This is a genomic window from Chelatococcus sp. CO-6 (assembly GCF_001271345.1).
GTDB lineage: Bacteria > Pseudomonadota > Alphaproteobacteria > Rhizobiales > Beijerinckiaceae > Chelatococcus_A > Chelatococcus_A caeni.
This window is the reverse complement of record NZ_CP012398.1, coordinates 4230462-4343422: the sequence shown is the minus strand read 5'-3', so window position 1 is coordinate 4343422 and position 112961 is coordinate 4230462. Positions and strand designations below refer to the sequence as shown.

Genomic DNA, 112961 nt, shown 5'->3' with positions numbered 1-112961 from the left:
TCGCACCAGTTCCCGGGCGGCAAGGGCGACCCGCGTGACGAGATGGTGCAGATCATCGCCCGCGAGGTGGAGAAGGCCAATGTCGGCCTCAAGATCCAGGTCTTCCCCGGTGCCTCGCTCTTCAAGCCGAACGAGCAGTGGGGCGCCCTGACCAAGGGGCAGCTCGATATGTCGGCCTTCCCGCTGGACTATGCCTCGGGCCGCCATCCGCAGTTCTCGGCCACCCTGATGCCGGGCCTCGTGCGCAATTACGAGCGTGCCGAGCGGCTCAACAATTCGCCCTTCATGGCGGATATCAAGAAGATCATCGAGGATGCTGGCGCCGTCGTCATCGCCGATGCCTGGCTGTCGGGCGGCTTCGCCTCCAAGAAGAACTGCATCACCGGCCCCGATTCCATCAAGGGACAGGTGACGCGCGCCGCCGGCCCGGCCTTCGAGCAGATGCTGGCCCTGGCCGGTGCCTCGATCTCGTCGATGCCCTCGTCGGAAATCTATACCGGCATGCAGACCGGCGTGCTCGATGCCACCAACACCTCTTCGTCGAGCTTCATCTCCTATCGTCTCTACGAGCAGGTGAAGTGCCTCACGGCGCCGGGCGAGAACGCACTGTGGTTCATGTACGAGCCGGTGCTGATGTCGAAGCGTGTCTTCGACAAGCTCACGCCCGAGCAGCAGAAGGCCATCCTCGATGCCGGCAAGACGTCGGAAGCCTATTTCAACGAGGAATCGAAGAAGGGCGACCAGCTCCTGATCGACACCTTCAAGAAGGCGGGGGTCGAGGTGGTCGAGATGTCCCAGGCGGACTACGAGGCCTGGCTGAAGGTGGCGCAGGAATCCTCCTACAAGAACTTCGCCGAGAAGGTGAAGGGCGGCCAGGAGCTGATCGAGAAGGCGCTCGCCGTCGAGTGAGGTGAGGGCTTCGGGAAACGCAGAGGTTGTGCTGGACGGTGGCGAAAGCCCCGTCCCGCCCCGGAGAGAGGATGGGTGATCCTCCCCCCCCGGGGGAGGTGGCGCGCCGCGCACGCGGCGACGGCGGGGGGGCGCGGCAGGTGTCGTGGGCGGCGCCAGGGCCGAGACCCCGTCCGTCTCGACCCTCCAGACCAACCCACCTTCCCCGGGTGGGGAGGGATCGAAGCCGGCACGGTCCATCTCGGAGAACGGAACACGCAAATGGTTCGAGCCTTCGTTGCCGGTGTCGACAACGTATCGCGCCTGTTCGGCATCGTCGCCGGCGTCCTCATCGCGGCCGCCATGGTCGTCGTCTGCCAGATGATCTTCATGCGCTACATCTTTCGCGCGCCGACCATCTGGCAGACCGATTTCGTCGTCTTCAGCGCGACGGCGGCGATCTTCCTCGGCGCGCCCTACGTCCTCCTGCGCAAGGGGCATGTCGGGGTCGATGTCATCGAGACCCTGGCGAGCGCGCCGGTGCGGCGGGCGCTCGCCATCCTCGGCGCCTTCCTCGGCCTTGCCTTCTGCATCGCGATGTTCGTCGCCTCCGCCCTCTATTTCCACGAGGCGTGGGAAGGCGGCTGGACCACGTCGACCGTCTGGGCGCCGCCGCTGTGGATCCCGCTCATCCCGCTGCCTGTCGGCTTCGGGCTGCTCAGCCTGCAGTACGTCGCCGAGATCCTGAAACTCTTCACCTCGACGTCGGCGGCGCAGCGCCTGCCGCACGCCGCAGGAGCCGACGCATGACGCTCTCCATCGCTGCCTATGTCATCGTCGGTTCGCTCTTCGCCTTCCTGGCGACGGGCATGCCGATCGCCTTCGCCCTCGGCCTCGCCGCCATCGCGGGGCTCCTGGTCGAGGAAGGCTTCGGCATCTTCGACGTCCTCGGCGAGACGATGTATGCGGGCATCGCCAACCTCGCCTATGTCTCGATCCCGATGTTCGTGCTCATGGGCGCCGCCGTCGCGGCCTCGCCCGCGGGCAAGGACCTCTACGAGGCGCTCGACCGCTGGCTCAACCGGGTGCCGGGCGGGCTCGTGCTGTCGAACCTCGGCGCCTGCGCCATCTTCTCGGGCATGACCGGCTCGAGCCCGGCCACCTGCGCCGCCATCGGCAAGATGGGCATTCCCGAGATGATGAAGCGGGGCTATCCCGCCTCCGTCGCCACCGGATCCATCTGCGCCGGCGGCACGCTCGGCATCCTCATCCCGCCGTCGGTCACGATGATCGTCTACGGCATCGCCACCGAGACCTCGATCGGCCGGCTGTTCCTCGCCGGCGTCCTGCCGGGGCTGATGCTGACGGCGATGTTCATGGCCTGGGCGCTGATCGATGCGAAGCGCAAGGGCTTCCGCTTCGGCGATGCGGGGCGCGGGCGCTTCACGCTGGCGCAGAAGTTCGCCACGCTGCCGCGGGTCGTGCCGTTCCTCGTCATCATCCTCGGCGTGCTCTTCGTGCTCTACGGCGGGGTCGCGACGCCCTCCGAGGCGGCCGGGGCGGGCGCCTTCCTCACGCTCGGCGTCGTCATCATCGTCTACCGGCTGTTCCGGGCGGGGCCCGTCGTCGAGATCTTCGGCACGGCGATGCGCGAGAGCATCATGATCATGATGATCATGGCGGCGGCGGAGCTCTTCGCCTTCGCGCTGTCCTCGCTCTTCATCACCCAGACCATCGCCGGCGCCATCGCCTCGCTCGAGATCAACCGCTGGCTGCTGATGGGCGTCATCAACGTCTTCCTGCTGGTCGCCGGCATGTTCCTGCCGCCCGTCGCGGTCATCGTCATGGCGGCGCCGCTGCTCTTCCCCATCGTGACGCAGGCGGGCTTCGACCCCTACTGGTTCGCGGTGGTGCTGACGATCAACATGGAGGTCGGGCTCATCACGCCGCCCATCGGCCTCAACCTGTTCGTCATCAACGCGATCGCGCCGCAGGTGCCGACGCGCGAGGTGCTGTGGGGCTCGCTGCCATATGTCTTCGTGATGTTCCTCGGTATCCTCCTTCTGTGCATCTTTCCGCAGATCGCCACGTGGCTGCCGGATGTCGTGATGGGGCCTGCAATCTGACAGGATCAAGGAGAGGCGGATGCCGAACTCGTTCTTCAACGAACTCCTGCAGCAGCTCAGCGAGCGGGGCCGGGCCATGCTCGGGCTCGCGCGCGATGCGGCGGCGCGCGGCGACGTCGCCGAATTGTCGGAGCACCTGCTCTCCGGCCGCGGCGAGGCCTCGGGCGTGGCGCTCGCCAAGGCCGTGCTCGACAGCTATGCCAATGCCCCGCTCGCCACGCGCCTCGCCTTCCTCACGGCGCTCGCCGAGCGCTTCGGCGCCGACCCGCAGAAGGTCGAGGAGGCAATCGCGGCCTATCACGACAAGCCCGGTGCGGCGACGCTGCACCGGCTGCACACCGCCGCCGAGGCGCGCCGGCAGGAGCTGATGCGCCGCCTCAACCTGGCGCCGGGCGGCACAGCCGCGCTCGTCAGGATGCGCGAGGAGCTGATCGAGCATCTGCCGAACCGGCCGGACCTCAGGGCGGTCGACGCCGATTTCGTGCATCTCTTCTCGTCATGGTTCAACAGGGGGTTCCTGGTGCTGCGCCCCATCGACTGGACGACGCCCGCCAACATTCTCGAGAAGATCATCCGCTATGAGGCGGTGCACGAGATCCACGACTGGGACGACCTGCGCCGGCGCCTCGAGCCGCCGGACAGGCGCTGCTTCGCCTTCTTCCACCCGCAGCTCGTCGACGAGCCGCTGATCTTCGTCGAGGTGGCGCTGACGGCGGAGATCCCCGGCGCGATCGCGCCGCTCCTCGCCAAGGACCGCAAGCCGATCGCCGCCGAGGCGGCAACCACCGCCGTCTTCTATTCCATCTCCAACACCCAGCGCGGGCTCGGCGGCGTCTCCTTCGGCAACTTCCTGATCAAGCAGGTGGTGGACGACCTCAAGCGCGACCTGCCCAACCTCAAGACCTTCGTCACCCTGTCGCCGGTGCCGGGCTTTGCGAAATGGCTCGAGCGCGAGCGCGGCTTCGAGGCCTCGCAGGCGCTCGATGCCGAGGCGAAGACGGTGCTCGCGGCGCTCGACGAGGAGGGCTGGCACGAGGATCCGGCGACGGCGGAGAAGGTGCGCAAGGTGCTGCTGCCCGCCGCCGCCTGGTATTTCCTCAAGGCCAAGACGCCGAACGGCCGGCCGGTCGATCCGGTGGCGCGCTTCCACCTCGGCAACGGGGCGCGGCTGGAGCGGCTCAACTTCCTCGGCGACACCAGCGCCAAGGGCCTCGGCCAGGCCCATGGCCTGATGGTCAACTATCTCTACGCGCTCGAGGACATCGAGAAGAACCACGAGGCCTTCGCGGGCTCGGGCGAGGTCATCGCCGCCGCGGCGGTGAGGAAGCAGCTGAAGGGCGAGCGGGCGTCGCGCACGCTCGTGCCCGTCACCGATTGAACAAGAAAACAGAACGAAGACAAAGCCCATGCCATCCTATCTCTTCGCCCAACTCGCCGCCCGCATGCCGGCTGCCGACAGGCCCTTCATCGAGACGCCGACCGGGCGGATCATCACCTACGGCGACCTCGTCGCCGGCACCGGCAGGATCGCCCATGCGCTCGTGGCGCGCGGCGTCGGGCCGGGGGACCGGGTGGCGGTGCAGGTGGAGAAGAGCCCCGAGGCGGTCATGCTCTATCTCGCCTGCCTGCGCGCGGGCGCCGTCTTCCTGCCGCTCAACACGGCCTATACGCTCGCCGAGCTCGACTATTTCCTCGGTGATGCCGAGCCGGCCCTCGTCGTCTGCGATCCGAGGAGCCGCGACGGGCTCGTGCCCGTCGCCGAGCGCTACGGCGCCCGGGTCGACACGCTCGATGCGGCGGGCAAGGGCAGCCTGATGGAGCGCGCCGCCGGCGAGGCGCCCGATTTCGCCGATGTGGAGCGGGGCGCGGACGATCTCGCCGCCATCCTCTACACCTCCGGCACCACCGGGCGCTCGAAGGGCGCCATGCTCAGCCACGACAACCTTCTGTCGAACGCGCTGACGCTCGTCGACTACTGGCGCTTCACCAGCGCCGACGTGCTGCTGCATGCGCTGCCGATCTTCCACACGCACGGGCTCTTCGTGGCGACGAACGTCATCCTCGCCGCCGGGGCGTCCATGCTCTTCCTGCCGAGGTTCGACGCCGACGAGGTGATGCGCCTCCTGCCGAAGGCGACCGCCATGATGGGCGTGCCGACCTTCTACGTGCGCCTCCTGCAGCACGAGGGCTTGACGCGCGAGGCCACCCGCCACATGCGCCTCTTCGTGTCCGGCTCGGCGCCGCTCCTCGCCGACACCCATCGCGAATGGCGCGAGCGCACGGGCCACGCCATCCTCGAGCGCTACGGCATGACCGAGACCAACATGAACACGTCCAACCCCTATGAGGGGGACCGGGTCGCCGGCACGGTCGGCTTCCCGTTGCCGGGCGTCACGCTGCGCGTCGTCGATCCCGAAGGCGGGCAGGCGCTGCCGCAGGGCGAGATCGGCATGATCGAGGTCAAGGGGCCCAACGTCTTCAAGGGCTACTGGCGCAACCCGGAGAAGACGAAGGCCGAGTTCCGCGACGACGGCTTCTTCATCACCGGCGACCTCGGCAAGGTCGACGAGCGCGGCTATGTCCACATCGTCGGCCGCGGCAAGGACCTCATCATCACCGGCGGCTACAACGTCTACCCGAAGGAAGTGGAGAGCGAGATCGACGCCATGCCCGGCGTCGTCGAGAGCGCCGTCTTCGGCGTGCCGCATCCCGATTTCGGCGAGGGCGTGACGGCGGCTGTCGTCGCGGAGAAGGGGGCGAGCGTCGACGCCGCCGCCATCGTGAAGGCGCTCGAAGGGCGCCTCGCCAAGTTCAAGCAGCCCAAGCATGTCTTCATCGTGCCGGAGCTGCCGCGCAACACCATGGGCAAGGTGCAGAAGAACGTGCTGCGGGACACCTACAAGGACCTCTACGCGCGGTGAGGCATCCCGACGCCTGACCGGCGGCCCGCGGCGGCACGAGGCAATCGCCGACGGTGAGATGACGGCGCGTCCCGCGCCGCCGCGGCCGTTCGGGCGAAGCAGGGAGGGAAGGCCGTGAAAGGACTGCTGCTCGCCGGGTTATCCTTCGTCGCACTCGCCGCCGGCGCCGAGGCGCGCGTCGTCGGCTTCGAGGTCACGCGCACCGAGGCGCCGGCCTTCGCCGGCCGCAGCTTCGAGGCCGGCCCCTACGAGAAGATCGTGGCGCGCGTCACCATGGCGGTGAAGCCGGAGGATGCGCGCAACGCCGGCATCGTGGACCTGGCGCTCGCGCCCCGGAACGCCGCCGGCGAAGTGGTCTTCTCGACCGACGTGCACATCCTGAAGCCGGCCGATCCCGCGCGCGGCAACGGCAAGCTCCTCTACGAAGTCACCAACCGCGGCCGCAAGCTCGGGCTCAGCCTGCTGAACGACGCTCCGATGGTGAACGACCCGGTCTCGGCCGCCGATGCCGGCAACGGCTTCCTCATGGACCAGGGCTACACCCTCGTCTGGAGCGGATGGCAGGGCGACCTCGCGACCGCCGGCGGGCTTCTGGGCCTCGACGTGCCGATTGTGCCCGGCGTGACGGGGGAGAGCCGCGAGGAATTCGTCTTCGACGACACCAAGGGCACAGAGGGGCCGGTGGTTGCCGTCGATCTCTCCTATCCGGCGGCCGATCCTGATCCCGGAAAGGCGCGGCTGACGGTGCGGGCCCGGGAAGGCGATGCGCGCGCGACGCCGGCCGGACTTTCCTTCAAGTATCTGAGCCCGACCCGCATCGAGATCACCAAGGCGCCGGGCTTCGATGCGGGCGCCATCTACGAGTTCATCTACGCGGCGAAGGACCCGAAGGTCATGGGCCTCGGCTTTGCCGCCGTGCGCGACCTCGTCTCCTTCCTGCGCTACGAGGGCGCGGCGCCGGACGGCGGCGCCAATCCTCTCGCCACGGACGGCGCGCCGGCCTTGAAGGCCGCCTATGCCATCGGCATTTCCCAGAGCGGCCGCTTCCTGCGCGACCTGGTCTACCAGGGGTTCAACGACGACGAGAGCGGGCGGCCCGTGTTCGACGGCCTGATGCCGCACATCGCCGGCGCGCGCAGAACCTTCACCAATGCGCGCTTCGCCCAGCCGGGCCGCTATTCGCGCGATCACGAGGACCATCTCTATCCGGGCGACGCCTTCCCGTTCTCCTATGCGACGAGCCTCGACCCGATCGGCGGCACTACGGACGGCATCCTGAAGCGCTGCGAGGCCGCCGGCTCCTGCCCCAAGGTGATCCAGACCGACACCGACACGGAGGCGGTGCAGGCGCGCCTGTCGCTCGTCGTCACCGACACGGCCGGCAAGCCCCTGGCGCTGCCGGAGAACGTGCGCGCCTATTACTTCGCCGGGCTGCCACACTTCACGCCCTTCGGCGCCAAGTCCGCGCCGGCGGCGGCCTGCCAGCTGCCGTCGAATCCGCTGCACGCCGGCGCGCCCATGCGCGCGCTGCTCGTCGTGCTCGATGCCTGGGTGGCCGAGGGCCGGGAGCCGCCGCCGAGCCGCTATCCGGGCCTGGAAGAAGGCACGCTCGTCGCGGCGCAGGAGGCCGGCTACGACGGCATTCCCGGCCTGAAATTCGCGGGCGAGCACAACGAAAAGTCGCTCGTCGACCATACGCGCATGCCGCCCGTCGCAGGACCGGCCTATCCCGTCTTCCTGCCGCGCGTCGATGCCGACGGGCATGCGGTCGCGGGCATCCGCCTGCCGGTGATCGAGGCGCCGACGGCGACCTATCTCGGCTGGAACCTGCGCAAGGCGGGCTTCGCCGAGGGCGCCATCTGCGGCCTGACCGGCTCCGAAATCCCGCTCGCCCGCACCAAGGCGGCGCGGCAGGAGGCCGGCGACGGGCGCCTGTCGCTGGAGGAGCGCTATCAAGATCATGCGGCCTATGTGGCGGCGGTCTCCGGCGCGGCGCGCAAGCTCGTTGACGAGCGGCTGATGCTGCCGGCGGACGCGGACACCATCGTCCGTGCCGCGGAAGCCTCCGACGTCGCCCGCTGAGGCCGGATCAGCCGCCGTACTTCTCGAGGAAGGCCTCGACCGGCAGCGCGCGGAAGTTGGGCAGGGCGGCGTGGAGGCGCTCATGGCTCCAGTCCCACCAGGCGAGCGCCATGAGCCGCTCGGCGACGGCGGCGGGGAAGCGGGGCCGGATGGGCCTTGCCGGCACGCCGGCGACGATGGCGTAGGGGGCGACGTCCTTCGTGACGACGGCGCCGGAGCCGACGACGGCGCCGGTGCCGATCGTCACCCCCGGCATCACCGTGACGCCGTGGCCGATCCACACGTCATGGCCGAGGGTGACGGGCTGGGCCCGGCGCCAGTCGAAGAACCCGCTCTCGTCCTCCTCTCCCTCGAAATAGGCCGAGGCGCGGTAGGTGAAGTGGGACTGGCTCGCCCGCCACATGGGGTGGTTGCCCGGGTTGAGGCGCACCTGGGCGGCGATGGAGCAGAACTTGCCGATCGTCGTGTAGATGACGTCGCCGTCGTTCACGATGTAGCTGTAGTCGCCCAGCGTCGTCTCGACGAGGCTCGTGCGCGCGCCGACCTCCGTGTAGCGGCCGAGCGTCGAGCGCAGGACGCTGGCGGTCGGGTGGATCGTCGGCGTTTCGCCGAGGCGCTTGCCCATCATTCGTCTCCCGGGAGGTGGCGCGCAGGTTTCGTGTGCCGATGTGACGCTGTTGTGACGGTATCAACAGTATTGAAAAGTTGTTAGATGGCAAATTGATCAATTTATTGATTGTCATGATAGTGTCGCCTGCTCGATCTAGCTAACGCAGCAATCGTGGAGGTTGCTGCATGCTGGTTCTCGAAGGCGTCAGCCGACGTTTCGGTGCGAAGACGGCTGTCGACAGTGTCGAGCTGACCGTGGTTCCCGGCTCCTTCGTGGGCGTCATCGGCCGCTCCGGCGCCGGCAAGTCGACGCTCCTGCGCATGATCAACCGGCTCGTCGACCCGAGCGACGGGCGCATCCGCTGCGGCGACGTCGACGTGACGGGCCTCAGGGGCCGTGAGCTGCGCGACTGGCGGGCGCGCTGCGCCATGATTTTCCAGCAGTTCAACCTCGTCGGCAGGCTCGACGTGCTCACCAACGTGCTCATGGGCCGGCTCAATGCCGCGCCCTCGGCGAAATCCCTCGTGCGCCTGTGGGCGCCGGAGGACAAGGCGATCGCGCTCGCGGCGCTCGAGCAGTTCGACATCGCCGGGCTCGCGGCGCAGCGCGCGGACCAGCTTTCCGGCGGCCAGCAGCAGCGCGTGGCGATCGCCCGGGCGCTCGCGCAGTCGCCCGAGATCATCCTGGCCGACGAGCCGATCGCCTCGCTCGATCCGCGCAACACGCGCATCGTCATGGACGCGTTGCAGCGCATCAACCGCACCTACGGCATCACCGTCATCTGCAACCTGCATTCGCTCGATCTGGCGCGCAGCTACTGCGACCGCCTGGTCGGCATGGCCGCGGGCCGCGTCGTCTTCGACGGCCTGCCGGAAAGCCTGACCGACGACGTGGCGCGCGAGCTCTACGGGCTCGAGGCCGCCGACGTCATCGGCGAGGGCGCAACGTCCCCGGCAGCCGCCGGATGGGGCGCCCGTTCCCCTGTCGCGATCCCGGCCTGAGCGCCGCGATGGACGCCGGCGCAGCGATCCGCGCCGGACCTTACTCTTGAGGAGAGACCACGATGTTGAACCGCCGCGCCCTCATCGGTGCCGCCGCCGCGTCCTTCGCCTTCGCCGGCATGGCCCAGATCCCGGCCTTCGCTGAGGACTGGAAGGCGAAGTATCCCGAGATCACCTTCGCCGTCATCCCGGCCGAGAACGCCTCGGGCGTGAACGAGCGCTACGACGACTTCGTCGCCTATCTGTCGAAGGAACTCGGCGTGCCGGTGAAGCTGCGCATCGCCAACGACTATGCCGCGGTCATCGAGGGCCAGAAGGCCGGCAACATCCACATCGCCTATTACGGCCCTGCCTCGCTCTCCCGCGCCGTCAAGGTGACGAGCGGCGGCGTCGAGCCCTTCGTGACGACGATCAACTCCGACGGCACGGTCGGCTATTATTCCGTCGCCTATGTGAAGGCGGACAGCCCCTACCAGTCGATCGACGACCTCAAGGGCAAGAACCTCGGCCTCGTCGACCCCAACTCGACCTCGGGCAACAACGTGCCGCGCTTCGCCCTCGACAAGCAGGGCATCGATCCCGAGCAGTTCTTCGGCAAGGTCGTCTATGCCGGCAGCCACGAGAACGCTGTCTCCGCGCTCGACCAGGGCACGGTCGACGTCGCCTTCAACTGGTGGAACTCCGAGAACGACTCAAACCTGACGCGCATGGCCAACAAGGGCATGGCGAAGAAGGAGAACTTCCGGATCATCTACAAGTCGGACCTCATCCAGGGCTCGCCCTACGCCTATCTCACCAACCTGCCGGCGGACCTCAAGCAGGCCATCACCAAGGCCTTCCAGGAGGCGCCGCAGAAGGACAAGACCGCCTTCGACAAGCTCTCCGACGGCAAGGACAAGGGCTTCGCCCCGGTCACGACGCAGGACTACAAGGCGACCATCGAGCTCATCGAGTTCGTCGACCGCCTGAAGCGCAAGAAGGCGTCCTGAGCGCACCCGTTCGGCAGGCCATTCCTGCCGCCGATCACGCCTTCCATCGTCCTGGCCGGGCTTGTCCCGGCCATCCACGCCCGTCCGACGTCGCTTGCGGTCAGGCGTGGATACCCCCGACAGGTGCGGGCATGACGGCGTGCTGCCTCCGGCCCACCGGCTGACGAAGTATCCATCCATGTCCCACGCCATCGCCCGCCTGCCCGAGCCGCGCCTGCGCGCGCTCGAAGATGCCTACGGCGCGGCCGTCGCCGCCAAGCGCCGGCAGGTCCTTCTCGGCGGCCTCGTCCTTGCCGCGCTCGTCGGCCTGTCCGCCTGGGCGGGCGAGGTGGACCTTGCGAAGTTCTTCGCCAATCTCTGGCGCTTCCCGAGCTACATCGGCGACATCGTGCCGACGCTCAGGCTCGCCCATCTCGGCGAGGACCTCGCCGAGTGGTACTGGGGGCTCGGCTACTGGCTGAGGCTCATGGGCGAGACGCTGCTCATCGCCTATCTCGGCACCATGCTCGGCGGGCTCTGTGCAATCAGCCTCTGCTTCCTTGCCGCGGCCAATCTCTCGCGCTCGGCGCGGGTGCGCTGGCTGGTGCGGCGGGTGCTCGAATTCTGCCGCACGGTGCCGGAGATCGTCTTCGCGCTCATCTTCGTCGCGGCCTTCGGCCTCGGCCCGGTGCCGGGCGTGCTCGCCATCGCCATCCACACGGCCGGGGCTCTAGGCAAGCTGTTCTCCGAGGTCGTCGAGAACATCGACATGAAGCCGGTCGAGGGCGTTTCGGCCACCGGCGCGACCTGGCTCGAGACGGTGCGCTTCGCCGTGCTGCCGCAGGTGCTGTCCAATTTCGCCAGCTACGGCCTGCTGCGCTTCGAGATCAACGTGCGCGGCGCGGCCGTGATGGGCTTCGTCGGCGCCGGCGGCATCGGCCAGGACCTCATCGAATCCATCCGCAAGTTCTACTATTCCGACGTCAGCGCCATCCTCCTCATCATCATCGCCACCGTCATGGTCATCGACCTTGCGACCGAGCGGCTGCGCCACGCGCTGATCGGCATGGAGAGCCGCTCATGAACGGATCTGCGCAAACCGCCCCCCGCTTCGAGGCCGAGGCGCTCGCCGACATGGCGGGGCTCGCGGCGCGCCATCCTTCCATCTTCCGCGTGAACTGGCCGCGCCGGGCGCTGAGCGTGGCGATCGTCGCCGTGCTCGCCGGGCTGTTCATCTCCGGCTTCTGGGCGCTCGGCTTCTCCTTCGCCCGCATCGCCGGCGGCCTTGGCAAGCTCGTCGAATTCGCCGGCTTCATGCTGCCGCCGTCGCCGGGCAGCTACGCGACTTTCCTCACCTATCTCATGGCGCTGGCGCAGACGCTGGCGATCGCCTTCCTCGGCACGCTGACGGCGGCGATCCTTGCCTTTCCCTTCGGCTTCCTCGCGGCCAAGAACGTCATCCCGAACGTATTCCTCCATTTTTCGCTGCGTCGCGGGCTCGATGTGGTGCGCGGCGTCGACGTGCTGATCTGGGCGCTCATCTGGATCAATGTCGTCGGGCTCGGGCCCTTCGCCGGCATCCTCGCCGTGGCGACGAGCAATTTCGGCGAGTTCGGCAAGCTCTTCTCCGAGGCCATCGAGGCGATGGACAAGAAGGCCGTGGAAGGCGTCGCCTCGACCGGCGGCGGCAAGCTGCACCAGGTACGCTTCGGCCTCCTGCCGCAGGTCTTCCCGGTCATCGTCAGCCAGGTGCTCTATTATTTCGAATCGAACACCCGCTCGGCCACCATCATCGGCGTGGTCGGCGCCGGCGGCGTCGGCCTGCATCTCTACGAGCAGATCCGGATGCTCGAATGGCAGCACGTCTCCTTCCTCGTGCTGATGATCCTTCTCACGGTGGCGGTGATCGACTTCGTCTCGGGCCGGCTGCGCTTCGCCATCATCGGCAACGCGAAGATCGCGGCCTGAACCGTTTATGTTCGCATCCGCCTATTCCCCCAGCCGGCATCCACTTCGCGGGCGGATGCACTTTGGTGCGCGCTGATCCTCCCCCGTATGGGGGAGGTGGCGCCGCGAAGCGGCGACGGAGGGGGTAGGGGTTGACAACAAGGGCGTCGATCCCGGTCTTGACCCCACCCGTCTCGCGCCTTCGGCGCGATCCACCCTCCCCTTGAGGGGAGGGATCAAGCCAAGAGCCTTGCGGCCGGCTTGCATTCGTCCTGCTCTAGCCGTTTTCGACCACTAGCTCGACGCGATCGGCGGCGAAGACGACGTGCGCCGCCTGCACGGGCGTGCCCGTGCCGTCGACGTTGAGCGCATCGACGACGAAAAGGATGCGCCCCGGCGAGAGGTCGAGCCGCGCCGCATCGTCGCCGGTGGCGAGGCGGGCGGTGATGCGCGTCTCGGCGCGCACGTAGTCCGTCACGCCACAGGCGGCGAGCGCCCGGGTGATCGATCCCGTCTCGCGCAGCACTGTGGCGGCGCCGGCAAAGCGCGGCAGCGGGAAGAAGGACGTGCCGCTGGAGACGGGCGTACCGTCGATGAAGCGGCGCACCTCCGTCCGCAGCACCGGCGAGCCGGGCATGAGGCGCAGGCGCCGGGCCGTCTCCTCGTCGGCCACCGTCTCGGCCGCCGACATCAGCTCGCCGCCCGCCTCGTGGCCTTCGCGCGAGACGATCTCGGTGAAGCGCGTGCGCCGGCCGATGGGATAGGCGAGGGGCTTCGCCTCCACGAAGGTGCCGCGTCCCTGCGTGGCGCGCAGCAGGCCCTTGGCGGCGAGCGCGGCGATCGCCCGGCGCACGGTGTGGCGGTTGACGGCGAATCGCTCCGCAAGCCGCGCCTCCGTCGGCAGCTGGCTGCCGGGCGTCAGGCGCCCGTTCATCACATCCGCCTCGATGGCATCGGCGATCTGCCGCCAGGCGGTGACGCCAGCGGCGCGGGCGAGCGCGCCGTCGCTCGTCCCGGTCATCGGTTCGTCGCCGAAATCCGCTATGGCCTCGCCCGTCATGGAAGTGTCACTGGACTTTTTCATGTAGTTGTCTATACCACTAGACAAATGATTGTTGAAGCGCTGCAACAGGGCAGCGAGGGCGGGTGATCATGACCGCAGTCGGTCCAGGTGAAATCCATCCAGCTGACGATGATCGGGAAATCGCGGCGCGGCAAGCCGTGATGGCCGTTTCGGCCGCGGCACGGCGCGAGGAGCTGGACAGCGTGCTCGCCGCGCTCGCGCCGCTGCCGGAGGCGAGCGACCTGCGCCGGCCGGAGACGGGCCTCGTCATGACGCGCGGGCGTGCCGGCGGTGACGGGGCGCCGTTCAACCTCGGCGAGGCGACGGTGACGCGCGCGGCGGTGCGCATCGCGGAGGGCGGACGCACCGTCAACGGCTTCGCCTACCACCTCGGCCGCGACGCGGCGCGGGCGCGCGCCGCCGCCGTCATCGACGCGCTCTGGCAATTGCCGGGCCGGCGGCAGGCGGTGGAAGCGGCGCTCGCACCGGTGCACGAACGGCTCATGGCCGGGCGCGAGACGGCCACGCGCCGCACGGCGGCGACGCGCGTCAACTTCTTCACCATGGTCCGCGGAGAGGATTGATGAGCATCGCCCTCGCACCCGGCTTCACCGAGCCCGTCTTCGATGCGCAGCGCGTCTTCCGCGCCGTCATGGAGGCCATGGCGCGGCCGGCGACCATCCAGCCGCTCGCCACGGACCTTGCGCCGCCGGCTCCGCTGACGCCGGAGCTCGCCGCGGTGGCTCTGGCGCTTGCGGATCACGAGGCGCCGCTGTGGCTCGATGCGGCGCTCGCCGCCGTGCCGGCGGTTGCCGCCTATCTGCGCTTCCACACCGGTGCCCGTATCGTCGAGGCGCCCGACGAGGCGGCCTTCGCCCTCGTCGCCGAGCCCGATGCGATGCCGCCGCTCGGCGCCTTCGCCGTGGGCACCGACGAATATCCCGACCGCTCCACCACCGTCGTCATGGCGGTGCGGAGGCTCGCGGCGGGGCAGGGGCTCGCCTGCGAGGGGGCGGGCATTCTGGGCCGCGCCGACATCGCCATCGCGCCGCTGCCGGGCGACTTCCTCGTCCAGCGCGCGGCGAACCGGGCGCTCTTCCCGCGCGGTGTCGACTGCGTCTTCGTCGCGCCGGGCTCTGTCGCGGCGCTGCCCCGCACCACGCAGATCCTGCCGGAGGGCTGACATGTATGTTGCGGTCAAGGGTGGCGAAGCCGCCATCGACAACGCCCACCGGCTGCTCGCCCATGCGCGGCGCGGCGACCCCGCCGTGCCGGAGATCTCCCCGGAGCAGATCGGCGGGCAGCTGAAGCTCGCCGCGGATCGGGTGATGGCGGAAGGCTCGCTCTACGACCGGGACCTCGCCGCGCTCGCCATCAAGCAGGCGCGGGGCGATCTCGTCGAGGCCATCTTCCTCGTCCGTGCCTACCGCACGACGCTGCCGCGCTTCGGCTACAGCGAGCCGGTCGACACCGCCGCCATGGCCGTCGAGCGCCGCATCTCTGCCACCTACAAGGACCTGCCGGGCGGGCAGGTGCTGGGACCGACTTTCGACTATACCCATCGGCTCATCGACTTCCTGCTCGCCGCCGGCGCCACGCCGCCCGAGCCGGCGGAGGCCGCGGCGGGCGAGGGCGAGCCGATGGCGCGCGTCACCGACCTTCTCGACGGCGAGGATCTGATCGAGCGCGAGGTCGCGCCCGACGGCGATACGCCGGTCGGCGACCTGACGCGCGAGCCGCTCGATTTTCCGGCCGAACGGGACCTGCGCCTGCAGGCGCTCGCCCGCGGCGACGAGGGTTTTCTGCTCGCCCTCGGCTATTCCACCCAGCGCGGTTACGGCCGCACGCATCCCTTCGTCGGCGAGGTGCGCTACGGCGAGGTCGCGGTGGAGTTCGTGCCGGAGGAGCTCGGCTTCGCCGTGCCGCTCGGCACCATCGACGTCACCGAGTGCCAGATGATCAACCAGTTCAAGGGCTCGTCCGAGGTGCCGCCGCAGTTCACGCGCGGCTACGGCCTCGTCTTCGGCCAGAGCGAGCGCAAGGCCATGGCGATGTCGCTGGTCGACCGGGCGCTGCGCGCCCGCGACTTCGGCGAGGAGGTGACGGCCCCGGCGCAGGACGAGGAATTCGTGCTCGCCCATTGCGACAACGTGCAGGCCACCGGCTTCGTCGAGCATCTGAAGCTGCCGCACTACGTCGACTTCCAGGCCGAGCTCGACCTCGTGCGCCGCATGCGCGCCGAATATGCCGCCCGCCGTGGCGAGGCGAGCGAGATGAAGGAGGCTGCGGAATGAGCGCGGCGATGCGGGATGATCTTCCTTCTCCCGGCGCAACGGCGGGGAAGGAAACGGACGCCTACAACTTCGCCTATCTCGACGAGCAGACGAAGCGCATGATCCGGCGGGCGATCCTGAAGGCGATCGCCATTCCCGGCTACCAGGTGCCGTTTGCCAGCCGCGAGATGCCGATGCCCTATGGCTGGGGCACCGGCGGCGTGCAGGTGACGGCCGCGGTGCTCGGCCCCGAGGATGTGCTCAAGGTCATCGACCAGGGCTCGGACGACACCACGAACGCCGTCTCCATCCGCCGCTTCTTCGCCAAGACGGCGGGCGTCGAGACGACGACGAAGACAAGGGCGGCGACCGTCATCCAGACGCGCCACCGCATCCCGGAGGAACCGCTGCGGGACGGCCAGATCCTCGTCTACCAGGTGCCGATCCCGGAGCCCCTGCGCTTCCTCGAGCCGCGCGAGACCGAGACGCGCAAGCTGCATGCGCTCGCCGACTACGGGCTCATGCATGTGAAGCTCTATGAGGACATCGCCCGCCACGGCCACATCGCCACGACCTACGCCTATCCGGTCGAGGTCGCCGGCCGCTATGTGATGGATCCCTCGCCGACGCCGAAGTTCGACAACCCGAAGATGGACATGTGCGCGGCGCTGCAGCTCTTCGGCGCCGGGCGCGAGAAGCGCATCTATGCCGTGCCGCCCCACACACGGGTGAGGAGCCTCGATTTCGAGGACCACCCCTTCCGCATCCAGACCTTCAAGCAGCCCTGCGCGCTCTGCGGCGCCGAGGGGGTCTATCTCGACGAGGTGGTGCTCGACGACCGCGGCGGGCGCATGTTCGTCTGTTCCGACACCGATTTCTGCGAGGAGCGCCGGGCGGCCGGGCATCAAGGGATGATGGTGGATCCCGGCGCCAGTGATCCCTCCCCTGAAGGGGAGGGTGGATCGCGCCGCAAGGCGCGAGACGGGTGGGGTGAGGCGAGGCACGCCGCTCGTGCCGGGAAGCGCGCGGCCCCCTCCGACGGCCTGCGGCCGCCACCTCCCCCATACGGGGGAGGATCGAGCGACCTGCCATCCGATACGGCTGCTGAAAAGAGGGAAGTGGTGGCCAAGGACAAGGCAGGAGAGACCCGATGAGCGAGCGTCCGCTTTTGTCCGCCCGCGGGCTGACGAAATATTATGGCGAGCGTCTCGGCTGCTGGGACGTGACCTTCGATCTCCACGAGGGCGAGGTGCTCGCCGTCGTCGGCGAGTCGGGCTCGGGCAAGTCGACGCTGCTCGGCCTGCTCGCGACCGAGCTCGCCCCGAGCGCCGGCGCGGTCCACTACCGCATGCGTGACGGCGTGGTGCGCGACCTGTCCGAGCTCACCGAGGCCGAGCGGCGCCTGCTGCTGCGCACGGACTGGGGCTTCGTGCGCCAGGATGCGCGCGAGGGCCTGCGCATGGGCGTCTCGGCCGGCGGCAATGTCGGGGAGCGGCTGATGGCCGTCGGCGCCCGGCATTACGGCAATATCCGCGCCGCCGCGAGCGACTGGCTCGCGCGCGTCGAGATCGAGGCCGGCCGCATCGACGACACGCCGAAGAGCTTTTCCGGTGGCATGCGCCAGCGCCTGCAGATCGCCCGCAACCTCGTCACCCATCCGCGCCTCGTCTTCATGGACGAGCCGACCTCGGGCCTCGACGTCTCGGTGCAGGCGCGCCTGCTCGATCTCATCCGCGGCCTCGTGGCGGAACTCGGCCTCGCCGTCATCATCGTGACACACGATCTTGCTGTGGCTCGTCTGCTCTCGCACCGCATCATGGTGATGCGCCGGGGCAGGGTGATCGAGACCGGACTGACCGACCAGGTGCTCGACGATCCGCGCGAGGCCTATACGCAGCTACTCGTTTCCTCGGTGCTGGCAGCATGACGACCGAACAGCCTCTCATCGCCCTCGACGACGTGTCGAAGAGCTTCACGCTCCACCTGCGCGGCGGGCTGGAGCTTGCCGTCGTCTCCGACGTCAGCCTCGCGGTCGCGGCCGGCGAATGCGTCGTCCTCGGCGGGCCCTCGGGCGCCGGCAAGTCGTCGATCCTCAAGATGATCTACGGCAACTACCGCGCCGACCGTGGCCGCATCCTCGTCCGCGACGGGGCGGAGGTGGTCGACGTCGCCAGCGCCGAGCCGCGCCGCATCCTGGCGCTGCGGCGCGACGTCATGGGCTATGTCAGCCAGTTCCTGCGCGTCATCCCGCGCGTCGCGACCCTCGACATCGTGGCCAATGCGGCGCGTGAGAGCGGTATCGGGCAGCAGGAGGCGATGGAGCGGGCGAGGCGCCTGCTCAGCCTCCTCAACGTCCCGGAGCGCCTGTGGCAATTGCCGCCCTCGACCTTCTCGGGCGGCGAGCAGCAGCGCGTCAACATCGCCCGCGGCCTTGCCGCCGACCGGCCGGTGCTGCTCCTCGACGAACCGACGGCTTCGCTCGACGCGAAGAACCGCGCCGTCGTCGTCGACCTCATCCACGAGAAGAAGCGGGCCGGCACCGCCATTCTCGGCATCTTCCACGACGAGGACGTGCGCGAGGCGGTGGCCGACCGCATCGAGGACGTCACCCGCTTCGCTTCTTCCCGAGCCGCCTGATTGAGAGCCGCCGTCATGACCGCAACGCCCGACAGTTTCGTCATCGAGAACGCCACGCTCATCCTGCCCGACAGGATCGTCCCGGGCGGCTGGCTCGCGGTCTCGGACGGCCGCATCGCGGAGTTCGGCGAGGGCCGGGCGCCGGAGCGCGGCCTCGACCTTGCCGGCGACTATCTGCTGCCGGGCCTCGTCGAGCTGCATACCGATCATCTCGAGAGCCACTACGCGCCCCGGCCCAAGGTGCGCTGGCACCCGCTCGCCGCCGTCATGGCCTATGACGCGCAGATCGCGGCGGCCGGCATCACGACGGTGTTCGATTCCCTGCGCATCGGCTCCGACTTCGACAAGGGCTCGCTCGGCGAGGAGGTCTGGACGCTCGCCGATGCCATCAAGACGGCCGTCGCCGAGGGGCACGTGCGCGCCGAGCACCGCACGCACCTGCGCTGCGAGATCTCGTCCCCTGACGTCATCGACCAGGCCGAGCGCTATGTGGCCGAATATCCGGTGCACATGATGTCGCTGATGGACCACACGCCGGGCCAGCGTCAGTTCCGCGATATCGCCGTGTGGAAGACCTATTACAGCGGCAAGAACGGCGTCGGCGACGATGCCATGAACGCGCTCATGGCGCGCCGCCTCGCGATGCACGAGGCGAATGCCGAAACCCACCGGCGCCGCCTCGTCGAGATCGCCCGCGCGCGCGGCGTCGTGCTGGCAAGCCATGACGACGCGACGCCAGAGCATGTGGAGGAGGCGAAGTCGGACGGCGTCGCCATCGCGGAATTCCCGACGACGATCGAGGCCGCCCGCGGTTCCCATGCCGCCGGCATCCGGGTGATGATGGGCGGCCCCAACATCGTGCGCGGCGGCTCCCATTCCGGCAGCGTCGCCGCGGAGGCCGTGGCACGGGAGGGCGTGCTCGACATCATCTCCTCGGACTACGTGCCGGCGAGCCTGCTCATGGCCGCCTTCGATCTGCCCCGCCGGGTGCCGGCCATCTCGCTGCCCGAGGCGGTGGCGACGGTCACGCGCAATCCGGCCCTCGCGACGGGGCTCGCGGACCGCGGCGCGCTCGCCACCGGGCTTCGGGCCGACCTCGTGTGCGTGCATATGACAGGCGCCGTGCCGGTGGTGCGGCAGGTGTGGCGCGAGGGGCGCCGCGTGGCATGACCATGGAAGCCGAAGCCGGCGATCGCGTGCCCATCACGCTCGGGCGCGGGCTCTTCGTCTGCGTCGTCGGGCCGAGCGGCGCCGGCAAGGACACGCTCATCGACCATGCCCGCCGGCGCCTCGCGGGGGAGGGGGAACGCTTCGTCTTTCCCCGCCGGCTCGTCACGCGCGCCGCGAGCACTGCCGAGGACCACGATGTCCTGACCGAGGAGGCCTATGGCGCAGGCGTCGCCGGTGGAGCCTTTTCGCTCTACTGGCGTGCGCACGGCCTCGGCTATGCGCTGCCGCGCAGTGTCGAGACGGCGCTCGCGAACGGGGCAGTCGTGGTCAGCAACATCTCGCGGGCGCAGGTCGCGGCGGCGCGCGCGGTCTTTGCCCGCATCGCCGTCGTATCGGTGACGGCGCCCGACGCCGTCATCGCCAGGCGGCTCGCGGCCCGCGGCCGGGAAAGCGCCGAGACGATCGCCGCGCGCCTCGCCCGCGGCAAGGCCGTGGTGCCCGACCGGGCGCCGGATCTCACCATCGTCAATGACGGCAGCGTGGAAGCGGCCGGGGAGAAGCTGGTCGCCTTCCTGCGTGGGGCGCTCCGGGACTGAGGGTGCTTCCGAGTGCCTCCGGGCCGCGTACCCGACGCTCTCCGCCGCCCGCGGCCTTCGAGCCCCTTGCGCGACGGCAGGGCGTGGATGCCCGCGACGAGCGCGGGCATGACGGCGTGGGAGCGGCCGGCCTGCCCCCGGCTACCCGCCCGGGCAGTCCACCGCCACGATACGGGCGCGCCAGGCCTCGGCCGCGGCGCCGAGGGTTGTCGCTTCGCCCGGCCCGCCGGCTTCGGGCAGGCGGGTGCTGTCGGCAAGGCTCGCCGCGGTCGTCGCGGGGACGGTCGTGCCGAGCGCGATGCCGGCAACCAGCGTCATCGTCTGCGGCAGGGGGCCTACGACGGCGACGAGCGCACCGGACCTGTCGACGACGGGGGCGCCTGCCATGCCGGGCTGCACCGGGGCAGCGAGGCGCGCCGTGCCATCGCCCGCCATCTTGAGCACGCCCGGCGTCGCGACGAGCCGGCGCTCGCCGCCGATGGCGGCATGGCCGAGGATGAAGACGTCTTGGTCCGTGCCCTCCGGGCGGCGCCAGGCGACCGGCGCCGATCCCGTCGCGAAGGCGCCCTCGACGAAGGCGGCGCCGCCGCTCGCCTCGATCTTCACCGGCTTGCCGCCGACCGTCGGCGCCTTGCAGGCACCTGCGGCGGCGCTCGTCAGCGCCCGCCCGCCGTCGAGGACGATGGCCGTGAAGGCATTGCCGCCGGAGACGGTGGGGGCGGGGGATGCCGCACCGCCGGCCCCGGCCGTGGCCGTTGCTGCCGATACGGTCTCGGGTTCCGGCTCGAAGCTGTTGGTGATGGCGATGGTGAGCCTGTCGAAGGTCGCGGCGGCGCTCGCCGGATAGGCCACGGTGAAGCCGCGCAGGCCGGCGGCGGTTGCGGCAAAGCGCGTGAAGAAACGCTCGGCGCCTTCCTCGCCGGTGACGACGAACCAGTTGTCGCGCAGCACCTTGTAGGTGATGCGGCGCCCCGGCGCCGCGGCGCTGAGGTCGGCGTAGAGATCCTTGAGGCCGGTGCCGGCCGCGGCCGGGATGAGATCCGTCGTCAGGGCGCCGCCGCCGCGCCTGGCGCGGAAGAGGGAGCCGCCCGGCGTGTCGCTGCGCTCGGCGAGCACCTTCTGCGGCACGCCGATGCGGATGCCGGAGCGGCGATCGTCGATGACGGCAAAGCCGGCGGCATCGCGCTGGCGTTGCGCGGCCGCCAGGAGCGCGTCGCGTTCGGCGGGCATGAGAATGCCGTCCGCGGTGAGGCGGCTGCGCGTCTCGAAGGCGCGGATGGCATCGAAGCTGCGCTTGCCGAAGGCGCCGTCGAGCGTGCCGTTGTAGTCGCCGGTCCAGACGAGCGCGTCCTGGATGGCCTTGCGGTCGGCCTCCGGCAGCGCCTCGAAGGCGGCACGGGCGGCATCGAGCGCCTCGCCCGCTGCGGGCTGCTGCGCGAGAGCCGGGGAGCCGAGCGGCAGGGCCGCCGCGCCGATAAGGAGGCCCAGCAGGGCCCCGATGCCGCCCTGTCCACGATCCCGTCTGCGACCGCGCCCCGTCCGCGCCCGGTTCATGCCCCCGCTCCCCGTTCGTTCCGTCGCGCGACTATGGCAAAACTGCACGACGTCGTCACGGCATGCGTTGCAGCCATGGATTGCAGCCGTGCTTCGAGGCGCTTAGTCTCGCGCTCGTCATCGCGGCGGCGCTATTTTTCCTAGGCGTCACCCGAAGGCACGCCGAGGGAGGGGAGCATGATTCGTGCTGCGCAACTGATTGCCGTCGCCATCGCAACCCTCTGCCTCCTCGCCCTTGCCCCACCGGCTTCGGCGCAGAAGTCCCTGGTCCGGGACGATCTCGCCAGCGCCGCCGTCAGGCTGCAGGCCGACCTGAAGACGGAGGCGGGAGCGGCCGCAACGCGTCCCGCCGACCAGTTGCGCCGTGACAGCGCCCAGGCGCTCGCCCGCGGCGACGCCCGCCAGGCGCTTTCCTCCGCCGCTGCGGCCGTCGCTGCCGATCCGGCCAGCGCTGCCGGCTGGACGGCCTATGCGCGGGCGGCCATGGCGATCTCGCCGGCCAATTACAGCGAGCGCTACAGGCTCGCCGAGCGGGCTACGAGCGCGGCCTATGCGGCCTATCAGAACGCGCGCGGGGCCGCGGCCGAGGCCTCGGCGCTGGCGCTTCTCGGCGACGTCTTCGCCTCGCGGCAATACTGGCGCCCCTCGCTCGACGCCTACCGGATGAGCCTCGCGCTCGCCGACGATTCGCATGTGCGGTCGATCTATGAAGGCCTGCGCGAGAAATACGGCTTCCGCATCCTCGACTACCGGGTCGATTCCGATTCAGCCTCGCCGCGCGTGTGCTTCAACTTCTCGGAGCCTCTCGCGCGCGGCCGCGTCGATTTCGCGCCCTTCGTCGCCGTGACGGGCAGCGCGACGCCCGCCGTGACGGGAGAGGACCGCCAGCTTTGCGTCGACGGCCTGAAGCATGGTGAGCGCTATGCCATCGTGCTGCGCCAGGGCCTGCCCTCGTCCGTCGAGGAGACGCTGCTGCGCAACGCCGACTACGAGATCTACGTGCGCGACCGCTCTCCGCAGGCGCGTTTCACCGGCCGCAACTACATCCTGCCGCGCACGGGGCAGGAGGGCATCCCCGTCGTCACCGTGAACACGGACAAGGTGGACGTGGAGCTCTACCGCATCGGCGACCGCAACCTCCTGCCGACGCTGCGCTCCGACGAGTTCATGTCGCAGATCGCCCGCTACACGGCCGACAACATCGCCTCCGACCAGGGGCAGAAGGTCTGGGCCGGCACGCTCGACGTGGCGCGGCGGATCAACGAGGACGTGACGACCGCCTTCCCGGTGCTGGAGGCGACCGGCGGCAAGCTGGAGCCCGGCGTCTATGTGATGACGGCGCGCCCCTCCGGCGGGCCGCCCGCGGACGAGGACTACAGCCCGGCCGCGACCCAGTGGTTCATCGTCTCCGACATCGGCCTCACGGCGCTCTCCGGCGAGGACGGTGTGCACGTCGTCGCCCGCTCGCTCGCCTCGGCCGGGCCGCTCGCCGGCGCCACCGTCAAGCTCGTCGCCCGCAACAACGAGGTGCTCGGCGAGGTGAAGAGCGACGGCAACGGCCGCGCCGTCTTCGCGCCCGGTCTCTCGCGCGGCAAGGGCGGCCTCGCGCCGGGGCTCGTGGTGGCGACGACAGAGGCCGGCGACTATGCCTTCCTCGACTTGGCGCAGACGCCCTTCGACCTTACCGACCGGGGCGTCGCCGGCCGGCAGACGCCGGGGCCGCTCGATGCGCAGGTCTTCACCGAGCGCGGCGTCTACCGCACGGGCGAGACGGTCCAGGTCACGGCGCTGCTGCGCGACGCGCGCGGCGATGCAGCCGCCGGCCTGCCGCTCACCCTCGTCGCCCGCCGGCCGGACGGCGTCGAATACCGGCGCGTCGCCGTCGACGACCAGGGCCTCGGCGGGCGCGCCTGGTCGCTGGCGATCCTGCCCGGGGCCATGCGCGGCACCTGGCGGCTCACCGCTTACGCGGACCCGAAGGGCGCCGCCATCGGCGAGACGACCTTCCTCGTCGAGGACTATGTGCCGGAGCGGCTGGAGCTGACGCTGGCGCCGCAGGAGCCGACGGTCGCCGCCGGCGACGCGGCCAATATCGACGTCACGGCCCGCTATCTCTACGGCGCCCCGGGCGCGGAGCTCGAGGTCAGCGGCACCGTGACCGTCGAGGCCGTGCCGAACAATGCGGTGCCGGGGCTCGAGGGCTATGCCGTCGGCCTCGACGACGAGGCCTTCGAGACCGTGATGCAGGAGGTCGAGGAGGGGGCTGAGACGGACGCGGCCGGCAAGGCGACCTTCGCCGTGCCGCTGCCGGACGTCTCCGCGCCGCGGCCGCTGCAGGCCACCGTCACCGTCACCGTGGCCGAGCCCGGCGGGCGCGGCGTGGCGCGCTCGCTCACGTTGCCCGTCGCCCAGGCCGGCAATGTCATCGGCGTGCGCAAGCTGTTCACCGATCTCTCCGATGGCGGCATCGCGACCTTCGACGTGGTCGCGGCCACGGGCGAGGGCAAGCGGCTCGCCATGCCGCTGCGCTGGAGCCTCTACCGCATCGACCAGCGCTACCAATGGTTCAACCAGGGCGGCGGCTGGTCCTACGAGCCGATCAAGACGACGCGCCGCATCGCCGACGGCGAGATCGAGCCGGGGACCGATGCGCCCGCGCGCATCTCCGCGCCCGTCGGCTGGGGACGCTACCGCCTGGAGATCGAGGCGGGCCGGGGCGAGGCGGCGCCGACGAGCCTGTCCTTCTCCGTCGGCTACAGCGGCGCCGTGAGCGCCGATACGCCGGACGTGCTCGACATGCGCCTCGACAAGGCCTCCTACGCGGCCGGCGAGAGGATGGCGATCAGCCTCAAGCCGCGCGCGGCGGGCAAGGCGACGGTGCTCGTCGTCGGCGACAGAGTGCATGCGGAGAAGCTCGTCGATCTCGACCCGGCCGGCACCACGGTCTCGCTCGAGGCGAAGGCCGAGTGGGGGCCGGGGGCCTATGTGGTCGTGCTGGCGCACCGGCCGCTCGACGTCGGGGCCAAGCGCATGCCGGGCCGCGCGCTCGGCCTCGCGTGGTTCTCCGTGGCGCGCGACCAGCGCAACATCGACGTCTCCCTCGATGTGCCGCAGGTGATGCAGCCGCGGCAGACGCTCGACGTGCCGGTGCGGCTCGGCGGGCTCGCGGCGGGGGAGGAGGCCTATGTGACGGTGGCCGCCGTCGATGTCGGCATCCTCAACCTCACGCGCTACGAGGCGCCGCGCCCGGGCGACTATTTCTTCGGCCAGCGGCGTCTCGGCACCGAGATCCGCGACGTCTACGGCTATCTCATCGACGGCATGCAGGGCACGCGCGGGGCGATCCGCTCCGGTGGCGACGCGGCCGCGCCGCAGTTCGACAACGCGCCGCCGACGCAGGAGCCGGTCGCGCTCTATTCCGGCGTCGTGCGCGCCGGGGCCGACGGTGTCGCCCATGTGTCGTTCGACATCCCGGCCTTCAACGGCACCGTGCGCGTCATGGCTGTCGCCTGGTCGAAGACCCGGGCCGGTTCGGCCACGGCCGATGTCGTGGTGCGCGACCCCGTCGTCGTCTCCGGCACCCTGCCGCGCTTTCTCAACGTGGGCGACACGTCCCGCATCCACCTCGCCATCGACAATGTGGAAGGTGAGGCGGGCGACTATGTGGTGGAGGTCGACGCTTCCGGTCCGGTCATCCTGCCACTGGAGGCGACGCGGCGCACGCTCAAGCTCGAAAAGGGCGCGCGCACGGCCTTGTCCCTACCGGTCACGGCCGGCGGGCTCGGCGTCGCGAAGCTCACCGCGCGGCTCACGGGCCCCGGCATCGACGTGGCGCAGGACTTCGCCCTCGGCATTGCTCCCGGCACGCCGGCGCTCGCCCATCGCACGGTCCGGCCGTTGCCGGCCGGCGGCAGCGTCTCGATCAGCAGTGACATCCTCGCCGGCCTGATGCCGGGCTCGGGCGTCGCGTCCGTCTCCGTGACGACGCTCGCCGCGCTCGACGTGCCGGGCCTGCTGCAGGCGCTCGACCGCTATCCCTACGGCTGCTCGGAACAGATCGTCAGCCGGGCGCTGCCGCTGCTCTATGTCAACGAGCTCGCCAGCACCGAGGCCCTGCCGGTCGACACGCAGCTCGACGAGCGGGTGCGCGGCGCCGTGGAACGGGTGATGTCGCGCCAGGATTCCAACGGCAGCTTCGGCCTGTGGTCCGTCGGCGGCGACGACATCTGGCTCGACGCCTATGTGACGGACTTCCTGACGCGGGCCCGCGAAAAGGGCTTCGCCGTGCCGCAGACGGCCTTCGACCTCGCGCTCGAGCGGCTGCGCAACTACGTCGCCAACACGACGGAGTTCGACCAGGGACGGGGACAGGCGCTGGCCTATGCGGTCTATGTGCTCGCCCGCAACGGCCGCCCGGTGATGGGCGACCTGCGCTATCTCGCCGACGTCAGGCTGCCGCGTTTCGGCAGCGCCATGGCGCAGGCGCAGATCGCAGCAGCGCTCGCGCTGCTCGGCGACCGGCGCCGGGCCGAGACCGCCTTCGCCACCGCCATGTCGACCCTGCGCGGGGAGAAGGACGGCCCGGCCTCGCGGCCGGACTACGGCTCGCGCCTGCGCGACGGCGCCGCGGTCCTGGCGCTCCTGGGCGAAGCGGGCACCGGCGGCGCCGAGATCCAGCAGGCGTCCCTCGTCATCGACGAGGCGCGCGGCACGGGCCGCTACACGAGCACGCAGGAACAGGCCTGGATGGTGCTCGCGGCCGGCGCGCTCGCGCGGGACAATGCGCGGCTCAAGCTCACCGTGGACGGGCGCGAGGCCGATGGCCCGTTCTACCGCAACTACCGCGCCGCCCGCCTCGACGAGGGGGCGGTGACGATCGCCAATACGGGCACGCTCGATGCCCGGGTCGTCGTCACGGCGGCCGGCAATCCGACGGCGCAGGAGGGCGCGCTCGCCCGCGGCTACACGGTGGAGCGCAGCTACTACCGGCTCGACGGCACGGCGGTCGATCCCGCGACGGTGCGGCAGAATGAGCGGCTCGTCACGGTGCTGAAGGTGACGGAGGACCAGGCGCGCTTCGCCCGCCTGCTCGTCGTCGATCACCTGCCGGCCGGGTTCGAGATCGACAATCCGAACCTCGTCGACGCCTCCTCGGCGGCGGCGCTGTCGTGGCTGCAGACCACGGTGGAGCCGGCACATGTCGAATACCGCGACGACCGTTTCGTCGCGGCCTTCGACCGTGACAGCGGCCAGTCGGCCTTCATCACCGTCGCCTACATGATCCGCGCGGTGGCGCCGGGCCGCTACGTCCACCCGCCGGCGACGGCCGAGGACATGTATCGCCCCGAGCGCTTCGGCCGCACGGGCTTCGGGACAGTCGAGGTGACGGAGGCGAAGTAGGGGCGGCTACGATGGACGCCGCAATTTCCCCTCCCCCTTGCGGGGAGGGGTGGGGGGCGCGACGTCGGGTGACGGTGCGGTCCTCCAGGCTGCACCACCCCCACCCTGGCCCTCCCCGCAAGGGGGAGGGAACAGATGAAGCCCGCCGGGGCGCAACGAGAAGGTCGCTGGGATGCCGGCCGGATTGAGCGAGCGACTTGCAAGACTGCTCCGCTCCCGCGCGTTGCACGGGGTGGCGGCGGTTTGCGCGGTGCTGCTCCTCGCCGGTGGCATCGCGCTTGCGCGCTTCGTTGCTTCGCTCGGGCCGCTCGACCTGGCGCAGGTCGAGGAGCGCTCGACCGTCGTGTCCGACAGGGACGGCCGGCTGCTGCGCGCCTTCACCACGCCGCAGGGCCGCTGGCGTCTGCCGGTCGGCGTCGACGATGTCGATCCGCGTTTCATCGCGCTGCTCACGGCTTATGAGGACCGGCGTTTTCGCGCGCATTCCGGCATCGATGCGCTCGCCGTCCTGCGCGCCGCGGGCCAGGTGGCGCTCAACGGGCGCATCGTCTCGGGCGGCTCCACGCTGACCATGCAGGCGGCACGCCTGCTCGAGCCGCGCGAGGAACGCGACCTCGCCGCCAAGCTGCGCCAGGCGGTGCGCGCCGTGCAGTTGGAACGCCGCTTCGACAAGGACGCGATCCTCGGCTTCTACCTCACCATGGCGCCCTATGGCGGCAATCTCGAGGGCATCCGCGCCGCGAGCCTCGCCTATTTCGGCAAGGAGCCGAAGCGCCTGTCGCTCGCCGAGGCGGCGCTGCTCGTCGCCCTGCCGCAATCGCCCGAGACGCGCCGGCCGGACCGCTTTCCGGAGGTCGCCCGCGCCGCGCGCGACCGCGTGCTGGCACGGGCGCTCGCCCACGGCGGCATCTCGGAGGCCGAAGCGGGGGCTGCTCGGGAAGCGCCAGTGCCGACCGGGCGCCAGCCGGTGCCGATGCTGGCGCCGCACCTCGCCGAGACGGTGGTGCGCGGGGAGCCCGGCCGGCGCGAGCATCGCTTGACGCTCGATGCGCGCCTGCAGGCGCGGCTCGAGGCGCTGGCGCGCGAGACGGCCGAGCGGGTCGATCCGCGCGCCTCGGCCGCCGTCATCGCCATCGACAATGCGAGCGGCGCCGTGCGCGCCTATGTCGGCGCGGCGGATTATTTCTCGGCCGAGCGGGCCGGGGCGGTCGACACCGTGCTCGCCGTGCGCTCGCCGGGCTCGGCGCTCAAGCCGTTCATCTATGCGCTCGCCTTCGAGAGCGGGCTCGCCCATCCCGAGACGGTGCTGGACGACCGGCCGTCGCGCTATGGTATCTACGCGCCGAAGAACTTCGACCTCACCTTCCAGGGCACGGTGACGGCGCGCCATGCGCTGCAGCTCTCGCTCAACGTGCCGGCGGTGGAACTGCTGTCGGAGATCGGGCCGGTGCGGCTTCTCGCGCGGCTGCGCTCGGCCGGGGCGGACCTCGTCCTGCCGAAGGAGGCGGCGCCGGGCCTCGCCATCGGCCTCGGCGGCGTCGGCGTGCGCCTCATCGATCTCGCGCGCCTCTATGCCGCCTTCGCGCGTGGCGGCGCCGTGCCGGCGCTGTGGTGGCGGGAGGAGGGGGCGCCCGCAGGCGAGGCCGCGCGCCTGACGGAGCCGGTCGCGGCCTGGTACGTCGCCGACGTGCTGCGCGGTGCGCCGGCGCCGCAGAACGCGCTGCCGGGCATGATCGCCTACAAGACCGGCACCTCCTACGGCTATCGCGATGCCTGGGCCATCGGTTTCGACCGCAGCACCACCATCGCGGTGTGGATCGGCCGGCCGGACGGCGCGGCGGTGCCCGGCCTCGTCGCCCGACAGGTGGCGGCGCCCATGCTGTTCGAGGCCTTCGCCCGGCGCGGCGGTGCGAGCGAGCCCGTGGCCGAGCCGCCGGGCGTCATCCACGCGACGACGGCGAACCTGCCGCCGCCGCTGCGCCACCTGCGCAAGGACGTGCCGAAGACGATCGCGGCCGTGGCGCAGGCGCCGCTGCGCATCGCCTTCCCGCCGGACGGGGCGCGCGTCGACCTCGGTCTCTCGGAGGAGGGGGCCGGAGCGCTCCTCGCGCTCAAGGCGAGCGGCGGAAGCCCGCCGTTCCTGTGGTACGTCAACGGCACGCCGCTCGGGGCGCACAGCCCGAGGCGCGAGGCCGCGTGGGAGGCGGACGGGCGCGGCTTCGCACGGGTGACGGTGACGGACGGCCGTGGCGCGACGGACAGCGTGACGGTGCGAGTGGAGTAGGGCACCCCTTTCCCGGCGTCGTCGATCCGTTTCCCCTTGTGGGGGCAGGCTATTGCACATGAACGTCGAGGTCGTGATCCTCCCCCGCATTGGGGGAGGTGGCGCTGCGTAGCAGCGACGGAGGGGGCCCGCGCGGCTGAGATTGTGAACACCGGTCCCGGCCTCGACCCCACCCGTCTCGCGCCTCCGGCGCGATCCACCCTCCCCTGAAGGGGAGGGATCAATAGCGCTCCTTGTATGCGAATACCGTGCCCTTGCGGGGAAGGGTAGGGACGGGGTGGTTCAGCCGCAACACCCACCCCGACCCCCTCCCCAGGCAAGTCGGGTGTTCCCGACCTGCCTCTCAGGATCACATCTCGGGTCCACCCGAGATGTGTGGGGAGGGAGCAGGTGCGACCGTCAGATTGGCAGCGTGTAGGCCGTCTTGACCGTCGTGTAGAACTCCACCGCGTAGCGGCCCTGCTCGCGGGCGCCGTAGGACGAGCCTTTGCTGCCGCCGAAGGGCACGTGGTAGTCGACGCCGGCGGTCGGCAGGTTGACCATGACCATGCCGGCCTCGGCGTTTCGCTTGAAGTGGCTGGCGTATTTGAGGCTCGACGTGCAGATGCCCGCCGACAGGCCGAACTCGGTGTCGTTGGCGAGGGCGAGCGCCTCGTCGTAGTCCTTGGCGCGGATGACGCTGGCGACCGGGCCGAAGATCTCCTCGCGCGAGATGCGCATGGCGTTCGTGCATTCGGTGAAGAGCGCGGGCGCCATGTAGAAGCCGGGTGTCTCGCGGTTCAGCACCTCGCCGCCGGCGACGAGGCGGGCGCCTTCGTCCTGGCCGATCTTGACGTAGGAGAGGTCCTGGTCGAGCTGGTTCTGGTCGACCACCGGGCCGATATGGGTGCCGGCCTTCAGGGCGTCACCGACGACGAGGCCCTTCATGCGCTCGGCCACCGCATCGACGAAGCGGTCGTGGATGCCGGCCGTCACGATGACGCGCGAGGAGGCCGTGCAGCGCTGGCCGGTGGAGAAGAAGGCGCCGTTGACGGTGCATTCCACCGCCGTCTTGAGGTCGGCGTCGTCGAGCACGACGAGCGGGTTCTTGCCGCCCATCTCGAGCTGGAACTTCTTCATCGTGCCGACGCAGGCCTCGGCCACCTTGCGGCCGGTCGCCACGGAGCCGGTGAAGGTGATGGCGTTGACGTCGCGCGACTTCAGCAGCGTCTCGCCGACGACCGAGCCGCGGCCCATGACGAGGTTGAAGACGCCGGAGGGAATGCCGGCACGCACGATGATCTCGGACAGGGCATGGGCCGAGCCGGGCACGAGGTCGGCCGGCTTGAAGACGACCGTGTTGCCGTAGCAGAGCGCCGGGGCAATCTTCCACGCGGGGATGGCGATGGGGAAGTTCCACGGGGCGATGATGCCGACGACGCCGACCGGCTCGCGCGTGATCTCGACATCGACGCCCGGGCGCACGGAGGCGATCTTGTCGCCAGCAAGGCGCAGCGCTTCCTGCGCGAAGAAGAGGAAGATCTGGCCGGCGCGGACCACTTCGCCAACGCCTTCCGGCAGGGTCTTGCCCTCTTCGCGCGAGAGCAGGCGGCCGAGCTCGTCCTTGCGGGCGAGGATCTCGTCGCCGGCCCTCTTGAGGATGTCGTGCCGCTCCTGCGGGGTCGTGCGGGCCCAGGCAGGGAAGGCGGCCTTGGCCGCGGCGATGGCGCGCTCGGTGTCGGCCGCGCTCGCGCGGGAGTATTCGCCGACGACGTCGTTCGTGTTCGACGGGTTGACGTTCCTGGTGGCGTCGTGCCCGGCGACCCACTCACCGGCGATGAAGTTCTGGAAATGTGCGGTCATGCCTCTTCCTGTCGTTCCTCATGTGATGGCTGTGGGGCAGCGCGGGCGCCGCCGCATTCGGCGCACACCATACGCATCCCGGCTCACATTGCAAAAGCACCGAGCAGTGCATGCCGGGCGTGCGTGCCGCGCGTGGGGATCACGATGTGGGGAACGCCGCACGCTGCCAATCAGGTTCGCGGGCAGCTGCGAGAACGGGGCAGGCAGAGGCGCCTCGGTCGTCATGGCCGGGCTTGTCCCGGCCATCCGCGCCTTTGGCGTTGCTTTTCGGTTGAAGGCGTGGATGCCCGCGACGAGCGCGGGCATGACGGCAGGGAAACGGCGTCCGCTCGCCGGGCCGTCACTCCACCGTCGGCTTGGCCCGGCGGACGGACTTCACGGCCGAGCGGCGCTGCTTGCCTTCGAGCCGCCGCTCCCTGGAGGCCTTCGTCGGCTTTGTCGGCCGGCGCGGCTTGGGGCGCACCGTCGCCTGCCGGATCAGGTCCACGAGCCTGTCCAGCGCCTCCTCGCGGTTGCGCAGCTGGCTGCGGTGCGACTGGGCGGTGATGACGATGACGCCTTCCTGCGTCAGGCGGCTGCCGGCGAGCTTCATCAGGCGGATGGCCACCTCGTTCGGCAGCGACGGGGAGCGGCGGGCGTCGAAGCGCAGCTGCACCGCGCTCGCCGTCTTGTTGACGTGCTGGCCGCCGGGGCCGGAGGCACGGATGTGGCTCTCCTCGATTTCGCTTTCGTCGATGCTTATATCGTCGGTGATGCGCAGCATGGCGGATCCGGCAGGTCGCGTGCGGGGGCGCGCGGCTTGAACCGACCTCGCCCGCCTGATAACTCGTGGCTCGAATTTCCGATGCGGCCGACAGTTCCCGCGTGCGCGGTGCACGCCGGGAGCATGCGGTCCTTTCGTTGAGAGAGACTTGAATGGCCTCCTATCAGTACGTCTACCACATGCGCGGCCTGTCGAAGACCTACCCTGGCGGCAAGAAGGTCCTCGACAACGTGCACCTGTCCTTCTACCCGGGCGCCAAGATCGGCGTGCTCGGCGTCAACGGCGCCGGCAAGTCGACGCTGCTCAAGGTCATGGCCGGGCTCGACAAGGAGTTCACGGGCGAGGCCTGGGCGGCGGAAGGCGCGCGCGTCGGCTACCTGCCGCAGGAGCCGCAGCTCGACCCCACGAAGAATGTGCGCGAGAACGTCATGGAGGGCGTCGCCGGCGAGAAGGCGGTGCTCGAGCGCTACAACGAGCTCGCCATGAACTACTCGGACGAGACGGCCGACGAGATGACGCGGCTGCAGGACGAGATCGAGGCCAAGGGCCTGTGGGACCTCGATTCGAAGGTCGACCAGGCCATGGACGCCCTGCGCTGCCCGGCGGACGATGCGGAGGTCGCCTCGCTGTCCGGCGGCGAGAAGCGCCGCGTGGCGCTGTGCCAGCTGCTTCTCGCCCAGCCGGACCTGCTGCTGCTCGACGAGCCGACCAACCATCTCGACGCCGAGACGGTGGCCTGGCTCGAAGGGCACCTCCGGACCTATCCGGGCGCCATCCTGATCGTCACCCACGACCGCTACTTCCTCGACAACGTCACGGGCTGGATCCTCGAGCTCGACCGCGGCCGCGGCATTCCCTACGAGGGCAACTATTCCTCGTGGCTGGAGCAGAAGCAGAAGCGCCTCGCCCAGGAGGGGCGCGAGGAGGAGGCGCGCCAGCGCACGCTGGAGCGCGAGCGCGAGTGGATCTCGGCCTCGCCCAAGGCCCGCCAGGCCAAGAACAAGGCGCGTATCCAGCGCTACGAGGAGCTGGTGCAGAAGGCCTCGGACAAGGCACCGACCACGGCCCAGATCGTCATCCCGATCGCCGAGCGGCTGGGCAACAACGTCATCGAGTTCGACGGCCTCACCAAGGGCTTCGGCGATCGTCTGCTCATCGACGATTTGTCGTTCAAGCTGCCCCCGGGCGGCATCGTCGGCGTCATCGGGCCGAACGGCGCGGGCAAGACCACCCTGTTCCGCATGATCACCGGGCAGGAGACGCCGGACGCCGGCTCCATCACCATCGGTGAATCGGTCAAGCTCGGCTATGTCGACCAGTCGCGCGACGCGCTCGACGGCAACAAGACCGTCTGGGAGGAAATCTCCGGCGGCAACGACGTCATCTATCTCGGCAAGCGCGAGATCAACTCGCGGGCCTATTGCTCGGCCTTCAACTTCAAGGGCGGCGACCAGCAGAAGAAGGTCGGCATGCTCTCGGGCGGCGAGCGCAACCGCGTGCACCTTGCCAAGATGCTGAAGTCGGGCGCCAACGTGCTGCTGCTCGACGAGCCGACCAACGACCTCGACGTCGACACCTTGCGCGCGCTCGAGGAGGCGCTGGAGGATTATGCCGGCTGCGCCGTCATCATCAGCCACGACCGCATGTTCCTCGACCGTGTCGCCACCCACATGCTCGCCTTCGAGGGCGACAGCCACGTGGAGTGGTTCGAGGGCAACTTCGAGGATTACGAGGAAGACAAGAAGCGCCGCCTCGGCATCGATTCCACGATCCCGAAGCGCATCCAGTACAAGAAGTTCTCGCGCTGAGCGGGCCCCTGCTGCGAGCGCCCGCGGGTTCGTCCTGCGGGCGCTTTTCTATGCGCTGAGGACGGCCGTCAGGGCGCGCAGCACCGCCGCATAGTGCACGCCGGCGGCGGCGACGACGAAGCCGTGCCAGATGGCCGCCTGAAAGGGCAGGCGTTCGGCAAGATGGAAAATGACGCCGACCGAATAGAGCACGCCCCCGACGGCGATCAGCGCCAGCGTGGTCAGGCCGAGCGCGTCCATCAGCGGGGCAACGGCGACGCCGCCGGCCCAGCCGAGGGCGAGATAGGCGGCGATCGTCAGGCGGTCGAAGCGGCGCGGGAAGAACAGCTTCAGGCAGGCGCCGGCGATGGCCGCGAGCCAGACGAAGCTCGTCAGGCCGACGGCCCAGGGGCCGCCGAGGCTGAGCGTCGTGAAGGGCGTGTAGGTGCCGGCGATCATCAGGAAGATGCCGGCCTGGTCGAACTGGCGCAGCTTCTCCTTGCGCGGTGACGCCGGTGCCAGGTTGTAGGCGCAGGAGCAGCCGAGCATGACGAAGAGGCCGAGGGTGTAGAGCGCCACGGCGGGCAGGGCGCCATAGGCGCCGCCGTGCAGCACGAAACCGATGAGCACCACCGCACCGACGCAGGCGGCGACGAGGCCGATGGCGTGCACGACCGCATCGGCCACGATCTCGCGGCGCGTGCGCGGGCGGCACGCGGACGTCGAAAATCCCCTTGCTAATCCGGTCGTGCCGGACGGCGCGCGCGTCATGCCCCTGGCCGTGAGCTTGGTTGCTGCCTCACGGCTCAGGATGGCTGCCGATCATGGCAGCATGCTGACGGCACAAGCCGGCGCTGCTGATCCCGTCTGTCGCAAGTCGGGTGTGCCCGACTTGCTCTTCGAGGGACACCTCCCGGGCGAGCCCGAGGTGTGGGGAAGGGAGGTTTGCCGGCTGCCAGGCCTGCCTCAGCGCGACGGGCCGTCGCTGCGGCGGCGGGCCGGGCGCATGAAACCGATGCCGTCCATGCGCTCGGCGCCGGCCGGGGCATGACCCTGGCCCTGACCACGGTGGTGGTCGCGCTGCTGCGGCTTGCCGCTGCCCTGGGCGGCCGGCCGCTGGCCATCACGGCGGGACGCACCGTCCTGCTGGCGTTGGCCGTTGCCCTGGCCGAGGCCGCTGCCGTGACCATGGCCGTTGCCGTGACCCGGCGCCTTGCCGGCGCTGTGGTGGCCCGGCTGCGGCGCGTTGCGGCCGCCGCGCGGCGAATGCCGGCCCTTGCCGGCTGCGCTCTTGCCGGGGCCGTTCCTGCCGCCGCCGTTGCGGCCCTGCGGGCGGGCTTCGGCGGGCTCCTCCGGCTCGGCGCCCGGATTGGCGCGCCGGTCGGTCGCCGGGATCTTCTGGCGCGTCAGCTTCTCGATGGCCCGAAGATACGCGCGCTCCTCACCGTCACAGAAGGAGATGGCGCTGCCGTCGGCGCCGGCGCGGGCCGTGCGGCCGATGCGGTGCACGTAGGATTCCGGCACGTTCGGCAGGTCGAAGTTGATGACGTGGGTCACGCCGTCGACATCGATGCCGCGGGCGGCGATGTCCGTCGCCACGAGGATCGGCGTCTCGCCGGTGCGGAAGCCGCCGAGCGCGCGCTCGCGCTGCGACTGGCTCTTGTTGCCGTGGATCGCCGCGGCCCGGATGCCGTCCTGTTCGAGGTGGCGCACCACGCGGTCGGCGCCATGCTTGGTGCGGGTGAAGACGAGCGTGCGGCCCAGCTTCTCGCCCTTCAGGATCTCGGCGAGAAGGTTACGCTTGCGCGCCGTCTCGACGAAGATGACGCGCTGGTCGATGCGCTCGGCCGTCGTCGCGACCGGCGTCACCGACACCTGCACCGGGTCGTGCAGCAGGTCGGACGCAAGCGCGGCGATCTCCTTGGGCATGGTCGCCGAGAAGAAGAGGTTCTGGCGCTCCTTCGGCAGGCGCGGCACGATCTTCCGGATGGCGTGGATGAAGCCCATGTCGAGCATCTGGTCGGCCTCGTCGAGGACGACGACCTCCGTCTCGGCAAAGCTGACGGCACCCGTCTGCATGTGGTCGATCAGCCGGCCGGGGGTGGCGACCAGCACGTCGAGGCCGCGCGCCAGCGCATCGGACTGCGGCCGGTGGCCGACGCCGCCGAAGATCACGGTGGTGCGCAGGTTGAGGTGGCGGCCATAGGTGCGGAAGCTCTCGCCGATCTGGCTGGCGAGCTCGCGCGTCGGGCTCAGCACGAGCACGCGGCAGCGCCCGCGGCCCGGGCGCTTCGGCGCGTTGGCGAGGCGGTGGAGGATGGGAAGGGCGAAGGCCGCCGTCTTGCCCGTGCCCGTCTGGGCGATGCCGAGCAGGTCGCGGCCGGAGATGACATGGGGAATGGCCTGCGCCTGGATCGGCGTCGGCTGCTCGTAACCCTCGCTCTCCAGCGCCTTGAGCAGCGGTTGGGCGAGGCCGAGATCGGAAAATGAAGTCACTTATCGTCTTTCATGGTGCGCGCCGGACACGCCGCCGGCAACGAGCCGAAGCGGGCGCACGAACGCGGGGAAACGAACGCCCCGCGTGAATTGGGCTGTTCCGGAAGGATCGGTCGCCGGACGAACGGCTCAATCGACGAAGAACGTCGCTCACGCAGCCGAACGTGAAAGGGAAATCGATGCGACCCGCGCCACATGTGTCCCCTGGCGGGTGCTTTGTCAAGGAGGGGCGTGCAATGCCGCTCCATCGACGTGCGCACCATTGCGCCGTCATGCCCGCGCTCGTCGCGGGCATCCACGCCGTGACGCTCGCGCGGGGTTGAAAGGCGTGGATGGCCGGGACAAGCCCGGCCATGACGAACGGGGAGGTTGTGCCACGCTCTTCCCGTTCCATCTGCGCAGCCGTCTCCACCGTCATGCCCGCGCCTGTCGCGGGCATCCACGCCGTGACGCTCGCGCGGGGTTGAAAGATGTGGATGGCCGGGACAAGCCCGGCCATGACGGGTGGGGGAGGTTGTGCCTCACTCTTCCCGCTCCCTTTGCGCAGCCGTCTCCACCGTCATGCCCGCGCCTGTCGCGGGCATCCACGCCGTGACGCTCGCGCAGGGCTGAAAGGCGTGGATGGCCGGGACGAGCCCGGCCATGACGGGCGGGGAGGTTGTGCCTCACTCTTCCTGTTCCATTTGCGTAACTGTCCCCGCCGTCATGCCCGCGCTCGTCGCGGGCATCCACGCCGTGACGCTCGCGCAGGATTGAAAGGCGCCATGGCCGGGACGAGCCCGGCCATGACGCACGAGGATCGGCCAAGACGCGCGGCAAAGATGCGCCGTCAAGACGCGCGAGAAGCCGAATCCGCACGGTTCAGGCCCTCCCTTCCTTGCCGCGCAAACAGGCAGATGCACGGCCTGCGTGGGAAAGTGTATGCAGTTATGTCTAGACAATTGACACCGGGGCTGCGGCGTGCTGCCATTCGATAAAGAGGGGTCAACGGACCGGGAGACACGTCATGAAGCGCACTTCGGCATTCGGGCTCGCCGCGGCGATCCTCATCGGCGCGGCGGGCGCCGCATCGGCGGCCAACACGCAGGTCGTCATCGGCATGAGCGGGTGGACGGGCTTTGCGCCGCTCACGCTCGCCAAGGAGGCCGGCATCTTCGAGAAGCACGGCCTCGACGTCACCATCAAGAAGATCCCGCAGGCGAGCCGGCACCTCGCCATCGCCTCGGGCGACATCCAGTGCGCCGCGACGACCGTCGAGACCTGGGTGGCGTGGAACGCCAACGGCATCGCCACCAAGCAGATCTTCCAGATGGACAAGTCCTACGGCGCCGACGGCATGGTCGTGCGCAACGACATCCAGTCGATCAAGGACCTGAAGGGCAAGAACGTCGCGGCCTCCGCGCCGGGCACCTCGCCCTATTTCGTGCTCGCCTGGATGCTGAAGCAGAACGGCCTCTCCGTGAAGGACGTCAAGGTCGTCAATCTCGAGCCCGGTCCCGCGGCCCAGGCCTTCGTCGCCGGCCAGAACGATGCGGCCATGAGCTACGAGCCGTATCTCTCGACCGTGCGCGACAAGCCGGAGGCGGGCAAGATCATCGCCACGACGCTCGACTATCCGGTCGTCATGGACACCTTCGGCTGCACGCCGAAGTTCCTCGAGGAGAACCCGCAAGCGGCCAAGGCGCTCGCCGACAGCTACTTCGAGGCGCTCGACATGATCAAGGCCGACGAGAAGAAGGCCTTCGAGATCATGGGCGCCGACGTGAAGCAGACGGGCGAGCAGTTCGGCAAGTCGGCCCAGTACCTGCGCTGGCAGGACCGCGAGGCCAACCGGACCTTCTTCGCCGGCGAGTTCGAGAAGTTCTCCAACGAGGCGGCCGACCTGCTCCTCGAGATCGGCATCATCAAGCAGAAGCCGGACATCTCGACGATCGTCGATACCAGCTACATCAAGTGAGCCTTCGGCGGCTTCACTTGCCGCCCGCATCTGCTATGCCACCTGCCGCTCCCTCGCCGAGGGAGCGGAACGGGCGCGGCTGACCGGAAACGGCACGAACGGAACGTCATGCTGAGACCACTGGAACCGATCGGGCAGGGGGCGCGCATCGTCCTCGGCATCTCCTTCTTCATCCTCTTCGTGCTGGGCTGGGGCTTCGCCACCTTCGGCGGCTATGTCTCGCGCACCTTCCTCGCCGACCCGCTCACCATGGTGGCGGACGGCTGGGCGCTCCTTGCCGATCACGGCTTCCTGTTCGACATCGGCGTCACCATCTGGCGCGTCCTCGGCGGCTTCGTGCTGGCCGCCATCGTCGCCGTGCCGCTCGGCATCCTGATGGGCGCCTACAAGCCGATCGAGGCCTTCTTCGAGCCCTTCGTCTCGTTCGCGCGCTACCTGCCGGCCTCGGCCTTCATCCCGCTCCTCATCCTGTGGGCGGGCATCGGCGAGGTGCAGAAGCTGCTCGTCATCTTCATCGGCTCGGTGTTCCAGATCATCCTCATGGTCGCTGTCTCGGTGGGCTCCACCCGGCGTGACCTCGTCGAAGCCGCCTACACGCTCGGCGCGCGCGATACGGGCATCGTGCGCCGCGTCATGATCCCGGCCAATGCGCCGGAGATCGCCGAGATCCTGCGCCTCGTCCTCGGCTGGGCGTGGACCTATGTCATCGTCGCCGAGCTCATCGGCTCCTCGTCCGGCATCGGCCACATGATCATCGACAGCCAGGCGCTGCTCGCCACCGGCCAGATCATCTTCGGCATCATCGTCATCGGCCTCATCGGCCTCGTCTCCGATTTCCTGTTCAAGGCAGCCAACCGCTGGCTCTTCCCGTGGAGGCTCGCGTGACGAAGCTCGTCATCGACAACGTCTCGCGCATCTTCCCGGGGGTGCGCGGCGGGGCGCCGGTGACAGCGCTGACGCCGACGAACCTCTCGGTCGCGGCCAACGACTTCATCACCATCCTCGGCCCCTCCGGCTGCGGCAAGTCCACGCTGCTGCGCATCGTCGCCGGGCTCGACAGGCCGAGCGCGGGCGAGGTGCGGCTCGACGGGCGCCGCATCACCGGCCCGGGCGCCGACCGGGGCATGGTGTTCCAGTCCTACACGCTCTTTCCCTGGCTCACGGTGGCGCAGAACATCGCCTTCGGCCTCAGGGAGAAGGGCCGGCGGGAAGCCGAGACCAGGGACATCGTCGCCTCCTATATCGACAAGGTCGGCCTCAGGGGCTTCGAGAACCACTGGCCCAAGCAGCTTTCCGGCGGCATGCAGCAGCGCACGGCGATCGCCCGCGCGCTCGCCAACGACCCCGAGATCCTGCTGCTCGACGAGCCCTTCGGCGCCCTCGACAACCAGACCCGCTCGCTGATGCAGGAGTTGCTGCTCGGCATCTGGGAGCGCGAGCGCAAGACGGTGCTCTTCGTCACCCACGACATCGAGGAGGCGATCTTCCTCGCCTCGCGCGTCATCGTCATGTCGGCCCGGCCCGGGCGCATCAAGGCCGACCTCGCCGTCGACCTGCCGCATCCGCGCGATTACAAGATGAAGACGAGCCCCGAATTCTCGGCGCTGAAGGCGAGACTTACGGAAGAGATCCGCGTCGAAGCGGTGCTGGCGGCGACCGAACACTAAAATTTACGGCAAACTGCGCCCCGCATTTCTTTGCCATTGTTTGGCCCACGCGCTATCCTTTGGCCACTGCCGGGTGAGTCGGGCTGCTGTCCGGGCCCGCTCCCCGTCCCTCAGGCGGACAGTCAGGGGGGTGCAATGGCCAATACGCTCAACGAGAGTCCGCTCGGCATGGCCGTCGGCGAGGTGAGGGCGAAGTGGGGCTGGTTCGTCGCGCTCGGCGTCGGCCTGCTCGTCTTCGGGGGCATCGCCTTCGCGCATCTCTTCGTCGCGACGGTCGCCACGGTCTATTACGTCGGCGCGCTCATGCTCGTCGGCGGCATCATCGAGATCGTGCATGCCTTCGGCGTGAAGACCTGGGGCCGCTTCTTCTACTGGCTGGCGAGCGGCCTCATCTATGCGGTGGCGGGTTTCTTCGCCTTCTACAACCCGCTTCTCGCCTCCGGCGTGCTGACGCTGCTGCTCGCCGTTTCGCTCATCGTTGCCGGCCTCATCCGCATGTGGGTGGGCTTCAACGCGCGGCCGGAGAAGGGCTGGGGCTGGATCGTCGCCGCCGGTCTGCTGACGCTCCTCACGGGCCTCATCATCGCGGCCGGCTGGCCGGTGAACAGCCTGTGGGTGCTGGGCCTGCTGCTTGCGATCGACCTCATCTTCCAGGGCTGGGCCTTCATCGCCTTCGGCCTCGCCCTCAAGGCGGCGCGCTGAGCGTCAGAGGCGCCAGAGGTCGACCGTGTAGACAGTTGCGGGGCCGTCAGCCGCGAGGCTGACGGCTGCCTCTTCGATGACGGCGGTGTCGGCGGGGTTCAGGACGGCCATGCCGTCGTCTGTCCGAAGGGTGACGGCCTCGCGCGTCGCGATGACGAGAAGGAGGTCGCCGAGGCGCGGCAGGGCGCGCGGGCTTTCCACGGCGACCCGCTGCACATGGTGGCGCCAGCGCCCGCGGCGCGTCATCACGTTGAGGTCGGTGATCGGACCGCCGGCGAGACGCCCGGTCACGGCGACATCGGCGGGGAAAGCATAGGGCGGCGTCGCCGCATCGATGACGACCTCGCCCCGGCCATCGAAGGCGAGGGTCAGCGCCGGGCCGTCGAGGAGCGACAGGGTGCGGTCGATCCCCGGAAAGATCGAGAACGGCCCGTCGCTCGCCACGCGCGCCATGCTCACGCGCCAGTCGAAGGTCTCCAGCCCGGAGCCTTCCGGGAAGGCGGCGATCTCGGTGGTCTCGCCGCCGCCGTTCTTCCACGGCATGACGCGATAGTCGCCGGCCCGGAGAATACGCATGAGCCTCACCCCAGCAGATGGCGCGCGATGATGTTGCGCTGGATCTCCGAGGAGCCCTCGTAGATGCGGAAGATGCGGCAGTCGCGCATGTAGCGCTCCAGCGGCAGCGCCGTGGTGAAGCCGTAGCCGCCGTGGATCTGGAGCGCCTTGTCGGTGACGCGGCCGACCATCTCCGAGGCGTGGAGCTTGGCCATCGATGCTTCCATGGAGAAGCGCTCGCCGGCCTCGCGCTTGCGCGCGGCGGCAAGGCCGAGCTGGCGCGCGGCGGCGATGTCGGTCGCCATATCCGCCAGCATCCATTGCAGGCCCTGGAAATGGGCGATCGGCTCGCCGCCCACCTTGCGCTCCCTTGCCCAGTCGAGCGCCGCGGCCAGTGCCGCCTCGGCGATGCCGACGGCGCAGGCGGCGATCTCGAGCCGCCCGGCGTCGAGCACCTTGAGCGCGGTGCGGAAGCCCTTGCCCTCCTCGCCGAGGCGGTTCTCTGCCGGCACGACGCAGTCGAGCGAAACCTCGAAGACATGGCCGCCGCGCAGGCCCATGGTCGGCTCGGGCGCGGAGCAGCGCACGCCGCCCGCCTTCGGCTCGACGACGAAGGCCGAGATGCCGCGCGCGCCGGCGGCCATGTCCGTCTTGGCATAGACGACGATGAAATCGGCCTCGCCGGCATTGGAGATGAAGTGCTTGGTGCCGGTGATGCGGTAGCCGTCGCCCTCGCGCACGGCCCGCGTCGTCATGTCGGCCGGGTTGGAGCCGGCGCCGGGCTCGGTGAGGCCGAAGGCGCCGAGCGCCTGGCCGGCGGCCGCGGCCGGCAGGTAGCGCTGCTGCTGCTTCGGCGTGCCGCCGATGAGGATGGAATCGGTCGCGAGCCAATGGGCCGTGACCATGGAGGCCGTGGAGCCGCAGGCTCCGGCGATGGCCGCCACCGCCTCGAACAGGGCCGTCGCCGGCAGGCCGATGCCGCCGCAGGCCTCGGGCAGGTTGAGGCCCATGATGCCCATCTCCGCAAGCTGCGGCAGGTGCATGGTGGCCGAGCGGCCCGTGCGGTCGATCTCCGCGGCGGCCGGGGCAAGCACGTTGCGACTGAAGTCGGCCACGGCCTCGACGAGGGCGGCGGCGTCCTCGGCTGTCATCGCGGGAGCGTTCACGTCCGGTCCTCCAGGTCGGCCAGGATGGCGGCGCGGTCGCCGTCGAGGCGGGGGGCGGCGGCAAGGCCGCCGCGCGGCGCGTCGGCGAAGCGCGCCGGCTGCTCGGGCACCTGCCGCATGCCGGCACGCGCGTCGCTCACCTCCTGCAGGAGGCCGCGGGCCTCGGCATGCGGGGAGGCGAGGGCCTCGGCCATGTCGTTGATCTCGGCGGCCGGCACGCCGTAGGCGACGAGCGCCTCCACGGCCTCGCGGGCGCCGCGTTGCCGCGACCACGCTTCGATGAGGGCGCGCAGCGCCCCCTCGTTGGCGAGGCGGTCGCCGTCGGTGGCGAAGCGCGGGTCCGCCGCGATCTCGGGCGCGCCGATGCAGGCGGCGAGCCGCTGGAACAGCTTGTCGTTGAGCACCGCGAGCACGAAGCTGCCGTCGCGCGCCGCGAAGGCGCCGAAGGGCGCCGACAGCGGATGGCGGTTGCCGACGCGCCGCGGCGCATCGCCCGTCGCGAGATAGCGGGCGACGACGAGCGGCTGCAGGGCCACCATGGCGTCGAACATGGCAAGGTCGATGTGGCGGCCCCGGCCCGTACCATGGCGCTCGTGCAAGGCCGCGAGCACCGCCCAGGAGGCGAAGAGGCCGGCGGCGACGTCGGCGATGGATTCGCCGACGAGGGTCGGCGGCCCGTCCGGCTCGCCCGTCACGGCCATGATGCCGCTCATCGCCTGCAGGATGACGTCGTAGGCCGGGCGCTTCGCCAGCTCCCCCTCCTGGCCGAAGCCGGAGATGGAGGCATAGACGAGGCGCGGGTTGAGCGCGGACAGCTGCGCCCAGCCGATGCCGAGCTTGTCCGCGACGCCGGGGCGGAAGTTTTCGACGACCACGTCCGCCCGGGCGGCCAGCGCATGGGCTACGGCGAGATCTTCTGCCTTGGCGAGGTCGAGGACGATGGAGCGCTTGCCCCGGTTCACCGTGGCGAAGAGCATGCTCTCGCCCTCGACGAAGGGGCCGATGTGGCGATAGTCGTCGCCGCCCGGGGGCTCGACCTTGATCACCTGCGCGCCGAGGTCGGCGAGGAGGGCGGTGCAATAGGGGCCGGCCAGCACGCGGCTGAAATCGAGCACCCTGAGATCGGCCAGCGGCTTCATGGCAGCGCCCCCGCTCATGTCGTTCGCCTCAGGGAAGGCTCGGCAGGTTGAGGCCGTGCTCCTTCGCGCATTCGACGGCGATGTCGTAGCCGGCGTCGGCATGGCGCATCACGCCGGTCGCCGGATCGTTCCACAACACGCGCTCGATGCGCCGCGACGCCTCCGGCGTGCCGTCGCAGACGATGACCATGCCCGAGTGCTGCGAAAAGCCCATGCCGACACCGCCGCCGTGGTGCAGGGACACCCAGGTGGCGCCAGAGGCGCAGTTGAGGAGAGCATTGAGCAGCGGCCAGTCGGAGACGGCGTCGGAGCCGTCCCGCATCGCCTCCGTCTCGCGGTTGGGCGAGGCGACGGAGCCACTGTCGAGATGGTCGCGGCCGATGACGATGGGGGCCTTCAACTCGCCCTTCGCCACCATCTCGTTGAAGGCGAGGCCGAGGCGGTGGCGGTCGCCGAGGCCGACCCAGCAGATGCGCGCCGGCAGGCCCTGGAACTTGATGCGCTTCTGCGCCATGTCCAGCCAGTTGTGCAGGTGCTTGTTGTCCGGCAGCAGCTCCTTCACCTTGGCGTCGGTCCTGTAGATGTCCTCCGGATCGCCCGACAGGGCCGCCCAGCGGAAGGGGCCGATGCCGCGGCAGAACAGAGGGCGGATGTAGGCGGGCACGAAGCCGGGGAAGTCGAAGGCGTCGGCGACGCCTTCCTCCAGCGCCATCTGGCGGATGTTGTTGCCGTAGTCGACGGTGGGCACGCCCATCCGGTGGAAGGCGAGCATGGCGCGCACGTGCTCGGCCATGGAGGCCTTGGCGGCCTTCGTCACCGCCTTCGGGTCGGCCTCGCGTTTTTCTTCCCACTGCGCGAGCGTCCAGCCCTTCGGCAGGTAGCCGTTGACGGGATCGTGCGCCGAGGTCTGGTCGGTGACGCAGTCGGGCCTCACGCCGCGTTTGACCAGCTCCGGCAGCACCTCGGCGGCATTGCCGAGGAGAGCGACCGAGACCGGCTTCTTCGTGCGGGTGGCCTCCTCGATGATGGCGAGCGCCTCGTCGAGGTCCTTTGCCTGAACGTCCACATAGCCCGTGCGCAGGCGGAACTCGATGCTCGACGGGCGGCATTCGATGGCGAGGCAGGAGGCGCCGGCCATGACGGCGGCGAGCGGCTGGGCGCCGCCCATGCCGCCGAGGCCGGCGGTGAGGATCCACTTGCCCGAGAGGTCGCCGCCGTAGTGCCGGCGCCCCATCTCGACGAAGGTCTCGTAGGTGCCCTGCACGATGCCCTGCGAGCCGATGTAGATCCACGAGCCGGCCGTCATCTGGCCGTACATCATGAGACCCTTCCGATCGAGCTCGTTGAAATGGTCCCAAGTGGCCCAGTGCGGCACGAGGTTGGAATTGGCGATGAGCACGCGCGGCGCGTCCGGATGGGTGCGGAAGACGCCGACCGGCTTGCCGGACTGGACGAGCAGCGTCTCGTCCGCCTCGAGCTTCTTCAGCGCGGCGACGATGCGGTCGAAGCTCTCCCAGTCACGCGCGGCGCGGCCGATGCCGCCGTAGACCACGAGTTCGCCGGGCTTCTCGGCGACGTCTGGGTCGAGGTTGTTCATCAGCATGCGCAGCGGCGCTTCCGTCAGCCAGCTCCTGGCGCTGATGTCGCTGCCGTGCGGGGCGCGGATGACGCGGGCGTTGTCGATGCGGGTCATGGGGCGGACTCCGTCAGAACGGTCATTGATGGGGATGGCGCGTGAGGGCCCTGCGGTCATGGCCGGGCTTGTCCCGGCCACCCACGCCTGCGACCTGCTTCGTTGCGTCCGGGCGTGGATGCCCGCGACGAGCGCGGGCATGACGGGAAAGAAGCGTTGGCAGCATCAGCGGGCACTCCTCGCAAAATCGAGGCAGGCTTCGAGAATGCGGGTGAGGGCGGCGCGCATGGGCGCGGCATAGGCCTCGTCGTAAGCCGCGGGCCAGGAGGTTTCGTCCACGGGGCCGACCGGCTCGCGCATGTAGCCGCGGCAGGCGAGCTCCATCTGGATGGCGTGGACGCCATCCGCCGGGCGGCCGTTGTGGCGGGTGATGAAGCCGCCCTTGAAGCGGCCGTTGACCACGTGGCTGCGGCCGGTGGCGGCGCAGATCTCCGCGATCCTGGCCGTCAGCGCCGGATCGCAGGTCGTGCTGCCGTTGGTGCCGATGTTGAAGTTGGGCAATTCGCCCGCGAAGAGCCGCGGGATGAGCGAGCGGATCGAGTGGCAGTCGTAGACGACCATGCGCGGATGGAGCGCGCGCAGGCGGGCGATCTCCTCGGCCAGCGCCTTGTGATAAGGCTCGAAGAAAAGCGCCTTGCGCCTTGAAATCGAGTCGGAATCTGGTTCGTGCCCCGGCTCGTAGAGCGGCTCGCCGTCGAAGGTCGTCGTCGGCACGAGCTCGGTCGTCGCCTGGCCGGGATAGAGCGAGGCGCCGGAGGGATCGCGGTTGACGTCGATGACCGTGCGCGAGATCGCCGTATGCACGACGGTCGCGCCGAGCCCGACGGCGAAGTCGTAGAGCCGCTCGATCCACCAGTCGCAGTCCTTGCGGGCGCGCCACGGGGAGACGAGGCCGGCGGCGAATTCCTCCGGGATGTCGGTGCCCGTATGCGGCAGGCTGACGAGGAGCGGGGCCTCGCCGCGGGTGACGGTAAGGAAGGAGGGCGTGCTCACGGCTCGTGCTCCGTCACGGCCGGCAGCGCCGCCGCACCCACGGCTGCCGCGAGGGCGCCCGAGCGGACGAGATCGGTCGCCGCCGCGATGTCGGGGGCGAAGTGGCGGTCGTCGGCGAGGTGCGGCACCCGCCCGCGCAGCAGGGCGCGCGCCTTCTCCAGCGGCTCGCTGGAGCGCATCGGGGCATGGAAGTCGCAGCCCTGGGCGGCGGCCAGAAGCTCGATGCCGATGACGGCCGCGGCATTCTGCGCCATCGGTATGAGCCGGCGGGCGCCGTGCGTCGCCATGGAGACGTGGTCTTCCTGGTTGGCCGAGGTCGGGATGGAATCGACGCTCGCCGGATAGGCGCGCTGCTTGTTCTCGGAGACGAGGGCGGCGGCCGTGACCTGCGGGATCATGAAGCCGGAGTTGAGCCCGGGCTTCGGCGTGAGGAAGGCCGGCAGGCCGGAGAGGGCCGGGTCGACCAGCATGGCGATGCGCCGCTCGGCGAGGGAGCCGATCTCGCACAAGGCCATGGCGATCATGTCGGCGGCGAAGGCGACAGGCTCGGCGTGGAAGTTGCCGCCGGAGATGACCTCGCCCGCCTCCGGGAACACGAGCGGATTGTCGGAGACGCCGTTCGCCTCGGTGGCGAGGAAATCGGCCGCCTTGCGCAGGAGGTCGAGGCAGGCGCCCATCACCTGTGGCTGGCAGCGCAGGCAATAGGGGTCCTGCACCCGGTCGTCGTTGGTGAGATGCGAGGCGCGGATGGCCGAGCCGGCCATGAGGGCGCGCAAGGCGGCCGCGGTCTCCGCCTGGCCCCGATGGCGGCGCAGGCGCTGGATGCGTTCGTCGAACGGCCCGTCGGAGCCCTTGGCGGCGTCGGTGGCGAGCGCCCCGGTGACGAGGGCGGACTGGAAGACGCGTTCAGCCTCGAACAGCCCGGCGAGTGCGAGCGCCGTCGACACCTGCGTGCCGTTGAGAAGGGCGAGCCCCTCCTTCGGCCCGAGCACGAGGGGCGCGAGGCCCGCATCGGCCAGCGCCTTGTCCGCCGGCACGCGAGCGCCCTCGACGAAGAACTCGCCGACGCCCATGAGCGCCGCCGTCATGTGGGCGAGGGGCGCGAGGTCGCCCGAGGCGCCGACCGAGCCCTGGCCGGGCACGACGGGCACGAGGCCCTTGCCGAGGCAGGCGACGAGGTGACGGATCGTCTCCCAGCGCACGCCCGAGGCCCCTTGCGCGAGGCTCGCGAGCTTCAGCGCCATGACGAGGCGCACGACCGGCACGGGCAGCGGCTCGCCGACGCCGGCGGCATGGGAGAGGACGATGTTGCGCTGGAGCGCCGCGAGATCGCCGGCCTCGATGCGCACGCTCGCCAGCTTTCCGAAGCCGGTGTTGATGCCGTAGACCGGCTCGCCCCTGGCGATGATGGCGTCGATGGTGCGCGCCGCGGCCTCGACGGCCGGGCGGCACGCGTCGTCGAGCGCAACCGGGGCGCCGTGATAGACGCGGCGCCAGTCGGCGAGGGCGACATCCCCAGGATGAAGGGTGATCGTCTGTTCGGTCATGTCAGGTCACCGGAGGCAGCGGCGGAATGGCCAGAGAACTTCACTTTCCCCTCCAGACCCGGGCATGGAGCGGGTTGAAACCGATGCGATAGACGAGCTCGGCCGGGCGCTCGATGTCCCAGATGGCGAGGTCGCACCACTTGCCGGCTTCGAGCGTGCCGACCTCGTCGAGGCGGCCGAGGGCCCTTGCGGCCTCGCGCGTGACGCCGGCGATGCATTCCTCCACCGTCAGGCGGAACAGCGTCGCCCCCATGTTCATGGTGAGCAGCAGCGAGGTCAGCGGCGAGGTGCCGGGATTGCAGTCGGTCGCGAGCGCCATGCGCGCCCCGGCGGCGCGGAAGAGCTCGACCGGCGGCTTCTTCGTCTCGCGGATGAAGTAGAAGGCGCCGGGCAGCAGCACGGCCACCGTGCCGGCGGCGGCCATGGCGGCGGCGCCTTCCGCGTCCGTATATTCCAGGTGGTCGGCGGACAGCGCGCCGAAGCGGGCGGCGAGCGCGGCGCCGTGGAGGTTGGAGAGCTGGTCGGCGTGCAGCTTCATCGGCAGGCCGTGGGCCCTCGCGGCCTCGAAGACCCGCGCCGTCTCGTCGGGCGAGAAGGCGATGCCCTCGCAGAAGGCATCGACCGCATCGGCAAGGCCCTCGGCCGCGACGGCCGGCAGCATCTCGTCGACGACCTTCGCGACATAGGCGGCCTTGTCGCCGTTCGCCTCCGGCGGCAGCGCGTGGGCGCCGAGGAAGGTGGTGGTGACGGTGACCGGGCGCGCCTCGCCCAGCCGGCGCGCGGCGCGCAGGCTGCGCAGCTCGGTCTCGGTATCGAGGCCGTAGCCGGACTTGATCTCGACGGTGGTGACGCCCTCGGCGAGGAGGTGGTCGAGCCGGGGCAGGGCGCTCGTGACGAGGTCGTCCTCGCCCGCCGCGCGGGTCGCCTTCACGGTGGAGACGATGCCGCCGCCGGCGCGGGCGATCTCCTCGTAGCTCGCGCCGGCAAGGCGCATCTCGAATTCCTGCGCGCGGTCGCCGCCGAAGACGAGATGCGTGTGGCAGTCGATGAGGCCGGGCGTGATCCAGCGCCCGGCGCAATCGATGCGCTCTTTCGCCCGGAGTGACGGTGGCAGGTCAGCCATCGGGCCGGCATAGACGATGCGCCCGTCCTTGCAGGCGAGCGCGCCATGGTCGACGATGCCGAGCCCCGGCGTGCCTTCAGCGAGCGTCGCCAGTCGTGCGTTGAACCACAGCCTGTCGGCGTCCATGTGGCCTGCTCCCTTCCGCTCTTATTGTCTATACATAATCAGCCTGCCGATTTATTGTCTAGACAAAATCGCGCGCCATCACGCAGACTGGCCATGGCACGAACGACCTTCCTGCGCCGTCACGGCCGGGCTCTTTCCCGGCCATCCACGCCTTCCATCTTTGCGCAACCGTCGCGGCGTGGATGCCCGCGACAGGCGCGGGCATGACGGTTGTGAGAGCGGGGCCGTTGCCACGGGGAGAGATCATGCAGAAGCTGTTCTTCGATCATGCCCTCATCGGCGACGGCTGGGCGGATAATGTCACGATCACCCATGAAGCGGGCACGATCGCGGCCATCGAACGCGACAGCGTGCGCGGGGATACCGCCTATGGCGGCTCCATTGCATTGCCGGGCCTGCCGAACCTGCACAGCCACACCTTCCAGCGCGGCATGGCGGGCCTTGCCGAGACGCGCGGCCCCTCGGGTGACAGCTTCTGGACCTGGCGGCAGGTGATGTACGGCTTCCTCGGCGCGCTGACGCCGGAGGACGTGGAGGCCATTGCGGCCTATGCTCTCCTGGAGATGCTGGAGGGCGGCTTCACCGCGGTGGCGGAGTTCCATTACCTGCACCACGGCCCGGACGGCGCCCCCTATGCCAATCTCGCCGAGCACTGCGAGCGCATCGCTGCCGCCGCCGAGGCGACCGGCATCGGCCTGACGCTCCTGCCGGTATTCTACGCGCAGGGCGGCTTCGGCGGCCAGCCGGCGGGCGAGGGGCAGCGGCGCTTCCTCAACGATCCGGAACGCTTCGCGCAACTCGTCGAAGGCGCGCGCAAGGCGGTCGCGTCCCTGCCCGATGCGCGGGTCGGCATCGCGCCGCATTCGCTGCGCGCCGTCACGCCCGAAAGCCTCGCCGCGGTCCTGCCGCTCGCCGGGGATGGCCCGATCCACATCCACATCGCGGAGCAGCTGAAGGAGGTGGAGGACTGCCTCGCCTGGTCCGGTCGCAGGCCGGTGGAATGGCTGATGGACAACGCGCCGGTCGATGCGCGCTGGTGCCTCATCCACGCCACCCATCTGACGGACGCGGAGGTCGGCGGCATCGCCCGCTCCGGGGCCGTCGCTGGCCTTTGCCCGATCACCGAGGCCAATCTCGGCGACGGCATCTTCGCTGGCGTGGATTTCGCCGGGCAGGGCGGGCTCTACGGCGTCGGCAGCGATTCCAACATCGAGATCACGGCGCCGGGCGAGCTCCGGCAGCTCGAATACAGCCAGCGCCTGGCCCTGCGCGGCCGCAACCTCATGGCGCAGAGGCAGGGCGAATCGACCGGCCGGCGGCTCCATGACGAGGCCTGTCGCGGCGGGGCGCGCGCGCTCGGCCGCGCCATCGGTACGCTCGCTCCCGGCCACCGCGCCGACATCGTCGTGCTCGACGCAGCTCACGTCGATCTTGCGCCCATGCGGGGGGACCGCTGGCTCGACGCCTATCTCTTCGTTGCCGGCAAGGCGGCGCTCGACGGTGTCTATGTCGGCGGCCGGCAGGTCGTCGCGGGTGGCCGGCACGCGACGCGCGAGGCGGTCGAGGCGGCGTACCGGCGCACGCTCGCCCGGCTCGTGAAGGCGTAGGAGACGGTGGTGAGCATCGCCGAACCGCTGCCGCGCTATGCCGAGATCCGCCGGGCGCTGGAGGAGAAGATCCTCTCCGGCGAGTGGCCGCCCGGCCATCGCGTGCCCTCCGAGCACGACCTCGTCGCGCAGTTCGGCTGCTCGCGCATGACGGTGAACAAGGCCATCTCGGCGCTGGCGGCGGCGGGGCTCGTTGTGCGGCGGCGCCGCTCCGGCTCCTTCGTCGCGGCGCCGAAGTCGCAGGAGACCGTGCTCGAGGTCCACGACATCAAGGCCGAGATCACCGGCTCCGGCCGCAGCTACCGCTACGTGATCCTCGACCGGGAGCGCCGGCGGGCGCGGCCGGAGGACCTTGCGCGGCTCGGGGCGGCCAAGGGCAGCTTCGACGTGGAGGCGCTCACGGTGCTGCATTTCGCGGACGAGCGGCCCTTCGTCTACGAGAAGCGGCTGATCAACCTTGCCGTCGTGCCGGCCGCGGCGCGCGAGGCCTTCGCCGCTTCGCCGCCGGGCACCTGGCTGCTCGAGCAGATCCCCTGGACCGAGGCCGAGCACACCATCCGCGCCGAGAATGCCGGGGCGGACGTCGCCCATCACCTCGCCGTCGCCCGCGGCGCCGCCTGCCTCGTCGTGGCGCGGCGCACCTTCCAGGCCGGGACGACGATCACGGCGGTGACGCTGACCTATCCCGGCGAGCGCCACCAGCTCGTGGCGCGCTTCAGCCCCGCGACGCGGTGAGCGACGACCGCAGGCTGGAGCGCCATGTTCCCCGGAGGCATGCAGCGAAGCGGAATGCCATCCGGGGTCCAGCAAAAGAACCTGCCGAAGGCGCTGTAGACAAGGGACCCCGGATCTGCACCGCACCACTTCGTGCTGCGGCGCGTCCGGGGCACGAGCGTGCGTCGACCGGAGCCCGCCCCCCGCGCAGATGCCAAGGCCGGATGCCGTGCATTGCGGCATGGCGCTTATGGGCGGGCTATGGTCTGTTGACCGCGAAAGCGACATGATTTGCCGCCGGACGAACCGGCGCGCCCGTGATCGAGGGAGATGACTTCGTGCTCGACAGCCTCCTCATCGCCAACCGCGGCGAGATCGCCTGCCGCATCATCCGCACGGCGCGGCAGCTCGGCATGCGCACCATCGCCGTCCATTCGGATGCGGATGCCGATGCGATGTTCGTGCACATGGCGGACGAGGCGCACCGCATCGGCCCGGCGCCGGCGGCCGAGAGCTACCTTCTCATCGACCGCATCATCGAGGTGGCGAAGAAGACCGGGGCCGCCGCCATCCATCCGGGCTACGGCTTTCTCTCCGAGCGGGCGGAATTCGCCGAGGCCTGCGCGGCGAACGGCATCGCCTTCGTCGGCCCGCCGGCATCCGCCATCCGCGCCATGGGGCTGAAGGATGCGGCCAAGGCGCTCGTCGAGAAGGCCGGCGTGCCGGTGGTGCCGGGTTATCACGGCGCCCGGCAGGAGCCTGATTTCCTGCGCCAGAAGGCCTATGAGATCGGCTATCCCGTGCTCATCAAGGCGGTCGCCGGCGGCGGCGGCAAGGGCATGAAGCGCGTCGACAAGGCGGCCGAGTTCGACGCCGCGCTCGAGAGCGCCCAGCGCGAGGCGCAGAATGCCTTCGGCGACCCGCGCGTGCTCGTCGAGAAATACGTGCTGTCGCCGCGGCACATCGAGATCCAGGTCTTCGCCGACGGGCACGGCAATGTCGTGCACCTCTTCGAGCGCGACTGCTCCCTGCAGCGCCGCCACCAGAAGGTCATCGAGGAGGCGCCGGCGCCGGGCATGACCGAGGAGATGCGCGCCGCCATGGGGCAGGCCGCGACGGAGGCGGCGCGGGCCGTCGGCTATGTGGGGGCCGGCACGGTCGAGTTCATCGCCGACGGGCGCGAGGGCCTGAGGCCGGACCGCTTCTACTTCATGGAGATGAACACGCGCCTGCAGGTGGAGCATCCGGTGACGGAGGCGATCACCGGGCTCGACCTCGTCGAGCTGCAGTTCCGCGTCGCCGCGGGCGAGGCCTTGCCCTTCACGCAGGAGGACCTTGCGATCGACGGCCATGCCGTCGAGGCGCGGCTCTATGCGGAGGATCCCGAAAAGGGCTTCCTGCCGTCGACCGGCAAGCTCTGGGCGCTCGATTTCGGTGCGGGCGACGACATCCGCATCGACACCGGCGTGGCCGCGGGCGACGCAGTGACACCCTTCTACGATCCGATGATCGCCAAGGTCATCGCCCATGCGCCGACGCGCGCCGAGGCGCTCGACCGGCTGGCCGAGGCGCTCGGCGGCACGACGGTCGCGGGGCCGAAGACCAACATCGCCTTCCTCAAGGCGCTGTGCGAGGCGCCGGAGTTCCGTGACGGGCGTTTCGACACGGGCTTCATCGACCGCAACATCGAGGCGCTCGGCGCCGTACCGCGCGGCTTCGATGCCGCGGCGGCGGCAGCGGGGGCGCTCGCGCTCGTCCACCGCGAGAGCGAACGCATCGCCTTTTCCGCCGCGTCGTCCCTGCGGGACGAGGAGGCGGGCGGCTGGTGGGCCGACGACGGCTTCCAGCTCGTCGGCGCGCGGCGCACCGGCCTGCCGCTCCTCGTCGAGGGTGAGCGGGTCGAGGCCGTGCTCGACTACGGCCCGGACGGACCGGCCGTCGCCTTTCCCGGCCATCCGGTGCCGGAGGGCGAGCACGATCTCACGCTGGTCGAGGCGGACGCGGCCATGCTCGTCCTCGCCGAGGGCCGGCAGACGAGCGTCAGGATCTACGACCCCTTCGCCGTCGACCTCGAGCACATGGACGGCGACGGCCTCGTCAAGGCGCCGATGCACGGCAAGCTCGTCGCCGTTTTCGTCGGCGTCGGCGACAGGGTGGAGAAGGGCGAGCGGCTCGCCGTGGTCGAGGCGATGAAGATGGAGCACGTGCTCGTCGCCCCCTGCGCCGGCACGGTGACCGAGATCGCCGCCGAGCCGGGAGCGCAGGTGGGGGAAGGGGCGCGGCTCATCGTGATCGCGGGGGAGGAGTAGGTGTAAATAATCTTCTATACAAAATAGTTGGCTATCAAATTGAATATTCCAGACAATCTTCTAGATCAGATAACGGAAAGCGCCCGTGCTTTTCTGTTACACGCGCTGCCATACGACAGGGCGGATAATTCCATCGTATGCTACCTTCACGGTCTTGATGCGACGGAACTTCTTATTCGGTGGTTCAATTGGTCGTGGCGCACTATTTCGGCTCGTCCAAGAGATGTCTACCTCTCTGGTGAGTTCATCGGGAATTCGCTGAGAGAGCGCTATAAGCAACCGCTCGAATATTTGTTGTCGGCCATTAAGAGCGGCGCCGATCTTAGGAAATATCAGAGTCGAAGAATTGACCAGGCTGTCGTTGTCCCAGGGAGTGTTCCTCTAAAGCGGCGGCAAGATATTGATCTCATGTTGAATTTTTTCGGTATTTACCATCTTCACATGAGCGATCAAGTCGAGGATGATGGCTTTGTTGTAAGAAGTGATGATGTTCTATTTGTATTGTTTAAGCGCGATCATGCCTTCGTAATCGATATAATGCCCCATAGAGGATCTTGGGCCAGCGCGCATTCGATCAAGGTAATTGTAAATAACTGGCCGATGGCAAATTTAGTTTATAAGGTCGAGGGGGCCGTTGGTTTGTCTCGGACGCTTAACGATTCCGATCGCCTAAGATTGCTGCAAATGGGCGCAAATTTTATGGTGGAGCTCGATGGGAGTTGCTATTTTCCGGGTCCCGGGATTTCTGCTTCAGGGGTATCGATCGATGCCGTCCGGAGCGCAGATCACGTCATGATGGAGTTGGAGAGATTTGCTTTAGCGGCCCAATCAGATTCGAATTTTGTTTCGAGCATATTTGTTGATAATAATATTCCCATTCCAATAAATTTGACCTTTAAATTCTATATCGACGCGAGCGGATTTGGGTTGATCGAGCCGAATTCTCAGACGTTCTTCCGCTTGTTTCGGGGGAGCGATTAGAATCCGGCAATCAACAAGGTGCCTATCGTTGGTTGAGGTGTGGCTCTCTTATCGAGGTTCGCAGCCTCAGCCTTTGTAGTTGCGACTCAGTCGTTTCTCTTGCTCCACCCGTTATCCCCCGCCCCGTGCTCCGTCCCGGTTGCCTCGCGCGGCGCCGGCGCTAGATAGTTGGGCCATGGCCCTCCATCTCATCAAGCTCTGCGTCGGGGCAGAATCCATCCGCGACCTCGAGGAGTGGATCGAGGAGCGCATGCGCGAGCGCCGGCGGCAGAAGCTGCCGCAGGAGCAGCTGCACACGACGCGCATGGTGCCCAAGCGCGTCGAGGAGCTTCTCGACGGCGGATCGCTCTACTGGGTCATCAAGGGACAGCTCGCCTGCCGCCAGCGGCTCGTCGCCATCCGCCCCTTCACCGATGGCGAGGGCATCTCGCGCTGCCATCTCGTCATGGAGCCGGTCGTCGTGCCGGTTTCGCCGCGGCCGTATCGCCCGTTCCAGGGCTGGCGCTATCTCACGGCCAAGGATGCGCCGCCCGACCTCGGCGACGGCAGCGCGAGCGCGGCCGAGATGCCCGAGGAGCTGCGGCGGGAACTCGCCTCCCTCGGCCTCCTGTAGGTTGCGTGCGCACCCGCACCGCTTTGGCACAGCCTTGCTGGCATCGTCGATGCATGAGGATAGCCGATGGAGGCGCTCATGCTGATCGGTGTTGCAGAAGGGGCCGCGCGGTCCTTTGAAATCGACGAGCGGGCGGAAGGCTATCTCGTGCGTCCGCGCCAGCGCGATACGGGGCAGGTCGAGATCGAGGCGGGACGCGTGTTCCGCACCGCCGTCGCCGCCTTCGCCTTCGCCGAGCGCGAGGCGCTGCTGGAGCGCTATGCCGAGGCGCGGCTCGAAAGCGGGCCCGACGGGGCCATGCCGCTCGCCCGCGACTGGCACAAGGCCGAATCCCTCTTCTTGACCATCAGCGGCAGCCTCGCGGACGAAGGCTTCGGCGCCGATCTCCTCGTGGCCTGGGCGGCTTACGAGGACGAAGAGGAGCGCCGCCGGCTGCACTGACGGCGCCGCCGCCTGCGAAACTGATTCCGGATCGTGCTGCAAATGGCTGACGGGGCACGGCTTTCGCCGTGCCCGTTCTCGTCAGACGGCGATGTTGTCGATGAGCCGCGTCGCTCCCAGCCGCGCCGCGACGAGGAGGCGCGCCGGCGCCGCAAGGTCGCTGACCGGCGCGAGCGTCTCGGCGTCGCGCAGGGCGAGGTAATCGACGGCGAAACCGGCTGCCGCAAGAGCATCCTCGCCGGCCGTCACGACGGCCCCGGCATCCTCGCCGGCGCGCAGGCGCGCTGCGCCGTCCTGCAAAGTGCGGTGCAGCGTGGGCGCGAGCGCCCGCTCCTCGTCGGACAGGTAACGGTTGCGCGAGGACAGGGCGAGCCCATCGGCCTCGCGCACGGTCGGTGCGCCGACGATCTCGGCCGAAAGGTCGAGATCGCGTGCCATGCGGGCGATGACCTTGAGCTGCTGGTAGTCCTTCTCGCCGAAGATGGCGACGTCCGGCAGGGCCTGCAGCAGCAGCTTGGCGACGACGGTGGCGACGCCGGCAAAATGGGTGGGGCGGAACGCATCCTCCAGCCCCGCAGCCGCGGGGCCGTCAAGGCTCACCGTGGTGGCGAAGCCCGGCGGATACATCTCCTCGACGAGCGGCGTATAGGCGAGCTCGGCGAGGCCCGCGAGCTTCGCGCGGTCATCGTCCAGCGTGCGGGGATACTTCGAAAAATCCTCGTTGGGGGCGAACTGGGTCGGATTGACGAAGATCGAGACGACGACCCGGTCGGCCAGCGCCCGGGCGCGCTCGACCAGCGAAAGATGGCCGACGTGCAGGGCGCCCATGGTGGGCACCAGGGCGACGCGCTCGCCCGCTCCACGCCAGGAGGCGACCGCCTCGCGCAAGCCCTTGACCGTATCGACCGTCGCGACCCTGTCCATGCCCGTCGTCCCTCCCTTGCCCGGTCTTTGCCGCCGTGCATAGCTTCTGCCTGTAGCAAAGCGAGGCTGCCCCGCCAACAATCATGTTGCAGTGCAAAGAGGCCCCGGGGGATGTCGCGCTTGCAAGGGCGCCGGTTCGTGCCACATGAAGATAAGAACGAAAGGGAGGCGGCCCGGCCATGGGTGAGGACAAGCGTGACGGCCGCGACAGGGACCTGGCGCAGCGCGGATCATCCGCGCCGGAGGCCGGCCCGTCGCGCGACGTCGATGCCTTCCTGAAAGACGCCAGGGCGGTCGCCACACCCGCCGCGCCGGCGGGGCGCCTCATCTTCGCGCTCGACGCCACCATGAGCCGGCAGCCGACCTGGGATCTCGCTTGCCGGCTGCAGGCCGAGATGTTCGACACGGCGCTCGCCGGCGGCGGCCTTGCCGTGCAGCTCGTCTATTTCCGCGGTTTCGGCGAATGCCGGGCCTCGCGCTGGGTCTCCGATGCCGGGGCGCTGACCGCGCTCATGACGCGCATCGACTGCCGCGGCGGACTGACGCAGATCGGGCGCGTCCTCACCCATGCCCGCAGCGAGGTGTCGCGCAGTGGGGCGAAGGTGCTCGTCCTCGTCGGCGACGCCGTCGAGGAGGATGCGGACGGCCTGTGCGCGCTCGCCGGTGAACTTAGCCTGCTCGGCGTGCGCATCTTCGCGTTCCAGGAGGGGCAAGACGCGGCCGTGACACAGGTCTTCAAGGAGCTTTCCCGCCTGACCGGCGGCGCCTATGCACGTTTCGACAGCGGTGCGGGCGCGACGCTCGCGGCGCTTCTGCGCGGCGCGGCGGCCTATGCCACCGGCGGCCTGCCGGCGCTGCAGCGGCTCGCCGACCGCGACGGCGGCGAGGTGAGGGGATTGCTGACCGCAATGGGTGGCAAGCGGTGATCGCACTTGCTCTTGGACTTCTCGCGCTCGTGCTCCTGTGGTGGCTCGGGCGCAGCTATGCCAATGCCGATGCCAAGGTGCTGGCGAAGGTCCTGCGCCAGGCCGGCGGCTGGGGAGCGCTCGCCGTCGCGGCCGTGCTGCTGGTGCGGGGGCGTTTCGACATGGCGCTGGGGCTTGCCGGCCTCGGCTGGTGGCTGCTCGGCCGGCCGGGGGCCGGCTATGCGAGCCCGCGCTCCTGGCCGGGTTCTTGGCCGGGCTCTTGGCCGGGATCCGGGCCCGGCTCGTCGGGCGGCGGGGCGCCCCGCGTATCGCGGGTGCGCTCGGTGATGATCGAGATGGAGCTCGACCATGCGAGCGGCGAGATGGAGGGGACGGTTCTCGCCGGCCCGCGGGAGGGCCGGGCCCTGTCGGGGCTGGGGCGGGAGGAGCTTCTCGAGCTCCACCGCGAATGCCTCGCCCGCGACATGGACGGTGCGCGCCTCCTAGAGGCTTATCTCGACCGCCGGTTTCCCGCCTGGCGTGAAGACGCTGACGGCGATGCTCACGCGCGGGGCCGCGGCGAGGCGGCTGCGGGCGCGATGACGGAAGAGGAGGCTCGTGAGGTGCTCGGCCTTCCGCCGGGGGCCGGAGAGGCCGACATTCGTCGCGCGCACCGCACGCTCATGAAGAAACTCCATCCCGACCAGGGGGGCTCGACCTATCTGGCCGCCCGTGTGAATCAGGCCAAGGACATCCTGTTGAGCCGACATCGCTGATACTCCGACCGAATGCGGCGTTTGACACTGGAAGGCTCGGGCGAGCCGTCAGGGCGGCCCGCTCGTCGTCGCGCGGCTCAGCCGCGGGTGGCGAAGCAGGAGAAGCCGCGCCGCTTGAGGGTCTTGCAGGCGGCCTGGGCGCTGTCCGGATCGAAGCCGGAGAAGCGTGCGCGGTAGAAGGTGGTGCCGTCCTTGACGAATTTCTCGGTGAAGGGCGAGGCGTTCGACAGGAGATCGCGGGACTTCTGGCGGGCGTCGCTCAGAATGTCGCGGGCGCGCGCCTCGTCGCCGGTCGCGGCGAGCTGGATCACCCAGCCGGCCGAGCGGGAGGGGGCGGCCTGCTTCACGGGCTCCTCGGACGCCTGCTTCTTCTCGAGATCGGCAATGGCGGAGACGGCAACCGGCTCGGCGGAGGCCACCTGGGTCCCGGCGCGGGGCGCCGGCTGCGAACCTGCCGACCACTGCATGGACGAGGGCGTCGCGGTCGAGCCGGAGGCCGAGGCGACGACCGGCCGGATGCTGGACAGGTCGAGCGGGGCGCCGGCCGGCTCGGGGCGCGGCGCGGGAAGCGGAATGGCGGCGGTGGTCTCCACCTCCTCGGCGCGGGCGACGGCGACCGGCGTCGGCGCACGGTCGGCGACGGCCGGCGTCTGCCGCGCACCGGCATAGGCCCGGGGCAGGTTGTCGGAGACGAGGTTGGCCATGATCTGGTCGCGCGACGCGCCGGAGCGGCCGCCGAGGACGACGGCGACCACGTGGCGGGTGCTCGTCCTGGCCGAGGTCAGGAGGTTGAAGCCGGAGGCGCGGGTGAAGCCCGTCTTGATGCCGTCCACGCCTTCGACGCGCCCGAGCAGCTTGTTGTGGTTGCCGTGGGTGCGGCCGGCGTAGGTGAAGCTGCGCTTCTCGAAATAGCCGTAGTAACGGGGGAAGCGGTCCTGGATGGCCTGGCCGAGGATGGCGAGGTCGCGCGCCGTGGAGACGTTGGCGGGCGAGGACGGCAGGCCGTGCGGGTTGTAGAAGGTGGTGCGGCTCATGCCGAGCGCGCGCGCCTTGCGCGTCATGAGCTGGGCGAAGGCGCGCTCGGAGCCGCCGATGTTCTCGGCCACCACCATGGCGACGTCGTTGGCCGACTTCGTCACCATGGCCAGGATGGCGTTCTCCACCGAGATGCTGGAGCCGGCTTTCAGGCCAAGCTTCGAGGGCGCCTGCGCGGCGGCGTTCGCGGAGACCCTGAGGGGCGTGTCGAGGCGCACCCGCCCGGCCTCGAGCTGCTCGAACAGCAGATAGAGCGTCATCACCTTGGTGATGGATGCGGGGATGCGCGGGGCGTCGGCATTGACGGCGTGCAGCGTCTTGCCGCTCTTCACGTCGACGACGATGGCCGCATACGGCGGGTTGTATCCACCCGAAGCCTTCTTCTTGGCCATGGCCGGAGCCGTTGGCACGAGGCTGAGCGACGCGGCAAGCCCGACTGTTCCCAGCACGGCGCCCCAACGCCGCCACCGGGTCGATACGCAACCCATGTTCATTTGTCCGTCCCCGACATCAGACGCCTGAATTGTCCTTCTGCGCCGGATCTTTCGAGCCAGTCACCGGCGCGCCACTGTCAACGACGCTAAGTCGACGCGGTTACGGATGCGTTAAACCGGGCGCCTGCGGGTCATGTTGCAATGCAACAAATGGCGTTGACAGCCATTGTGCGTTGCACATATATATAGCGCACCGGCTTTAGTCAGGCGGTTTTTTGGTCATGCCGGACGTGTCTCCGGCCAGCTCAGGGGCGGCGTCTCGCGGCGCCGAAGAGGACATGTTCGCTCAGTTCGACGATCTGCAGAAACTCGGCAAGGAACAGATGGACGTCGCCATGAAGACGTTCGGCGCCGTCTCCAAGGGTGCCCAGGCGATCGCCGTCGAGGTTGCCGACTATTCGAAGAAGAGCTTCGAGCAGGGCAGCGCCACGGTCGAGAAGCTCGCCGGCGCCAAGACGCTCGACAAGGCCTTCGAGATCCAGTCCGCCTATCTCAAGAGCGCCTACGAGGGTCTCGTCGCCCAGACGAGCAAGATCGGTGAGCTCTATGCCGACCTCGCCAAGGAAGCGGTGAAGCCCTACGAGGGTCTCTACGCCCGCGCGCAGACGGTCGCGACCACCGGCAAGTGATACCGGCGGCGGCTCGCGCCGCCGATCGATTTATCCTCCCGCCTCAAGGCCCGGCCCCGTGCCGGGCCTTTTTTCGTGCCGTTTGCCCTTTTTCGCGCCTGTCTCCCCTCGCTGGGGCGGCGGCGGAGGCGTTGCTGCCGCCGTCGTTGTTTTTTGATCCGCGCGCGGCGCCGGACGCACTGGCGAAGCATCCCGCCGGGCATTAGATTAGTCGGGGCGCGCCGTCCGGGCGCGCGCGAGAGCGGGCCAAGCGCGAGATCATTTGCGGATACGATGCCGACAGGGACTGGGAAGCTGGACGAGCGGGCCGTGGGGCCGACGACGGGCATGACGGAGCGCCGGCGTGGCGGATTGCGTCCCTCGCAAGGGAACGAAGGTCCGGGTTCGGCGCTTCTTACGAAAACCAAGCCGCGGACCAAGCGGCCCAACATGTATCGCGTGCTGCTGCTCAACGACGATTACACGCCGATGGAGTTCGTGGTGCACGTGCTGGAGCGCTTCTTCAACAAGGCCCGGGAGGACGCCACCCGGATCATGCTGCACGTGCATCAGAACGGCGTCGGGGAATGCGGCATCTTCACCTATGAGGTTGCCGAGACCAAAGTCACCCAGGTGATGGATTTCGCACGGCAGCACCAGCACCCGCTGCAATGCGTGATGGAAAAGAAATAGGGGAGAGACCCTTTTGCCCACCTTCTCCCGCAGTCTCGAACAGGCGCTTCACAGGGCCCTGGCCTTCGCCAACGAGCGCCACCACGAGTACGCGACGCTCGAGCACCTGCTGCTCGCCCTGGTCGATGACCAGGATGCGGCGGCGGTGATGCGCGCGTGCAATGTCGATCTCGAGATGCTGCGCCGCAATCTCGTCGAATATGTCGATACCGAGCTGACCAACCTCGTCGCCGACGGGCGCGAGGAATCGAAGCCGACGGCCGGGTTCCAGCGCGTCATCCAGCGCGCCGTCATCCACGTGCAGTCCTCGGGCCGGGAGGAGGTGACGGGCGCGAACGTGCTCGTCGCCATCTTCGCCGAGCGCGAGAGCCACGCGGCCTATTTCCTGCAAGAGCAGGACATGACGCGCTACGACGCCGTCAACTACATCAGCCACGGCATCGCCAAGCGCGCCGGGCTGTCGGAAACCCGCGCGCCGCGCGGCTCCGACGAGGAGAGCGAGGGGCGCTCGTCGAGCACCGACGAGGCCGAGGGCCAGCGCAAGAAGAAGGGCGATGCCCTCGAGGCCTATTGCGTCAACCTCAACAAGAAGGCCCGCGAGGGGCGCATCGACCCGCTCATCGGCCGTGAGGGCGAGATCCAGCGCACCATCCAGGTGCTGTGCCGCCGGCACAAGAACAACCCGCTGCTCGTCGGCGATCCCGGCGTCGGCAAGACGGCCATCGCCGAGGGGCTCGCCCGCAAGATCGTGTTGGGCGAGGTGCCGGAGGTGCTGGCCGACGCGACGGTCTTCGCCCTCGACATGGGCACGCTGCTCGCCGGCACGCGCTACCGCGGCGACTTCGAGGAGCGCCTCAAGCAGGTGATGAAGGAGATCGAGCAGCATCCCGACGCGATCCTCTTCATCGACGAGATCCACACGGTGATCGGCGCCGGGGCGACCTCCGGCGGCGCGATGGATGCGTCGAACCTGCTGAAGCCCGCGCTCGCCTCCGGCACGCTGCGCTGCATCGGCTCGACCACCTACAAGGAGTACCGCCAGTACTTCGAGAAGGACCGGGCCCTGGTGCGCCGCTTCCAGAAGATCGACGTCAACGAGCCGAGCGTCCCGGACACCATCGCCATCCTCAAGGGGCTGAAGCCCTATTTCGAGGAGTTCCACAAGCTGCGCTACACCAACGACGCCATCAAGGCGGCGGTGGAGCTGTCGAGCCGCTACATCCACGACCGCAAGCTGCCGGACAAGGCGATCGACGTCATCGACGAGACCGGCGCCTCGCAGATGCTGCTGCCCGAGAGCCGGCGCAAGAAGACGATCGGCGTCAAGGAGATCGAGACGACCATCGCCACCATGGCGCGCATCCCGCCCAAGACGGTGTCGAAGGACGATGCCGAGGTTCTGCAGAACCTCGAGGAGACGCTGAAGCGCGTCGTCTACGGGCAGGAGCGCCCCATCGAGGCGCTGTCGGCCTCGATCAAGCTCGCCCGCGCTGGGCTGCGCGATGCCGAGAAGCCGATCGGCTGCTATCTCTTCGCCGGCCCGACCGGCGTCGGCAAGACGGAGGTGGCGCGCCAGCTGGCGGCGACGCTCGGCGTCGAGCTGCTGCGCTTCGACATGTCGGAGTACATGGAGCGGCACACCGTCTCGCGGCTCATCGGCGCACCGCCCGGCTATGTGGGCTTCGACCAGGGCGGGCTCCTGACCGACGGCGTCGACCAGCATCCGCACTGCGTGCTGCTGCTCGATGAGATCGAGAAGGCCCATCCCGACCTGTTCAACATCCTGTTGCAGGTCATGGACCACGGCAAGCTGACGGACCACAACGGCAAGCAGGTCGATTTCCGCAACGTCATCCTCATCATGACGACGAATGCCGGCGCCGCCGACCTCGCCCGGCCGGCCTACGGCTTCACGCGCACCAAGCGCGAGGGAGACGACCAGGAGGCCGTCAACCGCCTCTTCGCGCCGGAGTTCCGCAACCGCCTCGACGCGATCATCTCCTTCGGCCATCTGCCGAAGGAGGTGGTGGCGAAGGTCGTGGACAAGTTCGTCCTGCAGCTCGAGGCGCAGCTCGCCGACCGCAACGTCACCATCGAGCTGAGCGACGAGGCGCGCGAGTGGCTGGTCGACAACGGCTATGACGAGGCGCTGGGGGCCCGGCCCATGGCGCGGCTCATCCAGACGACGATCAAGACCCCGCTGGCCGACGAGGTGCTGTTCGGGCGGCTGAAGAACGGCGGCGCCGTGCGCGTCGTCGTCATCACCGACGAGACAGGTACGCGCAGCCTCGGCTTCGAATATCCGGAAGGGCCGGTGACGCCGAAGCCCGAGAAGGACGTGGCCGATGCCGCCAAGCGCCGCAAGGTGAAGCGGGGCTCGACAAAGCCGGCCCGAAAGGTGCAGAAAGGCCGCAAGTCGGGCGGTGGTGAGACCGGCGGGCGGGGCGGCAAGGGCGGCCTGCCGGCGCCGGTCAGCACCGTGCCCAAGGTCCCGCTCGTCAGGGGTTGAAGGTGGCAAGCTGGTTTCAGCGTAGACGGGAGCGCCGGCGTCGCCGCCAGCGCACCGAAGAAGTGATGTCCTGGTTCTTCCTGCCGATCATCGTGCTGATCAGCTTCTTCCTCGGCTCGCTCGTCTGGGACCAGGTCAGCGATCCCGCACAGGCCCTGATCAGGGCCGTGGCGAGCGGCGACCTCCTGCGCTGATGCCTTTCGCCTGAAGCCGCGTCAGGCGGCGCGCACATCCTCCAGGAAGGCCGAGATCGCGCGCTCGATCGTTTCCGTCTGGTCCGCCAGGCGGTCGGCGAGGGCGTCCACGTCGCGCGCGGCCGTGCGGGTCGCCTCGGCGGCCTCGGCGACACCCTTCATGGCACCTGCGCCGTTGGCGGCCTCGCCCGAGGCGCGATCGACGTTGTCGGCAAGCGCGCGCACGACCCTTTCCTGCTCACGCACGGCGTCCGACACCGTCCCCGCCATCGTGGCCATCTCCACGATGATCGCGTTGACATGGCCGATGGCGTCCACCGCCGTGTCGGACACGGCCTGGATGGCGGCGATCTGGCTGCGGATCTCCTCGGTCGCGGACGCGGTCTGGCTGGCCAGGGTCTTCACCTCCGAGGCGACGACGGCGAACCCCTTGCCGGCTTCGCCGGCCCGGGCCGCCTCGATCGTCGCGTTGAGGGCGAGCAGGTTCGTCTGGTTGGCGATGGCGAGGATCAGCTTCACCACCTCGCCGATGCGGTCGGCGGCCGTGGCGAGGTTCTGGACGGTCTCCACGGTCTCGGCGACCTCGTCGCGGGCGCGCCCGGCGACGGTGGTCGAGCGGGCCGCCTCCTCGGTGATGCGGTCGATCGATTCGGCGAGCGTGCCCGTCGCCGTGGCGGCCGACGACACGTTGTCGGAGGCGACCGCGACCGCGCCGTCGGCCTCGGTGATGCGCCCCGCCGCCTCGCGCGCGGTGGCGTCGAGCGCATCCGAGGCCGTCCTCAGCTCGGCCGCGGCACTGCGCACCTCGACGAGGCCGGCCTTCGCCGTGGCCTCGAAGCGGGCGATCATCGCCTCGATCTGGGCGGCGCGCTCGTCGCGCCGTGCCTGCTCCTCCGCCTCGCGCGCGGTGAGGGCGTCGCGCTCCAGCGCATTGTCGCGGAAAACGGCGACCGCCGCCGCCATGCGGGCGATCTCGTTGCGCCCTGGCACGGCAGGGATGGCGATGCCGGTATCGCCCGCAGCGAGGCGCTGCATGGTCATCGCCAGGCCGTTGAGCGGGCGGCTGATGCTGCGGCCGATGAGCCAGGACAGGGCGAAGCCGATCACCGCCGAGGCGGCGATCGTCGCGAGGACGACATTGGTCGTCGCGTCTGCGATGCGCTGGAGGCGCTGCGTCGCGGCGGCCGATCCGCTCACCGCCGTCTGCACGATGGCGGCGACGGCCGGGTCGATGACATCGGTGGAGAGGGCGAGCTGATCGCCGACGCGCACGAAGAGATCGTGCTTCTCCTGCCAGCCGTCCACCTTCGCCCGGTAGGTCTTGAGACCGCCCTCGAGGCCCGTGCGCAGCTCGGGCGTCAGAGTCTCGGCACGGGCGACGAGGCGCTCGACCCGGCCGAGGGCGACCTCGACCCGGCCGCGCTCGGTGTCGCCGCCCGTCAGCAGGTATTCACGCTCGGTTCGGCGCAACTGGTCGAAGGCGACGATCAGCCGGTTGAGCTCGGGGTCGGGATTGTCGCGCGCGAATTCAGCGAGCGCCTGCTCCATCGCCTTGGCGGCGGCCTGGATGTCGCCGCCAAGCCCGCTGTCCGGGCTCGTGCCGAGATCGTTCACGAGCCCGGCGACGGTGCTGAAGGAGGTCTCGATGGCGGTGAGCGCCTTGCCGAGCTCGTCGATGCTGGCGGAAAGGTCGCCGGCCATGGGCCGGGAACGCAGGGCGGTCAGCGCTTCGGTCGCCTGGCGGGCCTCGTCGTCGAACTTGCGCGCCACGACATCGGTGCGGACGCGCAGGTAATCCTTCACGTCGCCCTCGACCCGCAGCGTCGCGGCGCGGAACAGCTCGGCGGCGTGGGCAAGGTCGGCGTAGGCGTCCTTTTCGGCGAGCGCCGCCGCGATCTGCTTATTGCTCGCGGTATAGATCGTCCCGATCGCGGCAAAGCCGACGAGGGCCACGAGGCTGAGGGCGGCAATCCGCATGCGGATCGAAAAGCTGTGGAGCCAGTTCCGGGACAGCACGCGTCACCTCGTCGAAAGGTCGGCACACGGGGCGATGCCGCCATCCTCGAACGGCAAGCTGACGTGGGGCTTGTCTCGAAGCGGAAAGGCGGCCGCTGCTGGACAGCGCCCGCCTTTCCTTCGGTCATCGTGTCAAGCGTCAGGCGAGCCTGGCGATGGCCTTGCGGATACGCTCGGCGTGGGCCTTCAACGTCTCGGGCGGTGCCATTTCGCCGGTGTGCGGCCTGAGGGGCACGTCCTTCCAGCGCGGCAGGATGTGGACGTGGATGTGGAAGACGACCTGGCCGCCGGCGCTCTCGTTGAACTGCTGGATGGTGAGGCCCTCCGCGTCCATGCCGGCCTTCACCGCCCGCGCCACCTTCTGCACGCCGACGGCGAGGCGGCCGAGATCCTCGGCGGGAATGTCGAAGATGTTGCGGGCCTCGACCTTCGGGATGACGAGCACGTGGCCGTCGGCCCGGGGCATGATGTCCATGAAGGCAAGCGTGTGCTCGTCCTCGTAGACGCGCTCGCACGGCAGCTCGCCGCGCAGGATCTTGGCGAAGATGTTGTTCGGATCGTAGCTGCTCATGCCATCCTCATGGGTCACCGACGGGCAAGGTTTGGCGAGCGGGGCTCCCGCCGTCAAGCGCCGGGCGCGCGTGCCCCCTGGCCTTCGTGCCGGTAGGGCAGCTCCTCGGCGAGGGCCTCCATCTCCGCTTCGATGGCGACGCGCTCGCGCGCCAGATAGTCGGCCACGGCCCGGCGCAGGCCGGGATGACCGATGTCGTGGGCGGAATAGGTGAGGGCGGGCTTGTAGCCGCGGGCGAGCTTGTGCTCGCCCTGCGCCCCGGCCTCCACGCGGGCGAGGCCGCGGCGGATGGCGAAGTCCATGGCCTGGTAATAGCAGAGCTCGAAGTGCAGGAAGGGGTGATGCTCGATGGCGCCCCAGTTGCGGCCGTAGAGGGTGTTGGCGCCGATGAAGTTGAGCGCCCCGGCGATGTAGCGGCCGCCCCGCCGGGCCATGACGAGGAGGATCCTGTCCGCCATGCGCTCCCCGACGAGGGAGAAGAAGGCGCGCGGCAGGTAGGGCCGGCCCCATTTGCGCGAGCCGGTGTCCTGGTAGAAGTCGAAGAAGGCGTCCCAGTGGGCTTCCGCGATGTCGCTGCCCGTGAGCGGCTCGACGGTGATGCCGGGGCCGAGCGCATCGCGCCGCTCGCGGCGGATCGCCTTGCGCTTGCGGGCGGAAAGGGCACCGAGAAAATCGTCAAACGAATGATAGCCCTCGTTGGGCCAGTGGAACTGCCGGTCGGTGCGCAGGAGGAAGCCCTCTTCACCAAGGAAGCGCCATTCCTCCTGCGGCAGGAAGGTCACGTGCGCGGACGAGGCATCGATCTCGCGCCGCAGAGCCCTGAGGCCGGCGACGAGGCCGTGGCGCGCGGTGTCAGCGCCGGGGCCGGGCCGCGCGAGGAGGCGCCGGCCGGTCGCCGGCGTGAAGGGCACGGACAGCTGGAGCTTCGGGTAATATTGCCCGCCGGCGCGCTCGAAGGCATCGGCCCAGCCGTGATCGAAGACATATTCGCCGAGCGAGTGCGACTTGCCGTAGCAGGGCGCCACGGCCCGCACGGCGCCGTCCGGCCCTTCGACCGCGAGGTGAAGCGGCGTCCAGCCCGTGCGCCCGCCGACCGCGCCGGATTCCTCGAGGGCGGAGAGGAAAGCGTGCGAAATGAAGGGGTTATGTGAATCGTGCTGAGAAGCCGATTCAAGGACGGCGATGCCGCTTCCGGCGCAGGTCCGGTCCTCGTCGGGGGCTCGAAAAGACGAGTCGCGGGAATCGGTTGCCGGTGCTGCTTGAGCTGCCGGTTGAGGTTCCCGTGCGGCACCCTGCGGGTTGGCGCAGGCGTCCCAGTCCGCAGCGGCGATGGCGGAGATCGAGGGAGCGACGCGGACGGTGAGGCCCGCGTCGTCGTCGGCTTTCGTCGTCATCGGCTGCGGCGGCTCGCGGATGGGGTCATGCCGCTAAGTTATGTGCGCCAGCCGCCGGCCGGTAGGGCCTCAGGGCACGAAACCCTCGAAGATCATCTGGTCGGCGTATTTCATGGCCGTTTCCCGGTCCTCGGGCGTGCGCACGGTCCAGGTCAGCACGGGCATGCCGAAATAGCGCACCATGTTGGGGGCGGCGTGCGGCAGGTCCTTCACGTGCCATGCGATGAAGTCGGGCCGCGAGCGCTCCATGTGCAGCAGGTGGCCGAGGCTCTTCTGCATGGCGGCCGGCAGGCGCGCCCATTCGCCGTGGTCGTAGTTGGCCTCCGCCGTGATGCCCCGCGGGCGTCCCGGCGCGAGCTCGGCGAGCGCCTCGACGATGGCCGGATCGAAGGACATGAGCGCGATCGGGTCGTCCCGGCCGGCGACCACCTCCGCGACGCGCCGCGTCAGGGCGAGGTTGCCGTCGAAGCCGCTCTTGATCTCGACGACCACGGGCACGCGGCCCCCGATGAGGTCGAGAAACGCGCCGAGCGTCGGGATGCGGTCGTCGCTGTCGTGGAAGGCGATGCCCGCGAGGGCGGCCACCGTGCGGGCATCGATGCGTCCGCTCTCGCCGGTGAGGCGGTCGAGCGTGAAATCGTGGAACACGACGGCCTCGCCGTCGGCCGTGAGCTGCACGTCGCATTCGATGGCAAAGCCGCGCGCGACGGCGGCGAGGGCCGCGCCGGGCGTGTTCTCGAGCACGCGGTTGGCGGCCACGTGCAGCCCACGGTGCGCCACGGGCTGCGCCGTGAGCCAGGAGGGAGCGGGCATGCGTCTGACCTCAGGCGACTTCGAAGATGGCCTCGACCTCGACGCAGGCGTCGAGCGGCAGTTCGGCGACGCCGATCGTGGAACGGGCGTGGCGGCCGGCTTCCCCCAGCACCTCGACCATGAAATCGGAGGCGCCGTTCATCACCCCGGCGAGGCCGGCGAAATCGGGCGTCGCGTTGATGAAGCCGCCGAGGCGCACGCAGCGCGTGATCTGCGACAGGTCGCCGAGCGCGGCGCGGGCCTGGGCGAGCAGGTTGATGGCGCACAGCCGCGCCGCCTCCTTGCCGGTCTCGGGCGAAACGCCGGCGCCGAGCTTGCCCTTGTGGGTGTCGGCGAGCTTGCCGTCGAGGCCGAGGCAGAGCTGGCCGGAGATGACGAGGAGATTGCCCGTGCGCACATAGGGCAGGTAGTTCGCGACGGGAGCCGCCGGCGTCGGCAGCGTGATGCCGAGTTCGGCGAGGAGGGCGTCGATGGTGCTCATCATCTGTCTCCGCATATGGATCCGTCACCCGGTCGGGCGATGACCGGGCAAGGTTGTTGCCGATCCGCCCCCCTGTCGCAAGTCTTGTGTGGGCAAGTCTCGTGTGGGCAAGTCTGATGTGGGCAAGTGCCGCGCCGGGCGCCGTCTTCCGCACACGATCCCGATGATGCCGCATTCGCGGCCTCTGTTGCCTTGACCGGCAGGGGCTTGCAGCCGTCTAATCAGAACGGTGCGACAGAACGACGTCGAAGAGACGCGGCAGTGGAGAGTTTCATGAAGGTTTGTCTCGGCACGCTGCTGGCCGTCGGCTTGAGCCTGGGGCCTGCCACGGCCGCCACGACGGCGATGCCGCTTGCGCCGCACCGCGTCGTCTATGACCTCACCTTGCTGGGGAGCAAGGGATCGCGCGGCGTGGAGGCTGCCCGCGGGCGCGTCGCCTTCTCCTTCACCGGCAACACCTGCGAGGGCTATGCCCTGACCTATCGCCAGGTGACGGTGCTCGAGGGGGTGACATCGGCCAGCGCACGTCCGACCTGCGCACGACGACCTTCGAGGACGGCAAGGGGGCGAGCTTCACCTTCAAGACCGAATCGACCTTCAGCGGCACGCCGGCCAAGCTCGTCGACGGCCAGGCGGAGCGCGAGGCGGCGGATGGCCTCGTGGTGCGCACCCGGGCCCCGAAACGCGACCGCTTCTCGCTCGACGGCGAGGTGATCTTCCCGACCGAACACCTGAGGCGCATCATCGCCGCTGCCAAAGCCGGCAATTCACTGATCGAGGCGCGGGTGTTCGACGGCTCCGACGACGGCCGGCAGATCTACGACACGCTCGCCATCATCGGCCGGCCGAAAGGGGCCGACACCGTCGCGGGCCTCGAGGAGGCGGCGCGCCAGGACGCGCTGAAGGACATGCCGCGCTGGCCGGTGAAGATCAGTTACTTCACCAAGGAGGGGGAGGGGGAGCGCACGCCGCGCTACCAGCTCTCCTTCGAGCTCTACGAGAACGGCATCAGCCGCGACCTCGTGCTCGACTATGGCGACTTCTCCCTCAAGGGTGAGATGAAGACCCTCGAAGTGCTCGAAACGCACCCCTGCCAGGTGCCCTAGGCCCATCCAGATGGCCGGCCGGCTGAGGCAGTGGGCGCGCGTCATCAAGAGGGACGTGCATGCGCTCTATCTCGCCAGCCGTGATCCGCGCGTGCCCTGGTATGCCAAGGTGCTCGCCCTCCTCGTCGCGGGCTACGCGCTGTCGCCCATCGACCTCATCCCGGACTTCATCCCGGTTCTGGGCTATCTCGACGACGTCATCCTCGTGCCGCTCGGCGTCCTCGCCGTCGTGAAGCTGATCCCGCCGGAGCTCATGGCCGAGCACCGGGAACTGGCGGCCGCGGCCCAGGAGCGCCCGGTGAGCCGCGCCGCGGCGGCCGTCATCGCCTGCCTGTGGATCGCATCCGTGGCGCTGGTGGTCTGGCTGGTGTGGCGTTAGCCCCATCCGCCGAAGGGGGGCCCGTCCGGCACCGCCGAGACGCATCAGCGCCGGCTGTCGCCCTTCTTGTCCGCCGGCCTGCCGGTTTCGGCGGCAAAGCCGATGCCGCGCACGACGGCGGCCTTGCCGAAGCGCTCGCGCAGGCTGTCCACCGCCTTCTCCATGCGGGCAAGGCGCACCGATTCCGTGTCGGCGAGGTCGCCGACATCAGCGAGGGCGGCATCGCACAGGTCCGTGGCGCCGATGCCGATGAGGCGGAAGGCGGTGCCGTCGCACTCGCTCGTCAGCATGGGCGCCGCGATGTCGAAGAGCCGGCGGGCGAGCTGGGTCGGCGCGATGCCGGAGCGCGAGCGCGTCCTGGTGCGGAAGTCCGCGGTCTTGAGCTTCAGCGTCACGCTGCGCCCGGCGAAGCCGGCCTTCTTCAGCCTGAGCGACAGCTTCTCCGACAGGCGCCAGAGGATCGGCGCCAGCGTCTCCACATCCCTGATGTCGCGGTCGAAGGTCGTTTCGGCGGAGATGCTCTTGGTCTCGCGCACCGGGTCGACCTTGCGCGTGTCGATGCCGTGGGCGAGGCGGTGCAGCCTCAGGCCGTCCTTGCCGACGAGGGCGACGATCTCGCCCGCGTCCCGGGCCCGGACGTCGTCGATGGTCCTGAGGCCGGCGCGTGCCAGGCGCTCCTGGGTCGCCGCCCCGATGCCGTAGATGATGGACACCGGCTTGCCGGCGAGGAAGGGCGCGACATCCGCCTCGCCGATGATGGAGAAGCCGCGCGGCTTGTCGAGGTCCGACGCGATCTTGGCGAGGAACTTGTTGACCGACAGGCCGACGGAGATGGTGATGCCGAGCTCGTCCTCCACGCGCCGGGCGAAACGCGCGAGCGTGACGGCCGGGGTCGCCTTGTGCAGGCGCTCGGTGCCCGTGAGGTCGAGGAAGGCCTCGTCGATCGACAATGGCTCGACGAGCGGCGTCATCTCCAGCATCAGGCGGCGCACCTCGCGCCCGACGCGGACGTATTTCTCCATGTCGGGCTTGATCACCACCGCGTCGGGGCAGGCCTGCAGCGCCTTGAACATGGGCATCGCGGAGCGCACGCCGTAGGTGCGGGCGATGTAGCAGGCGGTCGAGACGACGCCGCGCTTGCCGCCGCCGATGATGACCGGCTTGTCGCGCAGCTCCGGCGCGTCGCGCTTCTCGATGGTGGCGTAGAAGGCGTCGCAGTCGACATGGGCGATGGAGAGCCGGTCGCGCTCGGGATGGGCGATGACGCGCGGGCTGCCGCAGGCGGGGCAGCGCGGGCGCGGCGGCGCCGTGGCGCTGAGGCAGTCGCGGCAGAAGATGTTCGGCGCGCCGGCCATGGTTTCATGTTTCCGTGCCCGCCCGAATCCGGCGGGAGAGCATCATCCATCGGCCCTGGGCCGTCGGCAATCGGCACCAGCCTGCCGCTGCCTCACAGCCCGCTGCCCGGGTCCGGATCGAGGACGGCCCTGGCGAGCGCGACGTGCTCGGGGCGAGATTGTTGTTGGCGGCAAAGGCGAGCAGCAGCGATTCGTCCGCGAGCAGGTGGTCGAGGACCGAGACGAGAAAGCGCGGCTCGGTCGCTGCCGCACGAATGTTCTCGGGACCGAGGCCGGTGAGGGCGAGGAAGCGCCCCAGCCGCTCGGGATCGGCCGCCAGGAAGGAAAGGGCGGTGATGGCGCAGTTTTCCGCTTGCGCTGCGGACAATGACTTGTTCGGCCGCATTTCGTGGATCAGATTTGCCATTCATCAACGGGTGGGCTGCTATCTCTAGCATCGATCTTACAGGGAAGTGAGAGCCCGCCTGTCCATCGCGGATGGAGCGGGCCCGCCGCGCAAGAGGCGTCGCATATGCCGAAGACCGTTCTCATCGTCGAAGACAACGACCTGAACATGAAGCTGTTCAGCGACCTCCTCGAGGCCCACGGCTATGCGACGCTGAAGACCGCAAGCGGCGTCGAGGCGATGGAAATCGCACGCGCGCACCGGCCGGACCTCATCCTCATGGACATCCAGCTGCCCGAGGTCTCCGGCCTCGAGGTGACGAAATGGCTGAAGCAGGACGAGGAGCTCAAGGCGATCCCCGTCATCGCCGTCACGGCCTTCGCCATGAAGGGCGACGAGGAGCGCATCCGGGAGGGCGGCTGCGAGGCCTATCTCTCCAAGCCGATCTCGGTGGCCAAATTTCTCGAAACCGTTAGAAACTATCTCGACGCTGCCTGAGACGAGCCACATCGCCCCATGTCCGCCCGGATCCTCGTAGTTGACGACACGCCGACGAATGTGAAGCTGCTCGAGGCGCGGCTGACGGCGGAATATTTCGAGGTCCTCACCGCTTCGAGCGGGCCGCAGGCCCTGGCGCTCTGCGCCGAGAACCTGTGCGACATCATCCTGCTCGACGTCATGATGCCGGGCATGGACGGGCTGGAGGTCTGCCGCCGGCTCAAGCACGATCCGGCGACGGCCCATATCCCCGTCGTCATGGTGACGGCGCTCGACGAGCCGAGCGACCGCCTGCGCGGCCTCGAGGCCGGGGCCGACGACTTCCTGACGAAGCCGGTCGACGACCTCGCCCTCATCGCGCGCGTGCGCAGCCTCGTGCGCCTGAAGACCCTCACCGACGAATTGCGCAACCGCGTGCTGGCCTCGCGCGGGCTCGGCATCGTCGACGACCCCTTGGCGGGGGCGACGCTCGAGACGGGACGCGACGCGCAGGTTCTCGTGGTCGAGGATCGGCCGGAGACGGCGGCCCGGATGCAGGCGGCACTCGCCGTCGATCATGCCGTCTGCGTCGTCGAAACGCCGGCGGAGGCGCTCGCGCGGGTGGCGGAGGAGGATTTCGACGTCTTCATCGTCAGCCTCGGCCTGGCCGGGGCGGACGGGCTGCGGCTGTGCAGCAACCTGCGGGCCATGGAGCGTTCTCGCAACGCGGTCGTGCTGATGGTGGCGGACGAGAGCCAGCGCCCCGCCATCCTGCGCGGGCTCGACATCGGCGTGCACGACTATCTGCTGCGGCCGGTGGAGCACAGCGAGCTCGTGGCGCGCGTGCGCACCCAGGTGCGCCGCAAGCGCTATGCCGACAGCCTGCGGGCCAGCGTGCAGGCATCGCTCGCCCTTGCGGTGCTCGATCCGCTGACGGGCCTCTACAATCGCCGTTATCTCGACGGGAAGCTGCGCACCACCTTCACCCAGGCGCGGGAGAGCGGCGACAGCCTGTCGCTGCTGCTGCTCGACATCGACCGGTTCAAGCTGATCAACGACGGCTTCGGCCACGACGTCGGCGACGAGGTCCTGCGCGAATTCGCCCGGCGCGTGCAGACCCACACCCGCGGCATCGACACGGTCTGCCGCTTCGGAGGCGAGGAGATCGTCGTCATCGTGCCGGGAACGCCGCTCGAGGTCGCCGAGGCGGTCGCCGAGCGGGTCCGGATGCGTGTCGAGGGGGAGCCCTTCGTCGTGCAGCGGGGCAGGGCCGCGCTCGACGTGACCGTCTCCATCGGTGTCGCCAGCCTTCTGCCCGGCGACGGCTCGATACAGGCGCTCTTCAAGCGGGCCGACATGGCGCTCTACCGGGCGAAGGCGGCAGGCCGCAACTGCGTGGTGGCGGCCGCGGGGGAGGCGGCGGCGTGGGGCGCCTAACGGCGCGCTTAACCGTGCGCGCAGGTTTGCACCCGTTGTGCCATTTCCGCGATTGCATTCTGGCGCTGCGGATGTAGGTTGTCGGCATGCGAGGCCGCTGGCCCGCAGCAAGTTTCCCTACGGATGCTCAGGTCCGCCGCATCTCCTGGGTCCCGTGGGGTTCGGCCGGCACGGAAGCGGTTACGTGGCCTCCTCGAACCCGCTTCCGGCCGGCCACCTCATTGTTCTGACAGTGCATCCCGATTCTCCGGCCGTGCCGGCCGGAATCAAAAAGGCGCCCATTGGGCGCCTTTTTTGCAGGATCGCGCTATCGCGGGCCGGTGGGCTTATCCGCCTCCGGCCGCCGATCCCGCCGAGCTCACTTGATCTTGTGTTCCTTGAACTCGACGTGCTTGCGCGCGACCGGGTCGTACTTCTTGATGGCGAACTTGTCGGTCATCGTGCGCGTGTTCTTCGTCGTCACGTAGAAATAGCCCGTGTCGGCGGTCGAGACGAGCTTGATCTTGATCGTCGTAGCCTTGGCCATGGCGGCACCTCTTCAGGCGGGGCTGCTGTGGCAAGCCCGTCGCGAAAAACCAAAAGGGCCGGAGTCGCCCGGCCGTTCGGCTCGGGAGATGCAGCATTCCGCGGCGGAAGTCAAGGCTGCCGGCTGCCGCAAACGACCGGACCGGCGGCATGGCCGCCGGTCCTCCCTCGCGTTACCGATACCCCTTGCCAGCGCTGTTGGAGCGTCGGCTATGGCTTCCAGCCGATGCGTCAGTCCGTCGCTTCGAGAACGCGCACCACCCGACGGGTCGAGGGTTCGACCACGAGAATCTCATTCTCGGTGGTCACGTACTCGTAGTCGCGCAGACCCGGTGCCGTCTCGATGATCTCAGGTGAGAAGTCGTGGAGTACGACGTCCGGCGGCAATTCGGCGCCGACCGTGACTTCGCGCTCGAGAACGACCGGCGCCGGGCGACGCTCGATGACGTAGCGGCGAACGACCGTCTCCTGTTCCGGCGCGATCTCGATCGTCGGCCCGGGCGTCTCGATCACGGTTGTCTGCGCCATGGCTCCTGTCATGCCCGCAGCAAGGAGTGCGGACGCGAGCAGATAAGGTAGGCGTGTCATTCTTAACTCTCCTTTTCGCCCCGTCTTCCAACGCGCCGGCCGCCGGGTGGTTCCCCATGGCCTGCCGCCCTGCCGTCGCCTCAGACCTGGCGCATGGTGGTGCCTATCTCCCGCATGCGCCGAAGCGCGTAGGCAGGCTCGATCAGCACCTCCGGCAGATAGAGGCCGGGTGCGACGGGGCCGCCGCCGGCGAGGCCGAGCAGGCGCTCCACGGCCAGCGTGGCGCCGAGGGCCGTGAGCGGCGCCTGGCCTTCGGGATGCACGAGCTCGTAGCGCCGGGCCAGCCGGTCCCCGTCGGCGCCCTCGCCGTCGATCTCGATGATGATCTCGGTGGAGAACGGCTCTCCGCGGCGGCGGCTGGCGGACTGGCCATAGACCAGGTCGAAACGGATGTTGGGGGCGCCGGTCGTGTCGGCGAGGCTGAGCACGTCGAACGGCGAATAGGCGCTCGCCACCACCTCGTTGCCGCCGACGTCACGCACGTTCCGCGCGGCGTCGTCGCCGGCCGCCCAAAGCCAGCGTCCATCCTTCAGCATCAGGGCGTGCGGCGCGGCGGTGGTGAGCCGGTCGAAATCGGCATAGGCCGCCGGGCCACCCATGTCCTCCTCGTCGAGAACCGCTGCGATGGCGATAGTGTCGATACGACGGAAATCCCGGGCGAAGACGAGGGTGGGAAAGGTGGCGGCACCGGCGAGCCAGTTGCTCGCCATCAGGATCGGCGCGGCTGCGGGGCGGTGGATGTGGCGCGCCATCTCCGGGCCCACCTCGAAGACGCCGCTCGATACGCTGACGTGAGGCAGCCCGTGCCGCTGCGCGTAGTCGAGCGCGTGGAGGGCCGCGTCCTTGACGAAGACGACGATGGCACTGAAGCGTGCGTCCTCGGACAGGGCGAGGCCGGCGACGTCGATGTCGACGTGCATGGCAGAGGCGTTGCCGATCGCGGCGGCCACACGCCCGGCCTTCGCACGGTCGCGTCCGCCGATGACGAGGGGCAGGGAAGGGTGGAAACGGCGCAGCATGGCGGCCGCCTGCGCGCCGACGACGCCTGAGCCGCCGATGACGAGCACCGGCGCCGGGTGTTGCATTGACATTTCGGGTCTTGCTCCTCTGTATCCGGGGAGCCGGGCGCGCTCCGGCTGATTGCTACCAATGGTAACTTACTAGTGGTAAGTTGCCTGTCTGCTGTCAAGCGGCGAAGAGCAGGGCGCCGAGGAGCCATGGAAAAAAAAGCTGCCGGGCGGGAGCCGCCGGCCGCCAGATTGTCGAAGGGCGAGCGCCGGGCGCAGCTCCTGGAGACCGCCCTCGCCATGGTTCGGGAGGAGGGCACGGACGGGCTGACCCTGGCGGCGGTGGCCGAGCGGGCGGGCGTGACCAAGCCGATCGCCTATGACCACTTCGGCACCCGCTCCGGGCTGCTGATCGCGCTCTATCGGCTGCTCGACGAGCGGCAGGTCGAGGCGCTGCGCCGTGCGCTCGCCGTGGCGCCGCGGCAACTCGCCGAGGTGGCCCGCGTCGTCGCCCAGGCGCATGTGGACTGTTGCGCCGCCGGCGGCGAATGGCTCGCCGTCTCCGCCGCCCTCAAGGGCGACGAGGCGATGGAGGCCGTCCAGCGCGAGCTCGTCGACGGCTGCATCGCCCTCTATGGCAGAGCCTTCGGCCCCTATACCGCCCTCACCGGCGAGAGGCTGCGCCTCGCCTGCGTCGGCTTCCTCGGGGCCGGCGAGGCGATCGGCGCGGAAGTCGTGCGCGGCCGCGTCGCCGAGGCTGCCGCCGTCTCGGCCTTTACGCAGCTGATCGTCGCGAGCCTGGCGAAGCCATGAGCGGCCGGGGTGAGAGCTTGTTGCCGAACGGCGCGACTCCGCCTATAGCGGTGGCTTCAAGATGACAGCCACAACCGCGCCCCGCCCGAGCTTTCCCCACCGGCACCTGCTGGGGATCGAGGGTCTTTCGCCGCTCGACATCACCGCCCTGCTCGACATGGCCGACGAGGCCGTGGAGGTGAGCCGGCAGGTCGAGAAGAAGCGCACCACCTTGCGCGGGCGCACGCAGATCAACCTCTTCTTCGAGCCCTCGACGCGCACGCAGTCGTCCTTCGAGCTCGCGGGCAAGCGCCTCGGCGCCGACGTGATGAACATGTCGGTCTCCTCCTCCTCGGTGAAGAAGGGCGAGACGCTGATCGACACGGCGGCGACGCTGAATGCCATGCGGCCGGACATCATCGTCGTGCGCCACCATGCCGCCGGGGCCGTGCATCTCCTCGCGCGCAAGGTCGACTGCGCCGTCATCAATGCCGGCGACGGCGCCCACGAACATCCGACGCAGGCGCTGCTCGACGCGCTCACCATCCGCCGCAACAAGGGGCGGATCGAGGGGCTGATCGTCGCCATCTGCGGGGACGTGCTGCATTCGCGCGTGGCGCGCTCCAACATCATCCTGCTGCAGGCGCTCGGCGCGCGCGTGCGCTGCGTCGGGCCCTCGACGCTGCTGCCTTCCGGGCTCGAACGCTTCGGCGTCGAGGTCTTCACGGACATGCGCAAGGGGCTGGCGGATGCCGACATCGTGATGATGCTGCGCCTGCAGCGGGAGCGCATGAACGGCTCCTTCGTGCCGTCGGTGAAGGAATATTTCCGCTTCTTCGGCCTCGACCGCGAGAAGCTCGCCTATGCGAAGCCCGACGCCCTCGTCATGCATCCGGGCCCCATGAACCGGGGCGTCGAGATCGATTCGGAGGTGGCCGACGGCGCCCAGTCGCTCATCCGCGAGCAGGTGGAGATGGGGGTCGCCGTGCGCATGGCGACGCTCGAGGCGCTGGCGCGCAACCTTCCGAACGGATGAGGGGGCAGGACCGATGAAGACCCCCACGACACAAGCGCGGGCCCTCGTTTTCACCAATGCCCGCCTCGTCGATCCCGCGAGCGGGCGCGAGGCGGCAGGGGCGCTCCTCGTCGAGGACGGCGTCATCGCGGACATCGGCTGGGACGAGCCCGGCCGCGCCGGCCCGGCCGGGGCCGAGGTGGTCGACTGCGGCGGGCGCGTGCTGGCGCCGGGCCTCGTCGACATGCGCGCCTTCGTCGGCGAGCCGGGGGCCGAGCACCGCGAGACGCTGAAGACGGCGAGCGAGGCCGCGGCGGCCGGCGGCGTCACCACCGTGGTCTGCATGCCGGACACGGACCCCGTCGTCGACGAACCGTCGATCGTCGATTTCCTGCTGCGCCGCGCCCGTGACACGGCCGTCGTCAACATCCACCCCGCCGCCGCTTTGACCAAGGGCCTCGAAGGCCGGGAGATGACCGAGTTCGGCCTCCTCATGGAGGCCGGGGCCGTGGCCTTCACGGATGGCGCGCGCTCCGTCACCAATGCCCAGGTGATGCGCCGCGCGCTCACCTATGCGCGCGATTTCGGTGCGCTCATCCTCCACCACACGGAGGATCCCGACCTCGTCGGCAGCGGCGTCATGAACGAGGGCGAGCTCGCGAGCCGCCTCGGCCTGCCGGGCGTGCCGCGGGAGGCCGAAATCATCATGCTGGAGCGGGACCTGAGGCTCGTGCAGTTGACAGGCGCGCGCTACCACGCCGCCATGGTGTCCTGCGCCACCTCCATCGCGCTCATCGAGCGGGCGAAGGCCGAGGGACTGCCGGTCACCTGCGGCGTGTCGATCAACAATCTCACCCTCAACGAGAGCGACATCGGCGACTACCGCACCTTCCTCAAGCTCTCGCCGCCGCTGCGCTCGGAGGAGGACAGGCTCGCCGTGGTCGACGCGCTGGCGCGCGGCGTCATCGATGTCGTCGTCTCCGACCACAACCCGCAGGACGTGGAGACGAAGCGGTTGCCCTTCGCCGAGGCGGCGGACGGGGCGGTCGGCCTCGAGACCATGCTGTCGGCGGGGCTGAGGCTCGTCCATGCCGGCCATATCGGCCTTGCCCGCCTGCTCGCCGCCATGGCGAGCCAGCCAGCCGCGCTGCTCGGCCTGCCGGCCGGGCGCCTGGCGGCAGGGGCGCCGGCCGATCTCATCCTCATCGACCCCGACGAGCCCTATGTGCTCGACAAGGCGGCCCTGCACTCGCGCTCCAAGAACTCGCCCTTCGACGAGGCGAGGCTCGAGGGGCGCGTGCTGCAGACCTTCGTCGCCGGTCGCAAGGTCCACGACGCATCGCCCGCTTCCTGATGTCCGCGGCAGGGCTTGCGGCCTTTTCGCGCTGCCCGCCCGCGTGCAACATCGGCATCAACGGAACCACAACCGAGGCTGCCCCATGCCCGAAGCGATGAACTGGTCGCTCGCCTGGCCCTATTTTCTTGCTGCGCTCGTCTTCGGCTACCTGCTGGGATCGATCCCGTTCGGTATCCTTCTGACGCGCCTGACCGGCGCCGGAGACCTGCGCAGCATCGGCTCCGGCAATATCGGCGCGACCAACGTGCTGCGCACGGGGCGCAAGGGCCTTGCCGCGGCGACGCTCCTCGGCGACATGCTCAAGGGCACCGCTGCCGTGGTGGTGGCCGCGCAATGGGGGCCGAACACGGCGCTCCTCGCCGCGCTCGGCGCCTTCCTCGGCCATCTCTATCCCGTCTGGCTGCGCTTTCGCGGCGGCAAGGGCGTCGCCACCTTCCTCGGCTGCGCGCTCGGCCTCAAGCCGCTCGTGGCGCTCGTCTTCGCGCTCGTGTGGCTGGGAAGCGCCTTCCTGACCCGCTATTCCTCGCTGTCCGCGCTCCTTGCGAGCCTCGCGACCGTCGCCGCCTTCTTCATGCTGGGCGAGCGGCAGATGGGCGAGCTCGCGATCGTCCTCGTCGTGCTGCTGTGGTGGGCGCACCGGGGCAACATCGTGCGGCTCGTCAAGGGCACCGAGGGCAAGATCGGCCAGAAGGGCTGAAGGCTGCATCGTCGCAGGCGCTGCAACCTTGGCTTGCGTCCGGCGCAGCCGCCGGGCAGTCTCACTCCGTTCAGCCGCGCCGTGCGCCGGCGTGGCCTCACGGAGATGGGCATGAGCGGATTTCGTCTCGACGACGAGCAGCGCCTCGACTGGCTGCAGCTGCTGCGCAGCGAGGGCATCGGACCGCGCACCTTCCGCACGCTCATCGGCCGCTACGGCACCGCGGCTGCCGTTCTCAAGGCGCTGCCGGAGCTCGGCCGCCGCCGCGGCCGCCCCATCCGCATGGCATCGCGCGGCGAAGCCGAGCGGGAGATGGCGCAGGCGTCGCGGTTCGGCGTGCGCTTCGTAGCGCCGTCCGAGCCGGACTATCCGCTGACGCTGAGGGCCATCGACACGGCGCCGCCGCTCATCGGCCTGCGCGGCGATGCTGCCCTGTTCGCGCGGCCGATGGTCTCCATCGTCGGCTCGCGCAACGCCTCCGCGGCCGGCCTCAAGTTCACCCAGCGCCTTGCGCGCGAATTGGGGGAGGCGGGTTTCGTGGTGGTGTCGGGGCTTGCCCGCGGCATCGACACGAGCGCCCACAACGCGAGCCTCGCCACGGGGACGGTCGCCGTCCTCGCCGGTGGGCATGACCGGCTCTATCCGGCCGAGAACGCGCCCTTGCTCGACGAGATCGTCGCGCGCGGCGTCGTCGTGTCGGAAATGCCGATGGGATGGGAGCCGCGCGGGCGGGATTTTCCGCGCCGCAACCGCATCGTCTCGGGCTTGTCGCTCGGCGTCGTCGTGGTCGAGGCCGCGCGGCGCTCAGGCTCGCTCATCACCGCCCGATTCGCGCTGGAGCAGGGACGGGAGGTGTTCGCCGTCCCCGGCTCGCCGCTCGACTTGCGGGCCGAGGGCACCAACGATCTCATCCGCGAGGGGGCCACGCTGTGCGCGAGCGCCGAGGATGTGGTGCGCGGGCTCGCGCCGCTCGTTGCGAAGGCGCCCGCGGGCGACTTCGGCCTGATGGACGCGACGCGCGAGCGGGCGGATGAGGATCCCTTGTGGGACGAACTCGACCTCGACGCGCTGGATGGCGAGCCGCCTCGCCTGGAGGGGGAGGCCCCGCGGGCGACGGCGGAGCGGCCGGAGGCCGGCAGCTACGCGGCGTCGTTCGACGGAGGAGAGACGGCGAGGGACGACATGGGCCGCGTCATCGGGCTCTTGGGCGCCACGCCCGTTTCGGTGGATGACCTCGTGCGTGCATCCGGGCTGCCGATCCGCTCGGTCCAGCTCGTGCTGTTCGAGCTCGAGCTCGCCGGCAAGCTCGTGCGCCACGGCGGCAACGCCGTCTCGCTCGCCTGAAGGCGATGCAGCTCAGTCGACCGTTTCCAGGCGGCTCAACGCGCCGAGCGCCTCGATCCGGGCCATCTCGAGAAAATAGCCGAGCGTGTCGAGCCGTGCCGCGCGCGACATCATCGCCAGTTCGCCACTGAGCTGCGCCACGTAGCTCAGAAGCTCCTGACGGTCATCCTGGAGTGGCTGTACGACAGCGGCCCGGGACGCCCGCTTGGCGGAGGAAGACGGCTCCGACTGGCGCCGGCTGCTCGGGCGAACCAGGGAAAGGTTGGGCCCGTCGCGTTTGATATCGTTCATCATATGCACGATCTGCAACCAGAGTTAGCATGAAATATTATATGCAACCAATAAATGCATTCTTACCACAGCTGATATATGAAGGCGACCGGCAAAACGCCGTGCTTTCTCGCGCCTTGCGCAATGTCGGAGGCGGCGGCTGCACCCCGTCGGGCGAGGCTCAGACTTCGCCGTCCCGCTCCGCCATGGCCGCGCGGCGGGCGCTGGCCAGCCGGTCGAGCGCGCCTTGCAGGATATAGCTGGCGGCCATCTTGTCGACGAGGTCCGAGCGGCGTGCGCGGGAGGCGTCGGCCTCGAGGAGCGTGCGGGTGACGGCGGCCGTCGTCAGGCGCTCGTCCCACAGGGCAACGGGCAAGGGAAGATGCGCCGCGAGGTTGCGGACGAAGGCGCGCGTCGCCTGGGCGCGCGGGCCTTCCGATCCGTCCATGTTGAGCGGCAGGCCGATGACGAGGCCGCCCACGCCGTGCTTGGCGGCGAGTTCCACGAGCCGCTTCACGTCCGTGGAGAACTTGGTGCGCTTGATGGTCTCGAGCGGCGAGGCGATGCTGCGGCCGACGTCGGAGAGCGCCAGGCCGATCGTCCGGGTGCCGAGGTCGACGCCGATGAGGCGCTGCCCGCGGGGGAGGGCGTCGAGGTCGGCCAGGGGAACGATCAGGGTGCTCATCGCCGGTCTGGTAGCACGGCACGGCTGCCGGGTCATCAGGCCGGCGAGCGCCGCAGGGCAGCGAGGATGAGGGCGGCCATGGCGAGCACCTGGAAGAACGCACCGGCAGCATGCGAGAATTCCCACTGGCGGCGCAGTGTTTCCCAGTTCTCCGGCACGAATGTCCAGTTCCGCGTCGCCACGTTGGCCGGATAGGTCCAGATCCAGAAGACGGCCTGAGCGCCGATGATGGCCGCGATGGCGGCCAGCACGGGCCACAGGACGCGCGGCTCGTGCCGCGCCATGACGGCGAGGGCCGCCATGGAGAGCAGCTCGACGAGGATCAGGAAGCCCAGAAGGCTCCAGCCCCGGTAGGCCTGCTGCACGACGAAATAGTCCCCGGACGGCAGGCCGATCTTGTTGGGCAGCTCGAGGAGATGCGCCATGGCGGGGCCGAGGGCGAGCGCCGTCGCTAGCATCGCGATGAAGAAGACGACATCATAAGCCATTGGATATCGCATCGGATTCTCCCATCCGGCGCCCGGTGGTCCTTCCACAACAGGGGGCGAATGCGCATGTTCCGCCAGGAGGTGCCGAGGAGGCGCCGCGGGTGCGCCGCAGGATGGGAAAGCAACCGAAGGACAAGGGAGCAGACGATGAAGATCACCTGGTACGGGCACTCGGCTTTCCGCCTCGACTTCGGCGGCAGGGGCGTGCTCATCGATCCCTTCTTCACGGGCAACCCGGCCTTCACCGGCAATATCGACGCGATCATCGCGGGCGTGTCGCACATCCTGCTCACCCACGGGCACGGCGACCATGTGGGTGACACGCTCGACATCGCCAAGCGCACGGGCGCGACGGTGGTCACGAACTACGACCTGTGCATGTGGCTCGTCTCGCAGGGGCTCGAAAAGTTCGATCCGATGAACACCGGCGGCACCACCCACCAGCCGGGATTTTCCGTCACCCTCGTGCGCGCCGACCATTCGGCGGGCATGGGCGAGGCGGGCGTCAACGTCCCGCTCGGCAGCCCCAACGGCCTCGTCGTCAAGCCGGAGGGCGGGCCGGTCGTGTATCACATGGGCGACACGGACATCTTCGGCGACATGCAACTCATCGCCGAGATCCACGAGCCGAAGATCGCCATGGTGCCGATCGGCGACCGTTTCACCATGTCGCCCGCGACCGCCGCGCTCGCCGTGCGTCGCTTCTTCAAGCTCGACGCCGTCATTCCCTGCCACTACGGCTCCTTCCCGATCATCGAACAGACGGCGGACAAGTTCGTCGCGGCGATGCAGGGGCACGCGACGCGCGTCGTCGTGCCGGAGCGCAACGTGGCGGTGGAATTGTAAGGGCTTCGGCTCGGCGCGATGCGGCAGTCGCGCGGCGCGCGGTATTCGGCTATGGTGGCAGCGTGGCTCGCGGTGCACGGCATGGTTGGGTGGCGTCGCCGCGAAGGAGAGGGCGATCGGAAGCGATGCCGGGTGATCGTGCGATGAGCGGTCCTGAGCCAATTCCGGCCGACGCGGTGGTGCGCCTGCCGCGCAGCCTCCTGCAGCCGGTGGCGCCTCAGCGCCGGGCGGAAGCGCCTGTCGCCGATCCCGCGCCTGCCGCGGGCGTCCCGCCTGTCGAGCCCGACCTCCCGCAGGCCGCGCCGGCCGCGGCCGAGGCCCGGAGTGGGAAGGACCGACGGGACGACAACGTCACGCATCTCGAACCACGCCGGCGTCCCCCTTATTTCGGCCGCCGCGACTGGACGAGCCTCGCCATCGGCGCCATCGCGGTCCTCGGCGTCGGCGTCCTGGTGGCGCGGCTCCATGCCTCCGGCTGGTCGGGCTTCGCGGAGATGTTCGCGAGGCCCTGAGCCCGCCGGGCAGCGGGTTGCCGGGGCGAAGGGCAGGGTGCTATAGCCCGGCGCAACGGCGGTGTTCCGCACCGTCCTCCCGCAATCCATTCAGGTCCGGTTCCATGTCCGTCGACGAGAAGACCGTGCGCCGCATCGCGCACCTCGCACGCATCGCCGTCACCGACGCGGAGGTGCCCCACCTGCAGGGCGAGCTCAACGCCATCCTCGATTTCGTCGAGCAGCTCGGCGAGGTCGACGTCGAGGGCGTCGAGCCGATGACCTCGGTGACGCCGATGGTCATGAAGAAGCGGGCGGATGCCGTCACCGACGGCGGCTATCCGGACAAGATCGTGGCCAATGCGCCCATGAGCGAAGACGACTTCTTCATGGTGCCGAAGGTGGTCGAATAGGCCGCAGCCGAATTTTGAGCGGGTGGCCGCCGCGCGGCCGCGACGACGAGAGAGCGACAACGTGACCGATCTCACCGATCTTTCCCTCGCCGAGGCGCGCGAGGGGCTGAAGGCCAGGCGCTTTTCCGCCACCGAGCTGACCCGGGCGCATCTTGCCGCCATGGAAAAGGCCGAGGCGCTCAACGCCTATGTGCTGGCAACGCCGGACAAGGCGCTCGCCATGGCGGCCGAGAGCGACAGGCGCATCGCGGCCGGCGAGGCCGGGCCGCTCGAGGGCATCCCGCTCGGCGTCAAGGACCTCTTCGCCACCGAGGGCGTGCGCACGACGGCCTGCAGCGCCATCCTCGACGACTTCCGCCCGCCCTACGAATCGACCGTGACACGCCAGCTGTGGCGTGACGGCGCGGTGATGCTCGGCAAGCTGAACAACGACGAGTTCGCCATGGGCTCGTCCAACGAGACCTCGGCCTTCGGCCCGGTGGTGAACCCCTGGCGCCGCAACGGGTCGGACACGAAGCTCGTGCCCGGCGGTTCCTCCGGCGGCTCGGCGGCGGCGGTCGCGGCGCGCCTGTGCCTCGGCGCCACGGCAACCGACACGGGCGGCTCCATCCGCCAGCCGGCGGCCTTCACCGGCACGGTCGGCATCAAGCCGACCTACGGCCGCTGCTCGCGCTGGGGGATCGTCGCCTTCGCCTCCTCGCTCGACCAGGCGGGGCCGATCGCCAGGACCGTGCGCGACAGCGCCATCCTCCTTAGCTCGATGGCCGGGCACGACCCGAAGGACACGACCTCGGCCGACCTGCCGGTGCCGGATTTCGAGGCGGCGGTGACGCGCGGCGTCAAGGGCCTCAGGATCGGCATCCCGAAGGAATATCGCCTCGACGGCATGCCGGCCGAGATCGAGGCGCTGTGGCAGAAGGGCGCCGAGTGGCTGAAGGCGGCCGGCGCCGAGATCGTCGAGGTCTCGCTGCCGCACACCAAATATGCGCTGCCGGCCTATTACATCGTGGCGCCGGCGGAGGCCTCGTCGAATCTCGCCCGCTACGACGGCGTGCGCTACGGACTGCGCGTGCCGGGCAAGGACATCGTCGAGATGTACGAGAAGACCCGCGCCGCCGGCTTCGGCCGCGAGGTCAAGCGCCGCATCATGATCGGCACCTACGTGCTCTCGGCCGGCTATTACGACGCCTATTACCTGCGCGCCCAGAAGGTGCGCACGCTGATCAAGCGCGACTTCGAGCAGGCCTATGCGAGCGGCGTCGACGCCATCCTCGCGCCGGCAACACCCTCGTCGGCCTTCGGCCTCGGTGAGAAGGCGGATGCTTCGCCCGTCGAGATGTATCTCAACGACGTCTTCACCGTGACGGTGAACATGGCCGGCCTGCCGGGCATCGCCGTGCCGGCGGGGCTCGACGCGCAGGGCCTGCCGCTCGGACTGCAGCTGATCGGCCGGCCCTTCGACGAGGAGACGCTCTTCGCCGCCGGGCAGGTGATCGAGGATGCGGCCGGCCGCATGGCCCTGCCGGAGGCCTGGTGGGCGTGAGCACGGCCGGGGACGAGGCGCGGGCTGCGGCGGCGCTTGCCCCGCTCAGGGCCGAGATCGACGCCATCGACGCCGATCTCGTGGCGCTCATCGCCAAGCGCATGGCGGTGGTCGAGCGCGTCATCGCCGTCAAGCGCGCCTCGGGCATCCCGGCGCTGCTCAACGACCGGGTGGAGGAGGTGGCCGCCCACGTGCGCCACAGGGCCGCGGCGCTCGGCGCCCCGCCTGACCTCGCCGAGACGGTGTGGCGGGCGATGATGGACTGGGTGATCGTCTACGAGGACGAAAAGCTCGGGCAATGAGGCAGCCCCGGGACGGCGGAAACCGCCCCGGGGCTTCTTCATCTGTTGTCAGGGCGGCTGCGCACGGCCTCAAGGCCGAGCCGCGTGATGCGGTAGGGGCCGCCGCCAGCCGATGCGATGAGGCCGCGCCGGCGCAGGCGCTTGAACATGTCGAGCGTGCAGGCGCTCATCAGCCAGCCCTCGCGGGTGAGGCATTCGACCTCGACGAGGCGTCCGCCGTCGTCCTTGTGGTGGCGGATCTGGCCGCCCTGCGCGAGCGTGTGCAGCACGCGCTGCTCGGTGCGTGAGACGTTCACTGGAAAGCTCTGGCGTGATGCCGGCGGCCCCCTCAGCCGTCATGCCCGCGCTTGTCGCGGGCATCCACGCCTCGCCGTTGCGCAAGGCTGAAAGGCGTGGATGGCCGGGACAAGCCCGGCCATGACGGGGGGTGTGAAGGACCGTCGGCAGGAAAGCAGGGAACCGGACGCACGTCAGCATCCGGTCGGATGACCGGTCGCCCGCTCTCGTGGAGCGGGCCTCAGCGGGTCTCGGCGTTCCTGCGCATACACTCTCCAGTGACGGCCGGTTCTTAGCCGCGGAGCGGCGTCCGGTCAACGATGCGAGCACGTGGCGCGGCTTCGGCACTTGACGTGGCGGCTGCGGCGGGCCAAGCGAAGGGCGAGAAGTCAGGACGAGGTTTACGACGCGATGAACGCGCACGCGCGACCGGCAGATGCGAAGAAGCTGATCAAGGGCGCCACCGGCGACTGGGAAGTCATCATCGGCATGGAGATCCATGCCCAGGTGTCGTCGCAGTCGAAGCTCTTCTCCGGCGCCTCGACCGAGTTCGGCGGCGAGCCCAACGACCACGTCTCGCTCGTCGATGCGGCGATGCCCGGCATGCTGCCGGTCATCAACGAGGAATGCGTGAAGCAGGCGATCCGCACCGGCCTCGGCCTGAAGGCTGAGATCAACCTCAACTCCGTCTTCGACCGCAAGAACTACTTCTATCCGGACCTGCCGCAGGGCTACCAGATCAGCCAGTACAAGAGCCCCATCGTGGGCGAGGGCGAGGTCGTGGTGGACATGCCCGACGGCGAGCAGATCAGCGTCGGCATCGAGCGCCTGCACCTCGAGCAGGATGCCGGCAAGTCGCTGCACGACCAGCATCCGAGCATGAGCTTCGTCGATCTCAACCGCTCCGGCGTGGCGCTGATGGAGATCGTGTCGAAGCCCGACCTGCGCTCGTCCGAGGAGGCCAAGGCCTATGTGACGAAGCTCAGGACCATCCTGCGCTATCTCGGCACCTGCGACGGCGACATGGAGAAGGGCTCCCTCCGGGCCGACGTCAACGTCTCCGTGCGCCGGCCGGGCGAGCCCCTCGGCACGCGCTGCGAGATCAAGAACGTCAACTCCATCCGCTTCATCGGCCAGGCCATCGAATACGAGGCGCGCCGGCAGATCGCCATCCTCGAGGATGGCGGCGCCATCGACCAGGAGACGCGCCTGTTCGACGCCAACAAGGGCGAGACGCGGTCCATGCGCTCCAAGGAGGAGGCGCACGACTACCGCTATTTCCCCGATCCGGACCTGCTGCCGCTCTCCTTCGACCAGCCCTACGTGGACGATCTCGCGCAGCACCTGCCTGAGCTGCCGGACGAGAAGAAGGCCCGCTTCATCAAGGACTACGGCCTGTCGGCCTATGACGCGGGCGTGCTCGTCGCGGAACGCGAGACGGCCGATTTCTTCGAGGACGTGGCCAGGGGGCGCGACGGCAAGACGGCCGCCAACTGGGTGATCAACGAGCTCTTCGGCCGCCTCAACAAGGAGGGGCTCGACGTGGCGCGCTCGCCGGTCTCGGCCGAGCAGCTCGGCGCCATCGTGGAGCTCATCGGCGAGGGCGTCATCTCCGGCAAGATCGCCAAGGACCTCTTCGAGATCGTCTGGAGCGAGGGTGGCGACCCGCGTAAGATCGTCGAGGAGCGCGGCCTGAAGCAGGTGACCGACACCGGCGCCATCGAGGCGGCGATCGACGCCGTGATCGCCGCCAATCCGGACAAGGTGGAGCAGGTCAAGGCCAAGCCCACCATGCTCGGCTGGTTCGTCGGCCAGGTGATGCGCGCAACCGGCGGCAAGGCCAACCCGCAGGCGGTGAACGACATCCTCAAGGCCAAGCTCGGGATTGCGGAGTGATCCTCGTCCGCCCTGCCAGCCGCGGCGACATCGCGGCCGTCAGCGCGCTCCTGGCGCGGACGTGGCACGACACCTACGACGCCATCCTCGGCGCGGACAGCGTCGCGGCCATCACGCGCGAGTGGCATGCGCCGGACAGGCTGGCGGACGAGCTCGGCCGGCCCGGCCACGCCTTCCTCGTCGTGGAGGCGGCCGGGGCGCTCGCCGGCACGGCGAGTGTCACGGACCACGGTGAGGGGATCGTCTCCCTCGACAGGCTCTACGTCGCCCCGGAGGCGCAGGGCCAGGGCATCGGGCGGGCGCTGTTCAGCGCGGCCGTGCGGGCCTTCCCCGAAGCTTCCGTCATTCGGCTGGAGGTTGAGGAGAAGAACGCAAGGGCTTGCCGGTTCTATGAAAAGCGTGGCCTGTCCGTGACAGGCCACCGCGCCGACTGCGGTGGCTGCGGCAACGCCATCGTCTATGAGGGCCGCGGTGTCGCCGCATTGCGTGGCGGCCTCGTGCTGCGGCCGGTGCGCGACGGGGATGCGCAGGACCTTTTCGGGCTGCTCTCCCTGTGCTTCGCCGAATATCCGGGCTGTTTCGTCGATCCGCACGGGGACCTGCCGGATCTCGTCCATCCGGCCCGCAGCTTCGCCGACAAGGGCGGCGCCTACTGGGTGGTCGAGGATCCCGCCGGGCGTGTCGGCGCCTGCGTGGGCGTCGATTTCCCGGCCGCCGGAACCGCCGAGCTGCACCGGCTCTACGTGCGGCCCGATTTGCGCGGCAGCGGCCTCGGCCGCCGGCTCGTGGACCATGTCGAGGCCCATGCGGCCGCTCTCGGCGCTCGGCGGGTGACGCTGTGGTCCGACACGCGCTTCACCAACGCGCACCGGCTCTACGAGCGGCTCGGCTACCGGCGGGCCGGCGAGACCCGCGCGCTGGGCGACATCTCCAACAGCAGCGAATTTTTCTTCGAGAAACCCCTTGTCTGAGACAGGGCCCGTCCCCTTCTCCCGCGTCGAGCGGGGAGGACGGGCCCCGCTCGCGTCAATGCGGAGACGCAATCGTGTCTGAGATCCTGATTCGCCGGGCTTCCGAAGCCGACCTCGAGGCGATCGTGGGCTTGCACGCCGCCGACGAGCTCGGCGGCCACGGCGACCAGTGGACGGCGGCGACGCAGCCGGCCTATCGCGAGGCGCTGCGCCGCATTGCCGACAGCCCCGACAACGAGCTCTACGTGACCGTGAGCGATGCCGAGGTCATCGGCTCCTTCCAGCTGACCTTCGTGCCGGCGATCACCAACCGGGGCACGCTGCGCTGCGTGCTCGAGGCCGTGCAGGTCAGGGGCGACCAGCGCTCCCGCGGCGTCGGCGCCATGATGGTCGCCTTCGCCGAGGGCCGCGCGCGGGCGCGCGGCGCCGGCATCGTGCAGCTCACCTCCAACAAGCGGCGGCTCGATGCCCACCGCTTCTACGAGCGGCTCGGCTACAGGCGCAGCCACGAGGGCTTCAAGAAGGTGCTGTAAGCGCTCCGCGCCGGCGCTTCGTCAGCGCCTGGCCTGCTTCATGCAGGTGCTGGAGAACTCCCGCCACGTGCGGCTGCCGGTGTTGCCGGCGGTCTTCAGCGCGCGCCACTCGGCGCCGCAGGTCTTCATGCGCTCGCGTGCTGCGAGCTGCCCGGGCGTGGGCGGGCGTTTTTCCTTCGTCGCGGTCGCCGCGGTCTCCTTCGCCTCGACGGCGCCGGCGGGCGAGGGGGCGGCAACGATGACGAAGGGCAGGGCGAGGCAAGCGGCGGCAAGGCAGGCACGGGCAAGGCGGGCGAATGTCGCCATGGCAATGAACTCCTGAAAAAGAAAGTCGGAAACAATCGGAACGGGACAAGGTTACGGCCAAACGGCCGCATGGCGGATTGCGCACCAGAGCCGCAATTTATGCAAGCCCCCGATGAGCCCGGATCGATAGATTTTCTCTAGTGCGCCATTCACGCCAGCTCGGGTCGGGGCGCCCTCGCCTGCGCCGGCGCAGCCTTGACACGGGCGCGCGCCAGCGCCCGTATCGACTCTGATGTGCGCCAGCGCACTTGGCCTTGCCGCGGCGCCGGCCTAGACGAATAATGGAACGCTCGTTCACGAAAGAGGAGCCTGGGTCTGATGACCATCGCGCAGAGCAAGCCGATTGACCTCTACTACTGGCCGACGCCGAACGGCTGGAAGATCTCGATCATGCTCGAGGAATGCGGGCTGCCGTATGCCGTGCATTCCGTGAACATCGGCAAGGGCGACCAGTTCAAGCCGGAGTTCCTGGCCATCTCGCCGAACAACAAGATGCCCGCCATCGTCGATCACGACGGGCCGGGCGGCGAGCCCATCTCGGTCTTCGAATCCGGTGCCATCCTGCAGTATCTGGGACGCAAGACCGGCAAGTTCTACCCGACCGACGAGCGCAAGCGCGTCGAGGTGGAGCAGTGGCTGTTCTGGCAGATGGCCGGCCTCGGGCCCATGGCCGGGCAGACGCACCATTTCCGCATCTATGCGCCGGAAAAGATCCCCTACGCCATCGACCGCTACACCAACGAGACCAACCGTCTCTACGGCGTCATGAACAAGCGCCTCGCCGACCGCGAGTTCCTCGCCGGCGATTATTCGATCGCCGACATCGCCTGCGTCGGCTGGGCGAAGCTCTGGGACCGGCAGGGGCAGGACATCGCCGAGTTCCCGCACCTGAAGCGCTGGCTCGACACGGTGCTGGCCCGTCCCGCCGTGCAGAAGGGCCTTGCGATCAATTCCGAGGATCGCGGCAAGGTCGACCTCTCCAAGGACAAGGAGGCGCAGGCCATCCTCTTCGGCCAGCGCGCGCGCTGAGGCGCGACATCCGGTTTTCCTTCCGGACGTATCGTCGGCACGGCGGGGCCCCGCAGGGCGCTCCGGCCGCGCTGCACGTCGTGGCGCAGCAAGGCCGCTGACGGGTCGCGATTCGCCCGTGGGGCGCGCCTGCTTACCCGCCGCGCCGGCGGCATGAGGCCGTACGTCCCCGCCGATTTGCATGGACTGCGACCGCGGCCAAGTCCATTTGCCGCGATTCTGTTGTGTATCTGACGTATATATCGATACTGATATTTCGATATAACGAATTCATATGTATATATGTTGTTTTATCTATCAAAGAGATAAAATCAGGCTGGCATCTATCCGTTTCTTGTGCGTCACCTTGCTTTCCGGCGCGGCCGGACTTGCGTTGCCGCCGGTGGCGCATGCGGAGGTCGACGGCAGCGCCGTCATCTTCTTCCTGCGAGAGGGCTGGCTGTGGCATCGCCTATTCCGGCGTGCGGAGCCCATTCCCGGTGGAGAACCGCGGAAGAAGGCGGAACCACGGACCGGCGGCAAGGGCAAGATAGACCGCAAAGGCACGGCGACCGGCAGGGGCAGGGCTGCCGTGGCCTATTGCGTGCGCCTTTGCGACGGGCGCTTCTTTCCCATGGCGCAATCCCGCCGCGGCCTCGATGAATGCCGGACCGTCTGGCCCGACGATGACGCGGCCATCTATTTCTCGTCATCCCTCGACAAGGGCATCGATGCGGCCAGGGCGGCAAGCGGATCGCCTTATGCGAGCCTGCCGAATGCCTATGCCTATCGCCGGAAGAGCCGGCCCGAATGTGCCCCGGCCGTGACACGACGGAGGGATCCGCTGGGGGACATCGCCAATGATGCGACGCTCAAGCGCGGCGATGTGGTCGTCCTGCCGTCGGAACTGGCGGTCTTCCTGGGGCAGAGGGACTTGCCCTATAGCTTGTCGCGGTTCGCGCCGGTCGCGCAGTTTCGGGACCTTCCGAAAAGCCTGCGCTGGACGCTGCAGCAGTTGGAAATCCAGGCCTTGCCCGACGCCCCGCCGCCGCAGCCGGAGGACCTGCCGGTTCAGGAAGCCCGCCACGCTGCCGAGCCGATAAGGGCTGCCACCGCCTGCGGAGCGGGGCAGGATCGCGGCTTCGAGTTGGGCCGGGAGGCGGAAGCGGGCGCCGCTTCCGCCATGCTCGTCTCGGGCGAGCCCGTCAGCGCGCCCGGGTCCAGCGCTGCTCCTTGCAGATGAGGCCGCCCATGACGCAGCCTTCCACCTTGACTTCGGTGGCGCTCACGGGGGTGAGGAAGGCGGTGTAGGTCTTGCCGTCCTCGGCGTTGTAGATCTCGCCCTTCCAGCGGCCGGAGTCCTCGCGCGCCATGCCGAGCAGGACCGGCACCCCGATGAGCGGGCGGTTGCGCTTGCTCGCATCGACGTTGCGCTCGTCGCGCTTCGGCTGGCCGGCTTCGTCATTCGGCTCGCGCAGCCAGACGATGGTGCCGCACAGCTTGGCGCCGCAGCCGGCGATGTTGACACGTGCCTTGCCGCCCTGGGTCAGCCACTGGCCGTTGACCTCCTGCGCCGATGCGGCGGGAGCGGCGAGGCTGAGGCCGATCAGGCCGGCGAGAGACGCAACGGTCGTTCCGAGGCTTCTTGCTGCGTGCTTCATTCTGTCCTCCCTGGGGGAGGAGAGCTTACGGAAAGTCGGCCGCTCCGGCCAAGTGCGCCTTTCGCTCTATTGACGAAGGCAGCGCAACCGTCGGGCGGCTTGTGCACTGCGGCGTCGGCGGCTATAAGCCCCGCACCTCATTCAACCCCCAGCGAGCGAAACGAGCGACCGATGGCCCTCGAGCGTACCTTTTCCATCATCAAGCCCGACGCGACCGAGCGTAACCTGACCGGCGCCATCAACGCCGTCATCGAGAAGGCGGGTCTGCGCATCGTCGCCCAGAAGCGCATCCGCATGACGCGCGAGCAGGCGGAGACCTTCTACGCCGTGCACAAGGAGCGCCCCTTCTTCGGCGAGCTCGTCGACTTCATGGTCTCCGGCCCGGTCGTCGTGCAGGTGCTCGAGGGCGAGGGCGCCATCGCCAAGTACCGCGAGGTGATGGGTGCCACGAACCCGGCCAATGCCGCCGAGGGCACCATCCGCAAGCTCTTCGCCAAGTCCGTCGGCGAGAACTCGGTGCACGGCTCGGATGCGCCGGAGACGGCGGCGGTGGAGATCGCCCAGTTCTTCGCCGGCAACGAGATCGTCGGCTGACACCCCAGCCGCGCGTGATGCCATGACGAAAAGGCGGGCCTCGGCTCGCCTTTTTTCATGGGGCGCGCACTCGACAGGGCCGGGGTGCTCCCGGCATGATCGCAGGCCGTAACGCAGCTTTCGTGGAACGATGACCGTCCAGCCGAAGATCACCCGCGGGCATTCCGCCTGCCCGCACGACTGCCCCTCCACCTGCGCGCTCGACGTGGAGGTGATCGACGGCAAGACGATCGGCCGCATCCATGGCTCGCGCGACAACAGCTACACGGCCGGCGTCATCTGCGCCAAGGTGGCCCGCTATGCCGAGCGCATCCACCATCCCGACCGGCTGCTTCATCCCCTGAAGCGCACCGGCTCGAAGGGATCAGGCCAGTTCGAGCGCATCTCCTGGGACGAGGCCCTCGACACGGTGGCGGAGCGGTTCCGCGCGGTGGAGGCCGAGCATGGGCCGGAGGCGGTCTGGCCCTATTACTATGCCGGCACCATGGGCCTCGTGATGCGCGACGGCATCAACCGCCTGCGCCACGTCAGGAAATATTCCGGCCAGTTCTCGACCATCTGCACCACCTCCGCCTGGACGGGCTACATCGCCGGCACGGGGCTGCTCGCCGGCGCCGATCCGCGCGAGATGGCGCAGTCCGACTGCGTCGTCATCTGGGGCACCAATGCGGTGCACACCCAGGTCAACGTGATGACCCACGCCCTGCGCGCCCGCAAGGAACGCGGGGCGAAGATCGTCGCCATCGACATCTACATGAATGCGACGATGAAGCAGGCCGACTTGGCGCTGCTGGTCAAGCCGGGCACGGACGGGGCGCTCGCCTGCGCGGTCATGCACGTGCTCTTCCGCGACGGCCATGCGGACCGGGATTATCTCGCGCAATATACCGACTGCCCGGAGGAGCTCGAGGCGCATCTCAGGACGCGCACGCCCGAATGGGCCTCGGCCATCACGGGCCTTGCGGTCGAGGAGATCGAGGCCTTCGCCAGGCTCCTCGGCGAGCGGCCGCGGGCCTATTTCCGCCTCGGCTACGGCTTCGCGCGGCAGCGCAACGGCTCGGTCAACATGCATGCCGCGCTCTCGGTGCCCGCGGTGCTGGGCGCCTGGCAATACGAGGGGGCGGGGCCTTCCACAGCAACAGCGGCGTCTACGGCTGGCGCAAGGCCATGATCGAGGGGCTCGACGCCCTCGACCGGTCGGTGCGCCAGCTCGACCAGTCGCAGATCGGGCGCGTGCTGACGGGCGATGCGGAAGCGCTGCGCGGCGGCGGGCCGGTGAAGGCGCTCATCATCCAGAACACCAACCCCGTGTCGGTGGCACCGGAGCAGGAGCTGGTGAAGCGCGGCTTCGCCCGCGAGGACCTGTTCGTCTGCGTGCACGAGCAGTTCATGACCGAGACGGCGCTGATGGCCGACATCGTGCTGCCGGCGACGATGTTCCTCGAGCACGACGACCTCTATCAGGCGGGCGGCCAGCAGCACATCCTGCTCGGCCCGAAGCTGGTCGAGCCGCCGGGCGAGTGCCGCTCCAACCACGAGGTCATCGCGGCGCTCGCCGAGCGGCTCGGCGCCGAGCACCCGGGCTTTGCGATGAGCCCGCGCGAGTTGATCGACTGGACGCTGGAGAACTCGAAGCGCGGCCGGCTCGCCGAGCTCGAGGAAAACAGGTGGATCGACATCCAGCCGCCGTTCCGGCGCGCGCATTTCCTCGACGGCTTCAACTGGCCGGACGGCAAGTTCCGCTTCAAGCCGGACTGGACGAAGGTGCCGGCGCCGCGCAGCGGTCTCTTCGGTCCGCACGAGCACCTGCCGGCCCTGCCGGACCACTGGACGGCGATCGAGACGGCGGACGAGCGCCATCCCTTCCGCCTCGCCACCAGCCCGGCGCGCAACTTCCTCAATTCCTCCTTCACCGAGACGCCGACCTCGGCGCAGAAGGAGGGCGGCCGGCCGGAGCTGTTCATCCATCCCGAGGACGCGGCGGCCCGCGGCATCGCGGATGGCATCCTCGTCGCCATCGGCAACGAGCGCGGCACGGTGCGGCTCCATGCGCGCCTCTATGACGGGGTGCGGCGCGGGGTGCTCATCGCGGAATCGATCTGGCCCAACGCCAGCTTCGTCGACGGCAGGGGCATCAACACGCTGACCGGGGCCGACCAGGTGGCGCCCTACGGCGGCGCGGCCTTCCACGACAACCGCGTGTGGCTCAAGCCGGCGGAGGAGGTTTTGGTCTAGAACTCTCGGGTGCAGGTTGAAGCGGGCGGTGTGGGTGTTCCCTCCCTCCACGACATGGTGGAGAGGGGGCGGGGCAGGGGCCATGCAGCAGGCCGCCGGTGGACGTGCCGGCGTCGCGGCAATTCCCCAGGAACCCGGCAAGCACCACGCCACAGGCGGGGAGAGGAAGGAGGCTTGACCGCTTCCATCTGCGAAAGAGGCCCTGGTCTTCAATGAAGGAGGCGATCGTGCGCTTTGCGACTGTTTCGGGTGCATTCGTGTTGGTGGCCGTGATGGCCGCAGCCCTGCCGGCGCTTGCTTCCGGAACGACGGCTCCCTTGCCGCCGCCCGACCCGACGGCCGCCAATCTGTCGCCGGCGCAGATCCGCGAACGGGCCTATGACGCCTGCCTCGTCACCCAGGCGAAGATCATGGCCACGCCGCGCGAGACGCTGCGCGAACCCTGCCGCTGCTATGCCCGCCGCACCATCGCGGCGATGACGCAGGACGAGATCACCGCCTTCCGCCAGACCGGCTATTTCAACGACAGCGCGCGCGGAAAGGCGCTCGAAGCGCTCGACGCCTGCAACCTGAGACGGCCGATCTGACCTGGCCGGCGAAGCGCTCCGGCTCGCCGGTTCTGCAAACGGCCGTCCTAGGTCTGTTCAGGGATCTGTTCAGGCCCCGATATGCCGGGCGTGGACAGCGACGATCAACCTCTCCACCGTCATGCCCGCGCCTGTCGCGGGCATCCACGCCCTGACGTTGTGCGACGCTGAAGGCGTGGATGGCCGGGACAAGCCCGGCCACGACCGGGGGGAGAGCGCTCCGTCCCGTCATGCCCGCGCCTGTCGCGGGCATCCACGCCCTGACCGCTGTGCGACGCTGAAGGCGTGGATGGCCGGGACGAGCCCGGCCACGACCGGGGGGAGAGCGCTCCGTCCCGTCATGCCCGCGCCTGTCGCGGGCATCCACGCCCTGACGTTGTGCAACGCTGAAGGCGTGGATGGCCGGGACAAGCCCGGCCACGACCGGGGGGAGAGCGCTCCGTCCCGTCATGCCCCACCTGTCGCGGGCATCCACGCCCTGACCGTTGTGCGACGCTGAAGGCGTGGATGGGCCGGGACGAGCCCGGCCATGACCGGGGGGAGCGCTCCGTCCCGTCATGCCCGCGCCCGTCACGGGCATCCACGTCCTGACCGTTGTGCAACGCTGAAGACGTGGCCGGGACAAGCCCGGCCATGACCGGGGGGAGAGCGCTCCGTCCCCTCATGCCCGCGCCTGTCGCGGGCATCCACGCCCTGACCATTGTGCAACGCTGAAGGCGTGGATGGCCGGGACAAGCCCGGCCACGACCGGGGGGAGAGCGCTCCGTCCCTCATGCCCGCGCCTGTCGCGGGCATCCACGCCCTGACGTTGTGCAACGCTGAAGGCGTGGATGGCCGGGACAAGCCCGGCCACGACCGGGGGGAGAGCGCTCCGTCCCCTCATGCCCGCGCCTGTCGCGGGCATCCACGCCCTGACCGTTGTGCAACGCTGAAGGCGTGGATGGCCGGGACGAGCCCGGCCATGACCGGGGGGAGAGCGCTCCGTCCCGTCATGCCCGCGCCTGTCGCGGGCATCCACGCCCTGACCGCTGTGCGACGCTGAAGGCGTGGATGGCCGGGACGAGCCCGGCCATGACCGGGGGGAGAGCGCTCCGTCCCGTCATGCCCGCGCCTGTCGCGGGCATCCACGCCCTGACCGTTGTGCAACGCTGAAGGCGTGGATGGCCGGGACGAGCCCGGCCATGACCGGGGGGAGAGCGCTCCGTCCCGTCATGCCCGCGCCTGTCGCGGGCATCCACGCCCTGACCGCTGTGCGACGCTGAAGGCGTGGATGGCCGGGACGAGCCCGGCCATGACCGGGGGGAGAGCGCTCCGTCCCGTCATGCCCGCGCCTGTCGCGGGCATCCACGCCCTGACGTTGTGCAACGCTGAAGGCGTGGATGGCCGGGACAAGCCCGGCCACGACCGGGGGGAGAGCGCTCCGTCCCGTCATGCCCCACCTGTCGCGGGCATCCACGCCCTGACCGTTGTGCGACGCTGAAGGCGTGGATGGGCCGGGACGAGCCCGGCCATGACCGGGGGGAGCGCTCCGTCCCGTCATGCCCGCGCCCGTCACGGGCATCCACGTCCTGACCGTTGTGCAACGCTGAAGACGTGGCCGGGACAAGCCCGGCCATGACCGGGGGGAGAGCGCTCCGTCCCCTCATGCCCGCGCCTGTCGCGGGCATCCACGCCCTGACCGCTGTGCGACGCTGAAGGCGTGGATGGCCGGGACAAGCCCGGCCACGACCGGGGGAGAGCGCTCCGTCCCGTCATGCCCGCGCCTGTCGCGGGCATCCAGGCCCTGACCGTTGTGCGACGTTGAAGGCGTGGATGGCCGGGACAAGCCCGGCCATGACCGGGGGAGAGCGCTCCGTCCCGTCATGCCCGCGCCTGTCGCGGGCATCCACGCCCTGACCGTTGTGCGACGTTGAAGGCGTGGCTGGCAATAGCAACGCGCTTGCGCGTCGCGTCTCTTCAGGTGGCGGAAGTCGGACAAGTCCGACTTGCGTGGACAAGCCCGCCCATGACGAGGGGAGAGGGACTATTGCTCCCGCTCCAGCTCTGGCAAGCCGGGTGCTCCGGGCCCATCCATGACGAGGGGGAAGGTCGGCACTCTCGCCGTGCCTGGAGTTCACCCCGCGATCGGCGGGCTGACGAGCGCCTCGTGGGCGGAGAGTTCCGCTGCCGGCGGGCCGGCGATGCGGCCGTCGGCGTCGAGCGCGACGGCGCCGGAGGCGACGAGGGCGAGGGCGGCCGGGTAGACGCGGTGCTCCTGCGTCAGGACGCGCGCGGCGAGGCTCGTGGGCGTGTCGCCCGGCACCACCGGCACGGCGGCCTGCATGACGGCGGGGCCGGCGTCGAGCTCCGGCACCACGAAATGCACGGTGCAGCCGTGCAGGCGCACGCCCTCGGCGAGCGCGCGGGCGTGGGTGTCGAGGCCGCGGAAGGCGGGCAGGAGGGAGGGGTGGATGTTGAGCATCCGCCCGGTCCAGCGTTCGACGAACCAGGGCGTCAGCACGCGCATGAAGCCGGCGAGGCAGACGATGTCTATGCCGGCCGCCCGCAGGGTCTCGTCCAGCACGCGCTCGAAGGCTTCGCGGTCCTTGCCGTGCGGCTTGTGGTCGACGACCGCCGTCGGAATGTCCGCCTCGGCGGCCACGGCGAGCCCGGCCGCGTCGGGCCGGTTGGACAGGACGAGCGCGATCGTCGCCGGAAAAGCCGGATCGGCGGCTGCCGCGATCAGCGCCGTCATGTTGGAGCCGCGGCCGGAGATGAGCACGGCGACGCGCTTCTTTGTCGGGGCGGCGGTCACAGGGCGAGATGTCCCGTCGCCGTCACCCGCTCGGCGCCCTCGGCGGCCGTGACGACCTCGCCGAGCCGGCAGACCGTCTCGCCGGCATCGGCGAGATGGCCGGCCACCGCCTCCGCCTCTTCCGCCGCGGCGATGACGACCATGCCGATGCCGCAGTTGAAGGTGCGCAGCATCTCCGCCTCGGCGATGCCGCCCGCGTAGGCCAGCCAGCCGAACACCGGCGGAGCCGCGATGGCGGAGAGGTCGAGCCTGACGCCGAGCCCCTTGGGCAGGACGCGCGGGATGTTGTCCGGAAAGCCGCCGCCGGTGATGTGGGCGAGGCCCTTGACGGCGGCGCCGGCCTTCAGCGCCGCGAGGACGGAGCGCACGTAGATGCGCGTCGGCGCCAGCAGCGCCCGGCCGAGCGGCGTCCCGGGCGCGAAGGGGGCATCGTCCTCCCAGCCGAGGCCGGTGGTCTCGACCACCTTGCGCACCAGCGAGAAGCCGTTCGAGTGAACGCCCGAGGAGGCGAGGCCGAGCACGACGTCGCCGACGCCGATATCGGGCCGGGGCAGGAGCGTGCCGCGCTCGGCGGCGCCGACGGCGAAGCCGGCAAGATCGTAGTCGCCCTGCGCATAGAGGCCGGGCATCTCGGCCGTCTCGCCGCCGATCAGCGCGCAGCCGGCGATGCGGCAGCCCTCGGCGATGCCCTTGACGATGGCGACGCCCGCCTCCGGTTCGAGCTTGCCGGTGGCGTAATAGTCGAGGAAGAAGAGCGGCTCGGCGCCCTGCACCACGAGGTCGTTGACGCACATGGCGACGAGGTCGATGCCGACGGTGTCGTGGATGCCGGTGTCGATGGCGATCTTCACCTTGGTGCCGACGCCGTCATTGGCGGCGACGAGGATGGGGTCGGAAAAGCCCGCCGCCTTGAGATCGAAGAGGCCGCCGAAGCCGCCGATCTCGGTGTCGGCGCCGGGGCGCTTCGTTGCGCGCACCAGCGGCTTGATCGCCTCGACCATAGCGTTGCCGGCATCGATGTCGACGCCGGACTGGGCATAGGTGAGACCGTTCTTCGGGGGCTTCTGCATCGTGACCAGGCTCCGGGGCGCGCGCCGCACGCTCTTTAAGTCCGGGCAGTACGATGCCGGGCGCCGCTGTGCAAGACCCGACACGGGCCCTTGGTGCTTCCGGGGCTCGCACAGTGCGGTCGCGCTGCCTAGATTGGGGGCATCCTCGTCACGACCTGCCACCATGACCCTGCCCAATCTCATCACGATCGCCCGCCTCATCCTCGTGCCCGTCGTCATCGCCATGATCGGTTCGGGACAGTGGCTCGCGGCCTTCGTGCTCTTCGCCGTCGCCGGCATTTCCGACGCGGTCGACGGCTTCCTCGCGCGGCGCTTCGGCCTGCAGAGCGAACTCGGCGCCTATCTCGACCCGCTCGCCGACAAGGCGCTGCTCATCTCGATCTACGTGAGCCTCGCCGTCGTCGGCGTCCTGCCGGGGTGGGTTGCGATCCTCGTCGTCTTCCGCGACATCATGATCCTGATGGCGATCGTCCTCTCGTGGCTCATGGCGCGGCCGCTCGCCATCCGGCCGCTGTGGGTCAGCAAGATGACGACCGTCGCGCAGATCGGCTTTGCCGGCCTCGTGCTCGGCGCAAGGGCCTTCGGGCTCGATCTCGCCGTTGTCCACGATCTTGCGCTCGCGGCCGTGGCGCTCTTGACGCTGCTGTCGGCGGGCGCCTATCTCGCTCTGTGGCTGCGGCATATGGCCACGTAACCGCGCCCGGTACGGGGCCGCAAGGAACAGGCGCTGCCGGCGGCAGCTCGGGATATCGCATGATCGCGCAGCGGCAGGTCGTCTTCTGGTTGGTGGCGCTCGTCCTCGTCGTGACGGGGCTCTACGTGCTGCGCGACATGCTGCTGCCCTTCGTGGCGGGCCTGGCGCTGGCCTATCTGCTGGATCCGCTGGCGGACCGGCTGGAGCGGCTCGGCCTCAGCCGGCTCTTCGCGACGCTCCTCATCCTCGGGCTCTTCATCCTCCTCTTCATCGTCGCGCTGGTCCTGCTCGTCCCCATCGTCGCCAACCAGCTCGCCGCCTTCATCGGCAAGCTGCCGGAGACGGTCTCGCGCCTGCAGCAGCTGGCGGCCGAGCAGGGCGGCACGCTGCTGGAGCGGCTGGGCGGCCCGGCCGTGCTGCAGGACGTGCAGCAGTCCCTCGGCAACGTGGTGTCCGAGGGCGCGCGCTGGCTCGGCGCCTTCCTGCAGTCGCTGTGGTCGGGCGGGCAGGCCATCGTCAACGTCTTCGCCCTGCTCGTCGTGACGCCGGTCGTCGCCTTCTACCTGCTCGTCGACTGGGACCGGATGATCGCGACCCTCGACAGCTGGCTGCCGCGCCGGCACGCGCCCACCATCCGCCAGCTCGCCCGCGAGATGGACGGGGCGATCGCCGGCTTCATCCGCGGCCAGGCGCTGGTGTGCATCATCCTCGGCACGTTCTATGCCGTCGGCCTCTCGCTGATCGGCCTCAACTTCGGGGCCCTCATCGGGCTCGGGGCCGGGCTCATCAGCTTCATCCCCTATGTCGGCTCGCTGACCGGCCTCGTGCTCTCCGTCGGCGTCGCCATCGTGCAGTTCTGGCCCGACTACATCATGATCGGCGCGACCCTCGCCATCTTCTTCGCCGGCCAGTTCTTCGAGGGCAACATCCTCTCGCCCAAGCTCGTCGGCCATGCGGTGGGGCTGCACCCGGTCTGGCTGATGTTCGCGCTCTTCGCCTTCGGCTCGCTGTTCGGCTTCGTCGGCCTTCTCCTTGCCGTGCCGATCGCGGCGGCGCTCGGCGTCCTCGCGCGCTTTGCCGTGCGGCAGTACCTGGCGAGCTCGCTCTATGACGAAGGCCTGCCGCCGCCGCCCCGGCCGGAGACGGACGCGTGAGCCGGCCCATGACGGACAAGCCCCGACAACTGCCGCTCGATCTGGCGCTGACGCCGCGCTACGGGGCGGAGGATTTCCTCGTCAGCCCGTGCAACGAGGCCGCCTATGCCCTGATCGAGCGCTGGCCCGACTGGCCGCATCCCGTCCTGCGCCTCGTCGGCCCGGAGGGGGCCGGCAAGACGCATCTTGCCGCCATCTGGGCCGAGCGTGCCGGTGCGAGGGTCGCCGATGCCGCCGCCGTGACGCTTCCGGCCGTGCCGGCGCTCGCCGGCGCGCCGGCGCTCGTGGTGGAGGACTGCGACCGCAGCCCGCTCGACGAGCATGCCTTCTTCCACCTTCTCAACGCCATGCGCAGCACCGGCCGCAGCCTGCTCTTGACGGCGCGGACGGCGCCGGAGGCCTGGGGCCTCGCCACCCCCGATCTCCTGTCACGCCTGCGCCAGTCGCCGGCGGTCGACATCGGCGCGCCGGACGAGGCGCTCCTGCGCGCCGTTCTCGTCAAGCTCTTCGTCGACCGGCAGCTCGTCGTCGATACCAGCGTGGTCGAGTCCGTCCTGCCGCGCATGGAGCGCTCGCTCGCCGCCGCTCAGCGCCTCGTCGCCGCCCTCGACCGGGAGGCCTTGAGCCGCGGCCGGCGCATCACGCGCCCGCTCGCCCTTGCCGTCCTCGACATGCTCGCGATGGGCGACGGCTGACGCCTCCGAGACGGTTGCATCCCGGCCGCGCCGATGGGAGGCTGAGGAGCGGCGCGGGAAGCCGCCGTGCGCCGCGCATCCTGTCGTCATGCGTCTGTCTTGGAATTGACGCACAAGGACGGGACAAGGCGGCAACGACATAGCTAAAGGGAGCGGGACGGTGAACCTCGAGGCGATCAAGCCGGCGGGCGGGCAGGGCGAGGCGGTGAAGCTCGACCAGGGTGGGGCCGTCGCTGCCGAGGCGGCCGCTGCCGAGGCGCTGCGCCAGTCGTCCGAGCGCTTCATCAACCGCGAGCTGTCCTGGCTGCAGTTCAACCGCCGGGTGCTGGAGGAGGCCTCCAACAAGCGCCATCCGCTTTTGGAGCAGCTGCGCTTCCTGTCGATCTCGGCCAACAATCTCGACGAGTTCTTCATGGTGCGCGTCGCCGGCCTGCGCGGCCAGGTGCGCTCGGGCGTCATGACCCAGTCGCAGGACGGGCTGACGCCGGCCGAGCAGTTGATGCGCATCGGCGCCGAGGTGTCGGTGCTCGCCAGCGACCAGCAGCGCCGCTGGCGCGAACTCAGGGACGAACTGCTCGAGAATGGCATCGTCCTCGTCGACGCCGGGCAATTGACCAAGGCCGAGCGCCTGTGGCTCGACGACTATTTCCTGCACCACGTCTTCCCGGTGCTGACGCCGCTCGCGGTCGATCCGGCCCATCCCTTCCCGTTCATCTCCAACCTCGGCTTCACGGTGGCGCTGGCGCTCTTCCGCCAGAGCGACAACCGCTCGCTCAACGCGCTGATCCGCGTGCCGAACCGGGTGGAGCGCTTCGTGCGCCTGCCGGATTTCGCCGAGACGGGGGCCCAGCGCTTCATCGCGCTCGAGCAGCTCATCGTCCTGTTCACCGCCAAGCTCTTCCCCGGCTACACGGTGAAGGGGCAGGGGTGCTTCCGCGTCATCCGCGACAGCGACCTCGAAATCGAGGAAGAGGCGGAAGACCTGGTGCGCCTGTTCGAATCGGCCCTCAAGCAGCGCCGCCGCGGCAGCGTCATCCGCCTCGAGGTCGAGGCGGCCATGCCCGAGGGGCTGCGCGCCTTCGTCGCCGACGAGCTCAACGTGACGACCGACGAGATCTTCGTGGTCGAGGGCATGCTGGCGCTCAACGAGCTCAGCCAGCTCGTCGGGCTCGACCGGCCCGACCTCAAGTTCAAACCCTACAACCCGCGCTTTCCCGAGCGCATCCGCGAGCACGGGGGCGATTGCTTCGCCGCCATCCGCCAGAAGGACATCGTCATCCACCACCCGTACGAATCCTTCGACGCGGTGGTGCAGTTCCTGCAGCAGGCGGCGCGTGATCCCAACGTGGTGGCGATCAAGCAGACGCTCTACCGCACCTCGTCCGACTCGCCCATCGTCAAGGCGCTCGCGGAGGCGGCGGAGGCCGGCAAATCCGTGACGGCGCTCGTCGAGCTCAAGGCCCGCTTCGACGAGGAGGCCAACATCCGCTGGGCGCGCGACCTCGAACGGGCCGGGGCGCAGGTGGTCTTCGGCTTCATCGAGCTCAAGACCCATGCCAAGCTGTCGTCGGTGGTGCGCCGCGAAGGCGGGCAGCTCGTCACCTATTGCCATGTGGGCACGGGCAACTATCATCCGATCACGGCGCGCATCTACACCGACCTGTCGTTCTTCACGGCCGATCCCGTCATCGCGCGGGACGTGGCGCGCATCTTCAACTTCATCACCGGCTATGCCGAGCCGGCCGAGCTCGAGCGCATGGCCGTCTCGCCCGTCACGCTCAAGGCGCGCCTCCTCAAGCATATCGAGGAGGAGATCGCCCATGCGAAGGCCGGCCGCCCGGCCCAGATCTGGGGCAAGTGCAACTCGCTGGTCGATTCGACGATCATCGACGCGCTCTACGAGGCGAGCCGGGCCGGCGTGCAGGTCGACTTCATCGTGCGCGGCATCTGCTGCCTCAGGCCCGGCATTCCGGGCCTGTCGGAGAACATCCGCGTCAAGTCCATCGTCGGCCGCTTCCTCGAGCACAGCCGCATCTACGCCTTCGGCAACGGGCACGGGCTGCCGCACGCCAAGGCGCATCTCTACATTTCCTCGGCCGACCTGATGCAGAGAAACCTCGACCGGCGGGTCGAGGCGCTGCTGCCGATCTCCAATCCGACGGTCCATGAGCAGATCCTCGAGCAGATCATGCTCGCCAATCTGCTGGACAACGAGCAGAGCTGGACTGTATTGCCCGATGGGACGAGCAAGCGCATCATCCCGGGCAAGGGGGAGCAGTCCTTCAACGCTCATCAGTACTTCATGACGAACCCGAGTCTGTCTGGACGTGGAAAGTCTCTCAAGGATTCGCGCCCCAGGACCCTCGCCAAGGGATCCTCTGCCTGAACTGCGTGCCCCGGGCCGGCTCGATGTCGGCGCACCGGTGGCCATCGTCGATATCGGCTCCAACTCGGTCCGCCTCGTCGCCTACGAGGGCATGACGCGGGCCCCGACGCCGATCTTCAACGAGAAGGTGCTCTGCGGCCTCGGCCGCAGCGTGACGACGACGAAGCGGCTGCGCGACGACGCGGTCGAGAAGGCGCTCAGGGCTCTGGCGCGCTTTCGCGTCCTGTGCGGGCTCATGCAGGTCGGCTCGGTGCACGTGCTGGCGACGGCCGCGGCGCGCGATGCCGAGAACGGGCCCGACTTCCTCGCCCGGGCCGAGGCGGCGATCGGCCATCCCATCGAGCTCATCTCGGGCAGCCGCGAGGCGCAGCTCTCGGCGCTCGGCGTCATGTCCGGCTTCCATGATGCCGACGGCGTCGTCGGCGACATGGGTGGCGGCAGCCTCGAGCTCATCGACGTGCGCGGCTTCGAGCTCGGCAAGGGGGTGTCGCTGCCGCTCGGGGGCCTCGCCCTGCAGGACACGACCGGCGGCAACATCCGCAAGGCCTCGAAGGTGGTGCGCGACGCCTTCGCCAGGGCCGAGCCGCTGGAGCGCCTGAAGGGGCGCACCTTCTATGCCGTCGGCGGCACCTGGCGCGCCCTGGCGCGCCTGCACATGACGCAGAAGGGCTATCCGCTGCACGTGATGCACGGCTATACGGTGGCGCCGAAGGACGTCACGGACTTCGCCAAGATCGTCGAGCGCGTCGATGCGGAAACGCTCGAATCGATCGAGGCCGTCTCGGCGGCCCGCCGGCCCTTGCTCGGCTACGGGGCGCTGCTGCTCGAAGAGATCATCCGCAAGGGCAAGCCCAGGACGGTCGTCATCTCCGCGCAGGGGGTGCGCGAGGGGCTGCTCTACGAGAAGCTGTCCAACGAGGAGCGGCGGATGGATCCGCTGCTCTCCGCGGCGCGCGAGCTCAACCTGCTGCGCTCGCGCGCGCCGATGCACGGCGAGGAGCTGATCGGCTGGACCGACAAGCTCGTCGCCTCGCTCCACCTCGACGAGACGGGGGAGGAGCGCCGCCTGCGCCATGCCGCGTGCCTCCTCGCCGACATCGGCTGGCGCGCGCATCCCGACTATCGCGGCGAGCAGGGGCTCAACATCATCGCCCATGCCGCCTTCGTCGGCGTCGACCATCCCGGCCGCGCCTTCCTGGCCCTGTCGGTCTTCTTCCGCCACGTCGGCCTGTCGGTGGACGACATCAGCCCGCGCATCCGCGAACTGGTGACGACCCGGATGATCGACCGGGCGCGCATCCTCGGCGGTGCCATGCGGGTCGCCTATCTCGTCTCGGCGGCCATGCCGGGGGTCCTGCCGCGGGCGCCGATCACGGGGCACGGCGGCAAGCTGGTGCTGGCGCTGCCGGGCGATCTTGCCGCGCTGGCGAGCGACCGTCTGCTCAACCGCGTCAAGCAGCTCTCCCGCCTCGTCGGCCGCGAGCCCGTCATTCAGACCGGCAAATAAGCTCGGGGAACTGGAAACGACTTCTATTACAAAGGCCTGTCACAGAAATTTCATGTAAGGGTAACCGTTCCGCAATGCCGGATCTCCACAACGTGTGCGTTGCACAAAAGGGGATTCGGGGGCAGGCGTGGCGACATTATCGCTGAGAAGCAGGATCAATTTGCGCGTTTCGACGCCGATCGCGCTGTTCATCGTGGTCGGCATGGGTCTGGTGCTCGCCGTCGTCGGCGCCACGGTGTCGCACATGGCGCGGCTCGCCGGCGAGACCGGGGCGCTCATGCGCGTCGTCGGCGGGGCGGCGGGCTATGTGTCGGACCTCGAGCAGATGGTGCTGCGCGTGCGTACCGCCGAGGGCGCCTTCGGGCGCGCTCCGGAGGCGCTGATCGACCCGGAGCTCGCGCGCCTCGCGGGTGCCGTCGAGGGGCTGGCGGCGCTTGCGGCGGATACACCCTTTGCCGACGACGTCGCGCGTGTCGCCGCGATCAGCGGCACGCTCGGGCCGCGGGCACGCGATGCCGTGGTGTCGCGCTGGGCGCTCGATGATCTCGACGAGGTCTATCCGCAAACGGTGACGGACTTTCTCGCGGCGACGGAAACGATCGCCCGGGCGCTGTCGGCGGCCGGCGGAGAGGCAGAGGCGGCGGCCGTGGCGCGCCTGCGGGAGGAGGCCTCGGCCATCGCCGCGGGCGCCATCGCCTTCCTCGGCGACAACGACGCGGCCGGGTTCGAGGCGCTGCGCGACCGGATCTCGAATTTCATCGACCGGCTCGACATGGCGGGGGCCCGCCTGCGCGAATTCGGGGTCTCGTCGCGCAATCTCCTGCGCGCCGCCGAGAGCGAGCGCGCCAAGCTTTACGGCTTCGTGACACAGAAGGCCGGTGCGGGCGAGCGGGCGGCAGGTGCCGCCGCGGCGCTCGAGGCGGCGGTGGCGGAGGCCGGCACGCTCGCCCGTGACATGCGGACCGCGGCCGAGACGGCCTCTGCCGACGCGGTGGCCGAGATCGCGCGGCTCACGGGGATGCTGCTCGGCGGCCTTGTGCTCGCCTTCCTCGGCGGCCTCGTCACGGCGGGGCTGACGCTGCTCTGGCTCGACCGCCGCATCGTCGCGCCCCTCGACGGCCTCGGCCGCAGCATGCAGAGGCTGGCGGCGGGCGACGCCGCCATCGCCATCGCCGGGGCGGACCGGGACGATGCCATCGGCATCATGGCGCGCAGCCTCGGCGTCTTCCGCGACCAGGCTCAGGCCAATGCGGCGCTGCAGCGCGAGGCCGAGCTGGCCGCCGAGGAGAACGAGGCCCGCCGGCGCATGCTGGAGCAGGCGATCGGCCGGTTGCGCGAGCGCACCACCTCCATCCTCGTCGCGGTGCGCGAAGGGGCCGGTTCGCTCGGCCGCCTGTCGCAGGACCTCGGCGCGGAGGTCGAGGTCTCCGCCTCCTTCGTCGAGCGCGCGCACGGCACGGCGGCCGACACCTCCACCAACATGGCCACGGTCGCCTCGGCGACGGACCAGCTGGCCCATTCCATCAACGACATCTCGCAGCGTTCCTTCGAGGCCTCGCGCGTCGCCGTGGAGGCGCTGGCGGTCGGCGAGCGGTCGAGCGAGAAGGCGCGCACCCTGGGCGATGCGGCACGCCGCATCGAGGCCATCGTGTATCTCATCCAGTCGATCGCCGAGAAGACGGCGCTGCTCGCGCTCAACGCCACCATCGAGGCGGCGCGGGCGGGGGAGGCCGGGCGGGGCTTCTCCGTCGTCGCCGGCGAGGTCAAGCAGCTCGCGCAGCAGACGGCCAAGGCGACCGCCGACATCACCGCCTATGTGGACGGCATCCAGAACGATACCGCGACCACGCTGAGCGCCGTCGGCGAGATCGAGGAGGCGCTCAGGGCCATCAACCTGTTCAGCACGTCGCTCGCCGCCGCCGTCGAGGAGCAGGGGCAGGCGACGGCCGCCATCGCCGCGAGCACGTCGGAAGCGGCGCGGGGGGCGACGCTGATGAACGAGAGCCTGTCGGCCATGGGTGAGACGGTGGCCAAGACGCGCGAGGCCGCGCAAAGCCTCGCCGCCCTGTCGCAGGACTTCACCCGGTCGGCCCAGTTCCTCGTCGGCGCGCTCGACGAGTTCCTGCGCGAGGCGGCCTGATCAATATTCGACGAGGCGCACGCGCCCGCGGTCGACGGTGAGCGCGAGGCGCCCGGCCTTGAGGGCGAGCGCCTTCTCCCCGAAGAGCTGGCGCCGCCAGCCGGTGAGCGCCGGCACGTCGGCCTCGTCGTCGAGGGCGATGGCCTCGAGATCGTCCACCGTGGCGAGGATCTTCGGGGCGACCCGCTCGTTCTCCGCCACGGCCTTCAGCAGCACCTTGAGCATTTCGATGGCGGCGCCGTTGGAGCCGGCCTTGCGGCCGCGCTCGCCGAGGCTGACGGACTTCGGATCGCGCGCCACGCCGCGTGCGACGGCGGCGAGGATGTCGCCGGCCGGCCGCGAGCGCTCGAAGCCGTTGGGGACGGAGCGCAGCGCGCCGAGCGCCTCCGGCGTCGTCGGCGCGTGCACGGCGATGTCGATGAGGGCGTCGTCCTTCATGATGCGCGACCGCGGCACGTTGCGGCTGCGAGCCTCGCGCTCGCGCCAGGCCGCGATCTCCATCAGCACCGCGGCTTCCTTCGGCTTCTTGATGCGCCCCTTGAGGCGCTGCCAGGCATCCTCGGGATGGGTGTCGTAGGTGGCGGGCGCGGTGAGCACCGCCATCTCCTCGTCGAGCCAGCTTTCGCGCCCGCTCTCGGCCAGGTCCGCATGCAGCGCCGCATAGACGGTGCGCAGATGCGTCACGTCCGAGAGGGCATAGGCGAGCTGCTGCTCGCTGAGCGGGCGGCGCGACCAGTCCGTGAAGCGGGAGGACTTGTCGATGCGCGCCTTGGCGAGGTCGTTGACCAGCTGCTCGTAGGACACCGAGTCGCCATAGCCGCAGACCATGGCGGCGACCTGCGTGTCGAACAGCGGGGTCGGGATGACGCTGCCGCCCTGCCAGATGATCTCGATGTCCTGCCGCGCCGAGTGGAAGACCTTGACCACCTCTGTGTCGGCCATCAGCGCGTAGAAGGGCGCAAGGTCCATGCCCTCGGCCAGCGGATCGACGAGCACGGCCTCCGCCGGGCTCGCCATCTGGATCAGGCAGAGCTTGGCGTAATACGTCGTCTCCCGCAGAAACTCGGTATCCACGGTGACGAAGGGGAATTTGGCGAGGCGTGCACAGGCAGCGGCGAGGGCGTCGGTCGTAGCAATCAAGTCCATGGTCTTCGCGCTATAGCTCAGACTCGGCCACTTGTCGCGGCCAATCCTTGACATTCGTGCCGTCTCGTGGGCTTCTCCCGCGGCCGCGCCGTTGCCGCGCGCGGGCGCTCATTCACCCTTCGTCCGATCGTCGAGCCGGAACACCGTGCCCATGCATCGCTACCGTTCACATACCTGCGGCGCGCTCCGCGAAACCCATGTCGGCGAGACCGTTCGCCTCTCGGGCTGGTGCCATCGCATTCGCGACCACGGCGGGGTGCTGTTCATCGATCTGCGCGATCACTACGGCCTGACGCAATGCGTCATCGACCCGGATTCGCCGGCCTTCAAGGTGGCCGAGACGCTGCGCTCGGAATGGGTGGTGCGCGTCGACGGCAAGGTGCGCAACCGCCCGGCCGGCACGGAGAACCCGGAGCTGCCGACCGGCGGCATCGAGCTCTACATCGCCGAGATCGAGGTGCTGGGCCCGGCGGGCGAACTGCCGATGCAGGTCTTCGGCGAGCAGAACTTCCCCGAGGAGACGCGGCTCAAGTACCGCTTTCTCGACCTCAGGCGCGAGAAGCTGCACCAGAACATCGTCAAGCGCGGCCAGATCATCGATTCGCTGCGCCGGCGCATGAAGGAGGGCGGCTTCTTCGAGTTCCAGACGCCGATCCTCACGGCCTCCTCGCCGGAGGGCGCGCGCGACTTCCTGGTGCCGAGCCGCCTGCATCCGGGCAAGTTCTACGCCCTGCCGCAGGCGCCGCAGCAGTTCAAGCAGCTGACGATGATCGCCGGCTTCGACCGCTATTTCCAGATCGCGCCCTGCTTCCGCGACGAGGACGCGCGTGCCGACCGCTCGCCGGGCGAGTTCTACCAGCTCGACATCGAGATGAGCTTCGTCACGCAGGAGGACGTCTTCCAGGCGGTGGAGCCGGTGCTGCGCGGCGTCTTCGAGGAATTCGGCGAGGGCCGGCCGGTGACGCCCGTCTTCCCGCGCATTCCCTACGCCGAGGCGATGCTGAAATACGGCGTCGACAAGCCGGACCTGCGCAACCCCATCATCATCGCCGACATCACCGCCGAGTTCCTGCGTGAGGACGTGACGTTCAACGCCTTCAAGAACGTCATCAAGGCCGGCGGCGTCGTGCGCGCCATCCCCGCACCCGGGGCGGCGGGCCAGCCGCGCTCCTTCTTCGACAAGCTCAACGACTGGGCGCGGGGCGAGGGCGCGCCGGGCCTCGGCTACATCGTCTTCGAGGACGAGGGGGGCGAGCTCGTCGGCAGGGGGCCGATCGCCAAGTTCGTGCCGGCCGAGGCGCAGGCCGCCATCGCCCTGGCCGCCGGCGTGCGCGCGGGCGACGCCGTGTTCTTCTCGGCGGGGGAGGAGGCCAAGGCCGCGGGGCTCGCCGGCAAGGCGCGCACGCGCATCGGCGAGGAGCTCGACCTCATCGACCGCGAGCGCTTCGACCTGTGCTGGATCACCGATTTCCCGATGTTCGAGTGGAACGAGGAGGAGAAGAAGATCGACTTCTCCCACAACCCGTTCTCCATGCCGAACTTCGACCATGACGCCTTCCTGGCGCTCGACCCGGCGGACGAGAAGACCATCCTCGGCATCACGGCCTTCCAGTACGACATCGTCTGCAACGGCGTGGAGCTGTCGTCCGGCGCCATCCGTAACCACCGGCCGGACATCATGCGCAAGGCCTTCGCCATCGCCGGCTACGGCGAGGACGTGCTGGAGGCGAAGTTCGGCGGCATGCTGCGCGCCCTCAGCTACGGCGCCCCGCCGCACGGCGGCATCGCGCCGGGCGTCGACCGCATCGTCATGCTCCTGTGCAACGAGCAGAACCTGCGCGAGGTCGTGCTCTTCCCCATGAACCAGCGGGCGGAAGACCTCATGATGAGCGCGCCGTCCGAGGTGACGATGAAGCAGCTCAGGGAGCTGCATATCCGGTTGAACTTGCCGGAGAAGTGAGCCGGACCGGCAATGTCGAGGGCGCCCCTGCGGGCGCCCTTCCTTTTCGGCGGCGGAGACGGTCCCTTGAGGCGTCAGGCCACCATCGCCTTGCGCTCCTGCCGCTTCTCGAACTCCTTGCCCCAGCGCGACAGCGCGTCGACGGCCTCGTTGAGGCTGCGGCCGAAGTCGGTCACGGAATACTCGACCTTCTGCACGGCGCCGGGAAAGACCTCGCGGCGGATGAGATCGTCGGCCTCCATCTCGCGCAGTTGCTGGGCCAGGACCTTCTCGCTCACGCCCGGCAGCAGCCGGCGCAGCTCGCCGAAACGGCGGGGCTGGAGCGTCACCTCCCACAGGATGCCCATCTTCCACTTGCCCGAGATAGCATTGAGGGCACTGGCGAAGCCGCATTCGTCGGTTTCGAGGCGTTTCATTGCAAAACCACTTACCTTGGGGTGAGCGCTTACTTGAAAGTGCGTAATTTACACTGTCGCCAGGCCGCGCCTATCAATCGGCAACCCGGCGGGTGCTGCCCGCCAAGATAGGTGGGGTTTCCCGTCATGACAAAGACTTGTGTCGTCGGCGCCGGCCGCATGGGCTCGGCGCTCGCGAGAGCCTTGCTCGCAGAGGGCATCGAAACGCGCGTATGGAACCGCTCGCCGGAGAAGGTCGCTCCCCTCGTCGCGGCGGGCGCACACACCGCTGAATCA

Annotated in this window: 100 protein-coding genes and 3 pseudogenes (2 of these 103 cut by a window edge); 67 read left to right on the top strand and 36 right to left on the bottom strand. The window is 69.5% G+C overall.

Features of this window, described 5'->3' with window-relative positions; genetic code table 11:
- The 6 genes from dctP to AL346_RS20205 all read left to right on the top strand — a co-directional run.
- A protein-coding gene (gene dctP, locus AL346_RS20230; protein ID WP_019401630.1) for a TRAP transporter substrate-binding protein DctP crosses the window boundary here: on the top strand, window positions 1–909 show its 3' portion. It extends 90 nt beyond the left edge of the window; the window shows 909 of its 999 coding nt (coding positions 91–999); its start codon lies beyond the left edge, outside the window; its stop codon occupies window positions 907–909.
- A gap of 261 nt (window positions 910–1170) precedes the next feature.
- Window positions 1171–1698, top strand: a complete 528-nt coding sequence (locus tag AL346_RS20225; protein ID WP_019401549.1) for a TRAP transporter small permease subunit — start codon at window positions 1171–1173, stop codon at window positions 1696–1698.
- Window positions 1695–3014 (top strand): TRAP transporter large permease, encoded by a 1320-nt coding sequence (locus AL346_RS20220; RefSeq protein ID WP_019401548.1) that lies wholly within the window; start codon window positions 1695–1697, stop codon window positions 3012–3014. Before AL346_RS20225 ends, AL346_RS20220 begins: the two co-directional genes overlap by 4 nt.
- 19 nt (window positions 3015–3033) lie before the next feature.
- On the top strand, window positions 3034–4392 hold the full coding sequence (locus AL346_RS20215) for a malonyl-CoA decarboxylase (RefSeq protein WP_019401547.1): 1359 nt from the start codon (window positions 3034–3036) through the stop codon (window positions 4390–4392).
- Between the two features lie 28 nt (window positions 4393–4420).
- Window positions 4421–5935: a malonyl-CoA synthase gene (locus AL346_RS20210; RefSeq protein ID WP_053193984.1), complete on the top strand. Its 1515-nt coding sequence runs from the start codon at window positions 4421–4423 to the stop codon at window positions 5933–5935.
- Between the two features lie 114 nt (window positions 5936–6049).
- The gene (locus AL346_RS20205) at window positions 6050–8017 is read left to right on the top strand and encodes an alpha/beta hydrolase domain-containing protein (protein ID WP_019401545.1); all 1968 of its coding nucleotides are present in this window, start codon (window positions 6050–6052) and stop codon (window positions 8015–8017) included.
- Between the two features lie 7 nt (window positions 8018–8024).
- Here the strand turns inward: AL346_RS20205 and AL346_RS20200 are convergent, their stop codons facing one another.
- Window positions 8025–8645 carry a DapH/DapD/GlmU-related protein gene (locus AL346_RS20200; RefSeq protein ID WP_019401544.1) on the bottom strand — a complete coding sequence of 207 codons (621 nt, stop codon included), beginning with the start codon at window positions 8643–8645 and terminating at the stop codon, window positions 8025–8027.
- 167 nt (window positions 8646–8812) lie between these two features.
- On the opposite strand from AL346_RS20200, the gene phnC reads away from it, so the two are divergent.
- From phnC to phnE (AL346_RS20180), 4 genes are all read left to right on the top strand, one after another.
- Window positions 8813–9628, top strand: a complete 816-nt coding sequence (gene phnC, locus AL346_RS20195; protein WP_019401543.1) for a phosphonate ABC transporter ATP-binding protein — start codon at window positions 8813–8815, stop codon at window positions 9626–9628.
- Window positions 9629–9690: 62 nt separating this feature from the next.
- Entirely contained in the window at window positions 9691–10617 is a 927-nt protein-coding gene (gene phnD / locus AL346_RS20190; protein ID WP_019401542.1) for a phosphonate ABC transporter substrate-binding protein, read from the top strand.
- Between the two features lie 178 nt (window positions 10618–10795).
- Window positions 10796–11680, top strand: a complete 885-nt coding sequence (gene phnE / locus AL346_RS20185; RefSeq protein WP_019401541.1) for a phosphonate ABC transporter, permease protein PhnE — start codon at window positions 10796–10798, stop codon at window positions 11678–11680.
- Complete coding sequence (gene phnE / locus AL346_RS20180) at window positions 11677–12564, top strand: phosphonate ABC transporter, permease protein PhnE (protein WP_019401540.1); 888 nt, start codon at window positions 11677–11679, stop codon at window positions 12562–12564. The genes phnE (AL346_RS20185) and phnE (AL346_RS20180) overlap by 4 nt, the downstream gene beginning before the upstream one ends.
- 256 nt (window positions 12565–12820) lie before the next feature.
- On the opposite strand, the gene phnF is transcribed toward phnE (AL346_RS20180), so the two are convergent.
- Complete coding sequence (gene phnF / locus AL346_RS20175; RefSeq protein ID WP_245258870.1) at window positions 12821–13627, bottom strand: phosphonate metabolism transcriptional regulator PhnF; 807 nt, start codon at window positions 13625–13627, stop codon at window positions 12821–12823.
- Window positions 13628–13695: 68 nt separating this feature from the next.
- Here phnF and phnG point away from each other — a divergent pair, with 68 nt between their 5' ends.
- From phnG to phnN, 8 genes and pseudogenes are all read left to right on the top strand, one after another.
- A complete protein-coding gene (gene phnG / locus AL346_RS20170; RefSeq protein WP_082312654.1) occupies window positions 13696–14190 on the top strand; it encodes a phosphonate C-P lyase system protein PhnG in 495 nt (164 codons plus the stop codon).
- On the top strand, window positions 14190–14789 hold the full coding sequence (phnH, locus tag AL346_RS20165) for a phosphonate C-P lyase system protein PhnH (RefSeq protein WP_019401555.1): 600 nt from the start codon (window positions 14190–14192) through the stop codon (window positions 14787–14789). The genes phnG and phnH overlap by 1 nt, the downstream gene beginning before the upstream one ends.
- 1 nt (window position 14790) lies before the next feature.
- The gene (locus AL346_RS20160; protein ID WP_053193982.1) at window positions 14791–15900 is read left to right on the top strand and encodes a carbon-phosphorus lyase complex subunit PhnI; all 1110 of its coding nucleotides are present in this window, start codon (window positions 14791–14793) and stop codon (window positions 15898–15900) included.
- 8 nt (window positions 15901–15908) lie between these two features.
- A pseudogene (locus tag AL346_RS20155) lies at window positions 15909–16835 on the top strand (alpha-D-ribose 1-methylphosphonate 5-phosphate C-P-lyase PhnJ); the annotation flags it as partial.
- 194 nt (window positions 16836–17029) lie between these two features.
- Window positions 17030–17806 (top strand): phosphonate C-P lyase system protein PhnK, encoded by a 777-nt coding sequence (gene phnK, locus AL346_RS20150; protein ID WP_019401629.1) that lies wholly within the window; start codon window positions 17030–17032, stop codon window positions 17804–17806.
- Complete coding sequence (gene phnL, locus AL346_RS20145; RefSeq protein ID WP_019401628.1) at window positions 17803–18516, top strand: phosphonate C-P lyase system protein PhnL; 714 nt, start codon at window positions 17803–17805, stop codon at window positions 18514–18516. The genes phnK and phnL overlap by 4 nt, the downstream gene beginning before the upstream one ends.
- Before the next feature lie 15 nt (window positions 18517–18531).
- Window positions 18532–19686, top strand: coding sequence for an alpha-D-ribose 1-methylphosphonate 5-triphosphate diphosphatase (locus tag AL346_RS20140; protein ID WP_019401627.1), 1155 nt, complete (start codon window positions 18532–18534; stop codon window positions 19684–19686).
- Window positions 19683–20282: a phosphonate metabolism protein/1,5-bisphosphokinase (PRPP-forming) PhnN gene (phnN, locus tag AL346_RS20135; protein WP_019401626.1), complete on the top strand. Its 600-nt coding sequence runs from the start codon at window positions 19683–19685 to the stop codon at window positions 20280–20282. Before AL346_RS20140 ends, phnN begins: the two co-directional genes overlap by 4 nt.
- A 141-nt stretch (window positions 20283–20423) precedes the next feature.
- Here phnN and AL346_RS20130 read toward each other — a convergent pair whose 3' ends face one another.
- Window positions 20424–21836, bottom strand: a complete 1413-nt coding sequence (locus AL346_RS20130) for a peptidoglycan-binding protein (RefSeq protein ID WP_019401625.1) — start codon at window positions 21834–21836, stop codon at window positions 20424–20426.
- 177 nt (window positions 21837–22013) lie between these two features.
- On the opposite strand from AL346_RS20130, the gene AL346_RS20125 reads away from it, so the two are divergent.
- Window positions 22014–27236: an alpha-2-macroglobulin gene (locus AL346_RS20125; protein ID WP_053193980.1), complete on the top strand. Its 5223-nt coding sequence runs from the start codon at window positions 22014–22016 to the stop codon at window positions 27234–27236.
- A gap of 172 nt (window positions 27237–27408) precedes the next feature.
- Window positions 27409–29520 (top strand): penicillin-binding protein 1C, encoded by a 2112-nt coding sequence (gene pbpC / locus AL346_RS20120; RefSeq protein WP_082312589.1) that lies wholly within the window; start codon window positions 27409–27411, stop codon window positions 29518–29520.
- Window positions 29521–29919: 399 nt separating this feature from the next.
- Here the strand turns inward: pbpC and AL346_RS20115 are convergent, their stop codons facing one another.
- Window positions 29920–31362: an aldehyde dehydrogenase family protein gene (locus tag AL346_RS20115; protein WP_019402397.1), complete on the bottom strand. Its 1443-nt coding sequence runs from the start codon at window positions 31360–31362 to the stop codon at window positions 29920–29922.
- A gap of 340 nt (window positions 31363–31702) precedes the next feature.
- Window positions 31703–32125 (bottom strand): alternative ribosome rescue aminoacyl-tRNA hydrolase ArfB, encoded by a 423-nt coding sequence (gene arfB, locus AL346_RS20110; protein ID WP_019402398.1) that lies wholly within the window; start codon window positions 32123–32125, stop codon window positions 31703–31705.
- 152 nt (window positions 32126–32277) lie between these two features.
- Here arfB and ettA point away from each other — a divergent pair, with 152 nt between their 5' ends.
- Entirely contained in the window at window positions 32278–33933 is a 1656-nt protein-coding gene (gene ettA, locus AL346_RS20105) for an energy-dependent translational throttle protein EttA (RefSeq protein WP_019402399.1), read from the top strand.
- 48 nt (window positions 33934–33981) lie between these two features.
- Here ettA and AL346_RS20100 read toward each other — a convergent pair whose 3' ends face one another.
- Both AL346_RS20100 and AL346_RS20095 read right to left on the bottom strand, forming a co-directional pair.
- Window positions 33982–34599: a hemolysin III family protein gene (locus AL346_RS20100; RefSeq protein WP_019402400.1), complete on the bottom strand. Its 618-nt coding sequence runs from the start codon at window positions 34597–34599 to the stop codon at window positions 33982–33984.
- Window positions 34600–34878: 279 nt separating this feature from the next.
- Window positions 34879–36408, bottom strand: a complete 1530-nt coding sequence (locus AL346_RS20095) for a DEAD/DEAH box helicase (protein ID WP_019402401.1) — start codon at window positions 36406–36408, stop codon at window positions 34879–34881.
- 1006 nt (window positions 36409–37414) lie between these two features.
- Between AL346_RS20095 and AL346_RS20090 the strand changes: the two genes are divergently transcribed.
- The 4 genes from AL346_RS20090 (at window position 37415) to AL346_RS20075 (ending at window position 40734) form a co-directional block, all read left to right on the top strand.
- The gene (locus tag AL346_RS20090) at window positions 37415–38365 is read left to right on the top strand and encodes an ABC transporter substrate-binding protein (protein WP_019401450.1); all 951 of its coding nucleotides are present in this window, start codon (window positions 37415–37417) and stop codon (window positions 38363–38365) included.
- Between the two features lie 111 nt (window positions 38366–38476).
- Window positions 38477–39250, top strand: a complete 774-nt coding sequence (locus AL346_RS20085; RefSeq protein ID WP_026015004.1) for an ABC transporter permease — start codon at window positions 38477–38479, stop codon at window positions 39248–39250.
- Window positions 39247–40032, top strand: a complete 786-nt coding sequence (locus AL346_RS20080; protein WP_019401448.1) for an ABC transporter ATP-binding protein — start codon at window positions 39247–39249, stop codon at window positions 40030–40032. The genes AL346_RS20085 and AL346_RS20080 overlap by 4 nt, the downstream gene beginning before the upstream one ends.
- Before the next feature lie 135 nt (window positions 40033–40167).
- Window positions 40168–40734, top strand: coding sequence for an HdeD family acid-resistance protein (locus tag AL346_RS20075; RefSeq protein ID WP_019401447.1), 567 nt, complete (start codon window positions 40168–40170; stop codon window positions 40732–40734).
- Window positions 40735–40737: 3 nt separating this feature from the next.
- Here the strand turns inward: AL346_RS20075 and AL346_RS20070 are convergent, their stop codons facing one another.
- The 7 genes from AL346_RS20070 to hutI form a co-directional block, all read right to left on the bottom strand.
- On the bottom strand, window positions 40738–41310 hold the full coding sequence (locus AL346_RS20070; protein ID WP_019401446.1) for a HutD family protein: 573 nt from the start codon (window positions 41308–41310) through the stop codon (window positions 40738–40740).
- Window positions 41311–41315: 5 nt separating this feature from the next.
- Window positions 41316–42455: an acyl-CoA dehydrogenase family protein gene (locus tag AL346_RS20065; protein WP_245258867.1), complete on the bottom strand. Its 1140-nt coding sequence runs from the start codon at window positions 42453–42455 to the stop codon at window positions 41316–41318.
- Complete coding sequence (locus AL346_RS20060) at window positions 42452–43612, bottom strand: CaiB/BaiF CoA-transferase family protein (RefSeq protein WP_082312587.1); 1161 nt, start codon at window positions 43610–43612, stop codon at window positions 42452–42454. Before AL346_RS20060 ends, AL346_RS20065 begins: the two co-directional genes overlap by 4 nt.
- Window positions 43613–43622: 10 nt before the next feature.
- The gene (hutU, locus tag AL346_RS20055) at window positions 43623–45287 is read right to left on the bottom strand and encodes a urocanate hydratase (protein ID WP_019403524.1); all 1665 of its coding nucleotides are present in this window, start codon (window positions 45285–45287) and stop codon (window positions 43623–43625) included.
- 165 nt (window positions 45288–45452) lie between these two features.
- Window positions 45453–46280, bottom strand: coding sequence for an N-formylglutamate deformylase (gene hutG / locus AL346_RS20050; RefSeq protein WP_019403523.1), 828 nt, complete (start codon window positions 46278–46280; stop codon window positions 45453–45455).
- On the bottom strand, window positions 46277–47827 hold the full coding sequence (gene hutH / locus AL346_RS20045) for a histidine ammonia-lyase (RefSeq protein ID WP_019403522.1): 1551 nt from the start codon (window positions 47825–47827) through the stop codon (window positions 46277–46279). The genes hutG and hutH overlap by 4 nt, the downstream gene beginning before the upstream one ends.
- Before the next feature lie 40 nt (window positions 47828–47867).
- Window positions 47868–49076, bottom strand: coding sequence for an imidazolonepropionase (gene hutI, locus AL346_RS20040; protein WP_019403521.1), 1209 nt, complete (start codon window positions 49074–49076; stop codon window positions 47868–47870).
- A gap of 245 nt (window positions 49077–49321) precedes the next feature.
- Here hutI and AL346_RS20035 point away from each other — a divergent pair, with 245 nt between their 5' ends.
- The 6 genes from AL346_RS20035 (at window position 49322) to AL346_RS20015 (ending at window position 55741) form a co-directional block, all read left to right on the top strand.
- Complete coding sequence (locus AL346_RS20035; protein WP_019403520.1) at window positions 49322–50683, top strand: formimidoylglutamate deiminase; 1362 nt, start codon at window positions 49322–49324, stop codon at window positions 50681–50683.
- Window positions 50684–50689: 6 nt separating this feature from the next.
- Window positions 50690–51418: a histidine utilization repressor gene (gene hutC, locus AL346_RS20030; RefSeq protein WP_019403519.1), complete on the top strand. Its 729-nt coding sequence runs from the start codon at window positions 50690–50692 to the stop codon at window positions 51416–51418.
- A gap of 317 nt (window positions 51419–51735) precedes the next feature.
- Window positions 51736–53706 (top strand): acetyl/propionyl/methylcrotonyl-CoA carboxylase subunit alpha, encoded by a 1971-nt coding sequence (locus tag AL346_RS20025; protein ID WP_040405132.1) that lies wholly within the window; start codon window positions 51736–51738, stop codon window positions 53704–53706.
- Between the two features lie 27 nt (window positions 53707–53733).
- Window positions 53734–54687: a hypothetical protein gene (locus AL346_RS25210; protein WP_156332814.1), complete on the top strand. Its 954-nt coding sequence runs from the start codon at window positions 53734–53736 to the stop codon at window positions 54685–54687.
- Window positions 54688–54862: 175 nt separating this feature from the next.
- Complete coding sequence (locus AL346_RS20020) at window positions 54863–55300, top strand: DUF1489 family protein (RefSeq protein ID WP_019403517.1); 438 nt, start codon at window positions 54863–54865, stop codon at window positions 55298–55300.
- 78 nt (window positions 55301–55378) lie between these two features.
- Window positions 55379–55741: a hypothetical protein gene (locus AL346_RS20015; protein WP_156332813.1), complete on the top strand. Its 363-nt coding sequence runs from the start codon at window positions 55379–55381 to the stop codon at window positions 55739–55741.
- Between the two features lie 81 nt (window positions 55742–55822).
- Here AL346_RS20015 and panC read toward each other — a convergent pair whose 3' ends face one another.
- Entirely contained in the window at window positions 55823–56665 is an 843-nt protein-coding gene (gene panC, locus AL346_RS20010; RefSeq protein WP_019403515.1) for a pantoate--beta-alanine ligase, read from the bottom strand.
- Between the two features lie 179 nt (window positions 56666–56844).
- Here panC and AL346_RS20005 point away from each other — a divergent pair, with 179 nt between their 5' ends.
- Together AL346_RS20005 and AL346_RS20000 are read left to right on the top strand one after the other, a co-directional pair.
- A complete protein-coding gene (locus AL346_RS20005; RefSeq protein WP_019403514.1) occupies window positions 56845–57591 on the top strand; it encodes a vWA domain-containing protein in 747 nt (248 codons plus the stop codon).
- Window positions 57588–58346: a DnaJ domain-containing protein gene (locus tag AL346_RS20000; protein ID WP_019403513.1), complete on the top strand. Its 759-nt coding sequence runs from the start codon at window positions 57588–57590 to the stop codon at window positions 58344–58346. Before AL346_RS20005 ends, AL346_RS20000 begins: the two co-directional genes overlap by 4 nt.
- A gap of 77 nt (window positions 58347–58423) precedes the next feature.
- Here AL346_RS20000 and AL346_RS19995 read toward each other — a convergent pair whose 3' ends face one another.
- Window positions 58424–59869 (bottom strand): D-alanyl-D-alanine carboxypeptidase, encoded by a 1446-nt coding sequence (locus AL346_RS19995; RefSeq protein ID WP_053194094.1) that lies wholly within the window; start codon window positions 59867–59869, stop codon window positions 58424–58426.
- A 284-nt stretch (window positions 59870–60153) separates the two neighbouring features.
- Here AL346_RS19995 and AL346_RS19990 point away from each other — a divergent pair, with 284 nt between their 5' ends.
- The 4 genes from AL346_RS19990 (at window position 60154) to AL346_RS25860 (ending at window position 63879) form a co-directional block, all read left to right on the top strand.
- The gene (locus AL346_RS19990; protein WP_019401558.1) at window positions 60154–60504 is read left to right on the top strand and encodes a phasin family protein; all 351 of its coding nucleotides are present in this window, start codon (window positions 60154–60156) and stop codon (window positions 60502–60504) included.
- A 327-nt stretch (window positions 60505–60831) separates the two neighbouring features.
- Entirely contained in the window at window positions 60832–61176 is a 345-nt protein-coding gene (clpS, locus tag AL346_RS19985) for an ATP-dependent Clp protease adapter ClpS (protein ID WP_050996698.1), read from the top strand.
- Between the two features lie 13 nt (window positions 61177–61189).
- On the top strand, window positions 61190–63685 hold the full coding sequence (gene clpA / locus AL346_RS19980) for an ATP-dependent Clp protease ATP-binding subunit ClpA (RefSeq protein ID WP_019403527.1): 2496 nt from the start codon (window positions 61190–61192) through the stop codon (window positions 63683–63685).
- A 65-nt stretch (window positions 63686–63750) separates the two neighbouring features.
- Window positions 63751–63879, top strand: a complete 129-nt coding sequence (locus AL346_RS25860) for a hypothetical protein (RefSeq protein WP_019403528.1) — start codon at window positions 63751–63753, stop codon at window positions 63877–63879.
- Between the two features lie 21 nt (window positions 63880–63900).
- Here AL346_RS25860 and AL346_RS19975 read toward each other — a convergent pair whose 3' ends face one another.
- The 5 genes from AL346_RS19975 to AL346_RS19955 form a co-directional block, all read right to left on the bottom strand.
- On the bottom strand, window positions 63901–65895 hold the full coding sequence (locus AL346_RS19975; RefSeq protein ID WP_019403529.1) for a methyl-accepting chemotaxis protein: 1995 nt from the start codon (window positions 65893–65895) through the stop codon (window positions 63901–63903).
- Between the two features lie 139 nt (window positions 65896–66034).
- Entirely contained in the window at window positions 66035–66466 is a 432-nt protein-coding gene (locus AL346_RS19970) for an HIT family protein (protein ID WP_019403530.1), read from the bottom strand.
- A gap of 53 nt (window positions 66467–66519) precedes the next feature.
- Window positions 66520–67860: a GNAT family N-acetyltransferase gene (locus AL346_RS19965; RefSeq protein ID WP_019403531.1), complete on the bottom strand. Its 1341-nt coding sequence runs from the start codon at window positions 67858–67860 to the stop codon at window positions 66520–66522.
- 69 nt (window positions 67861–67929) lie between these two features.
- A complete protein-coding gene (locus AL346_RS19960) occupies window positions 67930–68673 on the bottom strand; it encodes a glycerophosphodiester phosphodiesterase family protein (protein ID WP_053193976.1) in 744 nt (247 codons plus the stop codon).
- A gap of 10 nt (window positions 68674–68683) precedes the next feature.
- The gene (locus AL346_RS19955) at window positions 68684–69154 is read right to left on the bottom strand and encodes a RidA family protein (RefSeq protein ID WP_026015364.1); all 471 of its coding nucleotides are present in this window, start codon (window positions 69152–69154) and stop codon (window positions 68684–68686) included.
- A gap of 273 nt (window positions 69155–69427) precedes the next feature.
- Here AL346_RS19955 and AL346_RS19950 point away from each other — a divergent pair.
- A pseudogene (locus AL346_RS19950) lies at window positions 69428–70260 on the top strand (cell envelope integrity EipB family protein).
- Window positions 70261–70270: 10 nt separating this feature from the next.
- Window positions 70271–70639 (top strand): YkvA family protein, encoded by a 369-nt coding sequence (locus AL346_RS19945; protein WP_019403535.1) that lies wholly within the window; start codon window positions 70271–70273, stop codon window positions 70637–70639.
- Between the two features lie 44 nt (window positions 70640–70683).
- Here AL346_RS19945 and AL346_RS19940 read toward each other — a convergent pair whose 3' ends face one another.
- Both AL346_RS19940 and AL346_RS24830 read right to left on the bottom strand, forming a co-directional pair.
- Complete coding sequence (locus AL346_RS19940) at window positions 70684–71994, bottom strand: DNA polymerase IV (RefSeq protein ID WP_019403536.1); 1311 nt, start codon at window positions 71992–71994, stop codon at window positions 70684–70686.
- A gap of 4 nt (window positions 71995–71998) precedes the next feature.
- Window positions 71999–72361, bottom strand: coding sequence for a DUF3572 domain-containing protein (locus tag AL346_RS24830; RefSeq protein WP_245303214.1), 363 nt, complete (start codon window positions 72359–72361; stop codon window positions 71999–72001).
- Between the two features lie 144 nt (window positions 72362–72505).
- On the opposite strand from AL346_RS24830, the gene AL346_RS19930 reads away from it, so the two are divergent.
- Complete coding sequence (locus tag AL346_RS19930) at window positions 72506–72877, top strand: response regulator (protein ID WP_019403538.1); 372 nt, start codon at window positions 72506–72508, stop codon at window positions 72875–72877.
- Window positions 72878–72895: 18 nt separating this feature from the next.
- Entirely contained in the window at window positions 72896–74293 is a 1398-nt protein-coding gene (locus AL346_RS19925) for a PleD family two-component system response regulator (protein WP_019403539.1), read from the top strand.
- Window positions 74294–74651: 358 nt separating this feature from the next.
- Here AL346_RS19925 and rpmG read toward each other — a convergent pair whose 3' ends face one another.
- The 3 genes from rpmG to AL346_RS19910 all read right to left on the bottom strand — a co-directional run bounded on the left by rpmG (window position 74652) and on the right by AL346_RS19910 (window position 76497).
- Window positions 74652–74819: a 50S ribosomal protein L33 gene (gene rpmG, locus AL346_RS19920; protein ID WP_019403540.1), complete on the bottom strand. Its 168-nt coding sequence runs from the start codon at window positions 74817–74819 to the stop codon at window positions 74652–74654.
- A 230-nt stretch (window positions 74820–75049) separates the two neighbouring features.
- A complete protein-coding gene (locus AL346_RS19915; RefSeq protein ID WP_019403541.1) occupies window positions 75050–75346 on the bottom strand; it encodes a DUF1236 domain-containing protein in 297 nt (98 codons plus the stop codon).
- A 140-nt stretch (window positions 75347–75486) separates the two neighbouring features.
- Window positions 75487–76497, bottom strand: coding sequence for a saccharopine dehydrogenase (locus AL346_RS19910; RefSeq protein ID WP_026015367.1), 1011 nt, complete (start codon window positions 76495–76497; stop codon window positions 75487–75489).
- Between the two features lie 126 nt (window positions 76498–76623).
- Between AL346_RS19910 and AL346_RS19905 the strand changes: the two genes are divergently transcribed.
- From AL346_RS19905 to dprA, 5 genes are all read left to right on the top strand, one after another.
- Complete coding sequence (locus AL346_RS19905; protein WP_026015368.1) at window positions 76624–77226, top strand: TetR/AcrR family transcriptional regulator; 603 nt, start codon at window positions 76624–76626, stop codon at window positions 77224–77226.
- Between the two features lie 61 nt (window positions 77227–77287).
- Entirely contained in the window at window positions 77288–78241 is a 954-nt protein-coding gene (locus AL346_RS19900) for an aspartate carbamoyltransferase catalytic subunit (RefSeq protein WP_019403544.1), read from the top strand.
- 13 nt (window positions 78242–78254) lie between these two features.
- Window positions 78255–79574 (top strand): dihydroorotase, encoded by a 1320-nt coding sequence (locus AL346_RS19895; RefSeq protein ID WP_019403545.1) that lies wholly within the window; start codon window positions 78255–78257, stop codon window positions 79572–79574.
- Between the two features lie 85 nt (window positions 79575–79659).
- Window positions 79660–80274 (top strand): glycerol-3-phosphate 1-O-acyltransferase PlsY, encoded by a 615-nt coding sequence (gene plsY / locus AL346_RS19890; RefSeq protein WP_019403546.1) that lies wholly within the window; start codon window positions 79660–79662, stop codon window positions 80272–80274.
- A 105-nt stretch (window positions 80275–80379) separates the two neighbouring features.
- A complete protein-coding gene (gene dprA / locus AL346_RS19885; protein ID WP_019403547.1) occupies window positions 80380–81618 on the top strand; it encodes a DNA-processing protein DprA in 1239 nt (412 codons plus the stop codon).
- Between the two features lie 12 nt (window positions 81619–81630).
- On the opposite strand, the gene AL346_RS19880 is transcribed toward dprA, so the two are convergent.
- From AL346_RS19880 to AL346_RS19870, 3 genes are all read right to left on the bottom strand, one after another.
- Window positions 81631–81912, bottom strand: coding sequence for a hypothetical protein (locus tag AL346_RS19880; RefSeq protein WP_019403548.1), 282 nt, complete (start codon window positions 81910–81912; stop codon window positions 81631–81633).
- Between the two features lie 157 nt (window positions 81913–82069).
- Complete coding sequence (ruvX, locus tag AL346_RS19875; RefSeq protein WP_019403549.1) at window positions 82070–82573, bottom strand: Holliday junction resolvase RuvX; 504 nt, start codon at window positions 82571–82573, stop codon at window positions 82070–82072.
- A gap of 35 nt (window positions 82574–82608) precedes the next feature.
- Window positions 82609–83061, bottom strand: a complete 453-nt coding sequence (locus AL346_RS19870; protein WP_019403550.1) for a hypothetical protein — start codon at window positions 83059–83061, stop codon at window positions 82609–82611.
- A gap of 147 nt (window positions 83062–83208) precedes the next feature.
- Between AL346_RS19870 and AL346_RS19865 the strand changes: the two genes are divergently transcribed.
- The 5 genes from AL346_RS19865 (at window position 83209) to AL346_RS19845 (ending at window position 86656) form a co-directional block, all read left to right on the top strand.
- Window positions 83209–83907 (top strand): metal-dependent hydrolase, encoded by a 699-nt coding sequence (locus tag AL346_RS19865; RefSeq protein ID WP_019403551.1) that lies wholly within the window; start codon window positions 83209–83211, stop codon window positions 83905–83907.
- A gap of 143 nt (window positions 83908–84050) precedes the next feature.
- The gene (locus tag AL346_RS19860; protein ID WP_026015371.1) at window positions 84051–84419 is read left to right on the top strand and encodes a hypothetical protein; all 369 of its coding nucleotides are present in this window, start codon (window positions 84051–84053) and stop codon (window positions 84417–84419) included.
- A gap of 104 nt (window positions 84420–84523) precedes the next feature.
- Window positions 84524–84811: an Asp-tRNA(Asn)/Glu-tRNA(Gln) amidotransferase subunit GatC gene (gene gatC / locus AL346_RS19855; RefSeq protein WP_019403553.1), complete on the top strand. Its 288-nt coding sequence runs from the start codon at window positions 84524–84526 to the stop codon at window positions 84809–84811.
- Window positions 84812–84872: 61 nt separating this feature from the next.
- Complete coding sequence (gatA, locus tag AL346_RS19850) at window positions 84873–86354, top strand: Asp-tRNA(Asn)/Glu-tRNA(Gln) amidotransferase subunit GatA (RefSeq protein ID WP_019403554.1); 1482 nt, start codon at window positions 84873–84875, stop codon at window positions 86352–86354.
- On the top strand, window positions 86345–86656 hold the full coding sequence (locus AL346_RS19845; protein WP_019403555.1) for a chorismate mutase: 312 nt from the start codon (window positions 86345–86347) through the stop codon (window positions 86654–86656). Before gatA ends, AL346_RS19845 begins: the two co-directional genes overlap by 10 nt.
- A 38-nt stretch (window positions 86657–86694) precedes the next feature.
- On the opposite strand, the gene AL346_RS19840 is transcribed toward AL346_RS19845, so the two are convergent.
- Window positions 86695–86952 carry a YjhX family toxin gene (locus AL346_RS19840; RefSeq protein WP_019403556.1) on the bottom strand — a complete coding sequence of 86 codons (258 nt, stop codon included), beginning with the start codon at window positions 86950–86952 and terminating at the stop codon, window positions 86695–86697.
- Window positions 86953–87343: 391 nt separating this feature from the next.
- Between AL346_RS19840 and gatB the strand changes: the two genes are divergently transcribed.
- From gatB to AL346_RS19825, 3 genes are all read left to right on the top strand, one after another.
- Window positions 87344–88828 carry an Asp-tRNA(Asn)/Glu-tRNA(Gln) amidotransferase subunit GatB gene (gene gatB / locus AL346_RS19835; protein WP_019401444.1) on the top strand — a complete coding sequence of 495 codons (1485 nt, stop codon included), beginning with the start codon at window positions 87344–87346 and terminating at the stop codon, window positions 88826–88828.
- A complete protein-coding gene (locus AL346_RS19830; RefSeq protein ID WP_019401443.1) occupies window positions 88825–89799 on the top strand; it encodes a GNAT family N-acetyltransferase in 975 nt (324 codons plus the stop codon). Before gatB ends, AL346_RS19830 begins: the two co-directional genes overlap by 4 nt.
- A gap of 74 nt (window positions 89800–89873) precedes the next feature.
- Window positions 89874–90332 (top strand): GNAT family N-acetyltransferase, encoded by a 459-nt coding sequence (locus AL346_RS19825; RefSeq protein WP_019401442.1) that lies wholly within the window; start codon window positions 89874–89876, stop codon window positions 90330–90332.
- 21 nt (window positions 90333–90353) lie between these two features.
- On the opposite strand, the gene AL346_RS19820 is transcribed toward AL346_RS19825, so the two are convergent.
- A complete protein-coding gene (locus AL346_RS19820; protein WP_019401441.1) occupies window positions 90354–90638 on the bottom strand; it encodes a hypothetical protein in 285 nt (94 codons plus the stop codon).
- A 318-nt stretch (window positions 90639–90956) separates the two neighbouring features.
- Here AL346_RS19820 and AL346_RS19815 point away from each other — a divergent pair, with 318 nt between their 5' ends.
- Both AL346_RS19815 and AL346_RS19810 read left to right on the top strand, forming a co-directional pair.
- Window positions 90957–91667, top strand: a complete 711-nt coding sequence (locus tag AL346_RS19815; protein WP_019401440.1) for a glutathione S-transferase N-terminal domain-containing protein — start codon at window positions 90957–90959, stop codon at window positions 91665–91667.
- A gap of 274 nt (window positions 91668–91941) precedes the next feature.
- Entirely contained in the window at window positions 91942–92889 is a 948-nt protein-coding gene (locus AL346_RS19810; RefSeq protein WP_019401439.1) for a DUF2865 domain-containing protein, read from the top strand.
- Here the strand turns inward: AL346_RS19810 and AL346_RS19805 are convergent.
- Window positions 92852–93307, bottom strand: a complete 456-nt coding sequence (locus AL346_RS19805) for a DUF2147 domain-containing protein (RefSeq protein ID WP_019401438.1) — start codon at window positions 93305–93307, stop codon at window positions 92852–92854. The two genes, AL346_RS19810 and AL346_RS19805, sit on opposite strands and share 38 nt — an antisense overlap.
- A gap of 171 nt (window positions 93308–93478) precedes the next feature.
- Between AL346_RS19805 and ndk the strand changes: the two genes are divergently transcribed.
- The 3 genes and pseudogenes from ndk to AL346_RS19790 all read left to right on the top strand — a co-directional run bounded on the left by ndk (window position 93479) and on the right by AL346_RS19790 (window position 96723).
- On the top strand, window positions 93479–93901 hold the full coding sequence (gene ndk / locus AL346_RS19800) for a nucleoside-diphosphate kinase (RefSeq protein WP_019401437.1): 423 nt from the start codon (window positions 93479–93481) through the stop codon (window positions 93899–93901).
- A gap of 130 nt (window positions 93902–94031) precedes the next feature.
- Window positions 94032–96136 (top strand): annotated as a pseudogene (locus tag AL346_RS19795) (molybdopterin-dependent oxidoreductase).
- A gap of 212 nt (window positions 96137–96348) precedes the next feature.
- The gene (locus tag AL346_RS19790) at window positions 96349–96723 is read left to right on the top strand and encodes a hypothetical protein (RefSeq protein ID WP_019401436.1); all 375 of its coding nucleotides are present in this window, start codon (window positions 96349–96351) and stop codon (window positions 96721–96723) included.
- Window positions 96724–98836: 2113 nt separating this feature from the next.
- Here the strand turns inward: AL346_RS19790 and purN are convergent.
- Complete coding sequence (purN, locus tag AL346_RS19785; RefSeq protein WP_019401856.1) at window positions 98837–99517, bottom strand: phosphoribosylglycinamide formyltransferase; 681 nt, start codon at window positions 99515–99517, stop codon at window positions 98837–98839.
- Window positions 99514–100587 carry a phosphoribosylformylglycinamidine cyclo-ligase gene (purM, locus tag AL346_RS19780; protein ID WP_019401857.1) on the bottom strand — a complete coding sequence of 358 codons (1074 nt, stop codon included), beginning with the start codon at window positions 100585–100587 and terminating at the stop codon, window positions 99514–99516. The genes purN and purM overlap by 4 nt, the downstream gene beginning before the upstream one ends.
- A 163-nt stretch (window positions 100588–100750) precedes the next feature.
- Here purM and AL346_RS19775 point away from each other — a divergent pair, with 163 nt between their 5' ends.
- The 6 genes from AL346_RS19775 to AL346_RS19750 all read left to right on the top strand — a co-directional run bounded on the left by AL346_RS19775 (window position 100751) and on the right by AL346_RS19750 (window position 109163).
- Window positions 100751–101281, top strand: coding sequence for a CDP-alcohol phosphatidyltransferase family protein (locus AL346_RS19775; protein WP_019401858.1), 531 nt, complete (start codon window positions 100751–100753; stop codon window positions 101279–101281).
- A gap of 59 nt (window positions 101282–101340) precedes the next feature.
- Complete coding sequence (locus AL346_RS19770; protein WP_053193974.1) at window positions 101341–102435, top strand: AI-2E family transporter; 1095 nt, start codon at window positions 101341–101343, stop codon at window positions 102433–102435.
- Between the two features lie 8 nt (window positions 102436–102443).
- Window positions 102444–103130 (top strand): DnaA/Hda family protein, encoded by a 687-nt coding sequence (locus AL346_RS19765; RefSeq protein WP_019401860.1) that lies wholly within the window; start codon window positions 102444–102446, stop codon window positions 103128–103130.
- Between the two features lie 205 nt (window positions 103131–103335).
- Entirely contained in the window at window positions 103336–105516 is a 2181-nt protein-coding gene (locus AL346_RS19760) for an RNA degradosome polyphosphate kinase (RefSeq protein WP_245258882.1), read from the top strand.
- 37 nt (window positions 105517–105553) lie between these two features.
- Entirely contained in the window at window positions 105554–107023 is a 1470-nt protein-coding gene (gene ppx / locus AL346_RS19755; protein ID WP_019401862.1) for an exopolyphosphatase, read from the top strand.
- 160 nt (window positions 107024–107183) lie between these two features.
- Window positions 107184–109163 carry a methyl-accepting chemotaxis protein gene (locus tag AL346_RS19750; protein ID WP_053193972.1) on the top strand — a complete coding sequence of 660 codons (1980 nt, stop codon included), beginning with the start codon at window positions 107184–107186 and terminating at the stop codon, window positions 109161–109163.
- Here the strand turns inward: AL346_RS19750 and rnd are convergent, their stop codons facing one another.
- Window positions 109164–110309: a ribonuclease D gene (gene rnd, locus AL346_RS19745; protein WP_019401864.1), complete on the bottom strand. Its 1146-nt coding sequence runs from the start codon at window positions 110307–110309 to the stop codon at window positions 109164–109166.
- 151 nt (window positions 110310–110460) lie between these two features.
- On the opposite strand from rnd, the gene aspS reads away from it, so the two are divergent.
- Window positions 110461–112269 (top strand): aspartate--tRNA ligase, encoded by a 1809-nt coding sequence (gene aspS, locus AL346_RS19740; RefSeq protein WP_019401865.1) that lies wholly within the window; start codon window positions 110461–110463, stop codon window positions 112267–112269.
- Between the two features lie 74 nt (window positions 112270–112343).
- Here the strand turns inward: aspS and AL346_RS19735 are convergent, their stop codons facing one another.
- Window positions 112344–112685, bottom strand: coding sequence for a helix-turn-helix domain-containing protein (locus tag AL346_RS19735; protein ID WP_019401866.1), 342 nt, complete (start codon window positions 112683–112685; stop codon window positions 112344–112346).
- Between the two features lie 126 nt (window positions 112686–112811).
- On the opposite strand from AL346_RS19735, the gene AL346_RS19730 reads away from it, so the two are divergent.
- Window positions 112812–112961 carry the start of an NAD(P)-dependent oxidoreductase gene (locus tag AL346_RS19730; protein ID WP_082312585.1) on the top strand. Its footprint extends 747 nt past the window's final position, so only the first 150 of its 897 coding nucleotides appear in the window; it begins with the start codon at window positions 112812–112814; its stop codon lies off the right edge, out of view.

Excerpts from the sequence above, each read along its gene's own strand:
- AL346_RS19955 (WP_026015364.1), bottom strand. The coding sequence starts at position 69,154 with ATGAGCACCATCGACGCCCTCCTCGCCGAACTCGGCATCACGCTGCCG.
- AL346_RS19815 (WP_019401440.1), top strand. The coding sequence starts at position 90,957 with ATGACCATCGCGCAGAGCAAGCCGATTGACCTCTACTACTGGCCGACG.
- phnK (WP_019401629.1), top strand. The coding sequence starts at position 17,030 with ATGAGCGAGCGTCCGCTTTTGTCCGCCCGCGGGCTGACGAAATATTAT.
- rnd (WP_019401864.1), bottom strand. The coding sequence starts at position 110,309 with ATGGACTTGATTGCTACGACCGACGCCCTCGCCGCTGCCTGTGCACGC.
- AL346_RS19735 (WP_019401866.1), bottom strand. The coding sequence starts at position 112,685 with ATGAAACGCCTCGAAACCGACGAATGCGGCTTCGCCAGTGCCCTCAAT.
- AL346_RS20005 (WP_019403514.1), top strand. The coding sequence starts at position 56,845 with ATGGGTGAGGACAAGCGTGACGGCCGCGACAGGGACCTGGCGCAGCGC.
- AL346_RS19990 (WP_019401558.1), top strand. The coding sequence starts at position 60,154 with ATGTTCGCTCAGTTCGACGATCTGCAGAAACTCGGCAAGGAACAGATG.
- ruvX (WP_019403549.1), bottom strand. The coding sequence starts at position 82,573 with ATGAGCACCCTGATCGTTCCCCTGGCCGACCTCGACGCCCTCCCCCGC.
- AL346_RS19895 (WP_019403545.1), top strand. The coding sequence starts at position 78,255 with ATGAAGACCCCCACGACACAAGCGCGGGCCCTCGTTTTCACCAATGCC.
- phnE (WP_019401540.1), top strand. The coding sequence starts at position 11,677 with ATGAACGGATCTGCGCAAACCGCCCCCCGCTTCGAGGCCGAGGCGCTC.
- plsY (WP_019403546.1), top strand. The coding sequence starts at position 79,660 with ATGCCCGAAGCGATGAACTGGTCGCTCGCCTGGCCCTATTTTCTTGCT.
- phnE (WP_019401541.1), top strand. The coding sequence starts at position 10,796 with ATGTCCCACGCCATCGCCCGCCTGCCCGAGCCGCGCCTGCGCGCGCTC.
- purM (WP_019401857.1), bottom strand. The coding sequence starts at position 100,587 with ATGCAGAAGCCCCCGAAGAACGGTCTCACCTATGCCCAGTCCGGCGTC.
- gatB (WP_019401444.1), top strand. The coding sequence starts at position 87,344 with ATGAACGCGCACGCGCGACCGGCAGATGCGAAGAAGCTGATCAAGGGC.
- AL346_RS19805 (WP_019401438.1), bottom strand. The coding sequence starts at position 93,307 with ATGAAGCACGCAGCAAGAAGCCTCGGAACGACCGTTGCGTCTCTCGCC.
- AL346_RS20200 (WP_019401544.1), bottom strand. The coding sequence starts at position 8,645 with ATGATGGGCAAGCGCCTCGGCGAAACGCCGACGATCCACCCGACCGCC.
- pbpC (WP_082312589.1), top strand. The coding sequence starts at position 27,409 with ATGCCGGCCGGATTGAGCGAGCGACTTGCAAGACTGCTCCGCTCCCGC.
- AL346_RS20060 (WP_082312587.1), bottom strand. The coding sequence starts at position 43,612 with ATGAGCGGGGGCGCTGCCATGAAGCCGCTGGCCGATCTCAGGGTGCTC.
- phnL (WP_019401628.1), top strand. The coding sequence starts at position 17,803 with ATGACGACCGAACAGCCTCTCATCGCCCTCGACGACGTGTCGAAGAGC.
- AL346_RS19945 (WP_019403535.1), top strand. The coding sequence starts at position 70,271 with ATGGCCGGCCGGCTGAGGCAGTGGGCGCGCGTCATCAAGAGGGACGTG.
- clpS (WP_050996698.1), top strand. The coding sequence starts at position 60,832 with ATGACGGAGCGCCGGCGTGGCGGATTGCGTCCCTCGCAAGGGAACGAA.
- AL346_RS19925 (WP_019403539.1), top strand. The coding sequence starts at position 72,896 with ATGTCCGCCCGGATCCTCGTAGTTGACGACACGCCGACGAATGTGAAG.
- dprA (WP_019403547.1), top strand. The coding sequence starts at position 80,380 with ATGGGCATGAGCGGATTTCGTCTCGACGACGAGCAGCGCCTCGACTGG.
- AL346_RS20210 (WP_053193984.1), top strand. The coding sequence starts at position 4,421 with ATGCCATCCTATCTCTTCGCCCAACTCGCCGCCCGCATGCCGGCTGCC.
- AL346_RS20020 (WP_019403517.1), top strand. The coding sequence starts at position 54,863 with ATGGCCCTCCATCTCATCAAGCTCTGCGTCGGGGCAGAATCCATCCGC.
- AL346_RS19965 (WP_019403531.1), bottom strand. The coding sequence starts at position 67,860 with ATGACGACGAAAGCCGACGACGACGCGGGCCTCACCGTCCGCGTCGCT.
- ndk (WP_019401437.1), top strand. The coding sequence starts at position 93,479 with ATGGCCCTCGAGCGTACCTTTTCCATCATCAAGCCCGACGCGACCGAG.
- AL346_RS20220 (WP_019401548.1), top strand. The coding sequence starts at position 1,695 with ATGACGCTCTCCATCGCTGCCTATGTCATCGTCGGTTCGCTCTTCGCC.
- phnH (WP_019401555.1), top strand. The coding sequence starts at position 14,190 with ATGAGCATCGCCCTCGCACCCGGCTTCACCGAGCCCGTCTTCGATGCG.
- ettA (WP_019402399.1), top strand. The coding sequence starts at position 32,278 with ATGGCCTCCTATCAGTACGTCTACCACATGCGCGGCCTGTCGAAGACC.
- AL346_RS19770 (WP_053193974.1), top strand. The coding sequence starts at position 101,341 with ATGATCGCGCAGCGGCAGGTCGTCTTCTGGTTGGTGGCGCTCGTCCTC.
- AL346_RS20075 (WP_019401447.1), top strand. The coding sequence starts at position 40,168 with ATGGCCAATACGCTCAACGAGAGTCCGCTCGGCATGGCCGTCGGCGAG.
- AL346_RS19960 (WP_053193976.1), bottom strand. The coding sequence starts at position 68,673 with ATGCCCGCTCCCTCCTGGCTCACGGCGCAGCCCGTGGCGCACCGTGGG.
- AL346_RS19880 (WP_019403548.1), bottom strand. The coding sequence starts at position 81,912 with ATGATGAACGATATCAAACGCGACGGGCCCAACCTTTCCCTGGTTCGC.
- AL346_RS19775 (WP_019401858.1), top strand. The coding sequence starts at position 100,751 with ATGACCCTGCCCAATCTCATCACGATCGCCCGCCTCATCCTCGTGCCC.
- phnD (WP_019401542.1), top strand. The coding sequence starts at position 9,691 with ATGTTGAACCGCCGCGCCCTCATCGGTGCCGCCGCCGCGTCCTTCGCC.
- hutI (WP_019403521.1), bottom strand. The coding sequence starts at position 49,076 with ATGGACGCCGACAGGCTGTGGTTCAACGCACGACTGGCGACGCTCGCT.
- AL346_RS20070 (WP_019401446.1), bottom strand. The coding sequence starts at position 41,310 with ATGCGTATTCTCCGGGCCGGCGACTATCGCGTCATGCCGTGGAAGAAC.
- aspS (WP_019401865.1), top strand. The coding sequence starts at position 110,461 with ATGCATCGCTACCGTTCACATACCTGCGGCGCGCTCCGCGAAACCCAT.
- AL346_RS20090 (WP_019401450.1), top strand. The coding sequence starts at position 37,415 with ATGAAGCGCACTTCGGCATTCGGGCTCGCCGCGGCGATCCTCATCGGC.
- AL346_RS20130 (WP_019401625.1), bottom strand. The coding sequence starts at position 21,836 with ATGAACCGGGCGCGGACGGGGCGCGGTCGCAGACGGGATCGTGGACAG.
- phnC (WP_019401543.1), top strand. The coding sequence starts at position 8,813 with ATGCTGGTTCTCGAAGGCGTCAGCCGACGTTTCGGTGCGAAGACGGCT.
- AL346_RS19995 (WP_053194094.1), bottom strand. The coding sequence starts at position 59,869 with ATGGGTTGCGTATCGACCCGGTGGCGGCGTTGGGGCGCCGTGCTGGGA.
- AL346_RS20035 (WP_019403520.1), top strand. The coding sequence starts at position 49,322 with ATGCAGAAGCTGTTCTTCGATCATGCCCTCATCGGCGACGGCTGGGCG.
- AL346_RS20015 (WP_156332813.1), top strand. The coding sequence starts at position 55,379 with ATGCTGATCGGTGTTGCAGAAGGGGCCGCGCGGTCCTTTGAAATCGAC.
- AL346_RS20215 (WP_019401547.1), top strand. The coding sequence starts at position 3,034 with ATGCCGAACTCGTTCTTCAACGAACTCCTGCAGCAGCTCAGCGAGCGG.
- AL346_RS19765 (WP_019401860.1), top strand. The coding sequence starts at position 102,444 with ATGACGGACAAGCCCCGACAACTGCCGCTCGATCTGGCGCTGACGCCG.
- AL346_RS19865 (WP_019403551.1), top strand. The coding sequence starts at position 83,209 with ATGAAGATCACCTGGTACGGGCACTCGGCTTTCCGCCTCGACTTCGGC.
- AL346_RS20115 (WP_019402397.1), bottom strand. The coding sequence starts at position 31,362 with ATGACCGCACATTTCCAGAACTTCATCGCCGGTGAGTGGGTCGCCGGG.
- AL346_RS20225 (WP_019401549.1), top strand. The coding sequence starts at position 1,171 with ATGGTTCGAGCCTTCGTTGCCGGTGTCGACAACGTATCGCGCCTGTTC.
- AL346_RS19930 (WP_019403538.1), top strand. The coding sequence starts at position 72,506 with ATGCCGAAGACCGTTCTCATCGTCGAAGACAACGACCTGAACATGAAG.
- hutH (WP_019403522.1), bottom strand. The coding sequence starts at position 47,827 with ATGACCGAACAGACGATCACCCTTCATCCTGGGGATGTCGCCCTCGCC.
- AL346_RS19970 (WP_019403530.1), bottom strand. The coding sequence starts at position 66,466 with ATGAGCAGCTACGATCCGAACAACATCTTCGCCAAGATCCTGCGCGGC.
- AL346_RS20160 (WP_053193982.1), top strand. The coding sequence starts at position 14,791 with ATGTATGTTGCGGTCAAGGGTGGCGAAGCCGCCATCGACAACGCCCAC.
- AL346_RS19810 (WP_019401439.1), top strand. The coding sequence starts at position 91,942 with ATGTATATATGTTGTTTTATCTATCAAAGAGATAAAATCAGGCTGGCA.
- AL346_RS19905 (WP_026015368.1), top strand. The coding sequence starts at position 76,624 with ATGGAAAAAAAAGCTGCCGGGCGGGAGCCGCCGGCCGCCAGATTGTCG.
- AL346_RS19860 (WP_026015371.1), top strand. The coding sequence starts at position 84,051 with ATGAGCGGTCCTGAGCCAATTCCGGCCGACGCGGTGGTGCGCCTGCCG.
- AL346_RS19910 (WP_026015367.1), bottom strand. The coding sequence starts at position 76,497 with ATGTCAATGCAACACCCGGCGCCGGTGCTCGTCATCGGCGGCTCAGGC.
- phnF (WP_245258870.1), bottom strand. The coding sequence starts at position 13,627 with ATGAAAAAGTCCAGTGACACTTCCATGACGGGCGAGGCCATAGCGGAT.
- AL346_RS19820 (WP_019401441.1), bottom strand. The coding sequence starts at position 90,638 with ATGGCGACATTCGCCCGCCTTGCCCGTGCCTGCCTTGCCGCCGCTTGC.
- gatC (WP_019403553.1), top strand. The coding sequence starts at position 84,524 with ATGTCCGTCGACGAGAAGACCGTGCGCCGCATCGCGCACCTCGCACGC.
- hutU (WP_019403524.1), bottom strand. The coding sequence starts at position 45,287 with ATGACCCGCATCGACAACGCCCGCGTCATCCGCGCCCCGCACGGCAGC.
- AL346_RS19790 (WP_019401436.1), top strand. The coding sequence starts at position 96,349 with ATGAAGGAGGCGATCGTGCGCTTTGCGACTGTTTCGGGTGCATTCGTG.
- AL346_RS19940 (WP_019403536.1), bottom strand. The coding sequence starts at position 71,994 with ATGGCCGGCGCGCCGAACATCTTCTGCCGCGACTGCCTCAGCGCCACG.
- AL346_RS19870 (WP_019403550.1), bottom strand. The coding sequence starts at position 83,061 with ATGGCTTATGATGTCGTCTTCTTCATCGCGATGCTAGCGACGGCGCTC.
- AL346_RS20140 (WP_019401627.1), top strand. The coding sequence starts at position 18,532 with ATGACCGCAACGCCCGACAGTTTCGTCATCGAGAACGCCACGCTCATC.
- AL346_RS19900 (WP_019403544.1), top strand. The coding sequence starts at position 77,288 with ATGACAGCCACAACCGCGCCCCGCCCGAGCTTTCCCCACCGGCACCTG.
- panC (WP_019403515.1), bottom strand. The coding sequence starts at position 56,665 with ATGGACAGGGTCGCGACGGTCGATACGGTCAAGGGCTTGCGCGAGGCG.
- AL346_RS20125 (WP_053193980.1), top strand. The coding sequence starts at position 22,014 with ATGATTCGTGCTGCGCAACTGATTGCCGTCGCCATCGCAACCCTCTGC.
- AL346_RS19915 (WP_019403541.1), bottom strand. The coding sequence starts at position 75,346 with ATGGCGCAGACAACCGTGATCGAGACGCCCGGGCCGACGATCGAGATC.
- phnN (WP_019401626.1), top strand. The coding sequence starts at position 19,683 with ATGACCATGGAAGCCGAAGCCGGCGATCGCGTGCCCATCACGCTCGGG.
- phnG (WP_082312654.1), top strand. The coding sequence starts at position 13,696 with ATGACCGCAGTCGGTCCAGGTGAAATCCATCCAGCTGACGATGATCGG.
- rpmG (WP_019403540.1), bottom strand. The coding sequence starts at position 74,819 with ATGGCCAAGGCTACGACGATCAAGATCAAGCTCGTCTCGACCGCCGAC.
- arfB (WP_019402398.1), bottom strand. The coding sequence starts at position 32,125 with ATGCTGCGCATCACCGACGATATAAGCATCGACGAAAGCGAAATCGAG.
- AL346_RS25860 (WP_019403528.1), top strand. The coding sequence starts at position 63,751 with ATGTCCTGGTTCTTCCTGCCGATCATCGTGCTGATCAGCTTCTTCCTC.